Origin of the sequence: Coleofasciculaceae cyanobacterium, from assembly GCA_036703275.1 — a bacterium.
GTDB lineage: Bacteria > Cyanobacteriota > Cyanobacteriia > Cyanobacteriales > Xenococcaceae > Waterburya.
Map to the genome: position 1 here is coordinate 1 of DATNPK010000020.1, position 115,343 is coordinate 115,343.

Annotated in this window: 108 protein-coding genes and 1 tRNA gene (1 of these 109 running past the window's edge); 51 read left to right on the forward strand and 58 right to left on the reverse strand. The window is 40.4% G+C overall.

From position 1 onward, the window contains the following. Window positions 1-138: 138 nt before the first annotated feature. The 18 genes from V6C71_03685 (at window position 139) to V6C71_03770 (ending at window position 18,754) form a co-directional block, all read left to right on the forward strand. On the forward strand, window positions 139-336 hold the full coding sequence (locus V6C71_03685) for a hypothetical protein (protein HEY9767593.1): 198 nt from the start codon (window positions 139-141) through the stop codon (window positions 334-336). 96 nt (window positions 337-432) lie between these two features. Beyond that, a complete protein-coding gene (gene devC, locus V6C71_03690; GenBank protein ID HEY9767594.1) occupies window positions 433-1,299 on the forward strand; it encodes an ABC transporter permease DevC in 867 nt (288 codons plus the stop codon). 69 nt (window positions 1,300-1,368) lie between these two features. Next, window positions 1,369-1,566, forward strand: coding sequence for a hypothetical protein (locus tag V6C71_03695; GenBank protein ID HEY9767595.1), 198 nt, complete (start codon window positions 1,369-1,371; stop codon window positions 1,564-1,566). Next, window positions 1,535-1,810 carry an ATP-binding cassette domain-containing protein gene (locus V6C71_03700; GenBank protein HEY9767596.1) on the forward strand — a complete coding sequence of 92 codons (276 nt, stop codon included), beginning with the start codon at window positions 1,535-1,537 and terminating at the stop codon, window positions 1,808-1,810. The genes V6C71_03695 and V6C71_03700 overlap by 32 nt, the downstream gene beginning before the upstream one ends. After that, the gene (locus V6C71_03705) at window positions 1,758-2,225 is read left to right on the forward strand and encodes an ATP-binding cassette domain-containing protein (protein ID HEY9767597.1); all 468 of its coding nucleotides are present in this window, start codon (window positions 1,758-1,760) and stop codon (window positions 2,223-2,225) included. The genes V6C71_03700 and V6C71_03705 overlap by 53 nt, the downstream gene beginning before the upstream one ends. 60 nt (window positions 2,226-2,285) lie before the next feature. After that, complete coding sequence (locus tag V6C71_03710; GenBank protein ID HEY9767598.1) at window positions 2,286-3,950, forward strand: TolC family protein; 1,665 nt, start codon at window positions 2,286-2,288, stop codon at window positions 3,948-3,950. A gap of 390 nt (window positions 3,951-4,340) precedes the next feature. Beyond that, a complete protein-coding gene (locus V6C71_03715) occupies window positions 4,341-5,249 on the forward strand; it encodes a WecB/TagA/CpsF family glycosyltransferase (GenBank protein ID HEY9767599.1) in 909 nt (302 codons plus the stop codon). Window positions 5,250-5,271: 22 nt separating this feature from the next. Next, window positions 5,272-6,231 carry a glycosyltransferase family A protein gene (locus tag V6C71_03720; GenBank protein ID HEY9767600.1) on the forward strand — a complete coding sequence of 320 codons (960 nt, stop codon included), beginning with the start codon at window positions 5,272-5,274 and terminating at the stop codon, window positions 6,229-6,231. Window position 6,232: 1 nt separating this feature from the next. Then, the gene (locus tag V6C71_03725; GenBank protein HEY9767601.1) at window positions 6,233-7,759 is read left to right on the forward strand and encodes a lipopolysaccharide biosynthesis protein; all 1,527 of its coding nucleotides are present in this window, start codon (window positions 6,233-6,235) and stop codon (window positions 7,757-7,759) included. Between the two features lie 23 nt (window positions 7,760-7,782). Beyond that, window positions 7,783-8,727, forward strand: a complete 945-nt coding sequence (locus V6C71_03730; GenBank protein ID HEY9767602.1) for a sulfotransferase — start codon at window positions 7,783-7,785, stop codon at window positions 8,725-8,727. Window positions 8,728-8,831: 104 nt separating this feature from the next. Beyond that, window positions 8,832-9,605 (forward strand): class I SAM-dependent methyltransferase, encoded by a 774-nt coding sequence (locus V6C71_03735; protein ID HEY9767603.1) that lies wholly within the window; start codon window positions 8,832-8,834, stop codon window positions 9,603-9,605. 33 nt (window positions 9,606-9,638) lie between these two features. Then, the gene (locus tag V6C71_03740; GenBank protein ID HEY9767604.1) at window positions 9,639-10,874 is read left to right on the forward strand and encodes a glycosyltransferase; all 1,236 of its coding nucleotides are present in this window, start codon (window positions 9,639-9,641) and stop codon (window positions 10,872-10,874) included. Beyond that, window positions 10,867-11,775, forward strand: coding sequence for a glycosyltransferase (locus tag V6C71_03745; GenBank protein HEY9767605.1), 909 nt, complete (start codon window positions 10,867-10,869; stop codon window positions 11,773-11,775). The genes V6C71_03740 and V6C71_03745 overlap by 8 nt, the downstream gene beginning before the upstream one ends. A 92-nt stretch (window positions 11,776-11,867) precedes the next feature. Next, entirely contained in the window at window positions 11,868-12,815 is a 948-nt protein-coding gene (locus V6C71_03750; GenBank protein HEY9767606.1) for a glycosyltransferase family 2 protein, read from the forward strand. A 13-nt stretch (window positions 12,816-12,828) separates the two neighbouring features. After that, complete coding sequence (locus V6C71_03755; protein HEY9767607.1) at window positions 12,829-14,145, forward strand: O-antigen ligase family protein; 1,317 nt, start codon at window positions 12,829-12,831, stop codon at window positions 14,143-14,145. A 98-nt stretch (window positions 14,146-14,243) separates the two neighbouring features. Beyond that, complete coding sequence (locus tag V6C71_03760) at window positions 14,244-15,098, forward strand: sulfotransferase domain-containing protein (GenBank protein HEY9767608.1); 855 nt, start codon at window positions 14,244-14,246, stop codon at window positions 15,096-15,098. A gap of 71 nt (window positions 15,099-15,169) precedes the next feature. Then, on the forward strand, window positions 15,170-17,302 hold the full coding sequence (locus V6C71_03765; protein ID HEY9767609.1) for a GNVR domain-containing protein: 2,133 nt from the start codon (window positions 15,170-15,172) through the stop codon (window positions 17,300-17,302). Between the two features lie 120 nt (window positions 17,303-17,422). After that, entirely contained in the window at window positions 17,423-18,754 is a 1,332-nt protein-coding gene (locus tag V6C71_03770) for an alpha-L-arabinofuranosidase (GenBank protein ID HEY9767610.1), read from the forward strand. Between the two features lie 24 nt (window positions 18,755-18,778). Here V6C71_03770 and V6C71_03775 read toward each other — a convergent pair whose 3' ends face one another. The 8 genes from V6C71_03775 to V6C71_03810 form a co-directional block, all read right to left on the reverse strand. Continuing rightward, window positions 18,779-20,020, reverse strand: coding sequence for an MFS transporter (locus tag V6C71_03775; GenBank protein ID HEY9767611.1), 1,242 nt, complete (start codon window positions 20,018-20,020; stop codon window positions 18,779-18,781). Between the two features lie 51 nt (window positions 20,021-20,071). After that, complete coding sequence (locus V6C71_03780) at window positions 20,072-20,971, reverse strand: hypothetical protein (protein HEY9767612.1); 900 nt, start codon at window positions 20,969-20,971, stop codon at window positions 20,072-20,074. Window positions 20,972-21,078: 107 nt separating this feature from the next. Beyond that, a complete protein-coding gene (locus tag V6C71_03785; protein HEY9767613.1) occupies window positions 21,079-21,834 on the reverse strand; it encodes a hypothetical protein in 756 nt (251 codons plus the stop codon). A gap of 133 nt (window positions 21,835-21,967) precedes the next feature. Next, on the reverse strand, window positions 21,968-23,500 hold the full coding sequence (locus tag V6C71_03790; protein ID HEY9767614.1) for a glycosyltransferase: 1,533 nt from the start codon (window positions 23,498-23,500) through the stop codon (window positions 21,968-21,970). 14 nt (window positions 23,501-23,514) lie between these two features. Beyond that, window positions 23,515-24,816 (reverse strand): HlyD family efflux transporter periplasmic adaptor subunit, encoded by a 1,302-nt coding sequence (locus tag V6C71_03795; protein ID HEY9767615.1) that lies wholly within the window; start codon window positions 24,814-24,816, stop codon window positions 23,515-23,517. 367 nt (window positions 24,817-25,183) lie between these two features. Then, window positions 25,184-26,179, reverse strand: a complete 996-nt coding sequence (locus tag V6C71_03800) for a putative 2-dehydropantoate 2-reductase (GenBank protein HEY9767616.1) — start codon at window positions 26,177-26,179, stop codon at window positions 25,184-25,186. An 83-nt stretch (window positions 26,180-26,262) separates the two neighbouring features. Continuing rightward, a complete protein-coding gene (locus V6C71_03805) occupies window positions 26,263-27,039 on the reverse strand; it encodes an alpha/beta hydrolase (GenBank protein ID HEY9767617.1) in 777 nt (258 codons plus the stop codon). A gap of 53 nt (window positions 27,040-27,092) precedes the next feature. Beyond that, window positions 27,093-28,034 (reverse strand): chorismate-binding protein, encoded by a 942-nt coding sequence (locus V6C71_03810; GenBank protein HEY9767618.1) that lies wholly within the window; start codon window positions 28,032-28,034, stop codon window positions 27,093-27,095. Here V6C71_03810 and V6C71_03815 point away from each other — a divergent pair. Continuing rightward, window positions 28,034-28,954, forward strand: a complete 921-nt coding sequence (locus tag V6C71_03815) for an IS630 family transposase (GenBank protein ID HEY9767619.1) — start codon at window positions 28,034-28,036, stop codon at window positions 28,952-28,954. The two genes, V6C71_03810 and V6C71_03815, sit on opposite strands and share 1 nt — an antisense overlap. Window positions 28,955-29,154: 200 nt before the next feature. Here V6C71_03815 and V6C71_03820 read toward each other — a convergent pair whose 3' ends face one another. Then, window positions 29,155-30,444, reverse strand: a complete 1,290-nt coding sequence (locus tag V6C71_03820; protein ID HEY9767620.1) for a beta-ketoacyl synthase N-terminal-like domain-containing protein — start codon at window positions 30,442-30,444, stop codon at window positions 29,155-29,157. A 24-nt stretch (window positions 30,445-30,468) separates the two neighbouring features. Here V6C71_03820 and fabD point away from each other — a divergent pair, with 24 nt between their 5' ends. Next, the gene (gene fabD, locus V6C71_03825) at window positions 30,469-31,380 is read left to right on the forward strand and encodes an ACP S-malonyltransferase (GenBank protein HEY9767621.1); all 912 of its coding nucleotides are present in this window, start codon (window positions 30,469-30,471) and stop codon (window positions 31,378-31,380) included. A 208-nt stretch (window positions 31,381-31,588) separates the two neighbouring features. On the opposite strand, the gene V6C71_03830 is transcribed toward fabD, so the two are convergent. Then, on the reverse strand, window positions 31,589-32,527 hold the full coding sequence (locus tag V6C71_03830) for a hypothetical protein (protein HEY9767622.1): 939 nt from the start codon (window positions 32,525-32,527) through the stop codon (window positions 31,589-31,591). A 191-nt stretch (window positions 32,528-32,718) separates the two neighbouring features. Here V6C71_03830 and V6C71_03835 point away from each other — a divergent pair, with 191 nt between their 5' ends. Then, the gene (locus tag V6C71_03835) at window positions 32,719-32,946 is read left to right on the forward strand and encodes a toxin-antitoxin system HicB family antitoxin (GenBank protein HEY9767623.1); all 228 of its coding nucleotides are present in this window, start codon (window positions 32,719-32,721) and stop codon (window positions 32,944-32,946) included. Window positions 32,947-33,004: 58 nt separating this feature from the next. Here V6C71_03835 and V6C71_03840 read toward each other — a convergent pair whose 3' ends face one another. Genes V6C71_03840 through V6C71_03855 form a run of 4 tightly spaced genes read right to left on the reverse strand, consistent with a single transcriptional unit; the run spans window position 33,005 to window position 35,279 of the window. Further along, on the reverse strand, window positions 33,005-33,268 hold the full coding sequence (locus V6C71_03840; GenBank protein HEY9767624.1) for a hypothetical protein: 264 nt from the start codon (window positions 33,266-33,268) through the stop codon (window positions 33,005-33,007). Further along, complete coding sequence (locus V6C71_03845) at window positions 33,213-33,971, reverse strand: hypothetical protein (protein HEY9767625.1); 759 nt, start codon at window positions 33,969-33,971, stop codon at window positions 33,213-33,215. The genes V6C71_03840 and V6C71_03845 overlap by 56 nt, the downstream gene beginning before the upstream one ends. Next, window positions 33,952-34,281: a hypothetical protein gene (locus tag V6C71_03850; protein HEY9767626.1), complete on the reverse strand. Its 330-nt coding sequence runs from the start codon at window positions 34,279-34,281 to the stop codon at window positions 33,952-33,954. Before V6C71_03850 ends, V6C71_03845 begins: the two co-directional genes overlap by 20 nt. 29 nt (window positions 34,282-34,310) lie before the next feature. Then, window positions 34,311-35,279 carry a glutathione S-transferase family protein gene (locus V6C71_03855; protein HEY9767627.1) on the reverse strand — a complete coding sequence of 323 codons (969 nt, stop codon included), beginning with the start codon at window positions 35,277-35,279 and terminating at the stop codon, window positions 34,311-34,313. 1,251 nt (window positions 35,280-36,530) lie between these two features. Between V6C71_03855 and V6C71_03860 the strand changes: the two genes are divergently transcribed. After that, complete coding sequence (locus V6C71_03860) at window positions 36,531-37,571, forward strand: hypothetical protein (protein ID HEY9767628.1); 1,041 nt, start codon at window positions 36,531-36,533, stop codon at window positions 37,569-37,571. 87 nt (window positions 37,572-37,658) lie between these two features. After that, the gene (locus V6C71_03865) at window positions 37,659-38,537 is read left to right on the forward strand and encodes a hypothetical protein (protein HEY9767629.1); all 879 of its coding nucleotides are present in this window, start codon (window positions 37,659-37,661) and stop codon (window positions 38,535-38,537) included. Window positions 38,538-38,618: 81 nt separating this feature from the next. Here the strand turns inward: V6C71_03865 and V6C71_03870 are convergent, their stop codons facing one another. Both V6C71_03870 and V6C71_03875 read right to left on the reverse strand, forming a co-directional pair. Then, window positions 38,619-39,749 carry a class I SAM-dependent methyltransferase gene (locus tag V6C71_03870; GenBank protein HEY9767630.1) on the reverse strand — a complete coding sequence of 377 codons (1,131 nt, stop codon included), beginning with the start codon at window positions 39,747-39,749 and terminating at the stop codon, window positions 38,619-38,621. 125 nt (window positions 39,750-39,874) lie between these two features. After that, the gene (locus V6C71_03875; GenBank protein ID HEY9767631.1) at window positions 39,875-40,675 is read right to left on the reverse strand and encodes a hypothetical protein; all 801 of its coding nucleotides are present in this window, start codon (window positions 40,673-40,675) and stop codon (window positions 39,875-39,877) included. Between the two features lie 622 nt (window positions 40,676-41,297). On the opposite strand from V6C71_03875, the gene V6C71_03880 reads away from it, so the two are divergent. Together V6C71_03880 and V6C71_03885 are read left to right on the forward strand one after the other, a co-directional pair. Next, entirely contained in the window at window positions 41,298-41,843 is a 546-nt protein-coding gene (locus tag V6C71_03880) for a THUMP domain-containing protein (protein HEY9767632.1), read from the forward strand. A 200-nt stretch (window positions 41,844-42,043) separates the two neighbouring features. After that, window positions 42,044-45,070, forward strand: a complete 3,027-nt coding sequence (locus tag V6C71_03885; protein HEY9767633.1) for a CBS domain-containing protein — start codon at window positions 42,044-42,046, stop codon at window positions 45,068-45,070. Between the two features lie 53 nt (window positions 45,071-45,123). Here the strand turns inward: V6C71_03885 and V6C71_03890 are convergent, their stop codons facing one another. Together V6C71_03890 and V6C71_03895 are read right to left on the reverse strand one after the other, a co-directional pair. Beyond that, window positions 45,124-45,705, reverse strand: coding sequence for a transposase (locus V6C71_03890; GenBank protein ID HEY9767634.1), 582 nt, complete (start codon window positions 45,703-45,705; stop codon window positions 45,124-45,126). A gap of 20 nt (window positions 45,706-45,725) precedes the next feature. Further along, window positions 45,726-46,142, reverse strand: coding sequence for a hypothetical protein (locus tag V6C71_03895; GenBank protein HEY9767635.1), 417 nt, complete (start codon window positions 46,140-46,142; stop codon window positions 45,726-45,728). Between the two features lie 194 nt (window positions 46,143-46,336). Here V6C71_03895 and tnpA (V6C71_03900) point away from each other — a divergent pair, with 194 nt between their 5' ends. Continuing rightward, entirely contained in the window at window positions 46,337-46,735 is a 399-nt protein-coding gene (gene tnpA / locus V6C71_03900) for an IS200/IS605 family transposase (protein ID HEY9767636.1), read from the forward strand. Between the two features lie 12 nt (window positions 46,736-46,747). Here tnpA (V6C71_03900) and V6C71_03905 read toward each other — a convergent pair whose 3' ends face one another. The 18 genes from V6C71_03905 to V6C71_03990 form a co-directional block, all read right to left on the reverse strand. Continuing rightward, the gene (locus V6C71_03905; protein ID HEY9767637.1) at window positions 46,748-47,101 is read right to left on the reverse strand and encodes a hypothetical protein; all 354 of its coding nucleotides are present in this window, start codon (window positions 47,099-47,101) and stop codon (window positions 46,748-46,750) included. Between the two features lie 35 nt (window positions 47,102-47,136). Next, complete coding sequence (locus V6C71_03910) at window positions 47,137-47,592, reverse strand: hypothetical protein (GenBank protein ID HEY9767638.1); 456 nt, start codon at window positions 47,590-47,592, stop codon at window positions 47,137-47,139. Window positions 47,593-47,616: 24 nt separating this feature from the next. Beyond that, complete coding sequence (locus tag V6C71_03915) at window positions 47,617-48,174, reverse strand: universal stress protein (protein HEY9767639.1); 558 nt, start codon at window positions 48,172-48,174, stop codon at window positions 47,617-47,619. A gap of 67 nt (window positions 48,175-48,241) precedes the next feature. Beyond that, a complete protein-coding gene (locus V6C71_03920) occupies window positions 48,242-49,789 on the reverse strand; it encodes an NAD(P)/FAD-dependent oxidoreductase (GenBank protein HEY9767640.1) in 1,548 nt (515 codons plus the stop codon). 160 nt (window positions 49,790-49,949) lie between these two features. Next, window positions 49,950-50,462 carry a pentapeptide repeat-containing protein gene (locus tag V6C71_03925; GenBank protein ID HEY9767641.1) on the reverse strand — a complete coding sequence of 171 codons (513 nt, stop codon included), beginning with the start codon at window positions 50,460-50,462 and terminating at the stop codon, window positions 49,950-49,952. Between the two features lie 108 nt (window positions 50,463-50,570). Further along, a complete protein-coding gene (locus V6C71_03930) occupies window positions 50,571-50,792 on the reverse strand; it encodes a DUF4327 family protein (protein ID HEY9767642.1) in 222 nt (73 codons plus the stop codon). A 79-nt stretch (window positions 50,793-50,871) separates the two neighbouring features. Beyond that, window positions 50,872-51,237, reverse strand: coding sequence for an STAS/SEC14 domain-containing protein (locus tag V6C71_03935; GenBank protein HEY9767643.1), 366 nt, complete (start codon window positions 51,235-51,237; stop codon window positions 50,872-50,874). 43 nt (window positions 51,238-51,280) lie between these two features. Next, the gene (locus V6C71_03940) at window positions 51,281-51,829 is read right to left on the reverse strand and encodes a universal stress protein (GenBank protein ID HEY9767644.1); all 549 of its coding nucleotides are present in this window, start codon (window positions 51,827-51,829) and stop codon (window positions 51,281-51,283) included. 163 nt (window positions 51,830-51,992) lie between these two features. Beyond that, a complete protein-coding gene (locus V6C71_03945; protein ID HEY9767645.1) occupies window positions 51,993-52,583 on the reverse strand; it encodes a universal stress protein in 591 nt (196 codons plus the stop codon). A gap of 415 nt (window positions 52,584-52,998) precedes the next feature. Then, a complete protein-coding gene (locus tag V6C71_03950; GenBank protein ID HEY9767646.1) occupies window positions 52,999-53,493 on the reverse strand; it encodes a CBS domain-containing protein in 495 nt (164 codons plus the stop codon). Further along, complete coding sequence (locus V6C71_03955; protein HEY9767647.1) at window positions 53,450-53,713, reverse strand: hypothetical protein; 264 nt, start codon at window positions 53,711-53,713, stop codon at window positions 53,450-53,452. The genes V6C71_03950 and V6C71_03955 overlap by 44 nt, the downstream gene beginning before the upstream one ends. Window positions 53,714-53,731: 18 nt before the next feature. Next, window positions 53,732-53,914 (reverse strand): DUF4278 domain-containing protein, encoded by a 183-nt coding sequence (locus tag V6C71_03960; GenBank protein HEY9767648.1) that lies wholly within the window; start codon window positions 53,912-53,914, stop codon window positions 53,732-53,734. Between the two features lie 561 nt (window positions 53,915-54,475). Then, window positions 54,476-55,009, reverse strand: a complete 534-nt coding sequence (locus tag V6C71_03965; GenBank protein ID HEY9767649.1) for a universal stress protein — start codon at window positions 55,007-55,009, stop codon at window positions 54,476-54,478. A gap of 1,173 nt (window positions 55,010-56,182) precedes the next feature. After that, entirely contained in the window at window positions 56,183-56,530 is a 348-nt protein-coding gene (locus tag V6C71_03970; GenBank protein HEY9767650.1) for a DUF6492 family protein, read from the reverse strand. Between the two features lie 45 nt (window positions 56,531-56,575). Continuing rightward, window positions 56,576-57,064: a DUF6492 family protein gene (locus V6C71_03975; protein ID HEY9767651.1), complete on the reverse strand. Its 489-nt coding sequence runs from the start codon at window positions 57,062-57,064 to the stop codon at window positions 56,576-56,578. 409 nt (window positions 57,065-57,473) lie between these two features. Continuing rightward, window positions 57,474-58,436, reverse strand: a complete 963-nt coding sequence (locus V6C71_03980; GenBank protein ID HEY9767652.1) for a CHAD domain-containing protein — start codon at window positions 58,434-58,436, stop codon at window positions 57,474-57,476. A gap of 13 nt (window positions 58,437-58,449) precedes the next feature. Then, entirely contained in the window at window positions 58,450-58,611 is a 162-nt protein-coding gene (locus V6C71_03985) for a hypothetical protein (GenBank protein ID HEY9767653.1), read from the reverse strand. 1,147 nt (window positions 58,612-59,758) lie between these two features. Beyond that, a complete protein-coding gene (locus V6C71_03990) occupies window positions 59,759-60,424 on the reverse strand; it encodes a protein-L-isoaspartate(D-aspartate) O-methyltransferase (GenBank protein ID HEY9767654.1) in 666 nt (221 codons plus the stop codon). Window positions 60,425-60,611: 187 nt separating this feature from the next. Between V6C71_03990 and hpt the strand changes: the two genes are divergently transcribed. The 4 genes from hpt (at window position 60,612) to V6C71_04010 (ending at window position 65,327) form a co-directional block, all read left to right on the forward strand. Continuing rightward, on the forward strand, window positions 60,612-61,181 hold the full coding sequence (gene hpt, locus V6C71_03995) for a hypoxanthine phosphoribosyltransferase (GenBank protein ID HEY9767655.1): 570 nt from the start codon (window positions 60,612-60,614) through the stop codon (window positions 61,179-61,181). Window positions 61,182-61,360: 179 nt separating this feature from the next. Next, the gene (locus tag V6C71_04000) at window positions 61,361-62,920 is read left to right on the forward strand and encodes a gamma-glutamyltransferase (GenBank protein HEY9767656.1); all 1,560 of its coding nucleotides are present in this window, start codon (window positions 61,361-61,363) and stop codon (window positions 62,918-62,920) included. A gap of 125 nt (window positions 62,921-63,045) precedes the next feature. Then, window positions 63,046-63,879, forward strand: a complete 834-nt coding sequence (locus tag V6C71_04005; protein ID HEY9767657.1) for a lysophospholipase — start codon at window positions 63,046-63,048, stop codon at window positions 63,877-63,879. A 50-nt stretch (window positions 63,880-63,929) separates the two neighbouring features. Then, window positions 63,930-65,327 carry a 1-acyl-sn-glycerol-3-phosphate acyltransferase gene (locus tag V6C71_04010; protein HEY9767658.1) on the forward strand — a complete coding sequence of 466 codons (1,398 nt, stop codon included), beginning with the start codon at window positions 63,930-63,932 and terminating at the stop codon, window positions 65,325-65,327. Here the strand turns inward: V6C71_04010 and V6C71_04015 are convergent. Next, entirely contained in the window at window positions 65,320-66,270 is a 951-nt protein-coding gene (locus tag V6C71_04015) for a hypothetical protein (GenBank protein HEY9767659.1), read from the reverse strand. The two genes, V6C71_04010 and V6C71_04015, sit on opposite strands and share 8 nt — an antisense overlap. Window positions 66,271-66,571: 301 nt before the next feature. On the opposite strand from V6C71_04015, the gene V6C71_04020 reads away from it, so the two are divergent. From V6C71_04020 to V6C71_04035, 4 genes are all read left to right on the forward strand, one after another. Beyond that, complete coding sequence (locus V6C71_04020) at window positions 66,572-66,769, forward strand: pentapeptide repeat-containing protein (GenBank protein ID HEY9767660.1); 198 nt, start codon at window positions 66,572-66,574, stop codon at window positions 66,767-66,769. Window positions 66,770-66,937: 168 nt separating this feature from the next. After that, window positions 66,938-67,162 carry a hypothetical protein gene (locus tag V6C71_04025; protein ID HEY9767661.1) on the forward strand — a complete coding sequence of 75 codons (225 nt, stop codon included), beginning with the start codon at window positions 66,938-66,940 and terminating at the stop codon, window positions 67,160-67,162. Window positions 67,163-67,648: 486 nt separating this feature from the next. Continuing rightward, window positions 67,649-69,274 (forward strand): thiamine pyrophosphate-binding protein, encoded by a 1,626-nt coding sequence (locus V6C71_04030; GenBank protein ID HEY9767662.1) that lies wholly within the window; start codon window positions 67,649-67,651, stop codon window positions 69,272-69,274. A gap of 268 nt (window positions 69,275-69,542) precedes the next feature. Further along, the gene (locus V6C71_04035; GenBank protein HEY9767663.1) at window positions 69,543-70,010 is read left to right on the forward strand and encodes an orange carotenoid protein N-terminal domain-containing protein; all 468 of its coding nucleotides are present in this window, start codon (window positions 69,543-69,545) and stop codon (window positions 70,008-70,010) included. A gap of 116 nt (window positions 70,011-70,126) precedes the next feature. Here the strand turns inward: V6C71_04035 and V6C71_04040 are convergent, their stop codons facing one another. From V6C71_04040 to V6C71_04060, 5 genes are all read right to left on the reverse strand, one after another. Beyond that, a complete protein-coding gene (locus tag V6C71_04040; protein HEY9767664.1) occupies window positions 70,127-71,308 on the reverse strand; it encodes a trypsin-like peptidase domain-containing protein in 1,182 nt (393 codons plus the stop codon). A 599-nt stretch (window positions 71,309-71,907) separates the two neighbouring features. After that, entirely contained in the window at window positions 71,908-73,797 is a 1,890-nt protein-coding gene (ftsH4, locus tag V6C71_04045; protein ID HEY9767665.1) for an ATP-dependent zinc metalloprotease FtsH4, read from the reverse strand. 290 nt (window positions 73,798-74,087) lie between these two features. Further along, entirely contained in the window at window positions 74,088-74,600 is a 513-nt protein-coding gene (locus V6C71_04050; protein ID HEY9767666.1) for a hypothetical protein, read from the reverse strand. A gap of 77 nt (window positions 74,601-74,677) precedes the next feature. Beyond that, window positions 74,678-75,112 carry a hypothetical protein gene (locus tag V6C71_04055; GenBank protein ID HEY9767667.1) on the reverse strand — a complete coding sequence of 145 codons (435 nt, stop codon included), beginning with the start codon at window positions 75,110-75,112 and terminating at the stop codon, window positions 74,678-74,680. A gap of 104 nt (window positions 75,113-75,216) precedes the next feature. Further along, window positions 75,217-75,399 carry a CsbD family protein gene (locus V6C71_04060; GenBank protein ID HEY9767668.1) on the reverse strand — a complete coding sequence of 61 codons (183 nt, stop codon included), beginning with the start codon at window positions 75,397-75,399 and terminating at the stop codon, window positions 75,217-75,219. A gap of 403 nt (window positions 75,400-75,802) precedes the next feature. Here V6C71_04060 and V6C71_04065 point away from each other — a divergent pair, with 403 nt between their 5' ends. Further along, entirely contained in the window at window positions 75,803-78,931 is a 3,129-nt protein-coding gene (locus V6C71_04065) for an MFS transporter (GenBank protein ID HEY9767669.1), read from the forward strand. Between the two features lie 643 nt (window positions 78,932-79,574). Here the strand turns inward: V6C71_04065 and V6C71_04070 are convergent. From V6C71_04070 to V6C71_04100, 7 genes are all read right to left on the reverse strand, one after another. Then, window positions 79,575-81,644, reverse strand: a complete 2,070-nt coding sequence (locus V6C71_04070; GenBank protein ID HEY9767670.1) for a S9 family peptidase — start codon at window positions 81,642-81,644, stop codon at window positions 79,575-79,577. Window positions 81,645-81,837: 193 nt separating this feature from the next. Then, window positions 81,838-82,935 carry a phosphate ABC transporter substrate-binding protein PstS gene (pstS, locus tag V6C71_04075; protein ID HEY9767671.1) on the reverse strand — a complete coding sequence of 366 codons (1,098 nt, stop codon included), beginning with the start codon at window positions 82,933-82,935 and terminating at the stop codon, window positions 81,838-81,840. Window positions 82,936-83,111: 176 nt separating this feature from the next. Beyond that, window positions 83,112-84,851 (reverse strand): cyclase family protein, encoded by a 1,740-nt coding sequence (locus tag V6C71_04080; protein ID HEY9767672.1) that lies wholly within the window; start codon window positions 84,849-84,851, stop codon window positions 83,112-83,114. Between the two features lie 69 nt (window positions 84,852-84,920). Further along, window positions 84,921-85,112 carry a catalase-related domain-containing protein gene (locus V6C71_04085; protein HEY9767673.1) on the reverse strand — a complete coding sequence of 64 codons (192 nt, stop codon included), beginning with the start codon at window positions 85,110-85,112 and terminating at the stop codon, window positions 84,921-84,923. Window positions 85,113-85,164: 52 nt separating this feature from the next. After that, entirely contained in the window at window positions 85,165-85,842 is a 678-nt protein-coding gene (locus tag V6C71_04090; GenBank protein ID HEY9767674.1) for a transposase, read from the reverse strand. Beyond that, window positions 85,836-87,374: a reverse transcriptase domain-containing protein gene (locus V6C71_04095; GenBank protein HEY9767675.1), complete on the reverse strand. Its 1,539-nt coding sequence runs from the start codon at window positions 87,372-87,374 to the stop codon at window positions 85,836-85,838. Before V6C71_04095 ends, V6C71_04090 begins: the two co-directional genes overlap by 7 nt. Before the next feature lie 605 nt (window positions 87,375-87,979). Continuing rightward, a complete protein-coding gene (locus V6C71_04100) occupies window positions 87,980-88,519 on the reverse strand; it encodes a hypothetical protein (protein HEY9767676.1) in 540 nt (179 codons plus the stop codon). 47 nt (window positions 88,520-88,566) lie between these two features. Here V6C71_04100 and tnpA (V6C71_04105) point away from each other — a divergent pair, with 47 nt between their 5' ends. Then, complete coding sequence (tnpA, locus tag V6C71_04105; GenBank protein HEY9767677.1) at window positions 88,567-88,977, forward strand: IS200/IS605 family transposase; 411 nt, start codon at window positions 88,567-88,569, stop codon at window positions 88,975-88,977. Here tnpA (V6C71_04105) and V6C71_04110 read toward each other — a convergent pair. Next, entirely contained in the window at window positions 88,974-90,284 is a 1,311-nt protein-coding gene (locus tag V6C71_04110; protein ID HEY9767678.1) for a catalase, read from the reverse strand. The two genes, tnpA (V6C71_04105) and V6C71_04110, sit on opposite strands and share 4 nt — an antisense overlap. Window positions 90,285-90,859: 575 nt before the next feature. Between V6C71_04110 and V6C71_04115 the strand changes: the two genes are divergently transcribed. Beyond that, window positions 90,860-91,021, forward strand: coding sequence for a helix-turn-helix transcriptional regulator (locus V6C71_04115; protein ID HEY9767679.1), 162 nt, complete (start codon window positions 90,860-90,862; stop codon window positions 91,019-91,021). Window positions 91,022-92,176: 1,155 nt separating this feature from the next. Here V6C71_04115 and V6C71_04120 read toward each other — a convergent pair. Continuing rightward, window positions 92,177-92,250, reverse strand: a tRNA-Asp gene (locus V6C71_04120). Window positions 92,251-92,710: 460 nt separating this feature from the next. Here V6C71_04120 and V6C71_04125 point away from each other — a divergent pair. Beyond that, window positions 92,711-94,729, forward strand: coding sequence for a tetratricopeptide repeat protein (locus V6C71_04125; GenBank protein ID HEY9767680.1), 2,019 nt, complete (start codon window positions 92,711-92,713; stop codon window positions 94,727-94,729). A gap of 18 nt (window positions 94,730-94,747) precedes the next feature. Here V6C71_04125 and V6C71_04130 read toward each other — a convergent pair whose 3' ends face one another. Then, window positions 94,748-95,269: a COP23 domain-containing protein gene (locus tag V6C71_04130; protein ID HEY9767681.1), complete on the reverse strand. Its 522-nt coding sequence runs from the start codon at window positions 95,267-95,269 to the stop codon at window positions 94,748-94,750. 259 nt (window positions 95,270-95,528) lie between these two features. On the opposite strand from V6C71_04130, the gene V6C71_04135 reads away from it, so the two are divergent. The 3 genes from V6C71_04135 to V6C71_04145 all read left to right on the forward strand — a co-directional run bounded on the left by V6C71_04135 (window position 95,529) and on the right by V6C71_04145 (window position 99,674). Next, entirely contained in the window at window positions 95,529-96,233 is a 705-nt protein-coding gene (locus tag V6C71_04135; GenBank protein HEY9767682.1) for a POTRA domain-containing protein, read from the forward strand. Then, on the forward strand, window positions 96,160-98,736 hold the full coding sequence (locus tag V6C71_04140; GenBank protein ID HEY9767683.1) for a CHAT domain-containing protein: 2,577 nt from the start codon (window positions 96,160-96,162) through the stop codon (window positions 98,734-98,736). Before V6C71_04135 ends, V6C71_04140 begins: the two co-directional genes overlap by 74 nt. Window positions 98,737-98,990: 254 nt before the next feature. Then, window positions 98,991-99,674 (forward strand): phosphatase PAP2 family protein, encoded by a 684-nt coding sequence (locus V6C71_04145; GenBank protein HEY9767684.1) that lies wholly within the window; start codon window positions 98,991-98,993, stop codon window positions 99,672-99,674. A 366-nt stretch (window positions 99,675-100,040) separates the two neighbouring features. Here the strand turns inward: V6C71_04145 and wecB are convergent, their stop codons facing one another. After that, on the reverse strand, window positions 100,041-101,153 hold the full coding sequence (gene wecB / locus V6C71_04150; GenBank protein HEY9767685.1) for a UDP-N-acetylglucosamine 2-epimerase (non-hydrolyzing): 1,113 nt from the start codon (window positions 101,151-101,153) through the stop codon (window positions 100,041-100,043). Here wecB and V6C71_04155 point away from each other — a divergent pair. Continuing rightward, window positions 101,144-101,350: a hypothetical protein gene (locus V6C71_04155; GenBank protein ID HEY9767686.1), complete on the forward strand. Its 207-nt coding sequence runs from the start codon at window positions 101,144-101,146 to the stop codon at window positions 101,348-101,350. The two genes, wecB and V6C71_04155, sit on opposite strands and share 10 nt — an antisense overlap. Here V6C71_04155 and V6C71_04160 read toward each other — a convergent pair. Then, window positions 101,347-101,625, reverse strand: a complete 279-nt coding sequence (locus tag V6C71_04160; protein HEY9767687.1) for a hypothetical protein — start codon at window positions 101,623-101,625, stop codon at window positions 101,347-101,349. The genes V6C71_04155 and V6C71_04160 overlap by 4 nt on opposite strands. A 713-nt stretch (window positions 101,626-102,338) precedes the next feature. Here V6C71_04160 and V6C71_04165 point away from each other — a divergent pair. The 3 genes from V6C71_04165 (at window position 102,339) to V6C71_04175 (ending at window position 104,966) form a co-directional block, all read left to right on the forward strand. After that, window positions 102,339-103,595, forward strand: a complete 1,257-nt coding sequence (locus V6C71_04165; GenBank protein ID HEY9767688.1) for a type IV pilus twitching motility protein PilT — start codon at window positions 102,339-102,341, stop codon at window positions 103,593-103,595. A gap of 207 nt (window positions 103,596-103,802) precedes the next feature. Beyond that, window positions 103,803-104,564, forward strand: a complete 762-nt coding sequence (locus tag V6C71_04170) for a circadian clock KaiB family protein (GenBank protein HEY9767689.1) — start codon at window positions 103,803-103,805, stop codon at window positions 104,562-104,564. A gap of 96 nt (window positions 104,565-104,660) precedes the next feature. After that, on the forward strand, window positions 104,661-104,966 hold the full coding sequence (locus tag V6C71_04175; GenBank protein ID HEY9767690.1) for a TMEM14 family protein: 306 nt from the start codon (window positions 104,661-104,663) through the stop codon (window positions 104,964-104,966). Window positions 104,967-104,971: 5 nt separating this feature from the next. Here V6C71_04175 and V6C71_04180 read toward each other — a convergent pair whose 3' ends face one another. Beyond that, the gene (locus V6C71_04180; GenBank protein HEY9767691.1) at window positions 104,972-105,361 is read right to left on the reverse strand and encodes a hypothetical protein; all 390 of its coding nucleotides are present in this window, start codon (window positions 105,359-105,361) and stop codon (window positions 104,972-104,974) included. A 122-nt stretch (window positions 105,362-105,483) separates the two neighbouring features. On the opposite strand from V6C71_04180, the gene queA reads away from it, so the two are divergent. After that, complete coding sequence (gene queA, locus V6C71_04185) at window positions 105,484-106,590, forward strand: tRNA preQ1(34) S-adenosylmethionine ribosyltransferase-isomerase QueA (protein ID HEY9767692.1); 1,107 nt, start codon at window positions 105,484-105,486, stop codon at window positions 106,588-106,590. A 33-nt stretch (window positions 106,591-106,623) separates the two neighbouring features. Here queA and V6C71_04190 read toward each other — a convergent pair whose 3' ends face one another. Continuing rightward, a complete protein-coding gene (locus V6C71_04190; protein HEY9767693.1) occupies window positions 106,624-108,681 on the reverse strand; it encodes an ATP-binding protein in 2,058 nt (685 codons plus the stop codon). 177 nt (window positions 108,682-108,858) lie between these two features. Here V6C71_04190 and V6C71_04195 point away from each other — a divergent pair, with 177 nt between their 5' ends. The 3 genes from V6C71_04195 to V6C71_04205 all read left to right on the forward strand — a co-directional run bounded on the left by V6C71_04195 (window position 108,859) and on the right by V6C71_04205 (window position 111,074). Continuing rightward, window positions 108,859-109,542: a RibD family protein gene (locus tag V6C71_04195; protein HEY9767694.1), complete on the forward strand. Its 684-nt coding sequence runs from the start codon at window positions 108,859-108,861 to the stop codon at window positions 109,540-109,542. Between the two features lie 20 nt (window positions 109,543-109,562). Next, a complete protein-coding gene (locus V6C71_04200; GenBank protein HEY9767695.1) occupies window positions 109,563-109,844 on the forward strand; it encodes a hypothetical protein in 282 nt (93 codons plus the stop codon). Window positions 109,845-109,985: 141 nt separating this feature from the next. Continuing rightward, window positions 109,986-111,074 carry a DUF2817 domain-containing protein gene (locus tag V6C71_04205; GenBank protein HEY9767696.1) on the forward strand — a complete coding sequence of 363 codons (1,089 nt, stop codon included), beginning with the start codon at window positions 109,986-109,988 and terminating at the stop codon, window positions 111,072-111,074. Between the two features lie 30 nt (window positions 111,075-111,104). Here V6C71_04205 and V6C71_04210 read toward each other — a convergent pair whose 3' ends face one another. After that, window positions 111,105-111,848 carry a metal ABC transporter ATP-binding protein gene (locus V6C71_04210; protein ID HEY9767697.1) on the reverse strand — a complete coding sequence of 248 codons (744 nt, stop codon included), beginning with the start codon at window positions 111,846-111,848 and terminating at the stop codon, window positions 111,105-111,107. A 292-nt stretch (window positions 111,849-112,140) separates the two neighbouring features. Here V6C71_04210 and V6C71_04215 point away from each other — a divergent pair, with 292 nt between their 5' ends. After that, entirely contained in the window at window positions 112,141-113,103 is a 963-nt protein-coding gene (locus tag V6C71_04215; GenBank protein ID HEY9767698.1) for a zinc ABC transporter substrate-binding protein, read from the forward strand. 70 nt (window positions 113,104-113,173) lie between these two features. Here V6C71_04215 and V6C71_04220 read toward each other — a convergent pair whose 3' ends face one another. After that, a complete protein-coding gene (locus V6C71_04220) occupies window positions 113,174-114,583 on the reverse strand; it encodes an SGNH/GDSL hydrolase family protein (GenBank protein ID HEY9767699.1) in 1,410 nt (469 codons plus the stop codon). A gap of 386 nt (window positions 114,584-114,969) precedes the next feature. On the opposite strand from V6C71_04220, the gene V6C71_04225 reads away from it, so the two are divergent. Beyond that, window positions 114,970-115,343 carry the 5' portion of a low molecular weight protein-tyrosine-phosphatase gene (locus V6C71_04225; GenBank protein HEY9767700.1) on the forward strand. The gene runs 118 nt beyond the window's last position, so only the first 374 of its 492 coding nucleotides appear in the window; its start codon is at window positions 114,970-114,972; its stop codon lies off the right edge, out of view.

A 115,343-nucleotide genomic window follows, 5' to 3' on the forward strand; every position in this document is an offset into this window, starting at 1 on the left:
AGACATGATTAATTCCCAAGCGGGAAATATCTCACTTGCTTGGATTTTTGGAGAAATAAGAGTTAAAGGTTCGAGTTTGATGGACTATTGATCAGTGATACTCTCATTAACTCATATTTTTAGCTTAACCGAACAGTATTGGGTACAGTCGAGCGAATCAGTTCGCAAATTAGTAAAAATGACGTTTTGGATAACGATCCAGCAGCGGATGTAGATTCGAGGGTGATTGAAGTCAGAATTCGTCTTAACGAAGCAAGCAGTTCTTTGGTTGCCGATCTGATTAATTTGCAGGTTGATGTAGAAATTGTGCCTGCCGATGTTTCCCTCAATCTTTAATTTACTCGATCTTTTAACAAGAGTTTCTACAGATGTTTGGTTTAATTCCCCCTTTGGCATGGTTGCAGTTAACTAGAGATAAAAACCCGTTTACTTGTGGCATTAGCTGGAATTGCCTTTGCGGTAATTTTAATGCTGATGCAGCTAGGATTTCGCGATGCGCTGTTTGATAGTGCGGTGAGAATCCATCATCGATTGAAGGGAGACATATTTTTGCTTGGTTCTCAATCTCTTTCGTTGGTGGAGTTAAAGGAATTCTCGCAAAAACGTCTATATCAATCTTTGGGATTACCAGATGTTGAGTCTGTTGGTTCGGTTTATATCGGCTATGGTTCGTGGAAAAACCCCCAAACAAACAAAACCCGTAGCCTGATGACCATTGGCATCGACCCTGAAGATAATGTTTTAGCTCTGCCAGAAGTTGAGAAAAATTTAGCATTCTTGAGGGAATCTGACGTAGTTTTATTCGCTCGCGCTTCGCGACCAGAATTTGGTGACATTGCACAGTTGTTAACCCAAAAATCTCAAGTCACTACTAAATTAGAACAACGTCGAATTACCGTCAAGGGTTTGTTTACCCTAGGGGCATCTTTTGGTTCTGATGGCACGGTAGTTACCAGCGATCTTAACTTTATTCGCCTCTTCGATCCACAAAGAACGAGCGGTTTAATTGATATAGGTGCGATCTCCCTCAAATCTGGTGCGTCCGTTGCCAAAAACATCCGACAATTAAAGCGAAGCTTGCCCAACGATATCCAAGTCTTGTCCAAAGCCGAATTTATCGCCTTAGAGAAAAGCTACTGGGGAGGAAGCACCGCCATTGGCTTTATCTTTACTCTCGGAACAATCATGGGGTTTGTAGTTGGGACAGTCATTGTCTATCAAATCCTCTATGCCGATGTTACCGATCAGATGATGGAATACGCCACCCTCAAAGCAATGGGCTATAGTAACTCATTTTGATCTAGACTCGTCTTTCAAGAAGCAATTATTCTCTCAATTTTAGGATTTATTCCTGGATTTGCTTTGTGCTTGGGACTTTATGACAACGCCAAGGAAGGGTCTGGTTTGCCTCTGGCAATGACCTGGGAACGAGGTTTAACCGTTCTGATGCTCACCATTTTAATGTGCATTATCTCAGGATTAATAGCGATGCGTAAAACTCAATCTGCCGAGCCAGCCGATATTTTTAAAAACCATGCAACCAAATACAGTTGTGGCGATCGATAAGCTAAATTATTTTCATGGTAAGGGTAATCTACGTAAGCAAATTTTATTTGATATTGATGCCAACATTAATGCAGGAGAAGTGGTCTTCTTGACTGGTCCTTCTGGCTCGGGTAAAACCACCTTACTAACCTTGATTGGCGGACTGCGATCGCTTCAGTCAGGAAGCCTTGAAGTTTTAGGGTCAGAGCTAAATGGGTCATTCATCAAAGAAACTCAGGAATTTGCGTCGCAACATTGGCTATAATATCTTCCAAGGGCATAATCTGTTGAATTCTCTAACTGCTAGGCAAAACGTACAGATGGCACTAGGTCTACATTCAGATATATCTCGCCGTGAAGGTTTAGAACGAGCGGAATTCCTCTTAAGTGCAGTTGGTTTGGCTGATTTTATCAATCAGCATCCTCATAAGCTCTCGATTGGACAACAACAGCGGGTAGCGATCGCTCGTGCTTTAGTCGCTCATCCCAAAATCGTTTTAGCCGATGAACCTACCGCTTCTTTAGATAAGAAATCTGGTTTAGAAGTGATCGAGCTGATGCAGCATTTAGCCCAAAAACAAAGCTGTACGGTAATTCTGGTAACTCATGATGTCCGCATTTTTGACTTTGCCGATCGCCGACTCAACTTAGAAGACGGGCGTTTAACTGCTTCAGATTAATTATTTATTGAAACTATTTAACTACTCAAAGCTGCAAATATCATCATCAAGTACAAAATAATGAGTAATCTTCAAAAAATTTCTGCTGTTGGCGCAGGTACAGCTATCTTCTTAGGCAACACTATCTCAGCCAATGCCGAAAATTTACCTGAGCTTGAAGGCGATACGCCAAAACGGATCAGCTTACAGCCGAACAGGTTGAAAGTTACTTTCTCGATGGCATCTTTGCCTGAGTTAAGTCAAACCAGTATCGCCAACCCAACTCAATTTTTAACGGCTTCTACGTGGAATTTTTTACCTCTACAAAGCAAGCTAGCTCAATTATCCCCCATATCTCCAGAAGATAGACCGGGAGAAGAGCAGACGCTACCCTCGGTACTAAGATTAGATGTATTTAGCAATAGTGCCGATCCCTTACTACTTCCAACCCAACCCAATGAAGTAACTATTGATTTTGAGCAGCTTGTTACTTTAGAAGATGCTGTCTCAATAGCTGTGACTAACAATCAAGAGATAGAAATATCTCGATTAACCATCAATCGCTCATTGGCAGAATTACAAGAAGCCAGGGCTGGACTATATCCCAGCCTAAATTCATCAGTGGGTTTTGACAATCGACTAACCGCAGGTGCAGGTGCAGGTGCAGGTATAGGTGCGCCAGAAGAACTCACAGTTGATAACTCTGCTACCAACACATTTGATAGTTCCTTATCTCTTAGTTACGATGTTTATGATGGTGGAGCTAGAGGCGCAAGTATTAATAGTGCTGAAAAACAAGTCCGTTTAAATCAGTTACTTTTAGAGCAAACTATTGAAGACACTAGCTTACAGGTTGCCACAGACTACTACGTTTTACAGGGTGCCGAAGCCCAGGTAGAAATTGAACAGGCAACAGTAGAAGATGCGGCTCAAACTTTCAAAGATGCAGATCTCCTAGAGAGAGCGGGAGTCGGTACAGAATATGAAGTCTTGCAGGCAAAGGTTGCACTGGCTCAAGCACGACAAACGTTAAATCTTGAGCAAGCCAATCGAGATATTGCTCGAAGACAGTTAGCAGATACTCTAAATGTCGGGCAAAAAGTTGCTCTACAAACCGCTGATGAAATCGAACCAGCTGGTACATGGGAAAGTTCCCTACCAGAAAGTATTGTTATGGCATATGATAATCGTGCTGAATTAAAACAATTTTTGCTGGAGAGAGAAATTAATGGTGAACAACGTCAAATTGCTTTAGCCGCAAATCGACCTCAAGTTAGTTTGGTTGCTAGTTACGATCTTCAGGAAGAATTAGATGACGGCTCAGATCTTGCCGATGGCTATTCGCTTGGTGCAACTGTAAACTGGGCTTTTTTTGATGGTGGTGCAGCACGTGCCATAGCTAGACAATCCTCAACAGATATTGAAATAGATGAGGCAGAATTCGCCAATCAACGAGATACAATTCGCTTTGAAGTAGAAAATGCTTATTTGAGTCTTAATGCCAATCAGGAAAACATTGATACGGCAGAGCAAGCTGTCGAACTGGCTCAAGAAAGTCTACGACTAGCAAGGTTGAGATTCCAGGCAGGTGTAGGTACGCAAACTGACGTAATCGTCGCTCAAACAGAGCTAAGTACTGCTCGTGGTAATTTGCTTAGCGCTATTATCGATTACAACCAATCTTTTGCTGAATTAGAGAGAGCTATTAGCGATTTATCTGATGGTGATCCAGCAGATTTGTCATAAATGTTAGCTGTCTTTAATAGTATTAATAAAGTAGGAATTTAGTATTACTAAATTCCTACAAAAGACCAAAGAAGTTTCCTTGATATAAAATAAATTTATTATTAATTTAACTAGTATTTAAACTCAAAAAAATAATCTATATATTGATAGATTATTTTTTCTTTATGTTTATCATACTCTATACAGATTGAACTTCTAGTTAGACATAATATGGTTTAGATAATATTGCTAATATACTCTTGTCACAATAAAGCTTTCAAATAAATATTGATTGTTCGCGATTAAAATCTATGGCAATTAAGATTTATCTTAGCCAGTTGTGTTAAACAACTTGGCTAAAAAGACTTTTACACTTTCTAGCAATATTTAATTAAAATCGGCAAGTATATTATGTCTTCAAACAGAAAGAATGCCAAGTATGAATCTTATAAATCAAAGTTTGACTCGGCTTATTTGCTCAATAGGAGAGTTGATTTGGTAACAAGTAATACAGTTATTGAACTAATTTGCCAAAGCTGTAGTAAAAAGCAAAAAATTATTATTTCTCACTATAATATTCATGCTTTTAATTTATCGATGTTGTTACCGCAGTTTTTGGCATTTCACCAAGATGCTGACCTTACCATCTGTGATGGCATGGGGATGTTAAAAGGCTTGGAGTTGACGGGTATAGGTGTTTCATCTAAATACAGAGTGGCTTTAACTTCAATGATTCCTAAATTGCTTAATGAATGTGAGCAACATGAATTATCAGTATTTATATTAGGTTCTAAACCTGAAAATTTAACCAAAGCTCTTAACAATCAAAAAGCCAAACATCCCAATTTAAACATAGCTGGTAATCATGGCTATTTTGACCAAGAAAATTCAGATGAAAATCAAACTGTAGTTCAAAAAATCAATCAGTTTAAACCCGATATTTTAATTGTCGGCATGGGAATGCCTCGGCAAGAACTGTGGATTCAAAATAATTACCAAAATCTAGAAGCTCTGGTGATTATTCCTGGTGGTGCAATTATCGATCGCCTAGCAGGAGTAGTATCAAACTCTCCTAAATGGATGTCTGACGCTGGTTTAGAATGGCTCTATCGTTTGCTGAGAGAACCAAAACGTTTAGCTGCTAGATATATGTTGGGAAATCCACTTTTCTTGCTCAATCTTTTTTGGGCAAAGTATCATCAATTCGATTTCATTCAGACTACAAAAAGTGAAGTTGAGCCAGATATTTCTCCAGCTAAAGTTAATCAAATAATCGACCCAAAAATTAAGACCCTCGACACGAAGATTAACTATTCATAACTTAATCAAGCAGCTATATATTATGTCTACCCCGGAAATTTCTGTAGTCGTACCTGCTTACAATGTTGAAGCATATATTGCCACAGCATTATTGTCCTTAGAACACCAGTCATTCAGCAATTTTGAAGTTTTGGTAGTTGACGATGGTTCTGGCGATCGCACTCCAGAAATAGTTAGATCTTTTAGCGATCGCGATTCTCGGTTTAACTTACTGCAAAAGTCGAACGGTGGTCTTTCTTCGGCTCGCAACTATGGCATTCGGCGTGCTACGGGGGAATATATTGCTCTTTTGGATGGAGATGACGTATATGGCTCGGAAAAATTGGCTAATCACGTGGCCCGACTAAGATCTTCACCACAAGTTGGGATCGTCTATAGTGCTTCTCAAGCAATTCGCAATGATGGTACTCCTACCTTTATGCGCTTAAGTGGTAAACCAATTAACCCAGATCCGCTGGTAGCCTTACTCTGTAAAAACTTTATCGGTCATGGTTCTAATGCCGTATTTCGTCGCTGCATCTTAGATGAGGTAGGAGAATTTGATGAAACTCTGCGCAGCTGTGAGGATATTGATTTTTGGTTGAGAATCGCAGCTACTAAAAAATGGCAGTTTTATCGTGAACCAAAAATTCATTCTTTTTACCGTGTTCGTCCCTCTGGACTTTCATTCGACCTAGAGGAAATGAAAGCTAGCCAACTGCGGGTAATTGTTGCCGCCTGTAAACGTTCTCCAGAATTAGTTGAGAGTATCTTACCTACTGCCTATGCCTACATGAATCGATATTTAGCGCGATTATCTTTGACGGCGGGAGACGTAAACTCAGCCAGAAAATTTATTGATCGCGCTCTGGCTGCGGAGCGCCAGATCTTTCTCCAAGACCCGCGATCGCTTTTAACCCTGATGGCGGTATATCTAGCACCCTTGTCGCAATTGGCGATCAAAGGTTCTCTTGGTTCGATCAAGTCAAAGGTTAGTAATTGAAGTGGCAAAATCTACTAAAAATAAATTACCCGATCTCAATAGGCAATTTTTTTGTACCGATCATTTAAAAACCGAGCTGAAGCAACGTTCTGTGCGTGGAGGAGCAGTCACGCTGGTAGCTCAAGCAATCAAGTTTATCTTGAGAATGGGTTCTACCGTAGTTTTGGCACGTTTGCTCTCACCTGAAGATTACGGCTTGATTGGGATGGCAACTGTAGTTATTGGTTTTGTACAGTTGTTCAAAGATTTGGGGTTATCAGCAGCAACGGTGCAGAAATCCGAGATTAATCACCAGCAGGTTAGCACTCTATTTTGGATCAACCTAATTATCAGTTTGGCGATCGCTTTGCTAGTAATTGCCCTAGCTCCTCTAGTTGCCAGGTTTTACGATGAGCCACTTTTAAGGGGAATTACCATGGCTTTGGCGATTACTTTTATTTTTGGCGGTTTGACCGTTCAACATCAAGCACTGCTGCAAAGACAAATGCGCTTTCTTGAGCTTGCCAAGATTGAAATCGTCTCAATGTTGGTTGGAGTCATAGTTGCCGTTGCTTCTGCCTGGTATGGATTAGGTTATTGGGCATTAGTTCTCATGCAGATAGCAACAGTTATCACTAATGCGATCGCAGTTTGGCTGTCCTGTAGTTGGCGACCTGGATTTGCGAGCCAAGATTCGGCAATTAGATCGATGCTGGCTTTCGGAGGAAACTTAACGGGTTTTCGCTTAGTAAATTATTTTTCCCGCAATTTAGATAATTTACTAATCGGTCGTTACTGGGGTTCTCAACAATTAGGACTTTATGCCAAAGCCTATCAGCTAGTTCTTTTGCCCATCGAGCAGATCAATAGTCCTGTAAACAGTGTTGCTCTCCCTACTTTAAGTAGCCTCCAGTCAGAGCCAGAAAAATACAGTAAATATTACTACAAAGCTATTTTATTAATTACCACTTTGGGGATGCCAATTGTGGGATTTATGTTTGCTTCGGCTGACAAAGTAATCCTGTTGATGTTAGGAGAACAATGGTTAGGTGTAGTTCCTATCTTTCAATATCTAATGCCAGCAGCCTTCATTGGCACATTTAACGTGGCTGCGGGATGGGTTTATCAATCATTAGGAAGAACGGATCGTCAGTTTCGCATCGGCATGGTGATGGCGACAACAGACATCCTGCTTTTTTCGCTCGGTCTTCGCTGGGGCGCGGTTGGTGTCGCTGCATTCTATGGTTTATCTAGACCAATTCTGATGATTATTACAATTGTCTACTGTTACAGGGGGACATTTCTGAAAGTAGCTGATTTTTTCCGAACAATATTTCGCCCTGTTTTTGCTTCGGTGAGTGCAGCGATCGCCTTAATAGGAGTTAATTATTTTCTTGTAGCTAATCTTAATTTTTTAATTGCCTTATTGATCGATCTTTGCTTATATTTTTGCTTTTATCTATCGATTTGGATATTTATACCTGGAGGAAAATCGGAAATTAGAGAAATATTACACCTTTTAAAAACTTTGAAACCCAAAAGAAAATAACCCATTTATTAGTAGATAAAACTATGAAATCTCCCGTTTTTATCGTTGGCTGCGATCGCTCTGGCACAACTTTATTACGCCTGATGCTTAATCAGAGTTCCGAACTCTACATTACTCCCGAAACCAAGTTTTTAATTCCTCTACAAGAAAACCAAACAATATACGGCGACTTTACTCAGCCCGCTCAACGTTATTTTTTTATTCGCGATTTACAAACCAATCGAGCAACTTCAAAAACTTTTACTTTTTCTGTCTTGGGTTTGACTATTGCCGAAGCCGAAACTGCTTTAGCTCAGGCCGCACCTACTGATTTTACAGGGGCAGCCGAGTCAATCTTGACTGCCGTAGCACGTAAACAAAACAAACAGCGTTGGGGGGACAAAACTCCTCATCAAGTACGAGATATATCTTCCCTAGCTGAAATGTTTCCCAATGCTCAATTTATTCACATGATTAGAGATGGTCGAGGTGTGGCTGTTAGTATCCGTAAAGCAGGATGGCACAATGGCAATCTTTTAAAAATAGCCCAGTATTGGCAAAAACAAGTTAGTGCAGCAATAAACGCAGGTAGAGCTTTAGATAGTAATAGGTACTACGAAATTTATTATGAAAAATTGCTCACTCAACCAGAAGTAACTCTGCGGAATTTGTGTAATTGGCTGGATCTTGAATACACGCCTCAGATGCTGGAATATTACCGTGATGCTAATTCTAATATTCAGCCAGAACATAAAGATCTTTTTAAGCTGAATCAAAAACCAATTGATGCTGGGAGAATCGATGCTTGGAAATCTCAACTATCTAAGCAGGATACAGCAGATTTTGAAAGTATCGCTGCCAATATGCTTCAGAAACTAGGATACGAGTTAGACGGAGCGAAAATTGCTCCTGAGATCAAATTAACTCGCGCTTTGAAACACCGTTTTACGCCACTGCTTCATGACCTCAAACAGAAATTACAGACTTAAGCAAGGCAAAAGTCATTTTTAAAACACCAACAAAATGATCGCCAACGCCTTAATTTGTTCTTTCCAAACTATGCCAATTTGTACTTATAAAACCCAGATTAAAGATGACTAGCTCAACTGAAGTTAAACAGTTTTACGACAACTTTACCAATACTAGAATGCTGCAATATAAGCTAGATGGTAATCCTCGCATTGACAAAGCAGTTAAGTTAATTTCAGGTTATTTAACCCCAGACAGTAATATTCTCGATATTGGTTGTGGAATTGGTATTGTCCCCGAACAAATTGCCAGACAACTTAAACAAGGGCGAATTTTAGCTTGCGACTTAGGAGAAAACAATATCAACTATGCTCGCCAGACTGTTAGCTCAGACCAAATAGAGTTTTTTAACGTCAATGTGGTAGAAAACTTTGAGGCAATTCGTAATAAGTTATCTGCCCCAGTCGATCTAGTTACTATGGTGGACGTGATTGAACATCTACCACCCGATAGTTACGATGGACTATTTAATAATCTAAGTCAAGTAACTAGCGATCGCGCCAAACTGATTTTGACTTACCCTAGCCCTGAATATCAGGTTTATTTACAGCAACACAATCCCCAAGAGCTGCAAATTATTGATGAAGTAATTGAAATTAATAACTTAATGCAGTTTGCTGATAAATACGGCTTTACTTTAGCATATTTTACCTATATTGATGTCTGGAAAAAGAATCAGTATATCCATTGTGTGTTTAGTAAAAATATTGCTTGTACTCCAATATCAAAAAAAGGAGTTTCTCGAAAAATCCAGCGCAAAATAAAGCATTATAAATCAAAAATAATGATGCCTTTTCTCAAGGCTAAATACATCGATCTTCCTAGTAAATCAGATTGAGGGAAAATTATGTTCAAAATAAATAGGTGAAACATGAAAATTGCTATTCTTGCTGGGGGAGTTTTTCCCACTCTTTCTAAGACATTTATTATCGATCAAATTACCGAATTAATCGATCGCGGGCATGAAGTTAATATCTATGCGACCGAACCTGATTCTCAAAATACAGTTCATCCAAATGTCGAAAAATACCAGCTTAAAAAGCATATTTATTACCATAAAGTGCCAGAAAATAGCTTAGTACGATTGCGGAAATTAACTGGTATCTGGCTGGCTAATTTTTCTAAAAATCCAGCCGTCATGCTTCGCACTTTAAACATCTTTAAATATGGTAAGAAAGCATTGTCATTGCGGTTACTATATCTGGCAATTCCCTATCTTGATAAACAGCCATATGATGTAGTTCATTGTCACTTTGGTTACAACGGTCTTAAAGGTCAAGCTTTACGCGATCTTGGTGTGCTTCGAGGCAAATTGATTGTTACCTTTCATGGTGTAAGTATGTCGAAAGATCTTCAGGAAAAAGGCGTACAAATCTATAACAGATTATTTGAAAAAGGAGATCTTTTCTTACCCATTAGCGAACATTGGCAACACAAGTTGATTAAGCTGGGCTGCGACGAATCAAAAATCATCGTACATCGCATGGGCATAGACTGCCATAACTTTGCTTTTATGCCCCGCCAACCTTCTGCTGATGGCGTTACTCGACTGGTAAGCATCAGCCGATTAGTTGAGAAAAAAGGTATAGAGTATGGTATTCGGGCTGTTGCTAAATTAGCCAAAATCAAACCCGATCTTGAATACAACATTGTCGGTGATGGCTTATTAAAGCCCAAGTTGCAGGAATTAATTCAAGAACTAAACGTAGGTAATTTAGTAAAGCTACTTGGTTGGAAACAAAAAACCGAAGTGATCGATATTCTCAATAATTCCCATGTTCTCTTAGCTCCTAGCATAACAGCCAAAAACGGCGATCGCGAAGGAATTCCCGTAGCTTTAATGGAAGCAATGGCAATGGGACTTCCCGTAATTAGCAGTCTTCATAGCGGTATTCCCGAATTGGTAGCCGATGGCATTTCGGGTTTTTTAATTCCTGAACGGGATGTTGAGGGAATAGCAGCCAAGTTAAACTACTTAATCGAACATCCAGAAATGTGGCCACGGATGGGTAAAGCTGGGCGGGAAATAGTCGAAGCAAATTATGACATTGACAAGTTAAACCATCGCTTATTAGAAATTTATCAGGAGTTGTGTAGAGATGAATAATTCTAAACCCTTTGTTTCCGTAATTATTCCTGTTTATAATGATGCAGAACGCTTAGAAAAATGTCTGGCTGCATTGGATCAACAAACCTATCCCCAAGACTTATACGAAGTTATTGCGATCGATAATGCTTCAGCCGAAAGTATTGTTGAGATTGTCAATAAATACCAGCAAGCATCTACTATCTATGAAGCAGAACCTGGTTCTTATGCTGCTAGAAATAGGGGAATTACTGTTGCCAAAGGAGAGATATTTGCCTTTACCGATTCAGATTGTATTCCCGCTGCTAACTGGATCGAACAGGGCGTTAAAGCATTAATAGATAATCCCGACTGTGGCATTATTGGCGGTAAAATTAAGCTCTTCTTTCGCGATCCCAATCGTTTAACGGCTGTTGAATTATATGAGGACTTAACGGCTTTTCCGCAAAAAAGACATATAGAAAGAAATAACTTTACGCCTACAGCTAATTTATTTACTTATAAAGAAATTTTTGACGAACTAGGTAAGTTTAATCATCAATTAAAATCAAATGGCGATCGCGAATGGTGTCAGCTTGTCTGTGGGCAAGGCTATGGTATTAAATACGCCGAGCAAGCGATGGTTTCTCATCCAGCAAGGTACTCATTTAAAGAGATTTATCGTCGCTATTTGCGCATGGCAGGAGGGAGAGCTGATGCTTATCGAGCCAAATATCAGCAAAATTTATTTAGATTTAAAATTATTTATGAGGTTGCTTCAAGCCTTTTGATAACTCCCAAAGACATTTTAGTCGTGGCAATCAAAGGCAATTACTCAGCAGTCCAAAGAGGAAAAATACTTTTAGTTTTATTTGCTTTGAAATGGGGACTAAACTCGGAAAAATTGCGAGTGATGATGGGAGGAGTATCCCATAATTATTAGCTAATAGCTATTAGCAATTAGCCATTAGCCATTAGCCATTAGCCATTAACTTTAAATTCCCCAGTTCATGTTTCCATATTAAATATAAAGTAATGTTAGAACCAATTATTAGTGTAATTATACCGACTCACGGGCGATCGCAGCTTGTTAAACGAGCCGTAGACAGTGCAGGCGCGCAAACGCTTCGAGACATCGAAATTATTGTAGTTATTGACGGTTTAGATCTAGCAACCGAGCAAGAATTAGCCAAGATTAACGATCCTCGTTTACGAATAGTTCAACTTCCAACCAGCAAAGGAGGTGCAGGGGCGCGTAATGCGGGAGTTGCAGCAGCCAAAGCAGCATGGATTGCTTTTTTAGATGATGATGACGAATGGCTGACTCGAAAATTAGAGTTGCAGCTAGCAGCAGCCAAAAAATCTCAGTACAAGTATCCGATTATTAGCTGTTCACTAACCGCTCGTACCCCCAAGGGCGAATTTATCTATCCTCGTAGATTTCTCAGGGCAGATGAACCCTTGAGTGAATATCTTTTGGCTCGAAATTCTCTTTCATTTGGGGAAGGATTAATTCAAACCTCCACTATTTTTACTCAGAAAGAGCTTTTAGAAAAGATTCCTTTCCAAGAAGGATTAGTCAAACATCAAGATTGGGACTGGTTGTTAAAAGTAAATACTTTAGCAGATGTCGAAATTAAATTTGTACCTGAAACTTTAGCCATATGGCATTGCTGGCAAGAACGACAAAGCACTAGTAGCACAACTAATTGGCAGCAATCTCTAGCTTGGCTTCGCGATAATCAAAATTTAGTCACTCCCAGAGCTTATGCAGGCTTTATTATGACTCAGGTTGCTCCCCAAGCAGCCCAAGAAGGTCAATGGCAAGTGTTTTGGTCTTTACTAAAAGAAGCTGGCGATCGCGGAAAACTTCAGCCGAGCGACTTAATTTTATATCTACTTATGTGGTTTTTGCCCAAAAATATCCGTCGTTCTCTCAAGACTTTATTCAAGGTAGAAACACAGCAAATTAGTGGTGTATGAATGGTAAAGACTTATGCTAAAAGCGATCGACAACTCATTTCTGTTCAAACAAAAATATCTTCAATCAAAACTATCGCTTGCTGAGCGTATTCTCTACTTAGCCATTGTCTTAACTCCTTTGTGGTGGCTACTAGGAATACAGCCTTTATTTTATCCAGCAGTGGTTATCTGTTTACTAGCTTATTCATTTGATTTTGATAAGCCGATTAAACAACCTTTGCCGATGTGTGCCTGGGCTTGGTTAACTATGGCTCTGGTCATGTTGGCGACAGCACTACTTGGTCTGAGTGACGTCGGTTTTGAACCAATGGAAGTAGCCTCGACTCTAGTTACTTTTTTCAAGGGTTATTTTTTGATTTTTGCCTGTCTAGCACTTCCCTTTTGGCATAAAATCGACTCTGGCGTAATTACACGAGCAGTTGCTTGGATGGCGATCGGCTATTTGGTATTAATTTGCCTTCAGCTTATTTTGCTCGTTGCCGGAATCAAAATCGGGGTATTTTATCCACCTCTAGCACGCCTGACCCCAGGCAACAAGCTCAGTTTAATGGTGAATCTTTCAGCCAGTCTCAAACCTTTCTTTGGGATTAATTTACCTAGATCTTCACTATATATGGGCGATCCTCCTATTCCAGGAATCTGTGGTCTTTTAAGCTTCGTTATTTGCTTAGGGGAATCCAACTCTCGTTTACGCAATCTCGCTTTAGCAGGTAGCTTGGGTGCGGTAGCTATAAGTCAAAGTCGTTTAGCTTATGTTTGTTTGGCGATCGCTATTATCACTAATGCCAGTTTTCAAAGTTTTGTGGCGCGTCAAGCCTATCTCTGGTTTATTGCTGCTCTTGCCCTGGTTTGCAGTCTGCGGGAGTGGACTATATCCGATCTAGTTAATCAACCACTAAGAATTTTCAACCAAGCTCGTCAAGCTTCATCAACAGACCGTGAATATGTTGTTCGTAAAACACTCGAAGCCTGGCAGGAATCGCCCTGGTTGGGATGGGGAATTGCTCAAGGCACGGCCAACTGGTATACCTACAAAATTGAACTCGGCTCTTTTTCTACCTATGCTGCTGTTCTATATTTACACGGTATTTTTGGCTTTATTTTCTTTATTTTTGCCCTGGCTATAACTTTATTCGATTTCTGGAAATTTGCCGTTGCCAAAAATCAACTTTGTCAACGAGCAGTGTCTAGCTTAGTCGCTTTATACATTTTTATTCAGGGTCTTCCTTTGTCTTGGATTTCGACATATATCTGGTTTTTCTTGATTTGGTTAGGAGCAGTGTTATCAGAACAACAAAATCAGCAATCCAATTTAAAGAAAATATGGTGATGATCAGATCACAGCTTAGCCGCTCTAAATAGTCAGCATTAAATCAAAATTTTTAATCAAAAATCAATTTATCAAACTAGATATATTAAATTTCAATTATGATTTTAAAACCAAAAACACTTTTAAAAATTAAAAGAGGCAAGTCAGTAATTCGAGATATTGCGCTTAAGTTAGATTTAATTCCAGGTCATCAAGACTACACTAAATTTATAATTTTGTGTCGCTCTAGAACGGGGTCTAATTTATTACTCAATCAGCTACAGTTTCATCAAAATATTAGAATGTTTTATGAAATATTTAGTCAAGATAATAGTTCTAAGGAATTTTGGGATTATATCAACTACGATCTCCAAAATATTCGAGATTTAAAGCAAAATAATCCCCTTGAATTAGTCAATTCATTTGTTTATAGAGCAATGCCTCTTGAGGTAAAGGCAGTTGGATTTAAGTTGTTTTACTATCACGCTCGCTCTGGGAAACAACAAGAAATCTGGCAATATTTAAAAGATAGACAAGAAATAAAAATTATTCATTTAGTTAGGAGAAATCTACTAAAAACTTATGTGTCTCAGCAACTAGCTTTAACTACTAATAGCTGGTATAGCAAAGGCGATTGGACTATGTTCGGACTTGGCGATCGCCAAAAACATACTCCAGCTATTCAATTGAACTACGAAAAAACTTTAGCAGCTTTGGCAGAAACAAACAAGCTAGAGCAAAAAAATGAATATTTTTTTAAAGATCACCAATTACTGAAAATTTTTTATGAAGATCTAGTTGAAGATAATACCAAAGAAATGGCTAAAGTTCAAAATTTCTTGGAAGTAAAACCAACCTCTGTTTATATATCAACCAAAAAACAGTCGCCAAATTCTCTCCAGAAATCAATTCAAAATTATGCAGAGCTAAAAAATTGTTTTCAGGGAAGCCCTTACGCTTCTTTTTTTAAGTAACGGCTATTGGCTTAAAAATTTTCTAGACCAATTTAATTTAATTAGTTTACCTTAAAGGAGCAAGAGCGATCGTGGATAAACTTACTTCAAAAATAAATAGACATTGGAAACCTTTATTATTATTCAACCTAGTTTTAGCTGTAGCTGTAGTTGGTAAAATTGTTTTTACCCCGAAAACTTGGGATGCCAACGCACAGTTAATCTTACCTAGTACCAGCGGAAATTTAGATGCTGACTTAGGCACGCTCGGTTCTTTAAAAAATAGTAGCGTGGATTTTTCTAATACCATGGATCCACTATTGGCTCAAGAAGCCATTCTACTGAGCCATCCAGTCTTAAAACAAACTTTAGATTCAGACCCCGAAAAAAATCTTTTTCCCAGTGTTTCATCGTACGAAAAATTCTTTGAAGTATTGCTTACCGAAAAAACCAATGCTTTTAATTTAATTGTTAGTGCTTCTAGTCCTGAGTTGGCTAGTCAAAGAGCAACTAACTGGATCGAAGCATATCAAGCACGACTCAATCAATTACGACAGGAAAATAATCGCAGTCGGCAAGAATTACAATCCAATCAACAACAAATCAAAGAAGCCAAACAAAATTTAGCTCAAGCAGAGCAAGAATTAGCCAAATTCGAGCAAAGTTCACGACTGATTAGCAGCGAAGAACAAGTTAAAAGTATGGTTAAAGTAGTTGGCGACCTTACCTCTTTACAGCAGCAAGCACAAGCCGAAGCACAGGCAAATCAAAAACAAATTGCCGCAATTTCCCAAAGAATATCGCTTACGCCCGATGAAGCCATTCGCTCTTTGAGTTTAGGAGAAAACAAAGATTATCAGTTTTTAAAAAATAAGCTGATACAAATAGAAAGCGTGTTGAATGGACTTCAAGCCAATTTTACCGATCGCGAACCGAGAATACAATCATTAATCCTAGAACGAGAAGAATTAAAACGTCAATTACAGCAATATGTAGATGATACAGGTGAAGCAGCCCAAATTGACTCTACCATAACTAGCGAAGGTCAAGGAAGAGCTAGTTTAATTCAGCAATTAGTACTATTAGAAAGCGAAGCTGAAGCTAATCAAAAGCAAGCCGAGCAGTTAGAATCTCAGATTGAGCAAATCAACGTCAAGCTAGAAGCAATTCCGCAAAATCGAGCGCGATTATTAAAGCTAACCAGACAGAAAAACATCGCCGAAGGTGTCTATCAAGGTTTAGTTGCTCAGATACAGCAGGTTGGGATCAACTCTTTTGACACCTATCCCAATGTCCAGGTAATTGAACCAGCAGAGGCTAATTCTCAACCCTCTAGTCCTGATAAGCCGTTAATTCTGCTTGGTTCTTTATTGGCTTCACTTGTAGGTAGCACCGCACTTTTACTTCTTTTAGAAAGTTCCGCTCCTTTATTGGATGCCAAAGACCTCCAGTCATCAAATTTTCCCTTTGTGGTTAGCATCCCTAAATTTAAAAATTCAGATGTTGCGTTGTATTTACCGCCTTATGTAGAAGTAGAATTTGAGAAGTTAGCTTCGGCAATTACTTCTCAACCCCAATTTCAAAGAGCTGCTCGAGCCTCAAAATTATTACCTGGTACAGAAGCATCAGAATCAGCAAAAATAGCCTCGATTGATTCTCAGCCACAGAGCCATCGATTTCTAATTACTAGTGCAGCAACAGGCGAAGGGAAAACCACCGCAACTATTGGCATAGGCAAGGCATTAGCCAACTTAGGCTTTAAGGTATTAATGGTAGATGGAGATTATCATAAAGCAGAATTAAGCCGATACTTCAACTACAACCCAGAAGAAACACAACTCGAACAACCAATATCAATACAATCAAACCTCGATCTATTAGTTACTCGTTCTCCAGAAACGGGAACAACTGTCGCCTTAGTTTCTCAAGGACAATTCGAGCAAAGATTGAGAGCGGCAGAATTGTCAGGTAATTATGATTATGTCCTAATTGATACCTCTCCTGTTAGTGTTACCAGTGAAGCAGTGATCATGACTTCAATGATTTTAGATATTTTGTTTGTAGTTCGTCCAGGAATCAGCAAGCGTAACTTGGTTAACAGCAGCCTGGATCAACTGACTCAAAACAACTCTCGTATTTTGGGTTTAGTGGTTAATGGAGTGAAAAAGAACACCGAACAATATTCATATCGTTCTAATTATCTTCTGACATCTAAACTTGACTAGGTTGGGTAGAATGCCATGAAACCCAAAAAATTGGCGATCGCGTTGTTCGAGTTAAGCCTTAGTCAAACCCTAATTAACCATTAATAATATTGGATTACTGCTTTGGAAAGAAGAAGATTTTTGTACTTAACAACAGCAGGTGTGGCACTAAGTACATTAGCAGCTAATACCCAGCGGGCAAATTTGTTGTCTTCACAGGCTACAAATACTCCTGTTAATCTTAGCGTTGACTGGTCAACAGCAATATCTCAGACAACGCCTTTAGTTTTTGGCTCTAACGACTATGAAATTATGTATCTTAGTCATGCAACAGATCCACAATATCAAAGCTTGCTGGACAAACTCAATATTCCGCTGATTCGCATCCATCATGCCAAACTTAGTGAAAAATGGAGCGATTCTGCTACTCAAAGTTGGGATGAAGCCAAAATAAAAGCCTGTTATGATGCTTCCTATGCTTATCAACCAGAAATAGTCCAGACAATTCCTCACTGGCCAAGCTGGATGAAAGACAGTAGTGGTTTACTCGCCTCCACGGAATACGATAACTACGCTAATTTCTGTGGCGAGTTAGTCAGAACCCTCAATAAAACTCAAGCTCGGCAAATTATTTACTGGGAGCCATTTAACGAACTAGATAAACCATATCAAGATGCAGGAAAACTAGACGAATTATGGACAATATACAACCAGGTTGCAACCAGAATGAAACAGATAGACCCGAAAATCAAAGTAGGAGGCCCAATTTTAACCTGGGATGATTCTCAAACACTAAATCATTTTCTCGATCGCTGTAGCCAAAACGTAGATTTTATTTCTTGGCATCGCTATGCTAGCGGGGATGTCGAAGATTCTACAGACAAGATTATGTCTTTTACGCCTAAATATGGCAAACAAACCCGTAAATTTCGCTCAATAGTCGCCAAACATATTCCCGAACGCCAAATTCCTTTATTTCTTAGTGAATATAATATCAATTACGCTTGGGATTCAGGTGAAACTAGGCAAAATAACCACGTTGGTGCAGTTTGGTTTGCTTCGGTTTTAAAACACCTTGCTGAAGCAGAAATAGATATGGCGGCTTCTTGGCATTTAAAAGATGGTATTTACGGCATGATCGATTCCCAAAATAACCTTCGTCCAGCCGCAACAGTATTCGCCTGGGCAAATCAATTTTTAACAGGAAAGGTGATGGAAAACCAGAGCGAGCGCAATTCTATTGAAGCTTTGCCAATTGAGCAAAAACATGGCGAACGTTCCCTTTTACTAATCAACAAATCAGCCGAATCTGCCCAGATAAATCTTACCGAAAAACACGGCTCTTTTGAAGTTGGAAAAACGACAATACATTCCTTAGATGCTGAGGGAGTAAAAACATCTGATGCCGCAGCAAAAACAAATCTCAAGTCATTTACTTTAAATCCATATTCAGTTTTACTATTACATTCTTAAGAGCTAAGAGCTAAAAGCTAACAACTATTCAAGCAATACCCGTTGAATACTTTTAAGTTGGCGAATAAAAATTAGCGCGCCCCCAATACAAACTAGTCCATTAAAAATAAAGGTATTAGTTACTCCAACCTGACTAGCTAACCAACCTGAGAATAAATTACCAAAGGGAACTACACCCATAACCGCCATCGTAACTAAACTCATCAATCTGCCTAGTTTGTCACTATCAGCTATAGTTTGCAAGACTGTATTGGTTGAAGCTAGCTGTAAAATTACGCTGAAGCCGATTAGTACCATAACAGGCAGAGAAAATAATAGAACCTTCGAGAAAGAGAAAACAATCAAGCCAATTCCGAGTAAGACAGGAGCGATCGCGATCGCTCTTTCTAAACCAAAAATATGCGATCGCGAACTGAGATAGACGCTAGCAATTAAAGCTCCTAAGGCAGAAGCCCCCATCAATAAGCCTAAAGTTTCCGCACCGCCTTGGAGAATATCGGCGGCAAAAATGGGCGTTAAAGTTACGTAGGGTAAGCCGACAAATCCTAGCAAAGATAGCAATAACAGCATCGAACGAATTGCCGAATTATCAAAAGCATAGTCAAATCCTTCTTTCAGCTTGTGGATGGTTGAGGTCGTACTAACGGCAATCTTCGTGGGAGGAACTTTCATCGCCAAAAAACCAGCGATTACTGCCAAATAACTAAGTCCATCCAGCAGAAAGCAAATTCCCGCACCAGCGCTAGCTACCAAAAAACCAGCTACCGCAGGACCAATTAGTCTAGCACTACTAACCAAAGAAGAGTTGAGGGCGATCGCATTGCCCAAGTCTTCTGGCTGCTCGATTATTTCGTTGACAAAAGCCTGAAGCGTCGGCATATACAAAGCGTTAACTGTACCCTGGAACAGTCCTAAGACAATAATCTGCCAAACATTAATTATATTGCTAAAAGCCAATATGGCCAGCAGCAATGACTGCACCATCGATAAAATTTGCGTGACAATAATAATACGATGCCGTGAACCGCGATCGGCAATAACTCCAGCGATCGGCGAAAGAAACAAGGAGGGAATGCGACTAGCAAATCCAACTACACCCAATAAAAAAGCGGAGTCGGTTAATTGATAAACTAGCCAACTGGTAGCCAGCAGGGTACTCCAGTTACCAATTTGCGAAATTCCTTGTCCCATAAAGTAAAGACGATAATTCCGATAGCGAAAAGCGCGTAGAATTGGGAGTTTTTTCTCAATCTGTATTAGCTTCAAAAGTTTTATCCAGTTGGTTAATCGATCTTAGGGGCAAATTGTAATCCGTCCCTACAGCAGCAACAATGCGATTAATCGCTGCCACTCATCTATGTCACCATTATTACTAATTAAAATTTCATTGAGATCGTCAAAATCTCGATGAATACTATCTTGAAGTTGACTAGCTTTTTGCTCAAAAGCTTGAATTTTTTGCTGATTGGACTTACCTCTGAGCAAATATCGCCAAAAATAGTTAAATAAATCTACCAGAAGTTGAAAAGGAAAAGGAGCATTATCGTAGTCAAGCTCAGCCAAATACGACTCGTATTCACGATCCATGAGGCAAATAATTAAATATTCTAGATAGTTAAGTTTGACAAACGGACTTTTAGCAAAGTCTTGGAGTGCCTTCTGCATCAGTCTTAAAGATTGCTGCGATCGCCCTTCATTTAACAAAAACATTGCATAGCGTTTGATCGCCCAGGTATAAGCAGGATTGAGATGCAAAACTTGTTCGTAATAGCTTTGGGCTAATATACTTTGCTGGGTTTTTTCCAGAAAATAGGCGTAATGAGAAAGAGTCCAGAGATCGCGATCGTATCCCTCTTTTAATGCCTTTTGATACCAAATTTTGGCTCGCTCCATCTGGAAATTTCTTTCGAGAATATAGGCGTAGTAATTTGCTCCTGAACGGTTTGGTCTAAGATTGAAAGCTTTTTCTAAATGCCACAGAGCAAGGTTATAGTTATAAATCTTGCCGTAACACTGACCGATGCCATAATAATAGTCAGAGGTTTCTTGCTGTCTGAGTAAGTAGCGATACAAAGACATGGCTACATTGTAAACATCTTCCTCTCTGAGAAAATCTGCTACTTCGGTAACCGTGGTTAACGGGTAATGCGACAGATTGTCGATGATTTGCTGATATTCTTTGTCGCGGGCTAATTCTAGTAGTTTGTTGTTAGTCATTGTTATTTGATAATGAATATTAGTTGTTGGTTATTAGTCCACAGATAAACGCAGATAAACGATCGCTTATTAGTTGTTTATTTGTTTCCTTGAGACTTTGAACCTTGTTACTCACTACCAAGCCAAAAAGGATTAACTCCTTGTTCGGCTAATACTGCCCAGGCGGTTGCGCCAACGTGCAGACTACGGAAGTAGAGCCAAGGATTACCGTCAGGCTGGATAAAACCCGTTGTCAAGGTGCTGCGATCGCTGGTGGGCATTCCTCCAGATGCCTCTTTTCCTGCTTGAAGCATGGCTAATACTGCCTGAGCTTTTTGAGGTTGATTTGTTTCTTGATATGCTAATGCCATCTGTGCCGTACCCTCATACCAAACGCCATCTCGATCTTGATTGAAATCAAAACCTGCTGCTAATTGGTGGTGTTGTTCGGCATATTCAAGACATCGCCAGTATGGTTTGCCAGCTTGCTTAAGAGCCAAAGGTGTCCAGGCTTGAGCATCTAGGGGAATTACTTCTTGGTAAATAGTCGCACCATCGTCTTCTGTTCCCGTCCAAAATTTACCTGCATCTCGATCCCACATGGCAAAAACAAACTGTTTAGCATAGTTAGCTCGTTGTTGCCAAACTGGATTTTTCGTGATCGAATAAAGTCTGGCAAAAGCTGCATACAGATCGAGATTATGTTCGCTAGATTTATAGTCCAGTCGTTTTGCTCGTTCTTCCCAGCCAGTAAAGCCACCTAAATATCCTCCAGCACCTCGCTCATCGCGGCAGTTGTCTTCGATCCATTCGCCCCAGGAAATCGCCGCTGCCAAATATTCTTCTTGACCATAGCTTTCGTAATATCCCAACAGTGCCAGCATTGCCCAGGCAACATTACCCGTATGGGTGCTGACGTGAAACTCGCTTTCTTGCCAACTATTAGTCGCCTCGTCAAATTCGCCAGGAAGTAAAAAATGATTTGATTTTGGATCGATTCTACCGCCTTTGTAAGCATTACGAATCCGTCCATCTTGAAAGTAGCGATCGCGCTTTTGAGCAGCAACTAAAGTATCGACAATCTGTCTGGCTCATTCTCGATCGCCTACCGCCAGTTAACCAGGAAAAAACTACGACAAAAGTAAGGTAATAAGGCAAGAAAAAAAACAGCATCTCACTTAAGCTAGCCCTGATTGGTTCAATTCCCAACCAGAAAAAAGCCAGGGGCAAACTTAAAAATGCCACATAAGCCCCAGACTGAAACCAGTAGAGGATTCCTAAACCGTGAATAAAACGTTGCACAAGATTTAAACCAGCTAAGCTAAAGGGATTCGCCCGACAGAATAAAGTTTGAATTGTTCCCTGTCCCCAACGTAAACGCTGATCGATATAGCCACCAATATTTTCCGCAGCTAACCCCGCCGAAAGAGCTTCATTAAGATAAATAACGCGATCGCCTAAAGCCTGAATCTTGAGAGAAGTTACGAAATCTTCAGTCAGGGTTTCCGTAGGAATACCGCCAATGCGATCGAGAACCCGACGACGCACCACAAAAGAAGAGCCACAGCAAATCACCGAATTAGCGCGATCGCGACCAGATAAAATCGAGCCAAAAAAGATATCTTCGTCGTTGGTAATGACGCTTTGTAAACCCAAATTATGCCGAATTGGATCGCTATTATAATAGGCTTTGTGGGTCTGTAGTAATGCCGTTTCTGGCTGCTGAAAAAAGCCCACGGTACGAGTTAAAAAATTGCGGGTGGGAATAAAATCACAGTCAAAGATGACAATTAATTCGCCATGAGTATGCAGTAGGGCATGATTGATATTACCTGCTTTAGCATGACGGTTATCAGGACGAGTCAGATAATTACAGCCTAGTTCTTCAGCCAGATTTTTCATTTGCCAACGACGACAGTCATCGAGCAAATAAATACGCTTGTGAGGATAGTCCATTCCCTGACAGCCAATTATGGTGCGTCGCAACATTGTTACCGACTCATTATAAGTAGATACATAGACATCTACCCAGGGAAGATATTCACCCTGCAACACAGCCTGAGACATTCGGTCAGCTTCGATAGTGCGATCGCGTTCTAAGACGGCCAAAATCAGCGAAGAAAGACTTAAAATCCAGCCCAAAGCCTCTACAACTAAGAGAGAAACGCTTAAAGTACCGTTGATGGGGTCAGTTAGATTGAGTGTGGCAAAAAGTCGCCAAAAAAAATAGCGTCCTAACAATAGAAGTAAAATCGAGATCACGGCTAATCGCAGCCATCTTGGGGGAGCAATCGGATATAGCTGAATAATTGCCAAGGTGCTGGCAACACCAATTAAACTAGGCAAAATGAGAGTATTAGTCGAAGTTGCAACGCTGCCAAAAGTAAACTGACCCCATTGCCAAAAGTTCAATACTTCCGTCAGCGTTCCTAATATTTCTAGCTTTTGAATGAAAAGAAAGCATCCCCCGACTATTGCTAACGTCAGAAGTCCCTGTTCGACACGCTTGAACCAATCTAGCTTAAAATTATGCTTAAAATTATTTGCCACCAATCTTCCTCCATTTAAATAGAACCTCGTTCAAAAACTACTTCAGCGCTACGTCCCACATCGCAAAACTGTACTGAATCAACCTCGGGTAACTCATTTAGCTTGACTCGCACTGCTACCTGGCGACGGACATTATTAGGAGGAGGAACGGCGATATCTTTTCCTGTTTCCACTCGTCCCGAACCTGCCCGAACCGATTCAATCGTGCCGCTAATAAACTGATTATTCTCTGTACCTAATAAACGTACACTTACAGGTCTACCAGAATAAAGTTTGTCAGTATTTTGCTCTGAGAAGAAGGCTTCTACCCAGCGATTTTGGCAGTTTAAGAGTTCTAAGATCGGGGTGCTAGGATCGGTATATTCTCCAGTCTTAGATTCTACCGACCAAATAGTTCCGTTAGTCGGACTGGTAATTACAGCCCGTTGATTGAGTGACAGCTGGCGATTAATTTTAGCCAATTCAGCTTCAGTAGTTTGTTGACGCACTGCTACCTCGGCTTTTTGCTGTTGCAGATCGCTAATTTCCGTCTGTAATTCTCGTTGACGAATTTCCGAATAGCTAAGAGTTTTAGAACCTTCTAGCTGTAGTCCAGCTTTGGCTGCTTCTATCTTCTGTTGAGCCTGTTTCAGTTGCGATCGCGCACTCTTCACCATATTTTGAGCGCGATTATAGTTCAACTGCGATCTTTCTACTTTATCTTGAGCAATTACACCTTGATCGGCTAAAGCCAGTAGACGATCTTGGTCTTTTTGGGCAGTTTGAGCGACAAACAAGCTGTGATTGAGCTGATTTTGCACAATTTCTAACTGTTGCATCTCATAATCTACTCCCAAGCTCTGTTGATTGTTGGCTTCTGCTTCTACCTGAGCAATTAATTGGCGGCGATTAGCAATTTGGGCATCAAGACTAACTAAAGTTTGTTTTGCCTGTTCGATCTGTGAAATCAAACCTTGTTTGGTTACCTCTAGTTCCGCCCCCTCTCGTAAATTTTTGATCGCGCCAATGTTTTCTCCTGAAGTAATTAATTGACCTGGTTGAAGATTTTTTAGCTGTAAATTACCAGCAATAGGATTGCGAACCGAGACAATTTCCGCATTAATAAACGCCTGACGACTACGTACTTGCGAGTATTGTTTAGTGGCAATTAATCCGACGGTAATTACTGCACTGAATGCCATTACCAAACGCAAAACACGAAATACTTTAACCTGCGGGGGAATTGGTGCAGATTTAGGTTCTACTTTTATTAAAGGTAGTTGCTCTAAATTCGTAATTGACGTAGATTTAGACTCAGGTAATTTATGATTGAACAAACTTTTTTCCTATCTCCTAATTTATCTTGAAAAACTGTTTTGGATGGTTGCTAATCTCGCTACGCGGATTTCTAAAATTAAGAGTCAAAATTCCCAAGTCCCAAAAAGCACAGGTTTCTAAGTCGGCGTCAAACGACGCTCTGGGCATTCGCCCTACCCTGTATGGAGTAAAGTTTTAAGAAGTCTAAAGGTATTAATAGCGTGACTTTAAACGGTTTATTTTCGTCTGTTACTGCTTACTGATTGCGCTATTAGTAAATTTAGGTATGAAGAAAGGTTCATCAAAAGCCAATAGCTAATAGCTATTAGCTACGAACAGTCTTACTTTCGGCTTTATAGATTAAATTACCAACGGCTTAATTGCTGACTAAGATAGTGAAGCTGTTTCGGCGAGACGATTTTGGGCATCAAAAAACTTTAGCTGTCGATAAAGCATCGATACCTGGGGCATTTGTACGCCAGCTTGCCAAGCTTTACGCAAAGGATTGCCAAAAATCGCCTCTACTTCGAGCGATCGCCCTTGGTCGAAATCCACTTTCATACTGGTTTGGTAATGCTTCATGGTGGCGGTTTGTTTGAGCCGCTTCTGAATATAGAGTTCGGGAATTTGGCGATCGTATGCCGCAGCGGCTGTGACTATTTCTGCCATTAACTGTTCGATCGAGATCAGAACATCTGCATTCTCAATTAGTTCTTCGATAGCTGAATTTAAGATTACCGAAAGCCCGTTAAAAGGAATATTACAGATCAACTTTTGCCAACGCGCTAAAAATAAATCCTCATGTAGTTGAATCATCACATTAGCACCGCTAAAGTCGGCTGCAATCTGACACAATCTGGTCGTCACTCCCGTAGCAGTATAGTCAGGGGCATATTCGGCTAAAGTGATCAAACCATAGTCGAGATGGCGAATATGACCCGCACCCAACTTGTAGTTGAAGGTAAAACAAACACCTCCCATCAGGCGATCGCTACCCACTATTTGAGCGATCTCTTCCTCCATACCCCAGCCATTTTGTAGTACTAGCACTACACCATCCTCTTTGAGAACCTGGGGCAGAATTTGAGGCAAAAGATAATTATTAGTGGTCTTCAACGCGACAATAACGACATCACACTGAGGCATCTGATTTGCATCACGATATGCCTGAACCGAAGGTAGAGTAAAATCTCCATCGGGAGACTCAATAACCAGCCCATGTTGGCTAACGTACTGATAATCACGATTGAAGAGAAAATGTACGTCAAAACCTGCTTTTTGCAAGCAAGCTCCGTAAAAACCGCCGATTGCACCAGTTCCAATAACAGCGTAGCTGCGTCGCGATCGATGGTCATTGCCAGTAAAATTTAATTGGGGTTTCATAATCGGCGCAGGGTATATTAGTGCGTGGGGACAGAAGCTCTTGATTTGTACAGGGCAAGGCAGTGCCTTACCCCTGACTGACTTCAAACAGGCACACTTAACAAAAATTCTTCAATCTCTTTAGCTACTTTGCCAGGTTCTTCTACCTGTAGATAGTGACCAGCACCAGGAATATTAATCAGACGAGCATCGGGTATTTGCTTGAGCAACAGCATTGCTTTACGGGGGGAAATAATTACGTCATCAGAACCAGTGATAATCAGAGTGGGAATCTGCAAAGATGCAACCTCATCACCGAGATCGACTTGACTAACCCCCATAAAATCATCCGCAGCTGAATCTAAACGAGTATGCTTAAATTCATTTAAGACTATATTTTTGGTCGGTTCTGGTACTTTAGGCGCAAAGCTTTGACGCAAAGTTGCTAAATCCCATTCACCACTCAAAGCCGAGGTGAGAAAGTCGGGATGAAGCCGAATTTTGGCTGAGGTTGCCATTACTACTAGCTGTTTTACTCTCTGGGGATAATTTAGAGCAAACTGTAGTCCAATTAACCCGCCTAAAGAATGACCAACGTAGTAAATTTGCCTGTCGATATTTAGTGAGGTTAAAAAACTGTCGAGAAATTCAGCAACCGCCTCAAAGTCATGAAGAACTGTTCCAGATGTCTCTCCGTGTCCTGGTAAATCCACCGCTACAGGGAAGATATCAGCATTAAACTGAGATAGCATGGGCAGCCAATGACGGCTACTCCCCCCTGCACCGTGTACCAGCAACATTATAGGTTCGCGATCGGATTTAGGTATTCCTCGAGGAGCTTGATAATTGACGTTGAAATCAGCAACTTTAATTGATGGCATAACTTTAAAAGATAAATCAGCTAGAGGCAAGGCAATGCCTTGCCTCTAAGACTTTAATTTCCAGACTCCATCACGATATTGGATAGCATGGTGTTCATTTTATTAACCGATTCGACGTATTCTTTTTCGGGAACAGATTCGCCGACTATACCCGCACCTGCGTTGAGGTAAACACTGTCACCATATTGATAAGCCGAACGAATCGCGATCGCTAAATCGGCTGTTCCGTCGCTGTCTACCCAACCAATACCACCCGCGTAAAGACCTCTAGGTTTATCTTCAAGGCGATCGATCCATTCTAGGGCTAGTTTTTTATTAATTCCCGATACGGTAATTCCAGGAAAGAGAACTTTAAGAGCGTCCCACAAAGATTTATCGGTTTTAAGTTGTCCGCCAACTCGCGAGGACAAGTGTTGCACAGTGCGATATTTTTTTACTTCCATAAAGTCAAATACCTGCACGGTTTCCGGCTGACAAACCCGAGATACTTCTTCCTGTGCTAGCCAAACCGAAAGAGCGTGTTCTTTAACTTCTTTAGCATCAGTAAATAGTTCCTCGTGCAGCAGCGCGTCTTTAGCTGGATCGGCTTCGCGGTGTCTAGTTCCTGCTAAGGGATTGGTAATTACAAACCCGCTAGCATTTACCTCCATCAAAATTTCGGGACTAAAACCAACCGAACGCACATCACCCAATTTGAAACAGTAAGAACGAGCCGCATTGTTGCTAGCAGCTCCCAAAGTATAAGTACCTAAGACATCAAGATCGCCTTTGACCTCTACAGAACGAGAAATAATTGCCTTATGTAGATCGCCTCGTTGAATTGCCGAGACTAAATCGCTGACTCTAGATTCATACTCTTGATTATCCTCTGCTGCTACAGTTGGCGGAGTAGCGACATATTTTGGGCGCTCGGTTTCGGCTGATATTGCTTCTAATACTAAATCCGATTTGCAAAAAATACTTATAATAAATGAGAAGAATAGAATAGTTATCAATGCCAAAAAGAGCTTATTTAGCCCAACACCTTACTTCTTCTGAACTGAAAGAAAAATATAGAAAAAGCTCAGATGCAGTCGAATCAAGGAGGTGGCATTTATTATGGAAACTTTCATTAGGATGGACAGTCAAAAATAGTGCATTAGCAGTAGGATTAAGCTACCCTTATGCCAAAAGTATTATTAAGAGATACAACAATTTTGGTATAGCAGGAGTCAAAAACCAAAAGAATAAAACTAGCAATCATTCTAGAGGAAAGAAAAAATTGCTATCTGCTCAACAATTGCAGAAATTGAGAGAACAAATCGAACAAAAATCGCCAGATGGTGGAATTTGGACAGGAGCAAAAGTGGCTCGCTGGATTGAAACAGAAACGGGGAGAAACAAGGTTTGGAATCAAAGAGGATGGGACTACCTAAAAAAGTTCGGTTACTCTTGGCAGAGTCCAAGACCAACACATAAAAAAGCGGATAAATTGGAGCAAGAAATATTCAAAGCCAACCTAGGGTCAAAAGTTAAAAAGTTAGAGGAAAAATATCCAGAAGCCAAGATAGATGTATGGTTTTTTGATGAGCATAGAGTCGGTTTAAAACCGATCCTAAAAAAAGTTTGGTCGCTTAGAGGAAAAAGACCAATAGCGACGGTTCAACATCGTTATGAGTGGCTGTATGTATATGGATTTGTCAAACCAAAAACAGGAGAAACTTTATGGTATTTAATTCCAAGAGTTAATACAAATTGGCTTAACGTTGTCTATCAAAACTTTGCCAAAGATGCTGGAATTTCGCCCAAAAAAAAGATTTTATTAATCGAAGATAATGCAGGGTGGCATCGAAGCAAAAAAGCGATAAGACCAGAAGGAATAAAAGTTGAATTTTTACCACCATACTCTCCAGAGCTATATGCCCTAAAGGACTAGCTGCGCGTCGCGAAGCGGTATCCTTTAGGACAACCTGCCGAAAGATTATGGTCATTGGTAGATGAGCCATTAGTTAATCAACATTTTGAAACTATTAATGAAATTGAAGATGTATTGGTTGAACGCTGTTGTGTTTTGACACAAATGAGAGATGAAATTTGTAGTTTAACTAACTATCATTGGTTTAAATTTCTTTGACTTTAGTATTTTTTGCAAATCGGATTTAGTATAATTGGCACTTGATACGCCTGAGCGCCCAACACTGTTTTATAAGCATTGGTTTCAAAAACGTCATTTTGTGGTGTAGAACTACCGTGAGCGTTGATGTAATCTAGTTCTTCTGGGGCAACTTTACCCGACTCCATAACTTTCCTAACCACAGCTGCCATCGGAATACCATGATCGGGTAAATCGGTCATATGGAAAGCATTACTGACGCTAGAGTAGCTAACTACCTCGGCATAAATATGCGCTCCTCTAGCTAGGGCATGATCCAATTCTTCTAATACCAAAACCGCAGCAGCCTCACCAATTACAAAGCCACCCCGCTTGGCATCAAAAGGACGAGAGGATTTGGCAGGTTCACAATCGGCTACGGACAGAGAGCCAATTACATCCAAGGTAGCGTAGGTCAGGCTAGTCAAAGGGGCTTCAGTTGCGCCCGACATCATTACCGACATTTCTCCAGACTGGATTAATTCAAAGCTTAACCCCAGAGCATCTAACCCCGCAGTACAGCCAGTAGAGAGAGAGGTGCAATGACCTGGGAAGTTATACTTGCGTGCTAACAAAGCAGCGGAATAATTAAACATACCTGCGTTGTAGAAATTCTCTCCCGTCTCTACGTAGCTAATTTCTTCTGTACCTCGATTGGTACACTGCTGCAATGACTTAAGATCGAATGTCGCCTGTAGCTGAACGAACTTGGCGCCACAATTTATTTTGGCTTCAAGATGATCTAAGCTAGCCTCAAGATCTTCAGATTTTACTTCAGTAAATGCCACAGTTCCCATAAAAAAATCAGGGGTTAACATGATCTTTTCACCGTTAAACATACAGCCACGCTCGGTTAAATTATTAATAGCTGCGATCGCCTCAATGGTACTCATGTCCTGAGCATCTTTAGCCTGTGGGTCACTACCCCTAGAACAAGGATAACCACCAACTACTATCAGATTGCGAATTCCCAAAGCAGCTAAACCTAAAAGATCGCTTTGCAGGGCAATACGGTTACGATGCCTAAGAGTCATTTGCACGACTGGTTCTATACCTGCGTGCCAGACAAACTGAGCCGCAACTAAATTGGATAATCGCGCTTGGGCTAGGGCATTATCGTTGATTTGGAGCACGTCCATGTAAGCTTCTAGCCGATCGGCGATCGCCATTAATGGCCGTAAATTATGATGACGGGGTGGTGTTAGTTCGGCAGATAAAACGAAATGACCAGCAGCTAACAACGTTTGTAGGCGACACTTTTTTAGAAAGTCCACTTTACACGACTAAAAAATTTAATTATGAAAACAGCGTGGGTATTTCCCGGACAAGGCTCTCAAAGTTTAGGAATGGGCGCAGATTTGCTCGATCTTGCTTTTGCCAAGGTAAGACTAAAACAAGCTCAAGCTATTCTAGGCTGGGATGCTTGCGAAATTTGCCTCAATCAAGAATCAAAATTATCTCAAACACTTTATACACAACCCTGCTTATATGTTGTCTCAACTATTTTGGCAGACTTAATCAAGGATGCAGGATTTACGCCTTCTTTGGTTGCAGGTCATAGTTTAGGAGAATATGCAGCTTTATATGCAGCGGAAGTTTTTAGTTTTGAAACAGGCTTACAATTAGTTAAGCGTAGAGCAGAACTGATGACAAGTGCGCCTCACGGTATTATGGTAGCTTTAATCGGATTCAATCGCGATCGCCTTGAGGAAAAAATTTCGCAAGCATCAAACGTAGTTATCGCTAACGACAATCATAACGGTCAGATAGTAATTTCTGGTACTACAGAAGGAGTCAATGCAGTATTAGACAAGGTAAAAGTTAGACGTATCGTACCACTTAAGGTTAGTGGGGCTTTTCATTCGCCATTGATGACAGAAGTATCGCAAGAATTTAACCAGATTTTGCAGGGGGTAACTTTTCAACCAGCTAAATTTCCAGTAAAGTCTAACGTTGAACCTCTAGCGGCTATTGAAGCAACAATCTTGAAAGAGCGTCTGATGAAACAGATGACTAGTCGAGTTCGATGGCGCGAAATTGTCGATCGCTTAGCTCAAAAAAACTTAGACAGAGTAATTGAAATTGGTCCTGGTAAAGTTTTAACCAACACAATTTTACGAATGTATCCCGACATGAAGCTAGAAAATATTGGCAGTAATCTGGAACTGGCAATGTTTCAAAATGTAGATACATTAAAAGCTATTGCCTGAGATTAGTAATTTTAGGGTTGCTGATTCGAGTAGTAATAAAGTGTAAGTTATGTTTGATAACTTGGTAGAGAGTGAAAGTGCGATTGGGCTCCGCCCACGGACGCGCCTCCAGGCGAGATGCGAAGCGAATCCTTTAGGGCTAATCCTTTAGGGCTACGCGATCGCACTTTCACGAAGACGATATTATTGCCGATCGCGATCGCTTTTTTCACCGATAATAAGTAGCTAAAATTTCTTTGAGTTTCCCGAAAAGCTCAACTGAAGCATCAATCTCATCTTGCTTAATAGAAACGCTTTCAACATTAATCCCCAAAGGAATCATTGAAGGCTTAATCGACTCTAAAATTTGCCTTAAAGTCGAGCAACAAACTTCAACAGATTGCTGAATTGGCGACTGAGCCGAGAAAATTTTTCGTTCTGTTTCTGAAGGAAAATTTACTCCCAACCACTTTAAAAACTGTAAAGTCTTCAGATGCCCGCAAGGAGCAAAGGTCAAAATAATTCGCACAGGAGATACATTGAGTTCCTGACATTGTCGATCATAATCTTGAAGCAGCTTGATAGTTGCCTCAGGCTGATAAATTACTTGAGAAGTAAAAAAAATCATTCCCCAACGGGATTTTTCAATTAATTTAAGATGTTCGCCCCCCTTGTCAAAATGACGTTCGGCAAGAGTTACGCCACCAAAAATCAAATCGTCCTGGTGTCTAACAGTCATTTGAGCAGCTTGGGTTACGGTTGGGCCTGGATAAGTCATTTTGGATGTAGAACCACCAACAAAAGTAAAATAGCGCAGACCAAACTGCTGCCAAGATTGGTCGAGCCAGGCTGAAAAATCTACTTTCGGATGATGAACAACACACTTATAATTGATAATTTCTTTGCCTGACAACTTGTTGAGGATTTGAGCGTATTCTCGCGAATCTACAACCGGCACAAAAGAAAAAGGTCTTGATATTTGAGTCCTGCCTACCTCATCCTGGATATCGTAAACGTTAATCGCGTCTGGATTCAGGTTAGATAATCTTGCCGTTAATTTTTCGGCGATCGTGTGGAGTTTTTCTGATGATGAACCCTGGCGTGGAGGAGTCGTAGCGTAGAGATATAATCCTCTTTGAGTATCTAGTAGTTTTGATTTTAATTCCATAAGAGTGCAAACTAATTGAATTAGCGATCGTAGGTAATGCTCAAATAATTGTTACGGAAAATATCAATGATTTCAAGCGCTCGCAATTATTGTTCCCTCAGATCGAGATTCTCAACAGCGCGATTCTATATGCTGAGGAAACCTCAGCATATCTCGCACTCAAACCAGAAGAAATAATATAAAAGGTATTTATGGGAGTTATGGTTCGTATTGCCGATGATAAACACGAAAGATTAAAAGAATTAGCCAAAGCCAGAGGAATGAGTCTTAATAAGCTGATGGAAGAATTAAGCACTATTGCTCTAGCAGAATTCGACGCAGAAAGTAGATTTAAGGCTATGGCAGCCCAAGGCAATCGAGAACGAAAAATTGCTATTTTAGACAAGCTCGATGCTTACTTTTCCAATCCTGAAGGGTAGATTGATTGATAATTAAGTTTGTACTCGTAAGTTAAAATAAGTATAGCCGTATTTTAACTTACGAGTGCCAGTGCTTCATATGCTCGGCATGGGTTTTTAAATAAGCTCCTGGCTTGTAGAACTTGTCATAAAATAGGTCTAAATGATGTGCCTGGAGATAGGTAATTAGGAAGATTGAGGGAACTGTACCTGGGAATTTGCCGAACGTATCTAACACATACTGAGCTTGAAGAGCTACGCAGTCTCTAAATTCTGCGCCATGAATCTCAGCAGCGATCGCGAACTTTCGCCGAGTCTTTCCAAGGACCAGGTGTTTCGGCATTGAACGGTCCGCCAGAACCAAATTTGCGATCGCACAGTGCCTCAACAGCAGCACGCATATCTGGATAATGAGGCGGACAAAAGCCTTCGATTACTCCTTCTAATCCAGTGGGATTTGGATAGGGCCAGCGATCGCTGTTATCGTAACGAAAGCCCAACCCCGATACATCAGGCTCGCCACTCGCACCTAGCATCACAAATGGATCGATACCATCAAACATCCAGCCTCCCAACCCCATCGCTTGTAGCATCAACGCACCAGCATAACAGCTTGTAGCTAGTTCGGTAGTGAGTTCCGCCATCGACCATTGCTCTAGAAACGTCAGCGGAAAAGAATTTTCCAGATCGGCAAGGTGGCTATACTTAGCTAATCCAGGAATTGAGCGATGATTTATATCATCATGGAAAACGACCCCGTTTTGCAGGTAGTAGCATAGTCCAGCTAGAACGTGCTGTGCCAAGTCACCAACAGGAATGACCAGAAGCGTTCCAGGATGATTGACCACCCAAGTGTTGTGGGGTTCGACGAAAGGAACTTTTGGCGGTAATTTAAGCCGTTTATCCTGAATTTTTTCGAGCTGATTTTTAAGAACGTCCAAAACAACTTCAAGCTCAAGAGAACCATCTTCTGCTCGTTCGGGTAAGGCGATCGCATCGCGGTTGTCTAGCACATACACCCCTTCGTCATCGGTGAAAAATGTCATGCTGGTATGGAATCCCGCCGCCGAAGGAAAGGTGCGGTGCGTATTGCTCGGCGCGATAAATTAAATGATGCCAGCTAGTATTGCCCCCGCAGGCTGTCACTACAAGCAGTTTTTCTAATTCAGAAAGTGGCTCAATCTCATGTCGAGACTTGTAGGCGAGTACACCGTCGGGAATTTCTGCTCCCAGACGACCCAAGAGTGCTTCGAGCAAGCTAAATGCCTGCATATTTTGGAAGCCTTGAGGAACTGTTAGCTTTTCTTTGAGTGTTTTCATCAAATTCTCTGCATTTAATTGGTCTGTAGATGCCACTAAAGTTTGGACTGTTAAAACGCTCGCGACTAAGCGTTGTCGAAGCGATGGCGATCGTGCAGTTCGTCAAAATTGATAATTGGCCCTTTTGGTACGATTCGATTTGGATTAATCTCGCTCATGCTCATGTAATAGCTGCGTTTAGTATCGTCTAGATTACAGGTCACTTTGAATTCAGGACGCTGATATAAATCCTTGAGATAATTCCAGAGATTAGGATAGTCGAGAATTCGCCGTAAATTGCACTTAAAATGACCGTGATACACTGAATCGAAGCGATATAAGGTAACAAACAGACAAACGTCAGCTTCGGTAAGGCGATCGCCGCACAAATAACGCTGCTTGCCTAGCACGGTTTCCCATCGATCTAAATTCTCGAAGAGTTTGGTCACCGCATCTTCGTAAGCTGCTTGCGAAGTCGCAAAACCAGAGCGATATACGCCAGCATTAATTGGCAGATAAATTGCCTCGATCGTTTCCTCAATCTTCTGTTGTAGATCGCATGGATATAAGTCTATTTGCCTGGTTGCCAATTCGGCAAACTCTACGTCCAACATCCGAACGATTTCACAAGATTTGTTGTTGACGATTGTTGAAGATTGCTTATCCCACAAAGCTGGAACAGTTATTCGTCCTGTATACTTAGGATCGGCTTTGAGATAAATCTCTTGCAAATATTGAGCGTGATTCACTAGATCGGGAATGGTCAGTGCTTCGGAAAACCTCCATCCCTTATCGCTCATAATTGGATCGACAATAGAGACTGAGATAACTTCATTCAACCCCTTGAGTTCTCGCATAATTAAGGTGCGATGCGCCCACGGACACGGCAAAGCAACATAGAGATGATAACGCCCTGCTTCTGCCTTAAACCCGCTCTTGCCATCGGCGGTCACGCGATCGCGAAACGTTGTCGCTGTCAGGTTGAACTTACCGTTGGCATCTGATTTGCTGCCGTCGGTTGTCCATTTGCCTTCGAGCATGATTCCTGAAGCCATAATTCCCTCTTAAACATAGTGTCACGAGTAGTAAGTAGTCAGTAGCGAGTAGCGAGTAATAAGTAAAGAAACTCATTACTCCATACTTATTACTTCAGCCCGAAGGGCATGGTAATCGGACTGCTACATCCGCACAGCGTACGATTAATCTGGAACGTTTATTAATTATCCCGTTGTCGACTTTACGATCCGCATCATATTCACCGCTACTAGGCGTAATTAACTTACTTTGAACAAAATTAAGCGCAAAATTTGAAGAACTTGTGATGTTCTAAAAAAGTATTAAATTTCTCGACAAATATATAAAAATATAAAAAAATTTAGGCGCTGGTGATTTGATGTATGCCTTACAACAGCAAGACTTGCACATTTGCCCGTGCATGATTCACGGATAAACCGCACTCCGCCCTTCGGTCTCGAAGCTTATCCGTGATAGACTAGCTTCTTACAAAAGTTGCTCATGGGGCGGCGGCTTTTGAGTAAGAATCTTCTTACTCAACCTCGACAGTTCCTATAACGGGGGGAACCCCCGCAACGGACTGTCTCGCAAAACGCGCCTTGCTTGCACCGCTTAGTTTGGTGGAAACCCCCAAGACCGCACTTTTGCCCTAAAGGATATGCCAATCACGGATTCACGGATAAACCGCACTCCGCCCTTCGGTCTCGAAGCTTCTTGAAGCAGTCCTAAAGGATACACCTTCGGATATCGCTATACTTGGGCAAAGCCCAAGACCGCCCTAAAGGATTAGCTCCTTACGTCGCGTCCGCTGCTCCGCTTATCATGCACGGACTAACTTCGTGTCGCGCTTCGCGTCGTCCTTTAGGACAGCCCCTCACGATCTGCGCGTACGCGCTGCGCTATTAGCCCTTCGCGTCCTCTGCGTCGTCCGTTCAGGGACGCAACTGTCTCACTTTTAGCTTTTTTAACTTGAGGACAAACAGCATCTTTACCCTCACAAGTTCCTCAGACTTTTGAACTAACTTCAAAGTGAACTCAAAACAATATCGTTACACAACTATTGAGCTATTGAGCTATTGAGCGTTGAGAAAAATAAATTATGGTGATGCGATTGGGCTCCGCCCACGGACGCGCCTCCAGGCGAGATGCGAAGCGAATCCTTTAGGGCTAATCCTTTAGGGCTCCGCGATCGCGGCATAAATAGCAGCACAAGCGTTCCTAATAACTTGCGTTTATTTGGATTATCAACAAGAACTAATCGACTATGACTAATTTGACCTAGGAGAAATACAATGTCCAGACTAACATTTGACGCTATAAAAATTCTAGAAGATGATTTTCCTGTAGCTGAATCGACAGCAGAAAAACTTAAATTTTTACTTAACTATGCAGTATTAGCACCATCGGGACACAATACTCAGCCTTGGATATTTAAAATAGTTGATGATGTTGTTGAACTATATGCTGACAAAACTCGCGCTTTACTTGTAGCCGATCCAAATTATCGTGAACAAATTATAAGTTGTGGAGCAACTTTGTTTTATCTCCGCATTGCCATGCGCCACTTCGGTCATAGAGACGTAGTAGAAATTCTTCCCGAACATCTCAATCCTAATTTGTTAGCGCGTATTCGCTTAGGGAGCAAAAGAATTGTCCAAGTCGAAGAAAACTTTTTGTTTTGGGCAATTTCCCAAAGATGTACTAATCGTCGTCCTTTAGAAAATTGTCGGCTTCCTACATCTTTAATCTCAGAACTAAAATCAGCTACTAGTTCAGAAGGGGATTGGCTACAGATCTCGACACAGGTTATTCCTGAAGCTAGTCGTGAAGAAATCGTTAACTTAATTGCTCAAGGCGATCGCCTGCAAATGTCTAATCCGCTATTTCGCCAGGAATTAGCTCGCTGGATTCACTCTAGCAGAACTTCCCGTCATAATGGTCTAACCCCAGAAGCCCAAGGAATCAATCCCAGATTAGAGGCGATCGCGCCTTTAATTTCGGCTATCCGCTCGTTCAATCTAGGTAAATCTCAGGCTAATAAAGACCGAAAATTGGTAGAAACTGCACCTGTGTTAATTTTAATCAGCAGCAATGGCGACACTCCCCAAGACTGGTTAGCTACTGGGGAAGCTCTAGCACATTTACTATTAAGAGCCAGGGTTGACGATGTTTGGGCATCTTTGTTGAATCAACCAATTGAAATTCCCCAATTGCGATCGCGCCTACAGACCTTATTTCCCGAAAATGGCTACCCGCAAATTCTCCTCCGCTTAGGATATGCCAAAGACACCAAACCTACTCCGAGAAGAGCTGTCGATGAAGTGATGTTATGAAGTCAGGCTAGGGACAATATCTTCACAGACGCTACTTAACCCGCGAATCGCCCCTACTGATTACTAATCAGATTAAAGGAGAACAAAATGAATTGGCGAAAAATTCGAGCTTTAATCTTAGCGTTTTTAGCAGCTTTCTTATTGATTTTAGTGACTGGAGTTGCGAGCGCAAAAAGTGAAGCCGATCTTCAGATTTTTAAGATGGGCAATAACGTTATAGTTCCCGCTGGACAAGTAATGACCGATGTAGTGGCTATTGGTGGCGATGTTACCATTCTCAATCAGGGACGAGTTACCAACGATGCAGTGGCTATTGGTGGCGACGTGATTCTCAAGACCAATGCTAGTGTTGGTGGGGATGCGGTTGCTATTGGCGGACAAATTATCAAAGAATCAGGTGCGTTAGTTGGGGGTAACGAAGTAGTCGCGTTTAGTAACGCCAAAGTGTTATTAGATCGCTTCGGCTTATTTGGCACTATTTATTTAACCAATGTCTTATTTTTTCTCGTCTCTTTAATGGTCATCTTTGCTTTTGGTGTATTCTTGCTTTTACTACTTCCCGAGCGGATTAAAAGCATCACTGCAACTATGCACCAACATCCGTTTGAAAGTGGAATATGGGGTCTGGTTAGTATTGTGGCGATTACGCTATTTACCTCCCTATTTAGCGGTAGCGTATTTGGGTTTTTGCTTATTCCCATCGTTAATTTAGCCTTTTTTGTCGCTGGATTACTAGGTGCGATCGCAACTGGTTTATGGATCGGTAAAAAAGTTTTGCCTCGTAAAGAAAACGCTTTTATTCCTTTCTTGGTAGGAATGTTAATTCTAGCCGTAATTGGTCTGATTCCCATTGCAGGACGATTAATTATTCTAATGCTTAATCTCTTTGGCTTGGGTGCAGTTTTGCGATCGCGAGTTGGTACGATACAGCCAGCAACTATTCAAAAACAACGCGATCGCACTTGATGGTTCAACGCAACCATTAGGAGGATAATGAGCGATAATAACTGGTAGGGACATGAAAAGATTATGCCCCCCAGATTAAATTTAGGAATGAACCATTAAATATTGTCCATTTCCCAGAAAATTGCCCTGACCTGCTTCAAAATAAGCAATACACCATAAAAGATATAGTCTCCACATCCGTCTAAATCTAGAATAGTCCATGCCAAAATCTAAGGTTTTAATTACATCTTGGTTATCATCAAAGTTTTTTAACCAAGTGCGTAAAGTTTGCGCATAATTCATACCATTGATGTACCATGTGTCGATTGTTTTAAGATCTTGATTACAATTAGGAATAAAGTCATAATGCCAAACTCGTGCATAGGGAAATATATATTTCTGAATAAAAGGAGGCCAGAAATTATGACTTAAGCTGGAGCTTATAATATGAATAAAAACTTTGCCTTCAGGCTTTAACAAAGAAGCAACTTTGGCCAAAGATTTGGTCAAGTTACCAATATGTTCAAACGCACCCAAGGTAATAACTTTGTCAAATTTATGAGTAAAAACAACATCATTAAAATCTGCTTCACAAAGAGTAAATCGTTCTGAACTCAAAGGACTATTCTGGGTTCTAATTTGTTTACGAATATATTCGCATTGCCCATGGCTCAAATTCAAACCAGTTACCTTGACATTGGGGAATTTTTGCAAAATATAATTAGCAGCAGAACCCCAACCACAACCAATATCTAGTATTTCGTCTCCATCGACAATCTGCGCTTTTTCGAGCAGGTCATCTAGCATAGCAATTTGGGCTGCTTCTAAGTTTGTGGCTCCTTGTTCCCATAGTGCCATGGTATATTTAGGATACATTACATCACTTTCACCCAGCATCAACTTGAACATTGTTTCTGGTTGATTGTATTGAATATCCATCAATTCCTGTGAACTTTCAGCAAGGAGATCGCTTTCTTTGGTAACCCAATCATAAGCAATCATTAAAGAAGAAAGATTTTTATAGAAAAATGCCGTGGTATTGGTCAATAATTTTAGACACAATGCATCAGGTATTTTTAAGCCATTAATATAGCTTTCAGCAAACAGCAGCTGTATTCCATTAATCGGTTTTACCATTAAAGGCTTATATTGCTTGCTAACAGAGTTTTGCTGAAGATTTTGAGCATTAACCGCTTGAGAGTCTAGCTGTTTAATATTGTTTGTAGAAGTCATAGTTTGATTTTCTCTCCAAAGTATTTGCCTGAATTTAAACTGAAAGCTTGGATTGTTTATTTGTGAGGCGAATAACAATTCTTCAAAACACATTTAAGAATGCTCTAAGCATCTGCTGTTTCTAGTTACTGCTCAACAGAAGATTGCTCGGGACAATTTCGACAGGAATGACCATACCAAGCTCTTTCTTCTTGAGCAGTTGTATACTTAGATGCTAATAATTCGGTAACATCTTCCATAGTTCCATCAGCTGCTACCCAACCATTGTCAACATCAGGAAAGTCTAGCTGACAATTTTCACATTTTTTCTCAGAATAAAAGCGAATTGGACACCAAAATGACTCGACATTACGTAACATTTCTGTGGCTAATGACCATACTCCAGTCATCCAATCACAATACAAACACCAAATTAAATCGTAGCCGATTAATCCTTCAAACTTTTGTCGCGAAACATTTACCCAGTCTTTGGAGTTATATCGAGGTAGTTTCACTAACTTAGTTAAAGGAGGATAAACAATTACTTCAGTAAAACGAACTACCCAAAATAAAGGAATAGCTAAGGCAGTAATCCACATCGCTGCATGATTTTGCCATTTGCCGACTATATTACTCATTTGACGATGAATTTTAGCTCGCTCGCTTTGCTCTCGATGAGTCAATTCATGGCCAATTATCCATAACCATAAAGCAGTTAATTCGGCTAATAGTGCAATTCCCAAACCTTGCCATCCTAATGCAAGCATACCAATGGTGAGTGGCATCAACATGAAATAGGCTAATGCCAAATCTATACCTGGTGCATAGCAAAACCAATCAGCAATTTTCTTTCCTCCTGAACCTAAGCGTGGAACTAAGTGCAGAAAACTTGCTCCGACAATCAATAATCCAACTAAATAACCATAAAGTAATATGAGTTGATTCATCGAAATATTCTCCTTTGATTTGGTGTTGAGAATCTGGAAATCGTAATGTACTTAATTAATCTCGATCGGGCTCAAAGTCCATATATCACTAGATTTGACCATAGATTCAGCGATTGTTTGCTGGTTAAGCCAATAGCTTTTAAAATATTTTTGATCGACTCTTATTTTTAATGAGCGATCGCCTTTGTATGTTAGTGTTGCTTTGTATTTTTAGTAGTTGACAATTCTGCCTTTGATTAACTTGTCATTAATAGTCATTAATTATTGAGTTTATTAACTAAGGACACGTGGCAGTTATTTAACAACAATGCTAATACTAATAACCAATTATGAGAAAACTGTGAAGATAGATAGTAATAAAGATTTTTATAGTTTTATTAGGCTAAAAACCTTATGAAGTCTAACTTGCAGCATTTTAGCCTGGACGTGCTGGTAGGTTGTCTTGAGCTGTAACTGTGTTTGCCCATCTATTAACTAGCTTTTGCTTCACAAGTTTCTCAAGTTTTAAAATTAAGTTGAAAATGAAGATGAAATGAAAATAAGTTTAGTGCAGGAGATTTGTCTTCAAAAGAAGCGATCGCAGCTTGAGCAAAACACAAATCAAGATTGAAGGAGGAGCAAGATGCTTAACTGGAATGTAGTGGTTACCCTAGACGAACATAGCTTCAGTCAAGCTTATTTGCTACTAGAAGAATTGGGAACAGTCTATCAAAGCGACTTTGAAAATGTTTTGCTGATGAAGGTCGAAAGTATTCCTCTATTTCTAGAAACTTTTAATAATAAACTAATAAAAGAGCCTAGTCTGGCTAAACTTGTATCTCGAATAGTGCCTGTCACTGCAACTTTTTCTTTTCAATCATCAGCAGAATTTGAAATCAAAGCTAAAGAAATAGTCTTAAACTGGTTACCTACCTTAGCAGGTAAAAAATTCTCGGTTCGGATGCACCGTCGAGGTTTCAAGGGTCTTATTTCCAGTGACTACGAAGCAGGTTTTCTCGATCGAATTATCCTGGAAGAACTGCAAACATTGGGCAATCCAGGACAGATCGACTTGGAAGACCCCGATGCAATAGTAGCTGTAGAAACTGTATCGCAACAGGCTGGACTCTCCTGCTGGATTCGCCAGGATTGGCAAAACTATCCTTGGTTAAGACTGAACCAACCTTGATGCTCTTTCTTATCCAACAAATTAGACGCAGTTACTTGTATTGTTGGTTTTAAGCAATATTTCGCAATATATGTTCACGCTTGATTCAAGTTTTCATACATATAATATAAGTATTTATAACTAAATAAACAATAGTTGTAAATAAGAAATCATCGATATTTATACTTTAATGGCAATAACCTAGTAGGCATAGCATAGTCATGCAGCAGAATAACTCAATCTCCTGGGAACAAGCAATCGAAAAAGAACTACTAGCTGTATCTCCTGAAATCCTACTAGAAGACGCGATCGCCTTAATGAGCCAAAATTGGACCAAAAGTTGTTTATTAACAGTTGAAGAGCGCATTGGTGAATCTGATTTTCTCACCCCAGTCGATCGCAGTTGTGTTTTAGCGATCGCTAATTCTCAAATACAGGGTATTTTGACCGAGCAAGCTTTGACTCGTTTAATTGCCTCGGGAAAAAACATCAAAGGTATTACTCTAGGCGAGGTGATGAGCCGAGATGTGATTACTTTAACTTCTACGGGTTCACAAGATATTTTTACGTTACTAAATTTATTTCGTCGATATCCAATTCATCATTTACCAATCGTCGATCAAAACCATTGCTTGCTAGGGTTAGTTACACAAAGTAGTTTGCGTCGAGCATTGCGATCGGTTGATTTATTGAAATTCCGCACGGTTAAAGAAGTAATGTCTAGAGCAATCCACGCATTACCAGACGCTTCGGTGTTGTCAGTGGCTCAATTGATGAGTGATTATCAGGTAAGCAGCATACCGATCGTGGAAACTAATGATTTGCTCATCCCCTTGGGGATTATTACCGCAACAGATATAGTTCAGTTTAAATTACTAGAGTTGAATTTGGCAGAGATTCCAGCACGGGTAGTCATGAGTACTCCTTTGTTTCTCGCCCAGCCTGATGACTCTCTTTGGGAGGTGCATCAGCAAATGAATCAATATCTCGTGCGACGCATAGTAGTAACTAGTGAACAAGGAGAACTACTGGGCATTGTTACCCAAGGTGGTTTATTACGAGCAATTAAGCTTAGCGATCTGCATGGTTCTTGGTCAATATTACAAAGTCGTAATCTTGAGCTGGCAAGTCAAGTTGAGTTACAGGCAAAGGAATTAAAAGATCGAGAGCAAAAAGAGCAGGTAGTAGCAGAAATTGCCTTACGAATTAGGCAGTCTCTAGATTTAAAATTGATCCTCCAAACCACTGTAGATGAAGTAAGACAGTTGATCGAGGCAGATCGGGTATTAATTTATCGTTTTGAACCAGACTGGATTGGTATTGTCAGCACCGAAGCAGTTAGTCAGCCTCAATGGTCGATTTTAGCTCGATTGATTAAAGACGCTTGTTTTGAACCAGCATGGATCGAACCTTATCAACAGGGACATATTTTTGCCGTAGCCGATATTCATCAAGCTAACTTGAGTCCATGTCATGTTGAATTTTTGGAAAATCTTCAGGTACAAGCCAATGTTGCCATACCAATTTTATTAACCGAGTCCAATGCTGAGGCAGATCGCCTCTGGGGATTATTAATTGTCCATCAGTGTTCTAACATTCGTCATTGGCAGGAGTCGGAACTAGAGCTACTCCAGCGTTTAGCTACTCAAGTTGCGATCGCCATCCAGCAAGGAGAACTGTATCAGCAAGCAAAAATTGAAGTCGAACAACGTCAGCAAGCAGAACAAAAGTTAAGAGAACGAGAAACACAACTAAGAACAGCCCTTGATGCGGCTGCCCTGGGGACATGGATTTGGGATATGACTACTAATAAGGTAATTTTATCCGAACGCTCCCAAGCAATTTTAGGTTTTACTCCTGGAGAATTTCCTGGCACTCTAGATGCAGTTTTAGAGCTGATCCATCCTGAAGATCGTAGCAATATCCATGAACAAACTACCAGGGCGATTAAGTCGGGCGAACTTTACGAAATTGAAACTCGCATTAGTCTAGCCAATAAACAAGAGCGCTGGCTGACAGCTAGAGGTCATGCTTTGCTTGACGCTCAAGGGCTGGCGACGCAGATGAATGGTGTTCTTGCCGATATTACAGAGAAAAAACTTTTAGAAGAACAGTCTCGTCGTCACCAAAGATTAGAAAGCCTTGGCTCTTTAGCTGGTGGTGTGGCTCACGATCTAAATAACATTCTGACGCCAATTTTGATGAGCGTGCAGCTTTTGCCTGTTACCCTACCTCAAATCGATCCTCGCTCTCGAGAGTTGATTCAAATGCTGGAAAACAACGTCCAACGTGGTTCGGCTTTAGTGCAGCAGGTATTATCCTTTACCAGAGGTATTGAGTCAAAGCAAGGTGTTGTGCAGGTTAAACACTTAATTAGAGATATACGCCAGATTGCCAAGGAAACTTTTCCCAAGTCAATTGAAATTCAGACCAATGTACCATCTAACTTATGGACTGTTCGGGGAGATGCTACACAAATTCATCAAATTTTACTCAATTTGGTAATTAACGCTAGAGATGCCATGCCTGATGGAGGACTATTAAATATCGTTGCGGCTAACTTATTACTTGATGAGACATCTGTTCGAGAATATCCTCAAGCCAAAGCAGGCTCTTATATAGCAATTTCAATTAGCGATACGGGATTAGGTATTGCACCTGACAATATAGAGCAGATTTTTCAACCATTTTTTACGACTAAAACAGAAGAGGGTGGTACGGGTTTAGGATTAGCAACGGTAATTAATATCATTCGCAATCATGGCGGCTTTATTAATGTGGTAAGTCAGATCGAACAAGGAACTCAGTTTGATGTGTTTATACCCGCGATTAAGATGGCTGAATCAGACTTGACTGAGAGTGGAACTATTCCTAAGGGCAAAGGAGAATTAATTTTAGTGGTAGATGATGAAGCGACAATTCGCGAAATCACCAAAGCCTCTTTGGAAACTCACAACTATCGAGTCATTACCGCCAATGATGGTATCGAAGCCGTTGCCGCTTACGTCAAAAATCAAGCTGAGGTTGCCGTAGTATTAATGAATATGATGATGCCTGCTATGGATGGCACGACTGCTATTCGCACCCTGCAAAAAATCAATCCCGATGCCAAGATTATTGCCGTTAGCGGGCGCAATTTTACTAGCCAAATATTTAGCGATCGCAATCTAAATATTAGCAGTTTTTTAGCTAAACCCTATACTACCAACGCTTTATTACAAAGAATTAGGGATGTGGTTAGTAGTTAGTAATATCTCTATTTGACCCACTCCCACGGCTATAAGCCGATGGGATTCGGGGTTCAGACAGCAATTGCAGTTTGAAACTGACTGACATCGCCTAACCCCAAGGTTGAAGCCCCAACCTTTTGAATTACTCGGCTAGCGTTTCTATCGCGTCCGTGTTTAGTAGAGCAACTCGGACAAACCCAATAACGCTCGTTTAAACCAATGTTATCAATTACAAAATTACACTCCGAGCAGGTTTTGGTAGAAGGATACCAACGGTCGATATAACTGACTGTCTTGCCTTTTTTAGTTGCTACCCAATCTAATATCTTTAGAAATTCGCTCATAGCTAAGTCGCCGATCTTACGACCCCATAGTCGCTGCATTGCTTTTAGATTGAGCGTCTCAAAGAACAAATAATCAAATTTGTCTGTTAACTTATGGGCAAACTTCCAGAACCAGTCTGAACGACGGTTAACTACTTTTTCGTGTACTTTAACTAGGTCTTGTCTAGCTTTTTCTCTAGACTTAGAACCTCGTTTTTTGGTGGAATGATTGCGACTAGCTAACTTCAGCTGTCTCAAAGATTGCTTGAGAAACAATGGCGATTTAATTTCTGTGCTGTCGGAGCAACTTAGAAAAACCTTTAATCGCAGCGCATTCGCGCAGAGCGTCGCTAGACGCGACTTGGGGCGATAGCCCCTGCATCAAAACCCGCGCTGTTACCCGTCATGATTGTTAATACTCGGTCTATAAAGTCTGTCACTACAAACAAAAATAATTCTCCTAGTGGATTACGTTTAACAGTGACAGTTTTAATGTTTCCTTCAATTTCTCGGCTTTTCCAGAATTTGTAGATTCGCTTATTTATTTTTAATCGGTTGCCATCTAAAAACTTATAACCAGCTTGCTTTAGCGTGAAAGATTTATACTTGATTCTTTTTCTAAAATTTGGCGGTTTTACTCCTTTCTTATGGTGCTTGAAGAATAGCTGGTACGCCCTATCTATCCGCTGCACGATATCTTGTACGGCTTGAGAGCCTACCAATTGCCAGTACTCATTTTTATTTCTGAGCTTGGCTATATGCTTCATTAACTTATTCTTGCTCAAGTGCTTGCCAAATAAGCTGTAGTAGCTTCTATGCAAAGCAATGCAGTGGTTAAATATATTCCCCGCTGCATTTATCGTGCGTATAAGATGCCTGTTTCGCTTATGTTGGTAGAGCTTGAATTTATAAGTCTTCATGTGTCTATTGTACAATATTATAGACACCAATTAAATACGACATGGGACAAGAATATCGTCATAAAAATACTTCAGTCACATTAATCAACTACCACTTTGTCTGGTGTCCGAGAAGACGCAGAAAAGTATTGAAAGGATTAATCGAACAGCGACTAAAAGTTTTGATACACGAAGCTTGTCAAGACAGCGACTTAATTGTAGTAGCTTTAGAAGTGATGCCCGACCACGTTCATGCTTTCCTCAATTGTCCGCCTACAATTTCACCGTCTCAAGTGATGCACAAAGTCAAAGGCTATACTGCTAGATATTTGCGACAAGAATTTACCGAGCTGCTAAAAATGCCCTCAATGTGGACTAGGAGCTATTTCTGTTCGACCGCTGGGAACGTCTCATCGGCTACGGTCGAAAGATATATTGCTCAACAAAAAACTCGTGGATAGACCATCCCACGCCTAAAGGACGCTTCGCTCGTGGGCTTTCATTTGCTGTAATTCATATTGAGAATTATCCAACTCAAAATTAGGAAGCTGTCGAGAGCGATTCATTTGTTCGATTAATTTTGGATCTATCTGAAGTAAATCATTGCTGCGATAGCGTTCTGGATGAGTAAATAGCTCTATTTCTCGTTCAAAATCTTCTCTACCCGCCTGGAAAAATCGATCGGATTGGGTTGGTGTAAATAATCCATCGATCACATCAAAATAAACTTGTGCTTTTGCCGTAGTAATAGCAGCAAGCATGACCGCGATCGCCAATAATAAAGAATTGAAGCAGTTAAAAACGAAACCTGAAGTGTTAGTTTTCATTTTGCCCTCCCTTAAACAGGATAGCTGAACTACTTTTATTGTAGAAAATATTTATTTGTAGCGCTTCTTTGCATCCATTGATAGGCAACAATATTTAAAAGAATGCCAATGACAAGTAATAGCACCATCAGGACAATTTGATACCAAGCAATAGGATCGACGATTAAATCGGCAACCAAATGAATAAAATTTAGAGTTGTGTATACCAACGTCAACCCAAAATGCAACCTTCGATAGCGTTTAAAACTATAAACAGCCGTAGTCATAATCGCTAGCATAGGGATGTTAAAAAAGCATAACATTCCCCACAAAATAGGCTTTATCTCTGCCATATTTGCCGTTTCTTGATGACGATGAGCCATCATCGCCACATCGATACCATGAAACAAAGGCATCAAAGCTAATTGAGTATGAAATAGTATTCCCAAAAGAAACACCGTCCACAAAGCAATGATTTTTTCTTGATAGTTCAGAGAATTGATTCTTGCCATTTCAAAACCTCCAATGATTGACCACTAAATTTCAGCCACATCCAGTAATTCGTTGGCTGGCGAGGTTTTATTGCCTTGAACTACCATAACCGAACAGGGGGCATGATGAATCACGTAATTGCTAACGCTGCCTAAGAGTATTTCTGATATGTTTCGATGTCCTCTACGACCAATAACAATTAAATCTGCACCCCATTCCTTGGCGCGATCGCCGATGCCCAAATTACAGTTGCCTATCCGACATTCATATTTATAAGCAAGATTTTTACGTTTTTGAGCTTTTTTGGTCAGAGTTTCCAGCCAGTCTTGACTAGTTTCGACTTCTTTTTGCAGGCGCTGACGACTCCAATCATAGCTAGTCGTTGCTAGAGGAAGATCTTGTCCGATAGGCTGAGCGCCCGATAGATTAATATCGTATAAAGTACCAAAACCAATCCAAGGAGATACATCCTGCATCTGCCAATCAATGAAATGCAGCAGCAATACTTCACTCGTTTTTGGTTGAGCTACAGATAAAGCAAAATCTAAAACTGACGCTGCTTCTAGAGAAAGATCTAACGCTACTAAAATTTTTTTAAACATATTAATTTTCTTTTGATGTTAGAAGTTACGCAACGCGAAGCTGCATTTAATTAGCCAGAATTTGCGATTAACGACTAACCACTAACTGAGAACTGCGAATTGATTCACCTGTTAACAATTCCGTTACATCCATGCCATTGCCAATTACGCCTGGAACGCTAGGGTAACCAGCAGTCGCACCTACTAGAAATAGATTAGCTAATTCGGTTTTATAACCCAGACGATTTAAACCAATTTGTTGAGGAATCAGTTTAGCACCATACATATTACCTTCAGGCTGTCCGAGATAAAATTCACTAGTAGTTGGTGTACCATAAATTTTCAGCCGAATATGCCGATCTAGATCGGGAATTAGATCGCGAACGCTGTTCATTAATTCTTGATACACGGCTCGTTTTTGAGCTTTATAGGCTGGTAAATCTGTTTGGTGGAGTTTTTTGAATGGTTCATAAGGACAGACGGTAGTAATTTCTAAAACATGATTCCCCTCAGGTGCCATTCCTGGTTGATTAGACTTTAATGTGGGACAAGATAAGAAGATCCAAGGATGTGACAAATTTGCTCGAAGCTGCTGTTGATAAGCTTGATTCAGATTGCCGTCGGGATAGTACCAGATATTCCAGTTGCCGATACCGTAGTCATGAGGATCGAATTGTGAATCAAGACCAAGATAAATATTAAACGCACTAGCAGAGTATTCGTAATCAGTCAGGCGATGATGTTCCTGTTTGCTTAAAGCTAGAGAATTATGCATCAATTTGACCGTTAGTTTGGGATCGAGATCACTGATATAAGCGTTGTCTGCTTGATAGGTTTCGCTTCCTGCGGTTACGCTTACTACTTGATGATTTTCAACTTCAATGTGCTGTACTGGAGTAGAAAATTTAACTATCCCACCGCCTTCGATGATGACAGAGACAATACTATCAACTAAGTGTTTAAAATGATGCTGAGGATAATAAGCACCCTCTGAATAGTCCCAAACCAGAGATGTATGGGTGATTAAAGCAATTTCTGCGGGTGGTAAACCATAATCGCCACTTTGTCCTGCTAATAGTGCCTGTAGCTTGGGTGATAATCCTGTGTGATCGTAAAGATCTTGTAGCGTCCAGTTTCGTCTGGTAAATAGATGCCAATATTTCGGCAAAGATAACCAATCAGACCAATCTAAATCATACCAACGAACCTGTTGAGTTAACTGTCTTAGTTCTCGATGTAGCTGCTTGATTTCGTCACAGTAAAGATTAATCCCCCTGGTTTCTTCGGGAAAAGTTGCTATGAGGCGAGCGCGTAATTTTTCCCAATTTAGAGGGATTCGAAAATCAACCTCTGGAGTAATCACCCTATCGATACAGTCTGGATCGAGGGAATTAAATGGAACATCACGATCGATATAGTTCAAAAATTGTTTGACTGCTTGTCCGTCACCACCTTGATAAATATAGTGAACATCGGCACAGAAACTATAGTCACCATAGCTAAAAGTATGGCAACAACCTCCAGGTAGATAGTGCTGTTCTAATACCGCTACTCGATATCCCTGGCGAGTCAAACAAGCTGCTGCTGAAAGCCCTCCCAGCCCTGCACCCAAAATTACATAATCAAAATTTCTCATTTTTTTTTCCCTGTAATGACATCTGCTTTGCTCAAGTAGTCAGTAGCAAGTAAGATATTGTCAGGTTTTCAAATCAAACCAAAGCTAGACTTATTACTCATTATTTGCTCCGCTTATCCGTGATAGACTCATTACTCGCTACTCCTGAAGCCCACGCCTACTAACAATCATCATTTCTCATGCTTCCATCGGGCATAATCGTCCTACAAAACTTAGCACCACTCAAATTTGCACCCTCAAGGTTGGCATTATTTAAATTAGCTTTTCGTAAATTTGCCCATACTAAATGAGCGCGTTCTAAATTGGCTTGACTCAAATTAGCTCCATGCAAATTGGCATGATTGAGAGTAGTATTGCTTAAGTTGGCTTTTTCTAAATTCGCCTCAATTAAACTAGCCCTATATAAATGTGCTTGCTGTAGATTTGCAGCATAAAGCAGCGCTTGGTTCAAAAAAGCGCGGTCAAGGTTAGCTTTAGTCAAAATAGCTCGATTAAGATAAGCATTGCTAAGATTGATATCTGCCAACTGCGCTTTATGTAGACATACATTTAATAATTGCGATCGCGAAAAATCTCTTTGACCCGATTTATATGCTGCTTTGATTTTCTTGGCTGTCATTGAAGTCTGTTTTCCAGATTGGAGTTCATTTAGGACTACTAACACTTGCGCCATGAGTTTTAACCTCACTAATTAACACTATTTGGACAAGTTTTATATTTCTATATTTTGCTTTTCTTACCTAGATTGAAAAATAACTTAGTTGAATAATATTGTTGCCTCCTAATCTTCTGACCATACATCTTTGGCTAAAAGATCGCAGATATGATCTCGCAATAGATAATCATTTCTTTCCAACTCACATTCAAGGCAAATCCATTCTCTTGGTGGAATAAACTGACAAAGAACATAGATTGGCTGGTGGCAATTGACTTTGCCTGTTTCAACCAGCTGGCGAGCTTCATCTTTAATTTCACCGATAGAATAACCGACTTTGGCAAGCATTATGTACCTCACTGGTTAATTCGAGCTTAAATTGAAGATAGTATTAAAGCTTGAAGAACTTGTGAGGATTTTTTCAGAACTAACGACTAACCCATTGCAAAGCTTTGTCTGTTTCATCGAAAGTAAAGTGTTTGACTTCAACCCCTGAAAATAAGCTATTGCCCACGGCTGCTAAACCTTCTAGCCATCGGCAATCGCTCACAATCGCTTCTTTGTCAAAATCTTGAAAGTGCTGTAAGCTAAATTTGACGTCTTGAATCAAAGCTCCTAAAGACATTCCCGACCAATTATTATGTACTTCAACATAGATCCTCAACTTCTCTCCCTGCTTTAACCTGGTTTCGATCGATTTAGCGATGCGTTCCATATCTTCGGCATTAATCCAGCCATCAATGTCTAGAGCAACTATCCGATCTGGTTGGTGAGGAATAAGTTTGATACTCATAAGTAATTCTCCTGGTTTTTAGTACGCTATATTTAGGCATAAATTAGGCATAAACTGTCGCTTTAAGATTTTCAGTTGCAGTTGATTCTTTGGCAACAGGAGTTTGAACCAATAATACTGAGCAGGGAGCATGATGAACGACATAGTTACTGACACTACCTAGAAGCATTTCTTGGAACCCTGAATGTCCCCGTCTACCAATGACAACCAGATCGGCATGACAAGATTGAGCGAAATCGCAGATCGTCGAACTAGGAACGCCAGTAATTTGACTAAACTCAATTTGCACCCCAGATGCCAGGGCTTTTTTGCTGTAAAATCGCAGTAATTCTTGGCCTTTTTGGCTAAATACCTTCCATTCTAGAGCAGCTACTTCGTTGACTCGGCGCATTATTGGGGGCGTGACATGAAGACAGCGATCTTTGGGTTGCACAAAGTAAGAAGAACTTATCGGACTGCCTGATTCTTCGGCGGACAATACGTGGAGTAAGATTAGGTTGGCTGAGACAGCTTTGGCTAAAGCTAGGGCTTGGTCGAATACTTGTCGACTCACTGCTGAACGGTCAATTGCGACTAATATTCGAGTCAACATTTTATTACTCCTTTTGGTTTTTAGTGGTTAATTTGGCTGTTATACTATTGAGCAAAATTAATCAGATATTTAGTCGTGGATCGATCCGTCTGAGATCTTGCTGTATAAGAGTCCCCGTGCATGATTTGCGTCGCGAAGCGAGTCCCAAAGGATGCCGCTAGACTTATTGCACTCTTTTGATATTTATCTCTTCAACTAATGCGCGAGAATTGATATTAACTGTAAGTTCTTGCTGATTAACGGTTTTTTCGGCTTCAGCAAATGTTTGCTCTGGTTGAGAATCTATGCCAGAACGGACGATGAAGACTGAACAGGGTGCATGATGGGTTACGTAATTACTGACGCTGCCCAGGAACATTTCTTTTAAGCCTTTTAGTCCACGACTACCGACTACAATTAGATCGGCTGACCAATTGTTGGCGAGTTCGCAAATCATTTGTCCTGTATTTCCACTCAATTGAGTATATTCTGTGTCTACTCCCGCTGCTGTGGCTTCTTGAGTTAGGTTATGGAGCAAATTTAACCCTCGTTGTCTATACTCTGCCAATTGTTTTTGATATGCGTCGTATTCATGGTTGTCCACGATTGGATAATAGGTATAGGTGGGTAATATGGGATAGTCCGCTTCCGTGTTGGACATGACATGAAGCAGCATTAAGGTAGCGCCAGTAGTTTGGGCTAAAGATACTGCTGCGTCAAAGATAGGTATATTGTTTTCCGCATTTGCTACTGCTACTAAAATTTTGTTAATCATTAGAAATACCTCTTTTAATCAAGTCACTGAGGAGTCGGGAGTTAGGTTTGAATTAAATTGGTCTGAGATATTGAAGCCTTATAGCACTCCAAGCAAAGATTAAGACACGTCGCTCAAAAGCTAATAGCTCGTTTTATAACTAACGTCCTAATCTATAGTTCACTGGCTATAGTTGTTGCCCGCGCGATCGCAGGGTGCGTAAAATCTTCGACCTCATTGCTTATCTAACTTCGACCTCATTGCTTAGATAGGATTAGTAATATTTAAAGGTTAATAGTTCAGTTGTAAATAATTAATTTGAGGAACTTGTGAGGATATTTAGTAGCTTTTAGCGCTATCTTATGACAATAGTTGGTTTATCTTAACTACGTAGGTTCTAGTTTAAGCTAATAGCTATTAGCTTTTAGCTAATTTCTCAACCACTACACCAATTGTCGTATTCTCCTTCCCAATCCACAATTTCCCATTCTTTTTCTATTGATTGATCTAGGGGCAATTCGGATGTTCGCTCAGAGATAAATTTGGCTTTGTTTGAAGTTAAGCAATTGGTTTTGGTGATGATGTCGGTTATGGAGACAACGCCAAGTAGTTTGTCTTTGATTACAGGCGCAATGCGAATTTTAGCTTGAGCAAATAAGTTAGCAATGTGTTCTACAGCCAAGTCGGGGTTGACCACAATACAGGGTTTGGTCATAATTTGGCAAACATAAGTTGTGGCTGGATCTTGGGCATTGGCGATCGCCTGTGAAATGTCCGTTGCCGTGACGATGCCATAAGCATCTTGCTCTGAGGCGCGATCAACAATTAAAGTCTTGACATGTTGCTGCTTCATGACTTTAGCAGCTTGGGTAATCGTCGCTAAACTATCAATAGTGACGACGTTGCGAGTCATAATATCTGCTGCTTTCATGGGTGTCTCTTGCGCCTATTTCTTGTCTGTAAGTTAGTAATTCAGACCAATATTCGTCAAAAAGATTACTTTTTATGTTTCTAACTCTTTGGTCAATAGATGCCTCTATAGAATCATCGTCAGCGACTGCCGGGAAAGCTAATTTTTGGGCAAAGGACTCTTCGTAATCGGCTTTTGGCAATATCATGTAATCATTTTTGGTTTGAATATTTGACCACATTTTACTTAACTCAATTATTTATTTGCTATAGTGAATGCCACGATACACTAATTCAGTATGACGTGGGGGAAGACGGTGCTGCTCTCTCATGCGATGTATTTTCCAAGGCACACCGCGATATTTACCACCTACCTCACCTTCAACTACTTGCCATTCAACATAAGGATCCTGATAATCTTGACCGTGAAAATGTAGTTTCATAATTACTTTCCTCCGAATTCAATAGATAAGCAAGAGCTTAGTAATCTCGTTGATACAGAGCGAAAAAAAGACTTTCTTGATTCTCTCTATACTTCAAGATAGATAAATAAATTGAAGAAATTGTGAGGAAGTAGCAGTGACTGTGCTTTTGGGTTGAGTAGAATACACAAGTTTAATCTGAAAAGCTAAGAGCTAATAGCTAAAAAGCGAAGCAGCGCGGTGGACAGGTTCACGGTCAAGCCCGTGCATGATTCCCGTGCATGGTATATCCGTAGGTGTCTATAGCGGATACACCTTCGGATAAGCGCCTGGGGGCGCGTCCCGCACCAACGCCCTGGCATAAAGCGATATGCGAAGCGGTGACGCGACGTAAGGAGGACGCGACGTAAGGAGCTAATCATGCACGGGCTAATCCTTTAGGAATCCTTTAGGACTGCTTCAAGAACTAATCAATCAACAACGTAGTCTATCAAGCCAGGAAAACTGCTTGTATATTAAGCTAATTGCCGATTTAAAACTATCAGAAAAATTTTTAAATGATATCATCCGATGATGATCGCTTCAAGGGTTAAAAGAAGCTAACTGTGTTGCTTGTTGAGATGACTCAGAATTTAGCTTGGCAGTTTCGCGCAGCACTAAAACCGAGCATGGGGCATGGTGGGTTACATAATTACTCACGCTGCCCAGAAATATTTCCTTGACACCAGTTAGACCTCTACTACCGATTACAATTAGATCTGCTGACCATGTTTTAGCCAAGTCACAAATAGTACGTCGAGGATCTCCAAAGTCTTGAGTAAATTCAGCATTGACTCCTGTTGTTGCTGCTTCTTTGACAAGCGATCGCAGTGTTTCTAATCTTCTTTGTTTAAATTTTTCCCATTGTTCTTGATAAATTGTCCAAAGAGAGTCATTCATCGGTTCGGATTTAAAACCAGAATAGATAAAGGGATTAGGATAATTATTGGGCTCGGGTGAAATAATGTGTAACAACATCAATTTAGCTCCAGTTGATTGTGCCAGAGATAAAGCGGTGTTGAAGGCACTGTTATTTATTTCTGAAAGATCTATTGCCACTAATATTTTGTCAAACATAAGCTAGATTCCACATTTTAAGCTTTAATCCGCGATCGCTAAAATTATCAACGCCCATGATCTAAGAAGTTTCCATTCTTTAATCAAATTTTGAGCAGTCCATTGTCGCCCACACAAAGCATATCTTCAAATAAACGATCCATTTGCTTTCTCATGGTGCTCAGTTCATGAAATAGTTGCCATTTGCTGAGTGTCATAATTAACCTCTATGTTTGTCTATTTGATAGCTTTGCAGCTTTGACTTTAAACTATAAAAATATTTTGAAGATATTGTGAAGGTTAGTGGACTAGTATCGCTACGCCGAAGTCAGCCCTAAAGTACGACGCGGAGGACGCGAAGCTTATACTAAAGCCCGTGCATGATTCACGGATAAACCGCACTCCGCCCTTCGGTCACATTTGCCCTAAAGGATTCCCTTCGGTCTCGAAGCTTATCATGCACGGACTCGCTTCGCGTCCTAAAGGATTCCCGTGCATGGTATATCCGTAGGTGTATCCTTTAGGACACCTTCGGATAAGCTAGCGCGTCACGCGAAGCTAAGGCGCGTTTTGGGTCAGAAGATTCTGTCCCAAAAGCCGCCGCTAGTCATGCACGGGCTAGTCTATTACGGATTCCTAAAGGATTAGCCCGTGCATGATTAGCCCGTGCATGATTAGCTCCTTACGTCGCGTCCTCCTTACGTCGCCTCACCGTTTCGCATATCCTTTAGGGCATAAAGTCAGAAGTCAGAAGTATTTAATTGCCGGGCTTCTGGGATTTACTAATGGTAGATTTATTTACGCCCACGTCTATTAGTTGTTAGTGGTTTATTTGTTATACATCTCTCAAAAGTAATAAGAGACTTAGTATTAGCACTTCTAGGCTAAAATGCTGGGCTGATTCCCCGAAGCTTGGCGAGCGACCCCCTAAAGGGTGAGGGGGCCCAAATTAATTTTCAATACCCAACTAATTAATCTGGATGCGCTCTTTTGGTTGGGTTTTACGCTTTGTTCTACCCAACTAAGCCTTTTAATTGTTGGGTTTCGTACCTCAACCCCTACAACGTTTTTTTATCTTTCTAGCTAGTTGTTAATGGTTTATTTGTTAGTAGAATGTTCCTACTCCGATAAACCATTTAACATTGATTTCTACATAGTTTAGGTTAAGAGTCGGCGTTACACCATCTTCCGCGATTATTTAATAAATGATGCGTAATTATCAACAGACATTTTTGATTTTGCAGAAATCATTACCGCAAAGTATTCAGGGGGAATATTTTGAAACAAGTTTTCCAACTCATCCTTAGATAACGCTTTTGTACCCCAGTAGTCGTGAGAAACTTTTTGCGAATCGAAATAATGCCCAGAGTTTTCTTTCAGAACTTGCTCCACAAAGACACCATAAAAAGTATATTCGGAAAAATACCAGCAGTTTGGAATAGATTCAATCCAAGATTTATCAGTCAATTGCTCGACGTATTCGTGCAGCTGTAAAACAGTATCTCGTTTCCAGGTAATAAAGTTACCTATATAATTGGTCACAAAATCTTGGTTGCTAAAACCCACAAATGGAGGCAAGTCTAATAATCAATGTGCTGTATTAGACCATTTATATTGATCTGAAATTCCTTCTGATTGCCACTCTGATACAGGAACAGTCTCTCTAAACAGCCTGACTTTTCCATCTTTAACAAATTGATTATGATCGAAAGGACGAATAAAAGTAACGTCAGAATCAACAAAAATGAAAACATCTTGCTGAATCCAGTTAGCAATTTCTAATTTAACAATTTGCTGAATCAACCAGTTTCGGATGGGTAGCGTTTTCATGCTAAACCAACCATTTTGCAGCAAAGGAATTTTTTGAATCCACCAAGGAAGAACAGATTCAACCGTTAAAACCGTTCTATTTGAAGCTTCAAGTTGTTGAAACAATTTATAATCTTTTCGGTCTACGATTATATAGTGATGTATTGGAAAACAAGCAAATTTGTCAATGCTTTCAGCTAAGAGGCGGCATCTTTCAAAGTCTGGCTTAAAACTAGGAGTAATTATGCAGAATTTTAGTGGCGTCATAAAAAAGTAATCTAAAATACATGAAAAGGTTGATGTTTTTTGACGGATTTTAAGATACCTGATAATAACACAAACAATATTTTGTTTGATTAAATCTGTATAAATTTTTAGTCAGTAAATATAAATTAGGCGTTACTAGTTTTAGTCTTGTTAAATTTTTATTTTACAACTATACTACATAAAGCAAAATAATAATGTGCATAATGATTATGTTCGTAGCTAATAGCTATTAGCGATTACTATTGTACTAACATTGTGCATTGCTAACGAAAAGATTAACGCAACCATGACTTACTGGCATAGCAAAATTGTAGCGTCAGTATGCACCATGCAGGGTATAACCACGATCGCGGTAAAGCTAAGAGAAACATCACGAAGATCATAGGGCGAACAGCCCTTACTGCTGACTCTATAAAGGTTGTTGTATTGCTTGCCTGAGTTCCATGCGGGTTTTATCTTCGAGAAATTGTTGTTGTAAAATTTGCCATTCCAACCATTTTTGAGATCGAGCTTGGCGAAGTATTTCTGCTAGTTCGGGCATTTGCTCAGCGATCGCCGATTGGAAAATTTTTTCCAGTACTTGCCTTAAAACATAACAATCTTGGATGTGACCGAGAACTTCTTGAATCTTTTCTATTTGCTCAAGATAGTAACCATAAGTCTCATCATAGAATTGAGAAAATAACTCTAGGTTATAGCGAGTTCTTTTTGCTTCTTTACGCAGATCGTGCAGAATAGATTCTTCTCGTTCTAATAGTTGCTCAACTGCTTCAACGTTCGACATCTCAGGCAATTGAATTTGACCATTTTCTAGTTCTACTCCTACTAGCCAACCAGGATGCAGTAATAGTTGACTAATCTGGGGTAAAAGTAAATCTGGCAACGCGGGATAAATAGACAAGTTACTTATTGACTTATATTGTGGCTGTTTTAGCCAATTTTGTAGTCCTTGTTGAAGATTGAGATAAAGTTTGCTGTTGAGAGTTTTGCGAACCTGTTTGAGTGCTTCTTTACGTTGCTTCTTCAGGGATTTTAAAACCTTATCTAAGCTCTTTTGTTCGGCTGTTGTTAATAGCGGTCGATAATCATCTTTTAAAATAGCCAACAAAACATCTAAATCTCGCAAATTTCCCAAGGAATGACCGATTTTAGCAATATTTTTGTCCGTTACTGTCTTGGGTAAATCCAAAGCAACTGCAAAACCAGAGATTGCGCTACGTAAGCGTCGCATTCCAACTCGCATTTGATGTAGGTCTTCTGGATCTTGATCTTGAAGTACTCCAGCTTCATATTTAAATGTTTTACGGGTGTGTTTGGCGATCGCTATATTTGCCCATTCTTTTAAAGTAACCGCGTTATTTTTGTCGCTCATTTCTAATATTCGTCTATTCCTCAGGCGTAAAGTTGCTCTTGTCTAAAGATTCTTGCTTAGATTGCTTAAGCTGTTTCCAAAACTTTTTGATTTCATCGTAAGTATCTTTGCAGCTCATTTTACCATTAGCTTCTAAACCGCAGAAATAAGATACTTTTTGGGCAAACTGTTGCAAATTGGCATTGAAAGCCAGATTTCCTGGGGTAAATTCACCTCGATATTTACCAATGGGATATAAAAAGTTTTCTTTGGCGGCTTTGTCTTTACTGAACTTGTTAAATTCTTCTGTAATTGTTTGTTCTTCACCCTAAATTAACTATAGACAAATAACTTCTTTACTACCAAAATGTTAAGCTCTCAACATCCAAGTGCAGCAATTTTTCTAGTACCTAAGTCGATCTTGGAGCGAAAACTTACAAAAGTTATGATTAGTAAATATAACTGAAAATTCGAGCAAAACTACTTAACTCAAACTCTACACTTAACAGATGTGGCGGTTTTACTGTTGCGGGTAGTTGGACTATCGAGTTTAATTTTTGCTTAAATGCTTGCTAAAAATAATTAGGCGAAATATGAGCTTTTAACAACAACGCTCAAGCTATAATCACCAAGAGATTTCCTTTTATTAATTAGTTTAAACTAGAGCTTTACTGTTTAATATTACAGTAAATTAACTCCCTTATTTCTATTTAAGGAAATATTAGTTTTTTAGTTGAGCGCTATTGTTATTGAACGAGACAGATATAAAATAAAACAGATTTTTTACTCTCCTTAATTCAATGTGGATAAACCTGCTATTTCTGTCAGGGAAGCCTTTTGAACTTCAATTATTAATATATCATTGTTAAAGTTTGAAAATAGAATATGATACATAAATTTACTTGGAAACTAGATTTTAAACCTAAGTTTTTAGACAACTTATAAGATTACTAAAAAAGTGTCTTCTAAAGGATATGCCCGTGCATGATTCCCTAAAGTACTAGCCCGTGCATGATTCCCTAAAGGATACCGCTTCGCGTCCTAAAGGATTCCCGTGCATGGTATATCCGTAGGTGTATCCGCTATAGACACCTTCGGATAAGCTAGCGCGTCACACGTAGTTAGTCCTAAAGGATATGCCCGTGCATGATTCACGCATAAACCGCACTCCGCCCTTCGGTCTCGAAGCTTATCCTTTAGGGCATATCGCACAGATAAACGCACTCTATAGCGGATGATTTATCTGTTTACCGACTAATTCTTGGTTTTGCTCGCTCGATGATAGTTAAGCTCGCTAAATTTGACTATTTATCTCTCCAGCTAATGCGCGAAAATTGGTATGATTATTGAGAAAATTTTCTTTTCATCGGTACAAAATAAACAGGAATAGTTCTCTCTTCAATTATCTTGTCCTCTGTTTTGCTCAGCACCAATATTTCCTGATGCCACGTACCTACAGGAATAACCATCTTAGCGTTTAGTGCCAATTGGTCGAGCGGGTTTTGAGGTACGTATTCTGGAGCAGCAGTCACAATGATTGCATCGTAGGGAGCGTGTTCTATCCAGCCTTGATATCCATCATCAGTTTTTACTTCAATGTTATCGTAACCTAATTGACTAAGGGTTTGACGAGCTTTTTGAGCTAATTCGGGAATAAGTTCGATGGAATAGACTTGTTTAGCTATCTCTCCTAGTATTGCTGCTTGATATCCACAGCCAGTTCCAATTTCTAGCACTGTATCTTCAGGAGAAATTTGGGCAACTTCGGTCATGTATGCAACGATATAAGGTTGAGAAATAGTCTGATTATAACCAATCGATAAAGGGCGATCGCCATAAGCTAAATCCCTGTACGATGAGTCAACAAATTGGTGGCGCGGCACTTTAGACATCGCGGCTAAGACTCGTTTATCTTTAATGTTGCGATCGCGAATTTGATATTGCACCATTTGCTGACGCTGAAGCTCAAGCAAAGAAGGCTCACCATGGATAAATTCGTCATTCGTCATGATTTTTACCTCCGTATTTTGAGTATTTGAGTAATTATCTGGAAACTGTGGCAATCTGGAGCTGTTAAACCTGTAGAATTAATGCAATCTTTAATCAATTTACACTTATAATTTTAGATCGATAATCTGAGAAAGTTGTGGCAGTCTAGTAGCCGTTTGCAACTAACTATTTTTGTTTGTACTTGCCATGAATAGCAATTTGATTAATTTAATATCTCAAGCAGAAATTGCCAATGCTGTCAGGCGGTTGGGACTTGAACTAGAGAGAGATTATCAAGATCGCTCATTAGTGTTGATCGGTATTCTTAAAGGCTCTTTTATTTTTCTTGCCGATTTAGCGAGAGAGATTAATCTGACTGACACTAATATAGAATTTCTGCGATTGTCTAGTTACGGATCGTCAATGGTAAGTTCTGGTAGAGCAAAAATAACCATGAGTCCATCACCAAAAGCGATCGCTGGTAAAAATGTTGTTTTAGTCGAAGATATTGTTGATACTGGCATCACCACGAATACGGCACTGCAATATTTACAAAACTTTCAGCCTGCTTCTTTAAGATTGTGCGCCTTATTGGATAAACCCTCACGTCGCCAAGTATCAGTCAAGATTGATTATTTAGGTTTTAAGGTAGAAGATTTGTTTATTGTGGGTTATGGGATTGACTTCAATCAAAAATACCGACAGCTGCCCGATATTTATTATTTAGAAGAACATCCAAGCAATAACTTAGAGAGTCCGAACAACCCTATCGATTGAGAAGTATCGGTCAATCATTAACTTTAATTCAAGCTTAAAGCTTATAGCCTAGAACTATTAATATCGTTCTGAAATATACTAATACTGTTAACGTTCTGAATTTAATCAAATACAAGTAGCTAAAATTACTGGCTGAGGAATTTGATTTTAAGATCGATATTGGTGACACTAATTTTGATATGCCGCGAAAAGTTATTCTTGCTTCCGATGCCCAAATTGTAGTCGATGCTGGTGCTGCCGTAGCTAATCGAGGAGGTAATGCGGTTGATGCAGCGATCGCTGCAACTCTTAGTTCTATGTGTACCAACTTGGGAATTGTCGCCCCAGGTGCCAGCGGTTTTATTACCATTTGGCGCGAGGGGGAGAACCCGATTGTCATTGATGCCTATGCAGAGATGCCTGGAAGAGGATTAGATTCAATCAAGTTTGGCAGTGGCATGAAAGAAGCCTTTTTTAATTATGGTGGCGGTACGAAGACAATGGTAGGCTATGGTTCGGTGGCTACCCCTGGAATGTTTGCGGGATTAGGTTTGGCGGCAGAAAAATATGGTAATCTTCCTTGGTCAGAAATAGTTGCTCCAGCACAACAACAGGTAAAAGAAGGCTTTCCTCTCTCTGGAGTGGCTGCCGAATATTTTGCCTATACCCATCAGGTTATTTTTGGTTGGCATCCCGATAGTTATCGAGCTACTCATAAAGCCGATGGCAGTCATTTACAGTTAGAAGATCGAGTTTTTATCGCCGAACTGACTCAAAGTTTACAGCTTATTGCCGATCGCGGCGTAGATGTTTTGTATCGTGGCGAGTTAGGCGAGAAAATTACCGCCGAAATTCAGGCTAATCAGGGATTGCTCACCGCTGAAGATTTGGCTCACTATCGAGCCATAGAGCGATCGCCAATTATGCTCGATTTCGGAGATTGGCAAATTGCGACTAATCCTTCCCCCGCTGTTGGTGGAATTGGTTTGGCAGCAATGCTATTGTTAATCGACAAGCGATCGCTACACGAATGGAATGCAGCTACGGTTAGAGAAATAGCCGAGATCCAACAGGCAGTATTGCAGTATCGCAGCAACTATTTAGAAGGAGCAAGCGAGTCAGTTATCGATAGAGAAGCAGCCCGTTTACTAGAATTGGCAGCTCAAAATGACTGGAAGCAGTTAAGTAAATCACCTTCAACAATCCACATTTCAGCCGTCGATAGTGATGGTTTAGCCTGTTCGATCTCCGCTTCCTCTGGATATGGTTCAGGGGTGATGGCTGGAGGTACGGGTTTATGGCTCAACAACTCTTTGGGGGAAATTGAGTTACATCCTCAAGGTTTACATGACTTGTCTCCAGGTACTCGTCTCACTTCTAATATGGCACCAACGATATGTCGGCACTCCGATGGCAGGGTACTGGCAATTGGCTCTCCTGGGGCATCCCGCATTACTACCGCGATCGCTCAAGTCTTATTTAATTTTATTAGTTTAGATATGTCTTTAGAACAGGCAATATTTCATCCTCGACTGCATTTTGAAGTTTTTGATGATACCTCGGCGCTAAAATCACTCGGTAGCGCAATCGCTTGCGAAACTGGAATTAATATAGATGAACTAAGCTTGAATAACCGCCAATTTGAGGGACTTTCTATGTATTTTGGCGGGGTGCAAGCTGCGCTGTATCATCCTACAGATGGTTTGTTTGCTGCTGCGGATCCGCGTCGTACTGGAGGTATTGCTTGGGGGGAAAATTAATTTGCCTAAGATTGACTGCTCACCGACTTAAAAGCTCATAGTTAAGAGCTAATAGCTCTTAAAAGTTTCTCAAGCAGAACAATGTGACTTGTGTGTTCTACTCAACCGAAAAGCGCAGTAAATAAATGATCGATCGAGATAAGGAGAGAACTTTCCAGGGTGCAAACGGAGTGGAATTGTATTATCAAAGTTGGCATCCTCCAGCCTCAGCACGAGCAGTTTTAGCCATAGTTCATGGACACGGTGGGCATAGTGGCATTTTTACCAGGATGGTTGAATATCTAACTGAGCGCGGTTATATCGTCTTCAGTTTCGATTTACGGGGACATGGGCGATCGCCTGGTCAACGAGGTTATATCAATAGTTGGGCAGAATATCGAGCCGATTTAATCGCCTTTTTAAAGCTAATCAAAACCGCAAAACCCAATCTTCCTTTATTTCTTGTCGGTCAAAGTATGGGTGGAACAATTGCTTTAGATTATGCTTTACGAGAATCAAACCAACTACAAGGATTAATTTTAATCTCCCCAGCTTTAGGATTAGGCATTTCTCCCTGGAAATTATTCATGGGTAGGATGCTATCTCGTGTTTGGCCCCATTTTGCTTTAAACGCAGGAATAGATATATCTGCGGCTTCTCGCGATCGCAAGATGATAGCTGCTAACGCTCAAGATCCTCTACGTCATGGTCAAGGTACTGCTAGATTAGCTACAGAATTGCTTGAGACTATTGATTGGGTTAACGCTCATGCTAACCAATTACAAGTTCCTTTATTAATGCTTCATGGTGAGGCAGATCGAGTCACTTTAGCCGAAAACAGTCAAATTTTCTGGGAACGTTCGACCATAACTGACAAAGAAATGCAAAAATATCCTGATAGCTATCACGAACTGCACAACGATCTTAACTACCAGGAAGTACTCGCAGATATGAATGATTGGCTTAAAAGACATTTGTAATTTAGGCGGTCAGAAGTATCAACTAATAACTAATAACTAACAATTAAAATATGCCTCGCGCCCAACCAAAACTAGATTTTATTCCTCCAGCTTTTAATCCTTTCATTCTACGTCTGGTTCATTGGTCACTACCGATTCTACAAAGGCTTCGCTTGCTAGCTTGGTTACCAGCAGGAATTAAAAACATTGAGATAGTTAATGGAGAAACTTTAGTCAAGCTTTACCATCAATTCCAGATTGGCAAAATTCGTTTAATCTTAGCCTTTCGACATTGCGAAGTTGACGATCCTCTTAGTGGGCTGCATCTTTTATCCCGTGGGATACCGAAAATTGCTCGTCAACAAGGCATTGCCTTACAATTTCCCATTCATAGCCATTTTATGTATGACAGAGGCATGACTATTTGGGCTGGTGATTGGCTGGGTTGGTTGTTTGCCCAGATGGGAGGCGTTCCCGTACATCGTGGTAAAACGATCGACTGGCAGGCAATTAAGCAGATAAGAGAATTATTGCTTAATGGTAAGTTTCCTCTGGTAGTTGCTCCTGAAGGTGCTACTAATGGTCATAGTGAAATTGTCAGTCCCCTCGAACCTGGTGTAGCTCAATTAGCATTTTGGTGTGCCGAAGATTTAGCCAAAGCCAACCGAATCGAAAGAGTTGTCGTTGTGCCAATTAATATTCAGTATCATTATCTTAATCCTCAGTGGTCAAAGCTCGATCGCCTGTTAAGTCAGCTAGAAGCAGATTGCGGTTTAGCCAAACAAGCAATAGATAATGCCAACACCAAAAAAGGCGAAGAATTCTATTACTCGCGTTTAATCAGATTAGGAGAATATCTGCTTTCAGAAATGGAACAATTTTATCGTTGTTTTTATCATTGCCACTTACCAGATATATCTCAAGATTCAATTAGTTCAGCCGAAAATCTTACCGATAGACTACAAAAGTTATTAGATGTATCTTTACAAGCGGGAGAATCATATTTTGGTCTGAAAAAAGCAGGGAACATTATTGAACGCTGTCGTCGTCTAGAGGAGGCTGGTTGGAATTTCATTTATCGCCAAGATCGCACCAAATTTAACAATTTATCTCCTCTCAAGCGCGGGTTAGCCGATTGGATTGCAGCAGAAGCAGATTTACGGATGCTGCATATGCGTTTGGCAGAAAGCTTTGTAGCTGTGACAGGTACTTATGTTCGAGAAAAACCTAGTTTTGAGAGATTTGCCGAAACAACCCTGATTTTATTTGATGCCATCTCCAGAATTAAAGGGGTGAAAAATCCCCGTCGTCCTCGCTTGGGATGGCGCAAGTCAACCATAACTATTGGCAGACTAATTGAAGTAAGCGATCGCGCTTCAATCTACAGACAAAATCGTCAGGGTGCAAAACGGGCTGTTGCTCAATTAACCCAAGATATACATCGGGCTTTGCAAAAAATGATTATTTAATCTGAGCATTAACTGTAACTGTGTTCTTTTTTTGAACTCGCCAGCCAGCCTGTGCGCCAACTTTCTTGGCTTTGATAAACATCCAACTACCTCGAACGTAAGAAGTTTCATCGTGATGACAATGAGGTTTAACGCCAATTAGCTGTTCTATTTCATCAGTTGTTAAGATCCAGTTGGCAGCTTCAGCTTTTTCCAGAACATACATATACCAAAGAGGATTTGCTGGTTGCTGCCCTAAAGCTATAGTGGTTTCTAACTTGACTAAAGAATCAGCTATTTTGGTTAGCAGTTGTAATAGTCCTTCATCTTGCTTAATCTGTGGTTGAGAAAATAATAATTGCGATTGTTCGGTTTCTTGGTGGGCTATTATTTCTGAATTGTCTGAAGTAGCTTCAATCGCTGAATCTGGTGGAAGTGAATCCTCATCTAACCAAGGATCGGGAGCAATCTCTTGTTTAAAAGTTGGTTCAAATTGATGATGTTCGATCCAAGTACGATTCAAATCCGCTGCTAAATTATGCAAATAGTTAGCAGTTTCGCGATCTTTTTCTGCCATCTGACTAGCGATTTGGTTCATGACTGTGACTAATTCTGGGCCAATTAAATCTTGATGTGCAGCCAGAATTTCTGGTTCTAAACCTTGACAACTCAGTAAAGCTTGTATCAGTTCGGCATAGGCATTGGTTTTGTCGTTGTTGTCTTTATTGAGAGGAACACTTTCTATCAAGATATGATGTAGTTTCCCTGCCCAATTATGTAGATACTTAGCTGCTTTAGTTTTTCCTTCCATAGCTAAGTGGCTGGCGACTTGTTCCATTACCTCGACCAATCCTAGATTGACCAATTCTTTATGTTGTCGCAACAGGATCCATTCCTCTCCTTTAGGACAGCTTAATAGTCCTTGAATCAAATCGAGATAAGCTTTTAGACTTGGTTTGTTCATTGCTTTAATTGCTGCTTAATAAAGTAATTTATTTAACCTATTTGACCGCGTTTGCAAGGCGTGGCATTCAAGCACCTGAAACGGTGGCTTATGAATTTAGATGACTTTTTGTATCGTAAAAGTTCTAGAGATGAACAATAAAGAATATATTAAAAGTAGTTAGCCTAACCTGACACTTGGATAACAATAGCCATCTCCAATCAATTTACATTCACATTCTTAAATCAATAATTTGAGGAAGTTGTGAAAGTCTAGTAGCTACCAATAACTAAACTACTAACGACTAACAACTAATTAAAGAATGAATGTAGAAACTTTATTACGACAATACGCTTTGGGCGATCGCACAACTGCGTACCCTAAGAATCGCGATTTTAGCAACGTCGAGTTGAACCAAGCCAACCTCATGGGCGCAATGCTAAGTGGTGCATTTTTAGCCTTAGCCAATTTTAAGCAAACAGACTTGAGTGGAGCAAATCTTTCTCAGGCAAATCTCTAAGCAGCTATTTTAGTTGAGGCAAATCTAAGTCGAAAAACTAACTTTGCAGCAACTGGAATTAGTCATTTCTGGTAATAAATAAGAGTGATTTGGAGTGAATCGGACAAGATGCGATTAATTGTCGCATTGATTTAAATAAAATTTTACCTAAAATTTGGGAGAAAAAACATGACTACTATGAATATACTAAAGAACAGACACTTTTGTATCTTTGACTATTTCTTAGATGGTGTTTTTCTAAAATGGGAAGAAATAGAAGGTAAATGTCCCATATTAGTAACTGGACAACAATGGAAGGTTAATCTAGAAGACGGAACAGAAGTTGTTGGCGAAATCATGGAAATTGTATCAATCAGTGAAAATGAATGCAGAATACTGCTCCGTTCTTGCTAAAAAAAATACTTTTTTTATCTTTTTTTAACGCGCGATCGCTTTAAAAACCAAATGCCAACTGAAGTAATTTTGGGGCAATTTGGTCTTTTTTTTTGAGTATTTTAGAGATAATTTATAAATTATTATATGTTCCAAGACAGCTAACTAATATAGACATTGACCAATATAAAAGCGAAATAGCACTCGTATTTTTTTTATAATAATTTTTGTATTAATATCACCAAAGTAAAAAGTAATTTACTAAAATATAAGCAGTTAAAGTTAATTTGTCCTGCCAAAGGTTGCTAAAAAAAATTCAAATTTATTAGTAACAAGCAAATAGCTTTTTTGTTGAAGATACATTAAACTTATTCGGTACACAATCAAATACGTACTTTAGTTGTTGTAGCAGCTATTAATTGAATTTGGGCTTTTTGTAGCTAGAAAGCAGAGAAAAACTCTGTCGTATCTACGCAACTAGTTGACTATTAGGGGAGGTAAATAAATATGCCCCAATTAGCACCATATATTTTTGAACTATTGCATCAACAAGGAGTACAGCACTCCTTTGGTATCCCAGGGGATTTCGCTTTAACCCTTTATGATGCTTTAGCCGAAAGTAAAATTGAACCTATCATCATGACTCATGAACCTGGTGCTGGTTTTGCAGCAGATGCCTATTCACGCATTCGAGGATTAGGTTTAGCTGTTGTTACCTATAGTGTTGGTGGTTTAAATATGGTTAATGCCGTAGCTGGAGCTTACGCTGAAAAATCACCTCTGATCGTTTTGAGTGGTAGTCCTGGTGTAAAAGAAAGACAAGAAAAAAATTTACTGCACCATAAAATAAAAACTTTTGATACACAAAAACAAATTTACGAAGAGATTACGCTTTATGCTGCAATCTTAGACAATCCCGTTACTGCCATAGAGCAAATTCATCGTGCCATAGATTACGCCATAACTTTTAAGCGCCCAGTATACTTGGAAATTCCCCGCGATATGGTCTACGCGGAAATTGAAAATGGAAAACATTTACCCCCACCCGTTAAGCAAACAGATCCTGAAGCTTTAATCGAGGCAGTGACTGAAAGCTTAGCTATGCTGCATCAAGCCAAATCACCAGTGCTTTTAGTAGGGGTAGAGTTACATCGTTTTGGCTTACAAGAAAAAGTATTATCCTTGGCAGAACGATTGGGCATCCCAGTCTGTTCGACTATGCTGGGAAAATCAGTGTTTCCTGAAAGCCATCCTCAGTATAGCGGTATCTATAACGGTGAGGCGGGAGATCCATATGTGCGTAACCTAGTAGAAGAATCAGACTGTTTGCTGATGCTTGGGGTGTTTATGAGTGATATTAATTTGGGTATGTTCAGCGCGCACCTAGAGCCAAAAAATACGGTTTATGTAACTTCTGAACATATTGCGCTCAAACATCATGAATATCCTAACGTGCTGTTTGAAGATTTTGTTACGACTTTGCAGAGCAGTAAAGATTTACCTCACTATGATTCATCCTCGATCGCACCAATGCAACCTAGAGTCGCTCCTGCTGATGGCGCTATTTCCATGAGTGGCGTACTATACGAACTCAATCAATTTATCGATCGCAATACTTTGTTGGTTACCGATGTAGGAGATACTCTATTTGCTGCTAATGATATCAAGATGCAGTCTGGGACATCATTTCTCTGCCCAGCTTTTTATGCCAGTATGGGTTTTGGTGTACCTGGAGTGATTGGGGCGCAATTAGCCGATCCCTTTCGTAGAGCGATCGCCTTAGTGGGAGACGGAGCATTTCAGATGACGGGAATGGAATTACTAACAGCCAAGCAATTAGGTTTGAATCCGATAGTCATTGTAATTAATAATGGCTCGTTTACTTCCTTGCGTTCTATGGCTCACGAACAAGCAGATTTTGTCCGTATTCCCACAATTGATTATGCTCAGCTAGCTATCTTACTTGGTGGAACAGGTTTTGTGGTTGAAACTAGCAAACAACTACATCAGGCTTTGTCACAATCTCGTGTGAGTGAAAGCTTTAGCATTATTGATGTTCGTTTGTTACCTGAAGATATATCTCCCGCATTACAGCGGATGAAAGATCTGTTTGCCAAAACTCTTAAAGGATAAAGATTTTTGGTGCGGGCAGGAGCAACTAGGAATCAAAACCTGCTAGCTATAAACTTGTGAACTACCAGACACCTATCCTAACTTATTCACAAATCCAGTAAAATTTCTAACTTGCGCTGTAGATTCTCAATTTGTTCGCTCAGCAATATCTATCTTTAGTTGATTTAGCCACAATAATTATTTGACTAAGCTAAATAACAACGCAATCAAAACAGTTAACAAGCTAATTTGAATTGCTAAAACATATTGTCAAACATTAAGGTAATTTATGACTTTTATAACTTTAGATAGTGTTCAGCAACCACTAGAAAAATTCAGCGAATTTGATACTGATACCAAACTGGCTTTGCTTTGGTATGGCTATTTAGATCTTAAAGAAAACCTAGAAAATGCTGCGCCTGCCAATGATGTCGAGGCTGTGGGTAATGCCGTGTACGATCGCGTACAAGCTTTGTCTCCAGAAGAACAGCTACAAGCACAAAGAGACATTGCCGAGCAAAAAGATACCCCCATTAGTCAAGAATACGGCGCATTAAGTCCGGCTGGAGCATTAGAATTTTGGCTATTACTAGCTCAAGGAATGGAATCAGGTAAGATCATTAATCTTCCTGAAGATTACAGCCTTCCCGAACAAACCGACGAATTTGTCGAGATGATTAAAAAGCTTGATTTTGAAGAACGGGTTAACTTTACCCGCAACGCTATTGCGCCAATGGGTTTTAAGCCTAACGCTTAAATTTTAACAACCCCCAACCTAATTCCTTATCCTCTGAAAAGCAGGTTGGGGATTGTTAGCCCCGCGACCGAACATTTAACATTGACTGATAAATGATCAATGTTAAATGTTAAATGTTAAGTTGGAGTAGGTAAAGATTGGGGTTTAACGGTTATTTCAATTGTTGAGTCTTGACGATCGACTTCTAACTGAAGCTGATGATCGATTCCATTCTCATCCAGCAATCTTTGTAGCGTTTCCGCTTTGGTTACGGGCTGGCTGTTAACCGATTGAATTACATCTCCTACCTGTAATTTTGCAGCTTCAGCAGGAGAATTGCGAGAAATCGTGGTAATCAGTAGACCGCGCTCGCTGGTAATATCTTGCTTGCGATTGGGAATTTGGTTGAACCTTTGTTTAATTTCTGGAGTCAGCGCAACCATCTCAATACCGATATAGGGATGTTCTACTGAACCTTTAGCAATTAACTGTCGGGCGACTCGGCGAGCAGTATTAATAGGAATCGCAAAACCTAGTCCTTGAGCGCCACCGAGAACCGCACTATTGACGGCGATCGCTTCTCCTCTAGCATTTAACAAAGGACCTCCAGAGTTGCCAGGATTAATCGCAGCATCGGTTTGCATAAAGTCAATTCTTTTATCAGGAATGCCAATATCGCTACTCAAACGATGGGTGGCACTAATTACCCCGACGGTTACGGTTTCTTGTAGACCCAAAGGATTACCAATGGCGATCGCCCATTGTCCCTGTTCGACGCGATCGGAGTCGCCAATAGCTACAGTAGGCAAATCTGGTGCATCCACCTTAATAACCGCAATATCGGTAACAGGATCTTTACCTAATACTCTACCATCGATGATCCGACCATCTTGAAAGGTAACGGTTACGCGATCGGCACGTTCAACCACATGAGCATTAGTTACAATCAAACCATCTGCATCGATCACAAAACCAGAACCGACACCGCGCAACATTGGCACTGGAGAATTACCAGGCGAACCCCCAAAAAAGGGACGCAAAAACACACCCTCCAAAGCTCGAGAAACGTTAATTTGTACCACAGCTGGTTCAACTTCTTTGACTACAGAAGTCACAAAATTATTTACTTCTATGGGCGAAGGGATTAAATTTTGCTCTTTTCTTATTTCTGGAGTTACTTCTTGAATTGATTCTAGTTGGTCTGCTCTAGCAGTTGGCAAAGCAAAAACCATCATGCCGATTACAATTGCTAAGAGCGAAAAAGCAGCGATTAAATTATTAATTGCGCTTTTTAGTAATAGATTTAGCTTATTCTTCATACAATAATATTTATGCCTTTCAACTATTTAGGTTGACAAAAATGAGCAGTTTATTTATCTAGCTGAGGTAAGAAACTGTGGGGTCAGTAATTATTAAACATTAAGCCTTAGCAAGTAGGTTGGGTTGAATACAATGAAACCCAACTTCCACCCTGATGATTCCCTAAATTAAACTTCTTGTAGCAAGTAGCAAGTAGTACCACGTCTAGGCTAAAATGTTGGGTTGGTTTCCCCCAAGGCGAGCGACCCCCTAAAGGGTGAGGCAAATCATGCACGGGCATATCGCCGAAAGGCGTTTATCCTCATTGCGGTAAGGACAAGCACCCACCGCATTGGGTGTTTATCCTCATTACGGTAAGGACAAGCACCCACGGCATTGAGGTGCAAGGACAGAAGTGCGGCTATCGAGTGAATGCGCGAGAAGGGGGTTAGGGGCCCAAAATAATTTTTAATACCCAACAAATTAATCTGAACGCGCTACTACCAAGTCTCTTATTACTTCCTGTAGTTCTCCCGCAAATCCTAACCAACCTATAGTCATTGCCACAAAAAAAGGGCATGTTTGCAAATGCCCTGAGAGAAATTATGACAATTCAAAACTAAGCTAAAACTGTTTGAGATTCTGCTGTATGTTGTTGCGGTAATTCTGCTCGCTCTAGTAAAGAGTGTAATTTTTCTCCTTCAATTACTTCTACCTCTAAAATTTCTTGGGCAATTTGTTCGAGTAAATCCCGATTGTGACCAAGGATATCCAGGGCTTTCTGATGAGCCGTTTCCACAATATCTTTAACCTCTTGATCGATCGCCTTAGCGGTTTCGTCGCTAACCATCCGACGAGGGTTGCCCATTCCTTGACCCAGGAAGTTTTGCTGCCCTTTTTCATATGCTAAAGGACCTAAAACCTCGCTCATGCCATAGGTGGTAACCATTCTTTCTGCTAGGTCGGTAGCCCGCTGTAAATCATTAGATGCCCCTGTAGTGATGCTGTTAAAGACTACTTCTTCTGCTGCACGTCCGCCTAACATAGTTGCAATCTGATCTTTTAGTTCCGATTCAGACATCAAAAAGCGATCTTCCGTAGGCATTTGTAGGGTATAGCCCAACGCAGCCATTCCACGAGGAACAATTGATATTTTGGCTACTTTGCCGCCGCCTGGCATAATTGCACCAACCAAAGCGTGACCAACTTCGTGATAAGCGACAATTTTCTTTTCTTTGTCGTTCAGAACTCGGCTTTTTTTCTCTAACCCTGCTACTACTCTTTCAATTGCTTCATTAAAGTCTGCCTGAGTAACTGATTGTCGTTTATTTCTTGCCGCCAGTAAAGCAGCTTCGTTAACCAAGTTAGCTAAATCTGCCCCCGCGAAACCTGGAGTACGGGTGGCAATTTGTTTGAGATCTACCTCAACATCTAATTTAACCTTGGCTGCATAGATCTCTAAAATCTTTTTACGACCAGATAAATCGGGACGATCTACTAATACCTGACGGTCAAATCTGCCAGGACGCAATAAGGCAGGATCTAAAATTTCGGGGCGGTTAGTCGCAGCTAAAACAATTACCGTGGCATCACCAGCCGCAAAGCCATCCATTTCTGTCAGCAGCTGGTTGAGGGTTTGTTCTCGCTCATCGTTACCTCCAGCAAAACCATTCGCACCACCGCGAGATTGACCAATGGCATCTAATTCATCAATAAAGATAATACAGGGTGCTTTTTGTTTTGCCTGTTCAAATAAGTCTCTAACTCTGGCTGCACCAGCACCAACAAATAATTCGACAAATTCTGAACCAGAGATACTAAAGAAAGATACTCCAGCTTCTCCTGCAACAGCTTTTGCCATCAGAGTTTTACCAGTTCCAGGAGGCCCTACTAGCAATACCCCTTTAGGTATTCTTGCACCTATGGCTTTATAACGTTCGGGAGTTTTGAGAAAATCAACAATTTCAGTTAATTCTGTTTTAGCTTCCTCTACTCCTGCCACATCGTCAAAAGTCACCTTGGTAGAGTCACCGTCTACATATACTTTAGCTTTGCTTTTTGTGAGAGACAATGCGCCCTGCGCTCCACCAGCACTACGACTAATAAAAAACTGCCATATAGCAACAAAGATTAACGGTGGTATAACCCAACCTAAGATATTTCCTAGCCAACCATTTTTGGGAGGTGGTGCAGCAGCAAACTCAACACCTTTCTCTTCGAGACGTTTTGGTAATTCTAAATCAAAAATTGGATTGGTTTTTAAAACTTGTGGTTCTGCTTGGTTTGTCGCTTTAAGTTCATAAACAATTTCATTTTGACCAACAGATGCTTTAGCTACGTTGCCATCTTCCACTTGGTCGATAAACATACTGTAGGGTACTTGAGGAGTTGGCTCGCCAAACAGCTGAGGAAAAAAGAGATTGGTAAATAAAAATATTCCCGATACAATGAATAAAATATTAGAAATATAGCGCGCTCGCGCTCCTGGCGGTTGATTTTTAACACCCATAATTACTGTATTGATATACTTTGCATTTTTATCTATTTTTACGCAGTTCCCAAGTCCTTTGCTCTTACCACAGACGGACTTTTGAAACTCAAGTATTTAACAATAATTAAATTTATTTGATTGCATTTTTATGTATAACCCAATCTACAGCTAATTAAAAATGCGCGTCCAGATTATTAGACAAGGAAAAGTTCACGACATACAGCTAAATATTTTGCTGACGAACATTCCATTTGAAGCCATTTAAACCTAAACGCGCTGCTATATCCTTTACACAATAGCAATCAAAATTAACGACGCAACCATTTTGATGCCACTGCACCCAAAGCTGCACCAACTAAAGGATTGCTGAAGAATTTTAACAAAGCTGGCTGATCCGCCATTACCTCTTGAAAGATATCAGGGTGAGAATGATAGGTAAAGTTAGCTAATTTACTAACATCATCAGCATTCATGCGACTTGCATGATGAGTAGATAAACCTAGCTGTTTCTCTAAATCTTTGTCGCTAAGTCCTCTTTCTTTGAGATGTTTAAAAAACTCTTTGGCTACATCATCTCGTTCGTTTGGTTTAATCTGGGCGATCGCTTGTTGTAATTCGGGTTCCATTTGCTGCGGTGGAACATTATCATGGTGGAAGGCGCGCTTAAATAAACCGTGTCTTTCATCTCTGCTGCTACGATTAGCAAAATCATCAAAGTTATCGTAGCTGTCCTCATTCATAGATGAATTGTCGAGAGATTCGACATTACCACCCGCCAAATCGTTCATTATTTGGTCTTTATACTTGTCACTACTGGACATATCTCGCTCCTTAAATTAGTAATTCAGTAATCAAAATTCTGTAATCAGCCCCGTCAAGCGGGATCGAAATAATTAGATTACCCTTGATACTCAATGTTGTTGGACCGTGCATTATATTTGGCAGTCAATATTCTTTCCTTATCAGGTGCATACATCAAAACGGTTAAATCTTGATTGGGAAAATTCTTGTGAAAACCCATAGTTAATGACTTAGCCAATGTTTTGACTTCTGTTGGTTTAACACGTTCGGCGATTACTATACCTAACTTGTTGTTGTCCCGTACATAAGCGTCTTTAATTAGCCCTTGACTGGTGCTAATTACCCAATCGCCAAACTTTTGCCCAGAAAGACTATCGCCTCGCTCAAGCTGAGTATATGCTTCTGTTCTATCCAAATTTGGACTAGGAATAGTAGCGGTAGGACTAGAAGAACAAGCTGTGGTAGTTGCAACAACTAAAACCAACAGCGTAGTAATAATTAGACGGCGGATTTTATTAAAGGTTATTGCCATAAATATAGCTCCTGTTTTATATCGATAGATACAATGTTTTTTGAATGAAAACAGAGAAGGAAACTATAAAGTTCCCTCTCAATAAACTTAGATATAACTATTTACTAGTCAAGCGCATCTTTTGCTGCATCTTTGGTGTCTTCTACACCGTGTTTAGCAGATGCTTCTGCTTGTTTGGCTTTACCTTTTGCCTGGTCACCTTGGTCTCCAGTCACTTTTCCCAGAGCTTCTTGAGCTTTACCTTCTAGGTTTTTACCAGTAGCCTTGGCTTTATCTTCAGTACTCATAAGAGTTTTCTCCTAAATTTTTCTGTATTTGTTTATACTTAATCAATATAATAAATTTTTGCTGTTAGCAAATCCGCCAAAAGGAATAAATGTTGGGACTTTGATGAATATTCAAGCAAAAATATTCAGAATATCGGTTCGGTGGTTGCGATAATTTATAACCTTAGACATATGACAAAAATGTTTATTATTGATTTAACTGACTTGAATTTTTAAACAATAAGTTGAGCGATAGAATTTACCTATCCAAAGTAAGACGATCGCCCTATAGATATCCATTAACCTAAGGTAAAATAAAGACCATATTCAATTTAGTTGAATTAGTTGAAAATTATTCAAAGGTTCATTCTGCTTTGTTTGTTCGCAAATATTAATTGTTAATTAATTGTTAAAGGAAGAAATCGTGTTCTATAACGAAATGATGCTGTTAGCGCAGCAAGGGGTAATAGTCGAACCAGAAAGGAACCTGGAGGCTATACAAGATACATCTTTTATATTTAATGGACCACAGTTTTTTGCAGCCTTGATTGCAGGTGTTGTTTTAGCCTTTGCTTTTCAACTGCTATTTACTAATTTAGGCGTTGCTGCTGGAATCTCGATGGCTGGCGGTAGTTCTAATTCTAGTTCTTCATCTTCATCTAGCCACGCTCATCACGATCATGATGACAATTCTGGAGGATTAGGCAGCACGATCAAAAAAATTGGCTTTGCGTTAGGATTAGGCACGCTGATCAGCGTCAGTTTAGCTTTATTTATAGCTAGTTTCTTAGCGGTAAAATTAGGTCTATTTGTTGCACCTCTTTCTGGAGCCATTGTCGGTTTAGTTATTTGGGCAACTTTCTTTGCTCTAATGATGTTTTTTAGTTCTCGAGCAATTGGCTCACTGTTAGGTTCAGTAGCTAATACTGCCACTTCAGGAATACAGTCTATTTTAGGTACAGCTACGGCTGCTTTGGGTGCTGGGGCAGCGAGCAAACAAGTGGTCAACACGGCAGAAGCTGCTGCTGCTGCGGTAAGAAAAGAATTGGGAATGGCAATTGACCCCGTATCTATGCGTGAGAATGTGGAAGACTTATTACAGTCGGTCAAACCCGCGGGACTAGATATCAATAAAATTGCTCAAGACTTTGAACGGTTACTAGATGACGAAAATCTACATGAGGTTGCTGACAGTAACAGCCTCCGTAGTATAGACCGCAATACTTTTATTCAGTTAATTAGCGATCGCTCTGATATCTCGAGAAGCGATGCTGAACGTATTGCCACTAAACTTGAATCGGTCTGGAACAAAAATGTAGGTAAATCTAGTCCTTCAAGCGATCCTGTTAGTAAATTTGCCAACTATCTTAAGTCGGCTACTAAAGAACAGCTTACTGGGACAGAGTTTGGCGGTAAACTGAATTCTCTGGTTGGTGATCTGGGTAACAATCGTCAATCGCAATCTGGCAATCCTCTAATGAGAGCGGCCACTTCTTTCGGTGCCAGCGGCTTAGCTAGCATAGTTATGGGACGTAGCGATTTATCAGATTTTGACGTTGACAAAATTGTCGCTCAGCTCAAGCAACTTAGTGGAAAATTAGGCGAGCAAACGGACAAGGTAGCGTCCCAAGTAGGATTAAAAGAAGCTCCTCAAACTACGATCAAGAAAGACATTAATTATTATCTAGTTAATGCTTATCCTTGGCAGCTCAAGCAAGCTAATTTAGACCGAGAATTTCGCGATCTAGTCTACGATCCCGCTGCCGATCCTCTAGCAGTAGCCAACGAACTAAGACAAATTAATCGTAGTTACTTTGTAGATATCCTCAAGCAAAAAGGTCTGTTGTCGCAGTCTCAGATTCGCAACATCGCTAATATTTTAGAGACAATTCGTTTAGAGGTAATCACAGCTGCTGAGGCTGCACATTCACGAGAAAAAAGTATTGAGCTGATGGCGGAAGTAGAAGAATATTTGACTACTACTCCCAAAGAAGACTTTACTCCCGAAAAAATTCAATTTGAATTTAAGGCAATTCTCGAAGACTTTAATGCCAGCCACGAACAGCTAAGTATTCGTTTAGCGGTTTTGGATCGTCCTACTTTAGAAAGAATGCTAGAGTTGCGCAATGACATGAATGGAATTGAAGTCTCGACGATCGCAGGAGAACTCGAAATAGCTCGCGATCGCGTCCTGGAAGACTCTGAAAAAAATCTCGGTCAAGCTCAAACTTTAGCCAATCGACAGTGGTTACAGGTGCAATCTTATCTGAGAGATACGGGTAAAGGAGAACTCAATCCCGAAGGTATCAAGCAAGAATTGCAACTGTTGCTAAATGACCCCCAAGCAGGAAGTTCAGCTCTAAGAGCAAGATTATCTCACTTTGATCGCGATACCTTAACTCAGCTACTGGCTCAACGTCAGGATCTATCAGAAGATCAAATTGAAGACGTATTAGACAGCATTGAAGGCATTTGGATGCGAGTCATTACTGCGCCACAAAAGTTAGCTGGTAAAGCTCAAAAGCAATACGACCAAGCGACTTCTGCCATTGCCGATTACCTCCGCAAAACTGGTAAGCCAGAATTGAACCCCAAAGGTATCGAACGGGATCTAACTTTACTATTTAATAACCCTAAACTAGGTTCTAAGGCTGTTCGTCAGCGTTTAGCAGCAATGGATCGCGATACTTTGGTTCAGCTATTAGCGCAACGCCAAGACTTGAGCGAAGACGATGTAAATCAAGTCATCAATGATATACAGTCGACTCTAGGCAGTATTGTTAAAGCACCACGTCGTGCAGCAATTAGGACACAAGAGAAGGTTCAAGACTTCCAAAGCTCGATCGCCGATTATCTTCGTTCTACCGACAAGGCAGAATTAAGTCCTAGTGGAATCCAGCGAGATGTACAACTACTGCTCAACGATCCTCGTGCTGGCGCAGAAAGTCTAATGGACAGACTATCTCACTTTGATCGCTCTACCTTAGTAGCCTTATTGACGCAACGAGGAGACATTTCGGAAGAAGACGTAAACAAAGTAGTAGACCAAATTTTGGCAGTTAGAGACAACGCTATGTCTCAACTTCAGAAAGTTCAAGATGTCGTCAAGTCAGCAATAGATCGTGTACTGGCAAAAGTTAAGGCATATCTTGATAGTTTAGATCGTCCTGAACTAGCTTATGCAGGCATCAAAAGAGATATTAGTGTTTTGTTTGACGATCCTCAAGCTGGCTTTTCTGCCTTAAAAGACCGCTTCTCTAGCGTTGACCGAGATACTTTGGTGGCAATTATGAGTTCTCGCAAAGATATTTCCGAAGCCGATGCTAATCGGATTATCGATCAGATTGAAAGAACTCGCGATCGCACTTTACAACGTGCCGAACGTATCCAAACTGAAGCTGCGATGCGCTTAGAATCTGCCAAGAAACACGCCGCAGCGCAGGTCGAAGAAACTCGTAAAGCTGCTGCTACTGCCTCCTGGTGGTTGTTCCTCACTGGTCTAGTCTCCGCTATCTCTGCAAGTATTGCAGGTATGCTAGGAGTAGTTGGATAAGTTTATTACGACAATTCATCGAGCCTAAAGACGTAGTTATCAGCTACGTCTTTTTTTTTGATTAATAGAAGACAAAAACCCTGTAGGTAATACTAAATTCTGTTGAAATACACGATTAAAAATTGAGTGAAGTAATAACAAACTTGGTAGTAGTGCATCCAGATTAATTTATTGGGTATTAAAAATTATTTTCAGCCCCCTACCCCCTTCTCGCGCATTCACTCGATAGCCGCACTCCTGCCCTTGCACCCAATGCGGTGGGTGCTTGTCCTTACGGCAATGAGGATAAACACCCAATGCGGTGGGTGCTTGTCCTTACGGCAATGAGGATAAACGCCTTTCGGCGGCGATATGCCCGTGCATGATTCACTAAAGTACTCCTAAAGGACGACGCGGTTCCTTTAAGGGCGCGGGGTCGCTCGCCTTGGGGGAATAGCCCAGCATTTTAGCCTAGACGCGCTCTTTTGGTTGGGTTTCACGCTTTGTTCTACCCAACAAAGTCTTTTACAGCAGTTTTATGATTGGATAGACCACATTAATTTGTTTAAGTAATAAGTAATAAGGAAAAAACTCATTACTCGTTACTCGTTACTTATTAATTCAGCCCGAAGGGCTTGGTAATTGTTGGGTATTGTACCTCAAACTAGCGTTTTATTAGATCTAAAACAAAAGCGTATTCAAAAGCAGTTTCTTTAAGATATTCATAGCGTCCCGATGCGCCACCATGTCCTGCACTCATATTAGTTTTGAGCAACAGAAGATTATCGTCTGTTTTTAATTCTCGTAGTTTTGCCGTCCATTTTGCTGGTTCCCAATATTTAACTCGTGGATCGTTTAAACCTGCGGTAATTAACATCGCGGGGTAATCTTTTGAGACAACATTGTCGTAGGGTGAATAAGACTTGATGTACTCGTAGTATTCTCGATCGTTGGGGTTGCCCCACTCCTCCCATTCCAATACGGTTAGAGGCAAAGATGTATCGAGAATGGTAGTGAGTACATCGACAAAAGGAACGTTGGCAATAACAGCTTTAAAGAGGTCGGGACGCAGATTGACTACTGCACCCATAAGTAACCCGCCTGCACTGCCACCAGAGATTACTAAGCGATCGCTATCTGTCCATTTTTCGGCAATTAAATGTTCGGCACAGGCAATAAAGTCGGTAAAGGTATTTTTTTTCTGAAGAAATTTACCATCTTCGTACCACTTGCGACCCATTTCTTCCCCACCACGAATATGAGCGATCGCGACAATAAATCCGCGGTCTAATAGAGAAAGCCGTATCGAAGAAAAAGTAACAGGGTAAGCATAACCATAAGAACCATAGCCAGTCAGCCACAGAGGATTAGAACCATCTTGTTTGATTCCTTTTTTGTAGACTAAAGAGACCGGAACTTCTGTACCATCGCCAGCAACTGCAATTAATCTTTCACTGGCATACAAAGTGCGATCGTATCCTCCTAATACCTCGGTTTCTTTTTGCAATTCTCTTTCTCCCGTTTTGAGATCGTAATCGAAGACAGAAACAGGTGTAATCATTGAACTATAGCCGAAGCGGAACTTCACTGTATTAAATTCGGGATTATTATCACCAGAAAATGAGTAAGTTGGTTCGGGAAAAGTTAATTCGCTTATTTCTCCTGTCGCCAAAGTTTCGATTCTCGCCCCTGGTAATCCTCCCTGGCGTTCGTAAATAACTAAATAATCGGCAAAGGCATCAACTCCCTCTAGCATCACCTCTTCTCGATGGGGGATAATAGTTTTCCAGTTAGTTGGCTCGATTGCCTCAACTGGGGTTGCCATTAGTTTAAAATTAATCGCTGACTCGTTGGTTACAATATAAAAGCGATTATGCTCCGCGTCGCCTGAGGGATCGCGATAATGTTCGAGGGAATACTCAATTCCTGGCTGACGAGGTTGAAACAGTTTGAACTCTCCACCAGGGTTATCCGCAGACAAATAGCGTATTTCGGATGTTACCATGCTGCTTAAATTTAGCAGAATATAGTCGCGGGAACGGGTTTTGCCGACTCCTAAAAAATAAGCTTCGTCATCTTCTTGGTATACCAACACATCATCGCCAGGATTGCTGTCTAAAGTATGTCGCCACAGTTGATATGGGCGGTTAGCCTCATCGATCTTGGTATAGAATACGGTTTGATTGTCGTTGCCCCAAGCAAAGGAATAATAAGTATTGGCGATTGTCTCTGAATATAGTTTTCTAGTGGTCAAATTCAGAAAATACAGCGTATATTGTTCGGCACCAGTAGTATCAACGGAATAAGCCAGAATCTGCTGATTTTGACTAATGGACATTACACCCAAACTAAAAAACTCTGCTTTGGCTGCTAATTCATTTTGATCTAATAATATTTCTTCTGCTGCATCCAAACTTTGATACTTACGACAGAAAATTGGATAAGCCTGTCCTGACTCGGTACGAGAGTAGTAATAATAGTCTTGCAAACGATAGGGAACAGATAGATCGGTTTCTTTAATTCGCGACAGCATTTCAGCGTATAAAGATTGCTGCAACTGTTGGGTATGCTGCATCCGTTCTTCTGTATAGCTGTTCTCTGTTTTCAAATAATCAATAACTTCTGGATTATCCTGTTGGCGCAACCAATAGTAGTTATCAATTCTCTTATCTCCATGAGTTACCAATTCTTGAGGGTGTTTGGCTGCTATGAGAGAAGTTGATAGTTGATTCATATTTAAAGATGTTTTGCGATCGCTTTACTATCATTTTAGATAAGTTTCTGGTATTAGTTTTAATCTGGCTCTCGAACTTGCTGCCAAATATAACTAAAAATCCCGCCATCTATTTATTAGACGACAGGAATTAGTAGATTGAGTTTTTTTTAATTAATCAATCAGCCGTTAAAAGCGATCGCTCGCTTAACCCTTATTTATTAGCAACAATTCCATTCTGTACAGTTTGCACGACTCTCTGTTCTACTTCCGGGGATAAAGGAATATAGCCTAGTTCTGTTGCATACTCATCGCCACTGTTCAAAGCCCAATTAACCATATCTTGAATCGCTTGTGCCTTATTAGGATCGTCGTATTCAGGATAGAGCAGCAACCAAGTAAAGCCAGCAATCGGGTAGGCTTCAGGGTTGGCAGGATCGGGTACTGTAAGCGCAAAGTCTTCGGGAATTGATTCTCCTTCAAACACTAAAGAAGCTGTTTCTGGAGAAGGTGCGACTATATTGCCAGATTGGTTTTCAATCGCTGCTGCGGAAATACCATTTTCTTTAGCATAGGCATATTCTACATAACCAATACCACCTTCAGTTTGGGCTACTTGAGCAGCAATACCTTCGTTACCTTTAGCACCAATACCAGTCGGCCATTCTACGGTTTTGTCTGCGCCACCCTGCCAGTTGGGACAAGCTGTGGCAATGTGGCTGGTGAAGAGAAAAGTAGTTCCACTACCGTCAGAACGGTGTATCCAGGAGATTGGAGTATCGGGTAAACTAGCGTTAGGATTAGCTTCGGCGATCGCCGGATCGTTCCAGCTAGTGATTTCGCCATTAACAATGCCACAATAAGTTTCGCGGGGCAGCTCAAGACTATCTACGCCAGGTAGATTATAGGCAAAAACTACACTTCCAGCAGTCATCGGTACTTGAACTGGTTCTTGACCATAAGTAGATTCAAAAGTAGCACGTTCTTCTGCGGTCAAAGGAGCATCAGTTGCCCCAAAATCCACCGTACCCTGAAGATATTGTTCTACACCTGCACCACTACCAACGGACTGATAGCTGATTTGCACTCCAGGATTGAGCTGGTTATATTCGGAGAACCAACGCTGATACAGAGGAGCAGGAAAAGATGCACCCGCACCAGATAAGCTGGCTTCTAGACTAGCATCCTGAGCATTAGCAACCGGAGTAGAAATTTGAGAATTATTAGTCAGATCGATATTTTGAGCAATTAATCCTAAAGATAATGCTGAAACTGCTGTAAAACAGATTCTTTTGGTAGTTTTAGAAATCATTTAATCTAGAGATTTTTTTAATTCGTTTTCTCAAGATTTCACGATATTCTACCTAGGTAAAGAAAAATTTAAGACCTAGTTATATTTACTTAAAATATTTACTGCTGTTTGATAAAGTATTAGCTTGAATTAATTTTTAGCATAGATAGATAGAATAGTCAACGTTAAATCCCATCTCAATCTGCACTAAGCACTGCTGGTATTGGTCGTAAGATTGCCCTGGCTAAACCACCGTCACCATCCTTGAGCTTGATCGGCAAACAAATTAGCTCATATTCTCCTGGTGCAACCTGAGATAAGTTTAACCCTTCAACCGCCCAGATTCCCGAACCCAGCAAAGCCTGATGCACTTCAATCACGTTTCCTTGATAACCTCCAACAGAAAGATAATCTACTCCTACAGTACGAACTTTTTTCTCGGCTAAATAATCAGCAGCTTCAGTAGAGATATGCACAAAGTTTTCGAGAAACTCATCTGTTTGTAAAGCGCGATCGCTATTTTGGGTTTTGAATAGAATTCTTTCCCCCGCCTGAATATTATAGGGTTCTATTTCGGCTACCTTAATCTGTCGGGAATCTTTAATTTCAATTACTCTAGCTCTGCCAATTGTGGCATCTAAAGGCATTTTATCGACACCGATTCCCCCTTTAATAAAATGATTGATCCCGTCTACGTGAGTACCTGTATGAGTTCCAATGGTCATTTTAGAAACATTGCAGACATCTCCATGAGCCAAACATTGACTGGGTTCAACGTTGACAGCGGGATTATCAGGCCAATAGGGCATTCCAGGATAAATAGTCAAAGAAATATCGATCCAGTTGTTTGATTTTTCCATCATTGATTTTTGATGTAAGATTACGCTGTCTATCATTGTTTCATCATCCAAGTTCGTAGCCCTGTTAGTAGTATGACTAGAAGCTACGGCTTCCCAACTCCAACCGTCGTTTCTAACCAAAGCCAAAAGTAATTTACGTCTTTTGCTAATCTGCTTTGTAGCTTGGCTAAAAGCGCGATCGCTAACCGTAGGAATACCACGATCTTGAAGCAACTTCAAGGGAACTAAATTGGGTTCGTAGTTATCAGGTTCAATATAATCTGATTTAAGATTGTTTAACAACGCAGAACAGGCACGACGAGCAGTATTTAAAGATGCGGGGTCGGGGCAACAATCTCGAACAACGGCATACTTTAACAAGGTCATTGCTTCATCTAAAGCTGCAATACTTAAAGCTAGAGAACGCGATCGCTCTCTGGTATGAAAATAATGTAAAACTGGATAAGCTAAATGTTGTTCGCTTAATCCAAGTATTAATGGGGTAAGGCTAATTAAGTGCTGTTCTAAATTGCCAAAATCTTTGCCATTCCAAGTATTAGTCAAAATTGTGTCACCTGTTCCTCCTAAAGATGAAATATAAATTGCCAATGACCGCTTTTGAATTACTGCTGATATTATGGGGAATAAATAAGCAATAGAAAGAGTAACTAAAAAAAAGCCATTAGCTGCCGCTAAACCTGTTAGTAAATGCCAAGTAATACTGGTCGGTAAATAGTCTCCACGACCCAAAGTGGTGAGAGTATACGCTGCAAAATAAATTCTGCCCCAGATACTTGCCGGTTCTTTGTCTGAAGAATTAATTATGGCATCTTGAAAGGAGGTAAAGATTAACGACCATGCTACCCAGGTCATAAAATACCACAAAAAAGCCATGCCCAAGACTATTAATAATCCTGTGACAGCTAGCAAACGATGATTGGTATTATAGCGGTGTATTTTAGTTGCACCATGCCACAACCAAGAAGAAAAACGATTAGTCAAAAAACCACCACCCCGCAAAGTCAGGGTGGTGACTAAAACATCAAAAGATACAACGGCTAGTAAAACTAAGCCAAGAATAAATAACAGAACGGACATGATACTTTCTTATTTGTAATAATTAAAAGGTAATAAATAAGTTTGTACCTATTACCTCTTATCTATTACTTAAACAGTTGCGGGTTTAGGTTCGGGCTTGGGTGGTTCGGAATTGGCCATTTCCTCTTGAACCTTGTCCGCTAACTCAGGATGAACATTAAGGAATAGCTGCATCTGATCTTTAATCACTACTTCGCTACATTTGCCTAAACTGCCAGCGATATTATGATATAAACGCTTTTTCTCATCATCATTGAGCATATCTTGACATACTCCTATTCCTGAAGAAATAGGATTCGGGGATTGAACAACACTAGCTTACCTTGGCAAGTCTTACGGTGTCTAACCCAAGAGAAGATGCCCCTTCTCTTTCGATATTAATTGAAGCGTTTCTGTCACGGTCGTGGCTAGTATTACAGCTAGGACAATTCCAATGCCTGTCTCTTAACTGAAGTCCGCTATGCTTGTGTCCACAACTAGAGCAAAGCTTTGAGCTAGCAAACCATTGCCCGACCAAGATAACCTGCTTACCAAGGCAGGCAGCAACCGTTTGAAGTATTTCTAGGAAAGAACTAAAAGCTAAATCTCCTATCTTTCTGCCCCATAAGCGTTGCATAGCCTTGAGATTTAATGTCTCGAAGCACAATACATCATAGGTGTCGCCTAATTTTTGGGAGAGCTTCCAGAACCAGTCACGGCGTTGATTAACAATACGCTGATAAAGTTTAGCCAACTTAATCCTCGTGGTATTCCAATTACGACTACCAAGTCTCTTGCTAGATAGCTTCTGAGATAACTTACGTATTTCTTTCTTAGCTTTTAACAAGAATTGAGGCGATTTGATATCTTTCCCGTTCGAGTTAGTCAGAAAAGTTTTAAGTCCGAAATCAAAGCCCGAGTAGAGTCGAGGGAGAGTATCACCTCTCGCCCCTCTCTGTGAAATCCGAGCGTGCCTATTTCTATGCACTCGGCTTCCGAATAACCTTAGCATTTGCTTTTGCTCATGTGGACGTAGTGGTGACAGCTACTATGAATCATCATAAGATTATTACTGTCCCAGTTATTGCGGTTTCCATCTAGATGATGTAGTTCAGTTTTCTCTCCGTCGAGAAATTTTAATTTGCAATGTCCGCATGAATGGCTTTGTTTCTTAAGTGTTTTGGCTCTAACTCCGTCATAAAGTACGCTGTTTCTCTTTGCCCAGTAGTTAACATCTCCATCAAAGGGCGACCTGTCTTCTTTGACGTTGATGAACCTGTTTTCTGAGTAGCCAACGTTGGGGAAGGCTGTTTTCACCATTTTCTCTGCTTGATAGCGGTTAATAGTCTTTTGTTTCAGGAACACTTTGAATGTTCTGTAGGCTAAGTGCCATAGGCTGTACTTTGAACCGTCCATTTTGCAGTATTTGTGGTAATTTCGCCATCCTCTTACAATAGGAGCTAATTTTGACACTTTTGTTTCTGCGCCATAGTTTGAGTTGTTGACTATGTGTTTAACTTTTTCGCGGAAAGCTTTGAAGTTTTCCTCTGAGGGAGTGCTTCTGAACTTGCCGTTTTCCTGAACGCAAAAGTGCCATCCCAGGAAGTTAAATCCATCTTTTGTGGCTGTTACCTTGGTCTTCTTTTGGCTAACGTTCATTCCTCTTTGTACAAGAAATTTTTCAATCTGTTCCAGTAATTCTTCGGCGTTGTCTTTTGGTCTTAGTACAAAAACCATGTCGTCCGCATATCTTATGCACATTCTGACTTTGTTTCCGTTGACTCTATGTTCCCCTATCTTTTCAATCCCATTGAGAGCGATATTTGCCAATAATGGGCTTATAACCCCTCCTTGAGGAGTTCCTTGATTAGGGAATTCTGGATTTATCCCAGATTTAAGACATTTGCGTAAGCCGCTTGTAATAAAATCTGGTGCTATAATCTGGTCGAGGATTGTCTTATGGCTGATGCGGTCAAAACACTTCTGTATATCAACCTCAAGAACTCTTGCGTTGATTCCATTAAGGGAGCTTCTTAATTTATTAAACAGGATTTTCTGAGCATCATGTGTGCTGCGTCCTGGTCTAAACCCGTAGCTCCTGGCGTGGAACGTTGCTTCATGTGCTGGTTCTAGAGCATATTTTAATAGGCATTGCCATGCTCTATCAGATATTGTAGGGACTTTTAGTAATCGAACAGTGCCATCCTTTTTAGGGATAGGAATTGCTCTTAGTCCTGAATGCTGCCATGTTTTATAACTTTCTTTTAGCAGTGCTTCTAAGTCGAAACGTTGCTTGTAGGTTAAAGACTTGACACCATCTACACCCGCCGTTTTCTTGCCAGTATTTAACTGGCTTACTTGTCTGATTGCTAGCATTCTTGCTGCATACGAGGAAAGAACTAGTTTTTGAAGTCTTCTGGCTTTAGCCGTGTCTTTTTCTCTAACCGCTTTGAATATTCTTCTTTGTAGTCGGAATAACACTTTCTGGAGTTTTTCCCAATCAGTGAATTCCCATTCATCGCTATAACTTATGTTATGCGTCATAAATCCTGTCCTACTAGGTTGAACATTTTTCTGGTTTCCTTTTGGCGCGGAAAGCAAAGCTTTCCCAGTCGTCGCAGACGACGATCTGAGTGCTTCGCACTCTGCACGCCTCATCTTACCCTCTGCTTGGTTTTCCGCTACTCGTCTAGCCTATTCAGGTTTCTTACCCCTGAAACCAAGTATCAGAGTTTTTATTCGTTCCGTTTGTTAGATTGGCTGATGTTTTAGGGTGGTTCACCTTGCCTATTACCTTCTCGGAGAAGCAGTTACCAAATAGATAGTACTGCGAGAATATAGGTAATGAAGTCCATATTTGTAGTTCAGATTATGGCTCCAAGTTGAGACACTTTTAAAGAACTCTGTTTACCCATGACATCTCCCTTTTAGCGGTAGTGTGGCTATCTGCTTAACCTCTAATTCCGCCCTGTTGCACGCTTTAGTCTGTAGGATTCCGAGCCTACTCGCTAGTGCCAGATAAGGAGTCATCTATCTCTTAGATGGTGGGACTTGAACCCACATCCGACAAACAGTTTAGGTTACATACGGTTTTCTCCCCGTCTTCACCTAGAAACCTCTACCCCTCTAGTTTCTAGAGGCTCGTGGTTTCAACGAACCGCACCCATCTTACCAGTCACGACTCCAATTGATTCGGTTACGGCATCCGTCACTATGAAGAGAAATATATCTCCCGTTGGCATTCGCTTTACCGTTACTGTCTTAATTTTTCCTTCTATTTCTCTCGCTCTGTGATAAGCAAATAGCTTTTTACCGAGTCGAATTTTATCCCCAATTAGTTTATAGCCAGTCTGTTTTAGAGTGAATGATTTATACTTTTTACTCTTACAAAAAGAAGGAGGTCTAACACCCCTGGTATGGTGCTTGAAAAATAGCTTGTAACTCTTATCAATGCGAGCGCTAATATCTTGTACTGCTTGTGCATCTACGGTACGCCAATAGCTATTCTTTTTACGAAGTTTAGCTATGTGCTTCATTAACTGGAACTTGTTTAAATGTTTGCCAAACATCGAATAATAACGTTTATGGAGCGCAATAGAGTGATTCCAAATACTAGCAGCAGCATTGATAGTGCGCTTTAAATACCTATTTCTTTTGTGGCTATAGAGTTTTATTTTGTATGTCTTCATATCACACGACCCCTGCTATATTTTAATTGTACTACGCTTGGTTTGGAATAAAGAAAGATATATATAGACGAGAAAAATCAAGTATTTCAAAGATTAATCTACATTTGGTTTTCGTGGCTAAATATCGAAAAAAGCTATTTACCAAAGAAATACTAGATTCGATGAAAATAGTTATGTTTGGTGTTGCCAAGAAGATGAACTTTAAAATACTTGAAATAGAAGGCGAAACAGATTATGTACACCTGTTAATCGAAATTCCACCTAAACTATCGGTATCACAAATAGTTAACGCTCTTAAAGGTGTGTCTAGCCGTATGCTCAGGAAAAACTATCCAGAATTATCAAAATACAAATCATTATGGAGTCCAAGTTATTTCGCGATTAGCTGTGGTGGCGCGCCTATCGATGCTATTGAAAAGTATATCCAGAATCAAAGTACCCCTGAAGGGGCAGGCTAAGTACCCCAATTCCCAGAGGTAGTACATCCCGCGCCTGAGCCGAAATGATCTTCTCCGTTTAACTCGATTCGTGCTGCCATACCAGAGACATGATAAGGAGGTTCTTCTGAACGCTTGTCTGGCTGTGGATAACCTTCGTGGGAAGGATTATAGTTTATGCGCGAACCATTATTATTATCAGTGCGCATCAAACCATCCCGATAAGGAGTATTGGCTTTAGTCGAGTGGGGTTGATTAACAGGAATATTATCATAGTTGACGCTCAAACGATGACGATGAGCATCAGCATAGGACATAATTCTTGCCTGCAACATTCGATCTGGCGACCAAGAAATACCTGGAACAACATTACCAGGAGAAAAGGCTGCCTGTTCTACTTCGGCAAAATAATTTTCAGGGTTGCGGTTTAATTCAAACTTACCGACTTTCTGTAGCGGGAAGTCTCCATGCGGCCATACTTTGGTTAGGTCAAAAGGATTCCAATCAAAGTTTTGCGCCTGTTCGTCGCTCATAGTTTGGATGTGCATTGTCCAAGAAGGATAGTTGCCTTCTTTGATCGCATTATATAAATCTTTAGCTGCCCAACGAGGTTCTACTCCCTGCATTTTGCGCCACTGTTCGTCAGTAAAAAACTTATTACCCTGATCGGTTATAAAGTGGAACTTGACCCAGATACGCTGATTCTCTTCATTGATCAAGCTAAAAGTATGGCTACCATAGCCGTTCATATGTCGCCAACCCATCGGCGCACCGCGGCCCAATAGCCACAACACTTGATGTATGCTTTCAGGTGTTAGTGACCAGAAATCCCACCACATCTGATCGTGTCGCCAGTGTTCTTTGGGATGTTCTTTCTGCGATCGAATAAAGTCCATAAACTTCATGGGGTCACGCATAAAAAAGATGGGTGTATTGTTACCCACCATGTCCCAGTTACCGTCTTCGGTATAGAACTTAAGCGCAAATCCGCGAAGATCGCGATAAATATCTGAACCACCTTTAGATTTAGCTACGGTAGAAAAACGAGCAAATACTTCGGTCTGTTTGCCTACTTCCGCAAACAGCTTGGCTTTAGTGTATTGAGTAATATCATCAGTAACGGTAAAAGTTCCATAAGCACCAGAACCTACCGCATCAACTACCATCTCAGGAATACGTTCGCGGTTGAAATGAGCCATTTTTTCTAGAAGGGTATAGTCTTCTAGTAGCAATGGACCATGCTTACCGACGGATTTAGATACTGTATTGCTGGGTACGGGAATTCCTGCTGCGTTAGTTAAAGTTTGTTGGCTGTTGTCTACCACCACAATTAAATCTTTTCTCCAATAGGTACGATTGCCAAGCTAGCGGTCGGCATCGTTCTGTTTAATGCTTTCAATACAATCCTGTTCCATAAATAAATTGAAAACGACCGACTTAAGACAGATACGTGAGGACAATTTTGTATACTAAAAAATATGCAGGATAAAAGCGCGATCGTCATGCAGTTATCCGTCGGGGTCTGTGTTCTATTGATTCTGCTATTGATTGTAGACAAAAAGTAAGTCAAATAACTGACTAAGAATTTTCGCGTCGCAAAAAACTCTTTGGAAATACCTCACCAATTACCTTTATTTACCCCGACTTAAAAACAAGCAGGTTTTATTAGATGCGATCGCTGAAGGGGTAAGAAAAGATTTATGTTCTTGGCAAGAAAATTTTGCTTATGCTAGCGGATACGATGAAGCTACAGAAAAATATTTAGGTTTGAAAGCAGGTCAGGCAATTATTCCTAATCACTGAATATCAATAAAACAAAAATTGGTAGAAAATCGGTAGACCAATTAATTATAAATAGCCGAAAATCAATTTAGAAGAGATATACAGAATTAATTATTTCACTTTGGGGTATTATCCCTCTAGATCCCAGAGAATTACTCAAAAAGAACTAGCAGAAAAAATGGGAGTCAAGGAACAGCAAGTTCAACCAGATGAGGCTAATCAATATAGTTATGCTGGGTTTCAGCGTCTCATAGCAGTAGCACAAGCTCTCAATATTTTATAGATTTTAACTTTTTAAACCTTATGATTTAGATCGAATGCAGATCAATACACATCAAGAAAGAGATTTAATTATTCAAACTTTAAAAAGCGATCGCTATTATTCTTACATACGCCTTATGTCCAGTTTCTTTTCTTTACCCGAATTTAATTCCCGATCTCACTGTACAAGTCGCAGCAGTTGATGGTAGAGATTTAGACCCTGAAAATGGTATTCATCATCCTAACGGCATGATCACTACGACTCTTTGGGAAGAAATTGCTTATCAAGTTGGTGGAGTAGAAGGGTATCGATTATTACAGTCTACGCAAGCGCTCTGGTATAAGTTTTGGAACAGATGTTTTAGAGAGATTATTAAATGGTGAACCAACGGTAATTATCTTAGATGAGATTGCTCGTTATTTACGTGCAGCTAAGGCAAAACAGATTCGTAGCAGCGATCTAGCCCAAGTTGTAGCTTTTCTGTTTTCCTTAATGGTTGATTATTCAAACAAATTACTAGACCTGTTAGAAATCGTCGCCAACGATTTCTAGGAAGAAGAAGATAGCAAGCTAGCTCAAGAAGATGTCAAAAGAAACCGAGCGCATTTAAAGTATTTGGAATATATTTTTGCTTTTTTGAGCCATGAAACACCGAAATAGTCAGATGGACGCGTATGAATTCTACCGAGTTAATGCACTCTATAGATGACGAGTTAGCCCGTTTAGGCTGGTCTAAGGAAAGGTTTACACTCAACGTCTACATAAAACTCAAAATACCCGTCTAAAAATCGATTTTTATTGTAGTTCAGAAGATATTTAAATGGCTAGGATAATAGACTTTTCAGAATAAGCTAGATTCTAAAAGTTAGTTTTTGGGGTTGATTGGCTCGAAAAATGCGATAATCACGAGTTGGTACTAAAGCTGTACTGGCATAAGAAAAGCTGATTATTGACTTGTTCTTGTACCAGTTTAAATAGAATTACCTGAAATTAAAAACAGATGGTATACTGCCCTGCTTTTTTAATTAACCGCTTAAATAATTGGGGTACGGTAGCCTATTGACTCGCTCAATTGCCCTTGGTATTGTTGCTTTTGAGTAAGGATTGAGTGAAAATGCCTCGTGTCTCGTAGTAGATTGAGCCGAGAGCTATTGAGTCATGAGCGATATCGACTGACGGGACTGACGGGACTCGAACCCGCGACCTCCTGCGTGACAGGCAGGCATTCTAACCAGCTGAACTACAGTCCCAGTTGCGCTTTATTTAAGGCTCTAAATTAGATACCATTAATTGCCACGAAATACATACTAGCACATTAGACAGAGAAGTCAACCAATAGCTAAAATATATGTCTGTTGGTTAAACGACAAATGAATCAAGAAATTGGCACAAATACCTAAAAGACTAATTTAATTAGCATTAGGAGGATTGCAGTTGGAAATTGGACAATGCAACAATCATCAAATTAAAGCATAATCTTTACCATAACTACAATGATCTAACTTAGCTTCGATTATTGATAAGATAATTGATATGAGCAATAGTATCAAAGTTATTTTTAATCAAGCAAGAATTAATATTTTTCTCTTTTGCCAAAAATATATATCTACAAATTAGTTAGCCACACTACATTTGTCTAAAATAACATATCATATTAGGCGGTTTATTGATTAAACTATCCGTAATATAGATTCATTTTTATAAAAAGCAGTGTCTTACTCACGAAATAAAGTTTCTTTGGGGGCGGTTTTGCAGCAAGCGGGTTTAATATCTGCTGCCCAGGTTCAACAAGCTCTTAAACAACAGCAGCAAACTAATAATAATTTGAAACTTGGCGAAATTTTAGCTAGACAGGGACGAATTAATTCTAAGACAGCTGATTTTTTTGCAGAACAGTGGTTTAATTTGCCGAAACAGCCTAAACAACCAATCGGTCAATATTTGAAACAAGCGGCATTATTAAATGAGTCGCAGATTCAGGCAATTTTAAACGAACAAAAACAAACTCAACAAAAATTTGGTGAACTGGCGATCGCTAAAGGCTGGCTCAAACAAACCACGGTAGACTTTTTTTTGCGTTACCTTAATTCAGATTTGCCTCAATCCAACGTAGTTGAGATCCCAGTAGCAGCAGTAATCAATTCAGATATTAGCGATCGCATTATGGGACACGATAACTCAAAAATAGCTAATCGAGCGTCGCAGTTGAAATCAACCGAACAGCTTGAATATTCTCAGAAAATTCATGAAGGTTTTCTTCAGATTAAGCGAAAATTGCTCAAAATTGAAGGTCAGGAGACTTATTCGGAACAAATTTTAAATCAAGTATTGATTTGGTCTGGGGGGCAATCATTTTTGACTCAAAAACTGTTTCAACTTCTCTCAAAAAACAGCGAGAGTTTGATTTTAAACCAAGAAGCGAAGCAGATTGATTATTTGGTTGAAACCAAAGTGCTGCATGATTGGGAAAATAATGAGCTGGGAGCGCATTTAAAAACAATTAAAGATCGCCTGCTTAATAATCAGCACTGTCATCGAGATCGGTTGCTAAGACTTTATCAACAAATACTAACCGAAACGGTATTAATAGACAAAAGCATAGCGCAACAAGAATTGCTCAATATGGGATTGGTGGTAAAGCAACAAAATAACTTGACTGTGGCTAACCCGATATATAAATCAGTGTTCAATCTTAGTTGGGCAACAAGAGAACTAAACCAGCAGAGTTCTCTGAATAGTTTGCACAAACCTACTATTTCTCAAGACAAAAACCATACTATGTTAGGAGGTACATCACCACAAAATAACTACGGTTTTTTCAAACTCAAAAACATTTTATTATTGCTGACTTTGATTGGATTATTAACTATTTTTTTTAATAATCTAGCTAAGCGGATGACAGTTAGGTTAGCTTTTCAAAAAGGCAATGAACTACTCAAGCAAAAATCTTTTGACGAAGCTGTTGCGCAGTATAATCGATTGCTAAAGCTTGATAGTAACTATTTTCAGGCTTGGACTAATCGAGGATATGCCTTGGCTGGACTCCAAAAATATGGACAGATGCGAGAATCCTGTTCGACGGCTACGATTATTGAACCTACTGCGGTTTATGCTTGGAACTGTCAAGGTGAAGCCTTACACCACCTTCAGCTAGATGAAAAAGCCTTAGTTGCTTTTGATCGAGCGATCGCTCTCGATCAAAGCGATCCGATCTTCTTAATCAACAAAAGTGAATCTCTCAGAGCTTTAGGAAAAAACGAAAAATCACTAACCGTAATTGAAGAAGCAATTGAAGTATTAGAGCAAATAAAAGCAATTAAGGGTCAAGAAAGCATTAGCGGAGAGTTCGCCGTGGCTTTGACTCTTTTGGGCAATGGTTACCGCCAGAAAGATCGCCTTCAAGATGCTATCGATGCCTATGAAGAAGCTGTTACTTATTCTGCCAACTATTTTCCAGCTCAAATAGGCAAGGCGATCGTTCTGAGTCAAACAAAACTCTATCAGGAGGCTCAAGAAGAATTTGAACAGGCACTAGAAAATCCTCAATTGACTAAAGCACAGCAGGCTCAAACCTGGTTTTATCTGGGTAAAACTTTATGTCAGTCTGAACAAAACTCTTTAGGTATTAATGCGTTTGAACGTTCTCTTAAGCTAAAACCAGACTATGAAATTGCCGCAGAAGCAAAAAATCAGTGTAGCCAATTTTCTACCATGTCTTCACTGCGCTAATTTTGATAGTAACCCTAGCTAAAATGGCCACCATAAAGGTCTTAGGTCAGTATAAATGCGACTTACAGTTCTAGATGATGGTAATTGAGAACCTTTAAAGTTATCTCCCAGCATATTGTACAAAAGTTCAGTAGGATTAACAGACTGATCTAGGGAAAATAAAACCTCGCTATTATAGCTATCGCAACCCAAACCTCTTCGCTCTACAGCGCAGACAACTGGTTTTGCATCAATAGTGTCGCTAGCTAAATAGTTCATCCGATCTTCACTGTAAAAAGCGTTTAGCTTTTCTGCCGTGCTTGAGCAAAGTATAGAAGCTTGCTGCGCTGAGAAATATTGAGGTAAAAACGACAGGATAGGAGTAATCTGTGAAGCTTTTTGATTTGACAAAGTAGCAATTACTGTAGGCGCAGCAGCTTGACGATCACAAGTAACATTAACTGCACTTGCAGCTTCTCCCCTTGTAGAAGATAGAGCTATGATCGCTAGAGTGATTGTTGGTACTGCTGCTATAGTTGTCACAAAGCTTAATTTGACCATAGTTTTTCCTACTGTAGATCACTTTCAGGCTCTTGAGTTTCTAAGTATCACAGTAGCAGTAAGATTAAATTACAGGCAATTAGATAAGTTATTATAACAAATATTGTGATTTAAAGGAACTTATCTAGCGGACAAAGTTTTTAATCTTAACTTTTGGCGAGGAAGCTTTAAGACAATTAGACAATTAGAGATTAATAGCGATCGCTGAAAACAGACACTCGACTAGGACAAGAATCAGATGGTAAATGTTAAATGATAAATGCTAAAGATAAACGGCAACGCTCAGGATAAATCAATATACTGGGCAATAATTTTTAGTCTTCAGCTATCTACTTTTGGTCGCTCTTGTAGCATCAAGCAACTAAAAAACTTAGGTTACGGCTTACTATTGCTACTGGCTTGTTTACGTTCTAATTCGGCAACGGCCCAAAATTTTGAGCCGCTGACTCCCGATCGCCCACAACCACCTCAGCCCCAACCGTTGCAGCCTAGATCTAGCCCCTTAAATGAATTACCCGCTCCTCCCATACCTGAATCGGTGTTAGATATACCAGGAAAAATTGTCGTCGAACAATTCGACTTTACAGGAAGTACTGTGTTTAGCCAGGCCGAATTAAAAAGGGCGATCGCTGAATTTACAGGTCAGCCCATTTCTTTTGCTCAACTGGTGCAGGCAGCTAATGCGATTACCGATCTTTATGTCGAACAGGGCTACATTACTTCTGGAGCTTATGTTCCAGAACAAAATTTAGAGTCAGGAAGCATAAAAATACAAATAGTCGAAGGTAGCCTGGCAGAGATTAAAGTCAATGTAATTGAGGGAAGATTAAACGAAAGTTATATTAGCGATCGCCTCAGTCGAAAAACCGCTACTCTCAGGTTGGTTAGCCGTGGCTTTCCATCCGCCAGTTCAAGCTCAAGCCGATGCTCTACAAATAGCCGTCCGAGCGCAGCAGTTATATGAGAGAAAATTTACTCAAGCAGCAGGTGCTTGGCAAGAAGCGGCAACAGCATTTCAAGCTCAGGGCGATCGCCTGGGAAAAACTAAGAGTTTGATTAATCAGTCTCAAGTTTTGCAGGATTTGGGGCTATATCCTAGAGCCTGTAACACACTACTTGAGGCTTTCGCGCTTGAATATCCCGACTGTAGTAGTCCTCAGCTAGATTTGTTGATTCAGACATTTAAAGATAAAACCAACATAACTATCGTTGAAGGGATTGGCTTACGTAGTTTGGGCAGCGTTTTACAACGTCGAGGAATGTTAACACGATCTCAAAAACTGCTTAAGTTAAGTGAGTTGGCAACTGAGAATTCGTTTGAGTTGGGAGCGACTTTATTAGCATTAGGCAATGTCCAACAAGCATTAGGAGATCGAGTCCGCGATCGCTGGAGCTACGATCTAATTACGGAAATTATCGACCGACAAGAACCTAAAATGGCGATACAACCTTATTTAGATGCTTTTGTTGCTTATGAACGAGCTGCTCTAGAGCAGGATCGGCTGATTACTCAAGTACAAGCACAGCTTAATTATTTAGCTTTACTAATTGAAATTGAATCTTGGTGGCAACAACAATCTCAAAGGCGTATTGAATCTTGGCAAAGACTCGATCAAACCAGATTAATCGAAGCCGCAGATAATTTTTCAGCTTTGCTCACTACTCGATTGAGCCAAACCAGAGATAGCTTAATTCCTGCCATAGAAAACAACCTAGCTAAACTTGCTCCTAGTCATCAAGGAATTTATGCTCAGATTAATTATGCTAAAAGTTTAACCAAGCTAGGGCAAACTGCTAAAGTAAAACCAATTCTCCAGACTGCTTGGCAACAAGCTAGTAAGCTTGGAGATCGACTGGGAAAAACCTATGCTTTAGGCTACTTGGGGCAATATTATGGACAGCAGGGCAAACTATCTGAGGCGATCGCCTTGACCGATCGGGCTTTAGTTTTAGCCCAGGCACAAAACATTGATGGTGATGCGAGGGAGATAAGTTACCTGTGGCAGTCTCAACTAGGACAACTTTTACAACGAGAGGGCAACACAGACGAAGCGATCGCTGCCTATACTTTGGCGTTCAATACTCTTCAGTCTTTACGTACCGACTTAAACGCCAACGATCGCTTCGTTCAATTTAACTTTCGCCAAGAAGTTAAGCCCGTATATCTTCAGCTTGCCGATTTACTCCTAGCCAACAATAATCCTCAAGCCTTAAAATCTTTAGGCGCGATCGATACCAATACGCCCCAAACTAGCAATAATCTAGAATTAGCTCGTCAGGTTATTGAATCTCTGCAACTGGCAGAACTCGATAATTTCTTTCAAGATCCCTGTTCAGAGACGGCGAATGTTGCAGTAACTATTGATGAGTTAGATCCTCAAGCAGCAGTAATTTATCCGATTGTATTAAGCGATCGCCTGGAGGTAATTCTGTCGGTAGCAGGAAAACCCTTACAGAGATTTACTACTGCTGTTCGGGATACTAGCGTCAATCAAACTTTAGATTTACTATACGACAGCCTCTATAACCAAAGCATCGATAATTCTGCGGTCAATATTTTTCGCACTACTCCTGTTGACCCCAGGGAGTTAAAGGAAAATACGCGAATTTTGTTACCCACCTTACAACAAATCTATAGTTGGCTGATTGAACCATTAGAGACAGAACTAGCTTCAGATCGAATTGAAACTCTAGTCTTCGTTCTTAACGGAAGATTACAAAACATACCAATGGCTGCACTGTATGACGGTAAGCAGTACTTATTAGAAAAATATGGTGTGGCACTAGCCCCTAGCTTGCAGCTATTAAACTCTCAACCACTACCTAGAACACAGCTTAAAGTATTAGCAGCTGGGTTAAGTCAGCAGATAGAAATTCAGGGAGAAATATTTCCTGCCCTGAACAATGTTCCTGAGGAATTGAGCCGAATTGAGGCTATTTTTCCTCAATCACGTCAGCTACTGAATCAAGAGTTTACCGCTAATAATATCAAGCAACAACTTCAGGCAGGTTTTCCCGTAGTTCATTTGGCAACCCACGGCGTATTTAGTTCCGATCCCGAACAAACTTTTATTGTAACAGGCGATCGCCAGACTATCGATCTTAATTCTCTAAGTGTTTTACTCGCTTCAAACGGTACCCAGCCCGAATTAATTGTACTGAGTGCCTGTGATACGGCTACGGGAGATGAACGGGCTATTTTAGGTTTGGCTGGAGTGGCAGTGCGATCAAGAAGCAGTACCATCGCTTCCCTGTGGTCGGTGGAAGATGACTCAACAGCCAAATTGATGAGCCAATTTTATCGCGAGTTAGAAAATCCAGCTACGAAAAAAGTTGCTGCCCTGCAAAAAGCTCAACTAGCTTCAATTGAGTCTTTACGGATCGATCCACCACTGCCAGAACTCAAGCAGCTACCACCTCATCCCTACTATTGGGCTGCCTACCTTTTGGTCGGGAACTGCCAGTAATAAGGCGTTGCACGCGTTATGGAATAAAGATTGAAGCTATACTTTTTGTTAACCTTAATTTAAACTAGTTTAAACTAAGGTTAATTTGTATTTAAGGCATTCAATAGACTCCGAAGCATAAATCACTTCGGAACTACCAAGCCCGTGAGGTAATAGGTAACAACGTTTGGTGTTTTATTCGTGCGCATTGGTCTAATATTTTGGCATTAATCTTATGTACTTACCAACTATCTTCTTAGGCGTATGTAATATAAATGAATTTATTTGATTATTCAATTATTAGTTTCTTTAATCAATTTGCTAAACAGTCGGTACAGTTTGATAATCTAGTAGTACTTATCAGTGATAATGCGTTGCTCAAAGGTGGTGTAATCATAGCCTTAGTTTGGTGGGGTTGGTTTCAGAAAGACAGTTTTAAGAGCGTAAAAAGAAATCGCGAACACATTTTAACAACAGTTTTAGCTAGTTCGGTGGGGGTTGTTGGTGCAAGACTACTAGCTTTGTTGCTTCCTTTCCGATTAAGACCTTTGCACAATCCTGAGATAGCACTGCAATTTCCTCTAGAAAAACAATTCCTAGAAGGATGGAGTTCTTTTCCTAGCGATCATGCTATGTTATTTTTTACCTTGGCTACTGGATTATTTTTTGTCTCACGTATTTTAGGCACTATTGCGATCGCTCATGCCATCTTTGTTATTTGTCTTCCCAGAATTTATCTGGGATTACATTATCCAACTGATATCCTGGTAGGAGCTTTGCTCGGTATTGGTGTATCTCTTTGGGTTAATAGAAAACAAATTAGCAGCACAGTCACCAAACTTCCTATGCGTTTATTAGACCAGAATCCTAGCTTGTTCTATAGCTGCTTTTTTATGATGACCTTTGAAATTGCTGAAATGTTCAATAGTTTGCGTAATATAGCTGGGGTAGTATTTTAACTTAATGTAACGATGCTATATTGTCTCGGTGTTTGGACATTATTTTTTCACTTTCCCACACTGCTTCAAATACTGCATGGTGCATCGCTCGTCTTTTGACCGCCTTCCGCGGTCAAGGCAGGCATATGCCCTAAAGGATTCACGGATAAACCGCACTCCGCCCTTCGGTCTCGGAGCGGTATGCTTTAGCATTTGCCCTAAAGGATTCCCTTCGGTCTCGAAGCTTATCCTTTAGGATATGCGGAGCGGTATGCTTTAGCACTAACTTCGTGTCGCACCCAATGCGGTGGGTGCTTGTCCTTACCGCAATGAGGGCAAGCGGCGGTGTAACGTTGACCAATAACCAATTAATCGTACATTTACCAACTATCGAAGTAAATAATCGCGAGCAATTTTAACAATTCTGGCGGAGGCTTGACCATCACCAAAGGGATTGATGGCAGTTGCCATTTGCCGGTAGAGAGTGGGATTTTCCAGTAATTCTGCGGTTGAATCAACGATTGTTTGCGGATTAGTACCAATTAGCTTGGCTGTACCCGCTTGAACTGCTTCTGGTCTTTCTGTGGTTTCTCGCAGTACCAAAACAGGCTTACCCAAACTGGGAGCTTCTTCTTGTAATCCTCCTGAATCAGTTAACAACAGATGACAACGTGCGATCGCCCCGACTAATTCGCCATAGTCCAATGGTTCAGTTAAAAATACTCTAGGGCGATCGCCTAGTGCTGCTTTAATTGGATCGCGGACGGTAGGATTGCGGTGTAGAGGTAGGAGTAGAGCTGTATCAGGAAAACGTTCTAAGATAAGCTTAAATCCTGTCAAAATATCTTTTAGGGGTTTGCCCCAGTTTTCGCGACGATGAACTGTGGCTAGCAATACTCGATATTTTGACCAATCCAAATTAGCTACCTGACATTCTGGTTTACTGTCTGCTACGGTCAAAAGGGTATCAATTACCGTGTTGCCAGTGTGATGAATTTCTCCTGTTACTCCAGATTTTTGCAGATTCTCTACGGCTAATTTAGTCGGGGCAAAGTGAAATTGAGCAATTTGTGAAATTAAGCGCCGGTTAGCTTCTTCGGGATAGGGATTATACAAATTATCGGTACGTAAGCCAGCTTCAACATGACCTACAGGAATCTGCTGATAAAATGCTGCCAAAGCAGCGGAAAAGGCGGTAGTGGTATCGCCCTGGACAAAGATTAACTGCGGTTGGAGCGTGGCAAAAATCCGCTCTAATCCCTGCAAACTATCACAGGTAATACTGGTTAGGGTTTGTTTGGGTTTCATAATGCCTAAGTCGTAATCGACTTTTAAGTCAAACAACTTCATCACTCGATCCACCATTTCTCGATGCTGTCCTGTAAGAATAAGATGAATTTTTAGCTGAGTTAAACTATTAAGTTGTTTGATAACTGGGGCGAGCTTGATTGCCTCAGGGCGAGTTCCTAATATTACCCCGACAGAAATTGGTGTGGTCATATTACCTCAACTCAACAATAAAACTAATTGTTCTAAAACGTAAAAAACCCAGTATACACTGGGCTTTTCAATTGGGCATCTGCTACTGCGAACCCAAGGTAATATTTATCGTTGAAATTTCAGTTGCCCCAAAGGCAATCCAAGAAAGAAAAGAAACAGGCAAACTGTGTGATTCTTCTAGCTGGCGATCGGTTTAATTGTCGCTCTCAAACTGACAAGTTAGAGGACATGAAGCGTAAACGGGAGTATTCATTAAATCTTTTTGCCCGTGTAGCCAATTTAACCAGCTTACTTGTTCTGGATGAATTCCTTTGAAAGCAAGAGCGGCAGCACTAATTAAAACAATGGCAATATTAAGGCTAAAAATGCTTCCCGTTACTAGCAAAACTGCGCTAGCAGGGATAACCGTCTGCAAAATAATTGTCGCTAAAAGACCTATTACAACCAGCAAAGCTCCAACTGGAAAACCCACTACAAGTAGGCATACTGTCAAAGTAAAACTCCAAATTAAAAAGCTTTTTATCAAACCAAAATAACTATTCTTTCGTATTAATTCCATAATTTTAAGACTCATCAACAACAACTAAAAAAGAATTTGCGAGCCAAATCTTAGCTCTTTCCTATCGATATAACTAAGTATAGGAAAATATAATCAATAAAATATGTTTTTTAAATATATTTTTACATTTGTCTGTATATAAAGCTGTAGTTAAACTGGATTTTTATACTGTTCTACAGATTAGTTTTTGTCGATCCCCGATATAAAATCAAGACTTTAAGCTGTTTTTGAGCATATATAGCTATCGATCGCGAAATTTTCAATATTGGCGATCTTGTTTAATTACGGCATACTATATAGGTATAAATACTTAAAACTATTATTAATAAGTTTTACGCTACCAAAACTGAAACTTTTGTTGCAGCAGCAATCAAAACTAAAAGCTAATAACTAACAATGTCTCAGTTACAAATTGTTGGCTAAAAGTAATTTCCCAATTAGGGAATGCCAAAAATATTGGACATCAATAAGTAAATTAAAAATAGATAAATAAACGCGTTTTGGGCTGATTTATCGGAAAAATTGCCATTAAAGCGATTAAATAAGGAGGGAAGATAGTTAGAAAACAGGAGGGACTGGGCATACTGATTATATAAAAGATGACAGTACTCGATAACAACCATAAAATGAATCAAAAAGTAGGCTCACAACCACTTCCACCTCCGCCTCCGCCTCCGCCTCCGTCAACTTTAGGCAGAACCAATACTAATTCAGTCGCGGCAACACAAGCCCAAACAAAAATTGCCCAGACTGGACAATCCTCAGCTAGTAATCATCATCAATTGGCTGACAAAAAGAATGCTAAACCCAAACCGTCTTCAGGTCACCCTTCTTTGGAGGAGATTATCACCAAAGCTTATGAACAAGGATATTCCGATATCCATTTAGGAGTTGAAGAAGTACCGCGAATGCGCGATCGCGGTGAAATGGCGTTAACCAAATATCCAAAAACCGACCTCAACACCTTTATGAGTTGGCTACATGAGGTCTTGACCGAACAAGAAGTAGAGCGATTTAAACGCGACTTAGAATTTGATGGGGCAACTCAATACGAGTTTGCCCGAGTCAGGATCAATATTTTTGATACTCTGCGAGGTCCTGCACTGGTCATGCGCTTAATTCCGCTGAAAATTCTGACTGTCGAACAGTTAGGCTTGCCTCCAGTGTTTCAAGACATTTCCGATGAACACAAAGGTCTAATTTTGGTTACAGGACCTACTGGTTCGGGCAAATCTACCACAATGGCAGCAATGGTGGACTACATTAATACCGAACACGCTAAGCATATTATTACTATCGAAGACCCGATTGAATTTGTACATCGTAGTAAACGTTCTTTAATCAAACAAAGAGAAGTTGGAATTAATACTCGCAAATTCGATAATGCGCTCAAGGCAGCTTTGCGCGAAGATCCTGACATTATTTTAATCGGGGAGATGCGCGATCGCGAAACGGTCAATATTGCTTTAAAAGCGGCACAAACGGGTCACTTAGTCATGGGAACTTTACACACCAATAGTGCAATTAAGACTATTGAAAGGATTTTGACGCTCTATACAGCAGAAGAACAAGATGCAATGCGAATTGCTATTTCTGAATCTTTAGTAGCGGTAATTTCTCAAGGATTGTGTCGTACCACGGACGGCAAACGAGCGGCATACCACGACATTATGGTCAATACCGAAACTGTCAAAGACTACATCAAGCAGGGTAAATACGATGAGATTCATAGCCTGATGCTAGAAGGAGAATATGACGGGATGATTACTACCAACCAAGCGTTATTTGGTCTCTATGAAGAAGGTAGAATTACTGAAGAAGTCGCTTTAGAAATGTCACCAACTCCTAACGAAATGGCAATGATGCTTAGGGGGAGAATTTAATCGTCTCAATAACGTATTTGAAGAACACGCCATTAAAATATTCGACTTTTACTTAGAGAGGTTTTGATCTTGCTGATCGTGCTTAGAGAAATTGGCGGTTAAATTTCTCTTACTTTTGAAGCAATCTTCTTTAGCAATAGTAAAGTGACTTTAATCAAGATAGCTAGACTAAACTAGCTGTATGGATTCATCAATGATCGACGATCGATGACAAATGTTTTACCCAAAGTCTTTAAAGGTATTGCTTTATTTACCCCAGGGGGGGATCTAATTTACGGCGTAGACCCTACTAAACAAACTCAGTGGCATATTCATTTGTGTCATGAATTACAGAAAATCATGGGTTTAGCCGATTCTCCCCATTTTTTAGTGCCTGGATATACGGCAACTGTCGAACGTTGGTTAGATCCTCAGACACAACAGCTAAAAACCATTGCTGAAGTATATCCCGCCGTGCAACGTTACATCCCTTTGCTGCAAGCATTGTTTGAGGTTGAAACTACGACTAATTGGCACATTGCCCCTTGGCAGGAAGAATATTGCAACCGCGCTGTAATTGAAACTTATCAACCGCATTTTCCTCAACTCTGGTTACCACAAGATTTAATTATTCGTTTTGACCCGAAACATTTAGGCAAATCGACTCGAGAAAACCATCAGCTACAGAATAATGTTGCCAAAATTATAGCTTCAAAACCAGCAGAGGGCTATGTCCTACGCTTATTTATCAAGAGCGATTGCCCTAGTACCGAACAAACTTTAAGCCATGTTCATCGACTGTTAGAAGAGGGTTTAAGCAGCCCTTATACTTTGAAGGTAGTTGATCTAGCCAAACATCCCGAACAAGCTGCAATTCATCAGATAGCAACTACTCCTACCCTAATTAGAATGTCACCAAAACCAATACGACGTATAGTCGGGCAGCTTGATGATACTCAAAGAGTGCTGACTATTATTTCTGGTTATTAATTTTTAGCTTTAAGTAGGCTCTAAGCTTTAAGCCGCTTAAGAACTGTTATACTACTGCATTGAACTTTCGTTTAATGTTTGGCGAGGTATTAAGAAATGAATTTAGTAGCTGTGTTAGCCACTATCGCCTACGGATTACTCTCTGGTTTGGGTGGCATTTGGGGATACATCAAGTCCAAAAGCAAACCCTCGCTTATTTCTGGATGTCTTAGCGCAATTCTCTTGTTAATTGCGGCTGGGATTCAGAGTCGAGGGTATAATTCTGGCTTACTGATGAGTCAAATTATTATTCTGTTACTGATTACGGTGTTCACCATTCGTTTAATTAAAACTGGCAAATTTATACCTTCGGGAATTATGTTGATTGCGGGATTAATCACTCTTAGCTGCACATTTACATAATGACACTAGGCTAAAGTTTCTGGGCAATAGCCGAGTCCTTTAGTAAATTGCTGGCGAAAAGCTTCGATATCTTTGGTGTCTGGCGTACCGTAAGAAACTACCGCAACTTGATAACGGCGCATCACTTCAACAGGAGATTGTCCTGTTTCTAAACTCCAAAAAACCATTTTCAGCCGCATTTCTGCTTCATAGACAATGCCCAGCTCAGACATAAAAGAGCAGAAATCACCGTGAAGCTTGGGTTCGAGAGCTTGGGGAAAACGAATCTTAACAATCCAACCGTCAATTTGATGAATTACAGTCAAAGAAGCATTAACTGTATGCTTCATCTGGCGAAGATATTCGATTGTTCTTAAAGTCACGCTGGCATTTGCCAGAAAATAGAGATAGTCCATAAACATTCTTTTCATGAAACCTGTATCTAGTCTGACAATAAACAGGTTAATTGCGCTTGGGGAAAAGCACCCGATCTTTTAAATTTGCTATAGGGGATATTACCCAAAGTCGATCGTGCAAAATGAACTTACAACTTAAGATGAACCAGGATTTTTTACTTTCTAGCTACAACTATAAATTGCCTCAAACCCTTATTGCTCAAACTCCTGCTGTCCCTAGAGATAGCTCTCGTCTACTGATAGTGGATTCACGGCTTGATTGTGTCCACGACTCTTTTTACAACCTAGCTAACTGGCTTCAACCAGGAGACTTACTAGTTCTCAACAACACTCGTGTAATTCCTGCTCGTCTTTATGGTTGCAAAACGACAGGCTCTAAGGTAGAGATTCTATTAATTGAAGAGCGAGCGCCTAATTGTTGGCTGACTTTAGTAAAACCGGGAAAACGGTTTACGATGGGGGCGAAAATTGTTTTTGAGCGCCTAGACGATCGCGCACCTTTAGATAACTTTCAGCTTCAGGCTACGGTAGTAGGGCGAGATGAGGCAACAGGAGGTAGAGTGCTTCAGTTTGAACTCCCTCAAAATAAGACTTTATCTCAGTATTTAGAGTCTTACGGGCAGCTTCCCTTACCGCCCTATATTACCGAGGGCAATTCTTGTGGCGATCGCTATCAAACCGTATATGCCGAACAGCCAGGAGCGATCGCTGCCCCTACCGCAGGTCTGCACTTTACCCCAGAATTATTAACTAAACTACAGCAGCAGGGTATCGAACAGACTTATATTACTCTCCATGTAGGTATTGGAACTTTTCGCCCTGTAGAAGCAGAGCAAATTACCGATCACGCAATGCACCAGGAATGGATTGAAGTTAGTCCAGAGACTGTGTCCAAAATTTTAGCAACCAAAGCCAAAGGAGGTAGAGTTATTGCCGTGGGAACAACCGCTGCCAGAGCCTTAGAAGGGGCAGCCAAAGCAGCTCCCTCAGAAACATTAGCGGCTTTTCGGGGTAAAACCAATCTATTTATCTATCCAGGGTATCAATGGCAGGTAGTGGATGGTTTGATTACTAATTTCCATTTGCCAGGCTCTAGTTTGCTGATGTTGGTCAGTGCCTTAATTGGTAGAGAGCATCTTTTACGTCTATATCAAGAGGCGATAGCTTATAAATATCGGTTTTATTCTTTCGGTGATGCCATGTTAATTTTGCCCCAAGCTAAGAAGTAATCTCTGAATTTTGCCTAGCTTTTTAGCTTTAAATTACAAATTCCAATCTGGATCGACTTCTGCTAGAGGGAGAGATATTTCTACCGTTGTGCCTCGATCCACTCCTTCACTATGGAGCGATATGCTTCCCTGCATCAGTTCCATCAGATTGCGAGAAATCGCCAGACCTAAACCAGTACCACCAAACTTTCTGGTAGTTGAGCCATCAACCATTACAAACGGATTGAATAGTTTAGTCTGTTGGCTTACTTCGATTCCAATACCAGTATCTTCAATGGTAATTAAAACTTGGGGTTTAATACTTTGATGACTATTGAGCTGGGAAAAATTAGCTTCTTTAGTTTCTGATGCTTCGTTGTCAGACAAGATGTCATCGGCTGCAACTGCAAACTGACCTTGAGCGTTAACTTGAGAGGCTAACGAATATTGATAATTATCTAATTCGTGATCGCTCGTCGGCAATTTAGTGCCGATGCGGATGGCAATTTTACCATAATCCGTAAACTTGACTGCATTACTAACTATATTGATTAACACCTGTTTGAGTTTAGCTGGATCTGCTAAAACATAAAGTTCCTTTTCCCATGCAGGTATCTCCAAGTCCAGCTTTTTACGATGGATTGAGACTAAATGTAGATCGATTACCTCATCAAGTATTTTGCCCAAATCGACCTTTTCAATCATTATCGATAGCTTACCTGCTTCAATCTTGGAAATATCTAATACATCATTGATGATGCCTAAAAGATGAATTGCTGCATCATCAGCCTGCTGCAAAAATTCGCGCTCTTCTTCTTTACTATCACAATAGCCATCTTGAACTACGCGAATACAGTTAATGATGCCGTTGAGGGGGGTTCTTAATTCGTGAGAAGTTGTGGCTAAGAACTCACTTTTTAACTGGTTAGCAGCTTGGGCTTCTTTCCAAGCTGAGATAATTTCTGTCCCCCAGGCTCTGAGTCGATTTACCATATCATTTAGAGATAGGGAAAGCTGATTAAACTCGCGAATCTGGAAATTTTCGGGTAGGCGATCGCTATTGGAGTGCAGATGTTCATCCTTAAGCGAATAATCTCTAATTTGCTCTAGAGGACGAGCTAATTCACGGGATACATACAAAGTAGCTAAAGAACAGGCTACAATCAAGCCTAGAGTCATACCAACTAAAGCTTGACGAATATCTTTTAGAGGTTCTAAGGCTGCATCGATCGGGCTAACGGCAAGAATGACCCACTTTTGGCCCTTTGCACTGGTTACGGGGGAAGGAATCGAACTATATCCCGTAACTAACTCCACACCGTCTGTTTCTAAATAAAACAAATGCAGAAAATCAGATTTATTGGCGAGGGCATTTTCCATTAGCTTACTCAGTGTTTGAGCGTCAGGCATCTGCTCAATATTACGTCCTACCCGCTGCACAAAGGGATGAGCCAAAATAGTACCGTCTTGATCGATTACTACAGGATAGCCTTCTAGAGAACCTGGTTCAATAACGTCTTGGGCTAAAATAGCCGACTTGACGCTGAGGGCATAACGCAAATTACCCTGGCGATCGTACATAGGGGCAGTTAACCAGAGTTCAAGCTGTCGACCCAAAGGATTTTCACTTGCTTCTTCCGAATCTCGTACCAAAGGTGTAGAGGGCAATAGCAGCTTAACATTTACTTGAGAAGGAGTGGTTAAGATGCGTTGCTTCTTTTTTTGCCAAGTACTGGTTTCTAAGTCTACCGCTCCTTTACAGGTGGTAGTGGTAACCAAACTTGTGGTGAGATCGGTAATTTGAGCGCACAAAATACCAGTGGGCAAAACTTCTTTTAGTTGAGCAATTAACAATTGAGAATCTAATCTATCTGAACGAGAAATTGCCGCATCACTAGCGCTAGCCAAATTATTTTGCAGAGCTTCAATTGATTGTGTGACAATCTCTCCTTTTCTGACTGCGCTTTCGGTCAAATTTTGTCTAGCAGTCTCTAAAAAAGCTGAGCGGGCTTTTCTATAGGTAACATATACTCCTACCAATAAGACTGGAACACTGACCAAAAGAATGCGTGAGAGTAATATACGTCGGAAGGAGGATTGACCAGGTGCCATAAAAAAAGATTTAGGCTCACGCTTAAACTATATCTCTACTGTTGTATTTTAATGATATCTACTCTAATAATATTTGCCATGTCTGTAGGTTGAATAATTGAGCTTGCTCAAATTAATAATTAGTAAAATTAGTAAAATTGCCAACTACCTGCAAATCGACAACTTTGACCTGATTTGATGAACTATAGACCACATACTACTGCCATCTTAGCCATGACTGCCGACGGCAAAATCGCCGACTATCAGCGTTCTGCGGCTCGTTTTGGCTCTAAAAACGATAAAACTCACCTGGAACAGCAAATTTCCTTGGCCGATGGAGTTCTATTTGGGGCAAGTACTTTGAGGGCTTATGGTACGACCATGTCTGTATCTAATTCTCAACTATTACAGGCAAGAATACAGCGATCGCAAACAGCTCAACCAGTTCAAATTGTCGTCTCAGCATCAGGTAATTTAGATCGCCAGTGGCGTTTTTTTCAACAACCCATCCCGCGATGGTTAATTACTCTACCCACTGGGGTCAAGGAATGGCGATCGCAGAACGGGTTTGAGCGGATTTTAATTGCTCACAGCACCAAAGAAAACAACTCGACAATTGATTGGGCATCAACTCTAATGCAGCTCAAAAAATTAGATTTAGACAAACTAGCCATTTTAGGTGGGGGAGAATTAATTGCATCTCTATTGGCTGTGGATTTAATCGACGAGCTTTGGTTAACAATTTGCCCCGTAATTTTTGGCGGTAATGCGCCTACTCCCGTTGGTGGAAAAGGATTTATTCAGTCTCAAGCAAAGAAACTTATGCTGTTAGAAACTAAGCAAGTTGAGCAGGAAGTTTTTTTACATTATTTGCTTCAGTAATTGGAGATAGGGATTAAGGATTGAGTGCTAGTATCGCTACGCGGAAGTTAGTCAGAAGTCACATTGTGCTAAAGCATACACCTTCGGATATCCTGCGGGAAGAGGAAAAGTCAAAAGTCTCCTTGAAGTACGAAGTCCCCAAGTCCCCAAATCCCCCCGCTCCTCCCTCTCCCATCGCATCCATCACTAAACCAAAATGTACTATTAGAAATATCTCACACAACACAGACAGCAAAATTTATCATCTTTCGGGGATGGAAGATTATGAATCAACAGTTATCGATGCAGCAAGAGAAAAATGATTTTGTACCGAATCAGAGGCGATCGCAAATGGTTGACGTAAAGCATTAAGATAAATACTGCACCCAACAATAGCCTTTGCCCAAAATTTTGCTTGATTTTCAGTTTTTTTCGAGAGGGATTAAATCAATAAATTAGAGATTATGCAATACGAGAATTATCTCCATTTCGATTCAAAGTATTCAAAAGCTCGTCATAATTTTTTAGCAGCTTGCGATCGCCAGGCTACTTTTGTTAGATCTTGGCAACATCCCCTCCGAGGCATAGCAGGAGAAAAGCTTTATCTTGATTTGGCTTGGTTTGGTGATTTTGCTGCCCAAAAAGTATTAATTTTAATCTCGGGAACTCACGGAGTTGAAGGATTTTGTGGTTCTGGTATTCAAGTCGGCTCAATCAAAACAGGGTGGCATAATCGGGCAGATCGCAATGTAGCTATGATGATGATTCATGGTTTAAATCCCTATGGCATGAGTCACTTACGCAGAGTTAACGAAGATGGAGTAGATATTAACCGTAACTTTATTGATTTTCAACAACCATTGCCCAAAAACGCTGTTTATGATGAGCTAGCTAATCTAATTGTTCCTCCGCAGTGGACAGAAGAAACTCAGGTTCAAACCTTAGCTCAAATTATGGAATATCTCTACAGCGATCCATCAGGAATTGCTGCTTTAGCCACAGGACAGTATCAATATTGGTATGCACCCTTTTATGGTGGCGAAGTTCCTACCTGGACAAATCGAGTATTTAATCAAATAGTCGATCGATATTTGTTGGATAAACAAGCAGTCGGCTTACTAGATTACCATACAGGATTAGGGCAATACGCGACAGGACAACTGATGAGCTTAGGTGAAGATACAAACGACCAACAAAACTTGGCTGCGGAAATTTGGGGGGACAAATTAGTTATTGCTGGTTCAGATCGATCCGTTGCTGCCTATTCTCCTCAAGGAACTTTAATTTCCGCCTTGCAAAATAAACTAGCCCAATTAACCTGTATTGCTGCTGCTTATGAATTTGGCACGATACCAGAGACAGAAGTTTTTCATGCTTTACGCGCCGATCATTGGCTACACGCTTACGGAGATATCAAGAGTATCCAGGCTCAAACTATTAAACAGAATATGCTGGATGCTTTTTATGGCCATCGCCCTGACTGGCAAAAATCAATCTGTGACCTCGCCTTTTCTGCCCAAGAAGAATTATTAGCAGGTTTGAGATCGCTATAGTAAATCGACCAAAAATCATCTTCGAGGAGGTTAATTATTTTCTTCAGAGAAAAACATTACCTTACCACCATATGCCCGTTGCAGATTTTCATCTTTTAATACCTGTTGTCTTTGTCCTGCTGCAATTAGTTCTTTATTAAGTAAAATCAACTCATCAAAGTTAGCGATCGATTCGCCCAAGTCATGATTGACGACTACGACAATTTTGCCGACTTCTGCTAAGGAATGAAAAATATTAAAGATGATATTTTCGGTCTTTTGATCTACTCCCACAAAAGGCTCATCAAAAAAGAATACTTCAGCTTGCTGCGCCAAAGATCTAGCCAGAAATACCCGTTGTTGCTGTCCCCCTGAAAGTTGACCGATGGGACGATTTTTATACTCGCTCATTTCTACTTGTTCTAGTGCAGACATTCCCTGACGACGACTAACGCTAGAGAAACGACGAAACCAGCCAGTTTTTCGGACTCTACCCATCATGACTACATCCCAGACAGTTACGGGATATGTCCAGTCAATTTGCGATCGCTGGGGTACATAGGCAACCTTGTCTAAGTGGTGTTGTAGGGGTTGACCATCATAGGATACCGAACCACTGTTGGCAGGAATTAAACCCAGCATGGCTTTAACTAAGGTACTTTTCCCTGCACCATTAGGTCCAAAAACTCCTGTAACTTTCCCTGGTATAAGATCGAGAGAAATATCGCGCAATGCTTCCACTGTACGGTAACAAACTCCTAGATTGTCAACTGCGATCGCGCTATCGTAGCTCATTACTATACTCCATAAGTAGATTTAATCAGGCTTTTTTACTTCTATCTAAGATTATTAAATTCAAGATTTTTAACTTTTCCCTCCGCCCACAGCTATAAGATTTAAATAGAAACTGACCGTCAATGTTATCTCTTGCGAAAGAGGCTTATATTCTTAGTTACACTGTATTGTTAATTAAAATATGAGAAGATTATGATAAATATTATGAAATAAATATGATAACAATGTCAACACCGCGATTAAACAAGCAAAGGTTTCCTGCGCAGATCTCGCGTTCAATAGGACAAACCGAATGTTGAATCAACAATTAAAATTTACTCGTCGATGGTTTTTAGCAACAGGAGTTTGTTTAAGCTTATTAATTGGGGGATGTGAGGCGGGTTCTAGCGGTAGTGGAGATAGCGATCGACCACAGGTAGTTTCTACCAGCACAATTATTGCCGATTTGACTGAAAGAATTGGCGCAGAAGCGATCGAACACCAAGGGATTTTGCAACCAGGTGCAGATCCTCATGTGTATGAACCGACTCCTCAAGACAGTGTGGCGTTAGAAACGGCGGATTTAATTTTATATAACGGATTTAACCTAGAACCTGGATTGATTAAGATGATCAACTCCACGGGAGTTCAGGCAGATAAATATGCGGTAGGAGAAGTAGTTAAGCCTTTGAACTTTGAATATCAGGGACAGCAACAACCCGATCCTCATGTCTGGGGAGATGGGGCAAATGCGATCGCCATGACCGAAGCAATTCGCGATCGCCTGATAGAATTATCTCCAGAAGCTGAAGCTGAATTTAGAACTAATGCTCAGGAGTTGATTAAAGAACTACGGCGAGTTGATCGCTGGATTAGCGAACAGATCGCAACTATTCCTGAAAATCAGCGCAGGCTGGTTACGACTCACGACGCATTTCAATACTATACCAGTGCCTATGGTTTAGAGATGGCCGGCACCTTAATTGGCATCAGTACCGAAGAACAACCTAGTGCGCAAACGGTAAAGAATCTGGCAAATGAGCTGAAAAAAAAGCAAATACCCGCAATTTTTGCCGAAACGACGATTAATCCTCAGTTAATTCAAACCGTTGCCGAGGAAGCAGGGGTACAGCTAGCACCGCAGCAACTATACTCAGATTCCATTGGCGCACCAGGAAGCAAGGGAGATAGCTATATTAAAATGCTGGTGGCGAATACTGAATCAATTGTTGAATCTTTGGGGGGTGATTATGAAGCGTTTCCGATTCAAGAGTAGAGACAAGCTTGACTTTAAGAGGAAGAGGTAGAGAGCTGAATTTTCTCTCTGCCCCTCCGTCTCTTTAGATCTAAGATTGAGATCTGTTTGATCTGAGTACTGGTGCTGACTCTGGTATTGGTTCTTGGGGAACTGCCTGCATTTTAGAAAATCCTGCAATAGCATAGTAAAGCTGTTCGGCAGCCTTTTCGTTAGCTGCTTCATTCAGATGAATGGCATCAATAAAGCTAGGAGAAGGATATTTTTCGGTCAGTTGGTATAAATCAACTACCTCAAGGTTTTTCGGGTAGAATTTGGCTAATTTTGCTGACGCTTCAGTAAAGGCAGGATAGCTTGCTTTAACTCGCTCTATGTAGTTTCTGCCCAGTTCAGTGGCAATTTCTCCTTCGATATCCGTCAGCTGACTTGGATTACGCCCCGTGATTTCTGGCTGTATGGCTACCAACAGAGGAACTTGAGCAGCTGTACTCAAATTGAGCATTTGCTTTTGATGTTCGATGTAGCGATCGACTCTGCTTTGTAATTCTGCTTCGTCTGTAGGTAAATGCTTGACCAGGTTGGAGGCTTGTTCGTCGAAAATAAAATCTGTTTGAGAATTAGCTTCTTGTCGGCTTAACCATCTATTTTCAGCTACTTTTACCAAATAACTGTTGTTTCTTAGAGGCTCAATAAATCGATCTAGATAAGTTCCTACACTGTTTGGGCGAGCTGCCAAATCTTGTTTGAGTAGAGGAACTTGAGTCGCTGTTTGATCGCTATCAAGCATTAAGTCCACGTAACCATCAAGAACGACGATTAAATCGGGTTTATATTTGAGGATTTGCAAAGCTAGCTGCGCTAACTCGTTACCCGAAGCATAGCCAGGAACACCCGCATTAATCACACGATAGTTGCCAGCTTTAATTTTCGCAGGTTTGGCGAGATTCTTTTGCCTTTCTACCCGCTCAGGAAGTAGATCGGATTTGTATAGCTGTGGGGAAGTTTGCTGTTGTTGTAAACGCTCTTGTAGACGTTTTTCTAACTGGGCGCTGATGGTTGTAGAATTACTAGAATTGCCATAGCCAAAAGCGGTTGAGCCACCTAGCAAAAAGATTCTAATTTCGTTTTTCGGTTTAATTAGGGGTACAGTATTGCGATCGCGAAATCCTTGTTCGTTAATTTGCCAATATTCGCTCTGTTGATTGCCGATTAGTTCATATCCTACCGAAATAGCACTCTTAGCCGTCAATTCGCCCTTTTTTATGTCTTCACCAGATTCTGGGTTAATGAAATTAAGTCCATAAGCTTGCTCGAGAATCGATTCTTGTGCCTGAGCAAATTCACTTCTGCTGCCAGAAAGATCGATAAAGATGCGCGTTAATAGCTCTAATACCAATAAAAATAGTGCTATTGAAGCGATCGCGCTTAACCAAGAAAAACGGCGGCGCACCTGTCTGCCCTTAGTAAAAATTCTTCGTTCTCTAACTTTAGTTCTAAACATAGAATTATTGTCCTGCTGGATAAATAAATAAGCGAAATAGCAATAGATATATAAGTTGTCCCCGATTGAATTTAGAGGCTAATACTTTTACTTGTCATTGGTTATAGATTCGGTTGTCATACTGTACGTAAAATATGTACTGCCTAAATTATTGCTAAGTTGACTGACAAATTATTAATGCTGTTTAAATTTACTTTGTCAGCTTGTCTGCTTAACTCTGTGGTACATTGACGAAATAATTGTTTATGGGCAAACCAAACTGCTTAAGTTTGATTTTAGTTTGGGTCTGATGGTTAAATTATGCCAGTTATTGTTCGGCACAATTGTCACAGTAGGTAAACCAGAAACACCAATGTGGTAGTACAGTCAATTATCTTCCGTTATTCATGACCTATAAATTATTGTTTGTCTGTTTAGGTAATATTTGCCGTTCTCCATCAGCAGAAAATATCATGAACCATCTTATAAAAGAAGCTGGCTTGTCAGCTAAAATCATCTGTGATTCTGCTGGGACTTCGGGGTATCATATCGGCGCATCTCCAGATCGACGCATGAATGTTGCTGCCATCAAAAGAGGAATCGAGTTACAAGGAAAATCTCGTAAATTGAAACCTTCTGATTTGCAACACTTTGACCTGATTTTAGCTATGGATCGCGAAAATTACCAGGACATCTTATATTTCGATCGCGAAGGAAAATATGAAGCGAAAGTGCGGCTAATGTGCGAATTTGCTACTCAAAAAACGGCTAAAGAAGTCCC

What these genes read in the sequence shown, in the direction of transcription:
- V6C71_03760 (HEY9767608.1), top strand. Translation starts at nt 14,244, where the DNA reads ATGATTTTAAAACCAAAAACACTTTTAAAAATTAAAAGAGGCAAGTCA.
- fabD (HEY9767621.1), top strand. Translation starts at nt 30,469, where the DNA reads ATGAAAACAGCGTGGGTATTTCCCGGACAAGGCTCTCAAAGTTTAGGA.
- V6C71_04130 (HEY9767681.1), bottom strand. Translation starts at nt 95,269, where the DNA reads ATGGTCAAATTAAGCTTTGTGACAACTATAGCAGCAGTACCAACAATC.
- V6C71_03870 (HEY9767630.1), bottom strand. Translation starts at nt 39,749, where the DNA reads ATGACTTCTACAAACAATATTAAACAGCTAGACTCTCAAGCGGTTAAT.
- V6C71_03830 (HEY9767622.1), bottom strand. Translation starts at nt 32,527, where the DNA reads ATGGAATTAAAATCAAAACTACTAGATACTCAAAGAGGATTATATCTC.
- V6C71_04085 (HEY9767673.1), bottom strand. Translation starts at nt 85,112, where the DNA reads ATGCTCAATGATGATGAGAAAAAGCGTTTATATCATAATATCGCTGGC.
- V6C71_04090 (HEY9767674.1), bottom strand. Translation starts at nt 85,842, where the DNA reads ATGCTAAGGTTATTCGGAAGCCGAGTGCATAGAAATAGGCACGCTCGG.
- V6C71_04215 (HEY9767698.1), top strand. Translation starts at nt 112,141, where the DNA reads ATGTTGAATCAACAATTAAAATTTACTCGTCGATGGTTTTTAGCAACA.
- V6C71_03905 (HEY9767637.1), bottom strand. Translation starts at nt 47,101, where the DNA reads ATGAAAACTAACACTTCAGGTTTCGTTTTTAACTGCTTCAATTCTTTA.
- V6C71_03815 (HEY9767619.1), top strand. Translation starts at nt 28,034, where the DNA reads ATGCCAAAAAGAGCTTATTTAGCCCAACACCTTACTTCTTCTGAACTG.
- V6C71_04050 (HEY9767666.1), bottom strand. Translation starts at nt 74,600, where the DNA reads ATGTCCAGTAGTGACAAGTATAAAGACCAAATAATGAACGATTTGGCG.
- V6C71_03940 (HEY9767644.1), bottom strand. Translation starts at nt 51,829, where the DNA reads ATGTTGACTCGAATATTAGTCGCAATTGACCGTTCAGCAGTGAGTCGA.
- hpt (HEY9767655.1), top strand. Translation starts at nt 60,612, where the DNA reads ATGAATAGCAATTTGATTAATTTAATATCTCAAGCAGAAATTGCCAAT.
- V6C71_03780 (HEY9767612.1), bottom strand. Translation starts at nt 20,971, where the DNA reads ATGACTAACAACAAACTACTAGAATTAGCCCGCGACAAAGAATATCAG.
- V6C71_03745 (HEY9767605.1), top strand. Translation starts at nt 10,867, where the DNA reads ATGAATAATTCTAAACCCTTTGTTTCCGTAATTATTCCTGTTTATAAT.
- wecB (HEY9767685.1), bottom strand. Translation starts at nt 101,153, where the DNA reads ATGACCACACCAATTTCTGTCGGGGTAATATTAGGAACTCGCCCTGAG.
- V6C71_04030 (HEY9767662.1), top strand. Translation starts at nt 67,649, where the DNA reads ATGCCCCAATTAGCACCATATATTTTTGAACTATTGCATCAACAAGGA.
- queA (HEY9767692.1), top strand. Translation starts at nt 105,484, where the DNA reads ATGAACTTACAACTTAAGATGAACCAGGATTTTTTACTTTCTAGCTAC.
- V6C71_03960 (HEY9767648.1), bottom strand. Translation starts at nt 53,914, where the DNA reads ATGAAACTACATTTTCACGGTCAAGATTATCAGGATCCTTATGTTGAA.
- V6C71_04205 (HEY9767696.1), top strand. Translation starts at nt 109,986, where the DNA reads ATGCAATACGAGAATTATCTCCATTTCGATTCAAAGTATTCAAAAGCT.
- V6C71_03860 (HEY9767628.1), top strand. Translation starts at nt 36,531, where the DNA reads ATGTCCAGACTAACATTTGACGCTATAAAAATTCTAGAAGATGATTTT.
- V6C71_04175 (HEY9767690.1), top strand. Translation starts at nt 104,661, where the DNA reads ATGAATTTAGTAGCTGTGTTAGCCACTATCGCCTACGGATTACTCTCT.
- V6C71_04040 (HEY9767664.1), bottom strand. Translation starts at nt 71,308, where the DNA reads ATGAAGAATAAGCTAAATCTATTACTAAAAAGCGCAATTAATAATTTA.
- V6C71_03945 (HEY9767645.1), bottom strand. Translation starts at nt 52,583, where the DNA reads ATGATTAACAAAATTTTAGTAGCAGTAGCAAATGCGGAAAACAATATA.
- V6C71_03920 (HEY9767640.1), bottom strand. Translation starts at nt 49,789, where the DNA reads ATGAGAAATTTTGATTATGTAATTTTGGGTGCAGGGCTGGGAGGGCTT.
- tnpA (HEY9767636.1), top strand. Translation starts at nt 46,337, where the DNA reads ATGGGACAAGAATATCGTCATAAAAATACTTCAGTCACATTAATCAAC.
- V6C71_04055 (HEY9767667.1), bottom strand. Translation starts at nt 75,112, where the DNA reads ATGGCAATAACCTTTAATAAAATCCGCCGTCTAATTATTACTACGCTG.
- V6C71_03955 (HEY9767647.1), bottom strand. Translation starts at nt 53,713, where the DNA reads ATGTGGTCAAATATTCAAACCAAAAATGATTACATGATATTGCCAAAA.
- V6C71_03875 (HEY9767631.1), bottom strand. Translation starts at nt 40,675, where the DNA reads ATGAATCAACTCATATTACTTTATGGTTATTTAGTTGGATTATTGATT.
- V6C71_03935 (HEY9767643.1), bottom strand. Translation starts at nt 51,237, where the DNA reads ATGAGTATCAAACTTATTCCTCACCAACCAGATCGGATAGTTGCTCTA.
- pstS (HEY9767671.1), bottom strand. Translation starts at nt 82,935, where the DNA reads ATGATTTCTAAAACTACCAAAAGAATCTGTTTTACAGCAGTTTCAGCA.
- V6C71_04025 (HEY9767661.1), top strand. Translation starts at nt 66,938, where the DNA reads ATGACTACTATGAATATACTAAAGAACAGACACTTTTGTATCTTTGAC.
- V6C71_04190 (HEY9767693.1), bottom strand. Translation starts at nt 108,681, where the DNA reads ATGGCACCTGGTCAATCCTCCTTCCGACGTATATTACTCTCACGCATT.
- V6C71_04100 (HEY9767676.1), bottom strand. Translation starts at nt 88,519, where the DNA reads ATGAAGACATACAAAATAAAACTCTATAGCCACAAAAGAAATAGGTAT.
- V6C71_03930 (HEY9767642.1), bottom strand. Translation starts at nt 50,792, where the DNA reads ATGCTTGCCAAAGTCGGTTATTCTATCGGTGAAATTAAAGATGAAGCT.
- V6C71_03965 (HEY9767649.1), bottom strand. Translation starts at nt 55,009, where the DNA reads ATGTTTGACAAAATATTAGTGGCAATAGATCTTTCAGAAATAAATAAC.
- V6C71_03730 (HEY9767602.1), top strand. Translation starts at nt 7,783, where the DNA reads ATGAAATCTCCCGTTTTTATCGTTGGCTGCGATCGCTCTGGCACAACT.
- V6C71_03800 (HEY9767616.1), bottom strand. Translation starts at nt 26,179, where the DNA reads ATGAAACCCCAATTAAATTTTACTGGCAATGACCATCGATCGCGACGC.
- V6C71_04180 (HEY9767691.1), bottom strand. Translation starts at nt 105,361, where the DNA reads ATGGACTATCTCTATTTTCTGGCAAATGCCAGCGTGACTTTAAGAACA.
- V6C71_03840 (HEY9767624.1), bottom strand. Translation starts at nt 33,268, where the DNA reads ATGCCGAAACACCTGGTCCTTGGAAAGACTCGGCGAAAGTTCGCGATC.
- V6C71_03895 (HEY9767635.1), bottom strand. Translation starts at nt 46,142, where the DNA reads ATGAAGCATATAGCCAAGCTCAGAAATAAAAATGAGTACTGGCAATTG.
- V6C71_03710 (HEY9767598.1), top strand. Translation starts at nt 2,286, where the DNA reads ATGAGTAATCTTCAAAAAATTTCTGCTGTTGGCGCAGGTACAGCTATC.
- V6C71_03750 (HEY9767606.1), top strand. Translation starts at nt 11,868, where the DNA reads ATGTTAGAACCAATTATTAGTGTAATTATACCGACTCACGGGCGATCG.
- V6C71_03720 (HEY9767600.1), top strand. Translation starts at nt 5,272, where the DNA reads ATGTCTACCCCGGAAATTTCTGTAGTCGTACCTGCTTACAATGTTGAA.
- V6C71_03880 (HEY9767632.1), top strand. Translation starts at nt 41,298, where the DNA reads ATGCTTAACTGGAATGTAGTGGTTACCCTAGACGAACATAGCTTCAGT.
- V6C71_03835 (HEY9767623.1), top strand. Translation starts at nt 32,719, where the DNA reads ATGGGAGTTATGGTTCGTATTGCCGATGATAAACACGAAAGATTAAAA.
- V6C71_03910 (HEY9767638.1), bottom strand. Translation starts at nt 47,592, where the DNA reads ATGGCAAGAATCAATTCTCTGAACTATCAAGAAAAAATCATTGCTTTG.
- V6C71_04145 (HEY9767684.1), top strand. Translation starts at nt 98,991, where the DNA reads ATGAATTTATTTGATTATTCAATTATTAGTTTCTTTAATCAATTTGCT.
- V6C71_03990 (HEY9767654.1), bottom strand. Translation starts at nt 60,424, where the DNA reads ATGACGAATGACGAATTTATCCATGGTGAGCCTTCTTTGCTTGAGCTT.
- V6C71_04070 (HEY9767670.1), bottom strand. Translation starts at nt 81,644, where the DNA reads ATGAATCAACTATCAACTTCTCTCATAGCAGCCAAACACCCTCAAGAA.
- V6C71_04165 (HEY9767688.1), top strand. Translation starts at nt 102,339, where the DNA reads ATGAATCAAAAAGTAGGCTCACAACCACTTCCACCTCCGCCTCCGCCT.
- V6C71_04195 (HEY9767694.1), top strand. Translation starts at nt 108,859, where the DNA reads ATGAACTATAGACCACATACTACTGCCATCTTAGCCATGACTGCCGAC.
- V6C71_04080 (HEY9767672.1), bottom strand. Translation starts at nt 84,851, where the DNA reads ATGTCCGTTCTGTTATTTATTCTTGGCTTAGTTTTACTAGCCGTTGTA.
- V6C71_04035 (HEY9767663.1), top strand. Translation starts at nt 69,543, where the DNA reads ATGACTTTTATAACTTTAGATAGTGTTCAGCAACCACTAGAAAAATTC.
- V6C71_04000 (HEY9767656.1), top strand. Translation starts at nt 61,361, where the DNA reads ATGCCGCGAAAAGTTATTCTTGCTTCCGATGCCCAAATTGTAGTCGAT.
- V6C71_03845 (HEY9767625.1), bottom strand. Translation starts at nt 33,971, where the DNA reads ATGACATTTTTCACCGATGACGAAGGGGTGTATGTGCTAGACAACCGC.
- V6C71_03700 (HEY9767596.1), top strand. Translation starts at nt 1,535, where the DNA reads ATGCAACCAAATACAGTTGTGGCGATCGATAAGCTAAATTATTTTCAT.
- V6C71_04010 (HEY9767658.1), top strand. Translation starts at nt 63,930, where the DNA reads ATGCCTCGCGCCCAACCAAAACTAGATTTTATTCCTCCAGCTTTTAAT.
- V6C71_03915 (HEY9767639.1), bottom strand. Translation starts at nt 48,174, where the DNA reads ATGTTTAAAAAAATTTTAGTAGCGTTAGATCTTTCTCTAGAAGCAGCG.
- V6C71_03855 (HEY9767627.1), bottom strand. Translation starts at nt 35,279, where the DNA reads ATGGCTTCAGGAATCATGCTCGAAGGCAAATGGACAACCGACGGCAGC.
- V6C71_03885 (HEY9767633.1), top strand. Translation starts at nt 42,044, where the DNA reads ATGCAGCAGAATAACTCAATCTCCTGGGAACAAGCAATCGAAAAAGAA.
- V6C71_04060 (HEY9767668.1), bottom strand. Translation starts at nt 75,399, where the DNA reads ATGAGTACTGAAGATAAAGCCAAGGCTACTGGTAAAAACCTAGAAGGT.
- V6C71_04095 (HEY9767675.1), bottom strand. Translation starts at nt 87,374, where the DNA reads ATGACGCATAACATAAGTTATAGCGATGAATGGGAATTCACTGATTGG.
- V6C71_03785 (HEY9767613.1), bottom strand. Translation starts at nt 21,834, where the DNA reads ATGCTGGCACTGTTGGGATATTACGAAAGCTATGGTCAAGAAGAATAT.
- V6C71_03805 (HEY9767617.1), bottom strand. Translation starts at nt 27,039, where the DNA reads ATGCCATCAATTAAAGTTGCTGATTTCAACGTCAATTATCAAGCTCCT.
- V6C71_03715 (HEY9767599.1), top strand. Translation starts at nt 4,341, where the DNA reads ATGTCTTCAAACAGAAAGAATGCCAAGTATGAATCTTATAAATCAAAG.
- V6C71_03740 (HEY9767604.1), top strand. Translation starts at nt 9,639, where the DNA reads ATGAAAATTGCTATTCTTGCTGGGGGAGTTTTTCCCACTCTTTCTAAG.
- V6C71_03980 (HEY9767652.1), bottom strand. Translation starts at nt 58,436, where the DNA reads ATGAGCGACAAAAATAACGCGGTTACTTTAAAAGAATGGGCAAATATA.
- V6C71_04015 (HEY9767659.1), bottom strand. Translation starts at nt 66,270, where the DNA reads ATGAACAAACCAAGTCTAAAAGCTTATCTCGATTTGATTCAAGGACTA.
- V6C71_03755 (HEY9767607.1), top strand. Translation starts at nt 12,829, where the DNA reads ATGCTAAAAGCGATCGACAACTCATTTCTGTTCAAACAAAAATATCTT.
- V6C71_03705 (HEY9767597.1), top strand. Translation starts at nt 1,758, where the DNA reads ATGGGTCATTCATCAAAGAAACTCAGGAATTTGCGTCGCAACATTGGC.
- V6C71_04020 (HEY9767660.1), top strand. Translation starts at nt 66,572, where the DNA reads ATGAATGTAGAAACTTTATTACGACAATACGCTTTGGGCGATCGCACA.
- V6C71_03865 (HEY9767629.1), top strand. Translation starts at nt 37,659, where the DNA reads ATGAATTGGCGAAAAATTCGAGCTTTAATCTTAGCGTTTTTAGCAGCT.
- V6C71_03975 (HEY9767651.1), bottom strand. Translation starts at nt 57,064, where the DNA reads ATGACGCCACTAAAATTCTGCATAATTACTCCTAGTTTTAAGCCAGAC.
- V6C71_03950 (HEY9767646.1), bottom strand. Translation starts at nt 53,493, where the DNA reads ATGAAAGCAGCAGATATTATGACTCGCAACGTCGTCACTATTGATAGT.
- V6C71_03925 (HEY9767641.1), bottom strand. Translation starts at nt 50,462, where the DNA reads ATGGCGCAAGTGTTAGTAGTCCTAAATGAACTCCAATCTGGAAAACAG.
- V6C71_04170 (HEY9767689.1), top strand. Translation starts at nt 103,803, where the DNA reads ATGACAAATGTTTTACCCAAAGTCTTTAAAGGTATTGCTTTATTTACC.
- ftsH4 (HEY9767665.1), bottom strand. Translation starts at nt 73,797, where the DNA reads ATGGGTGTTAAAAATCAACCGCCAGGAGCGCGAGCGCGCTATATTTCT.
- V6C71_04005 (HEY9767657.1), top strand. Translation starts at nt 63,046, where the DNA reads ATGATCGATCGAGATAAGGAGAGAACTTTCCAGGGTGCAAACGGAGTG.
- V6C71_03735 (HEY9767603.1), top strand. Translation starts at nt 8,832, where the DNA reads ATGACTAGCTCAACTGAAGTTAAACAGTTTTACGACAACTTTACCAAT.
- V6C71_04220 (HEY9767699.1), bottom strand. Translation starts at nt 114,583, where the DNA reads ATGTTTAGAACTAAAGTTAGAGAACGAAGAATTTTTACTAAGGGCAGA.
- V6C71_04135 (HEY9767682.1), top strand. Translation starts at nt 95,529, where the DNA reads ATGCTAAAGATAAACGGCAACGCTCAGGATAAATCAATATACTGGGCA.
- V6C71_04210 (HEY9767697.1), bottom strand. Translation starts at nt 111,848, where the DNA reads ATGAGCTACGATAGCGCGATCGCAGTTGACAATCTAGGAGTTTGTTAC.